We start from the raw sequence: 115,343 nt of genomic DNA on the forward strand, positions 1-115,343 counted from the left end.
TGCGCCGGCGCGGGCCGTCGGAGCGCGGATGTGAGGGGTCCATGCGGGTATTCTCCCCGGCCGTGGCCAGGCTGGAAATCGTCATCGTCGGGTTGATCCGTATCTCGCCCTGCAGGCGGGGTTGCTGTGAAGCAGTGGACTCAACTCACCCTGACACGCAGGGTTTCTGTGCATATGCAGCTTGCTCGCGGGAATTTTGGTCGTCATAGCTGTCCTGAACCGCTATGGCGATGCCTTTATCGGTTAACGCGAGTAGTTGGCCGGCGTTGGCGAGGTGCTGACTCGAATGTGAAGCGTCCGGATCTGTCCCAAATCGGATCTGGGCTGAGATTGCCTCTTCCAGAGCATGTGATTGGAAATCCGTTCCGGATTCCGTGTCAGTCGACAACGCGGCGAACACGTTGGCAGATCCGCGGTAGCTTCGGGAACCCCCTGGGTCTGTCCACTCCTCGACGTCGAAGCCGGGCCGATCGGGTACTTCGACGTTCACGAGGCTCGGGATGTACGGCGTCATGCTGTGGGAAATGGTGCGCACCAGTTCGGGATTGACCTCACCGATCGAGTGGTGGTCGGTACCGGGAATGCTCGACATCTGCTGCCACGCCGCATCTGTGCTCATTGCCGATGCAACCGCCGACATGATCTGTCCGCTCCGTGTCGCCTCTGTCACATCGACGGGATCGTTCGGATCCTGGACGGCGCCTTCGAGTTCGCCGAAGTCGAACATCGGTTTCACTGCGGCTTCATCGGACCACGGGTGAGTCAGAATGTCTCGAACGAAATCTGAGCCTTTCGCGTCCGTGACCGCCTGCTCGACTGCGACCCGATCGTCCGAGACGGCTGCGAATATGTGGTCGAGGTATGGATCTCCCGGGGTGAAGCCGTCGACCTCGAAGATGGTCATTTGTCCTCGAGGGTCTTGATCGTGTGTGACTTGCGCATCCAGATACTCCCGGCCTGCAGCGAGGAGTTGCCTGTCGAGTGCACTGCCGTTGCGGTACTCACCGTCTCCTGCAGAGACGATCGACGCGATGGCGTGCGTGTCTTCGACGCCGAGGACGGTGGTCTGTCTGAGTGCAGTGCCGCCGAGCGCCTCCACGCCGAGCACAACCCGGTCCTGTCGCGACAGTGAGTCGCGGATGCCTTCGGGGAGGAGATCGAAGCTGCCCCGTGCAGGGACGTCCGGGTCGCCGCTGGTTGCGATGCTGATGGTGTCGGTCGAGAGGATATGCAGTGAGTTGGCCAGACCCGCTCGTGTCTCGTCCGGCAGGGTCGAGATCAGCTGCTGCAACTCGTGCGGGCTGAGCTCGTCGAGGGAGCGGGCGACGGTGTTGAGATATTCCATCTGTGAGGCCGGTATCGATGTGGGTTCGTCGGCGCGCAGGTCGGCGAGTTGTTCAGATGTGAGGGTTCCTGATTCGGCGATGCGGTGCAGGGTCTCGTCGACAGTGGGTCCGGCCGCGGGGTCAGCGGTGCAGCTGCTGAGGAGTGTGCTGAGTGTGACGGTGATTGTGAGGTGTCCGAGTCTGGTCATTGAGTTTCCGATGGTCCGATCCATTCCGGATATTGCGGCAAGCGGGGTTCTCCGGGAATCTCTCCAGCGGGTGAGAAAGTGTAGTTGCCTAGCACTTCGGACCCGGGATGCCGTTCGAGCCACCATTCGGTGCATGCGGGGTGGGCGATTGCTGTGGAGGCATCGCGTCCTCCTGTACGTAACTGGGTGATGTTCCAGGCACCGAACACATTCCAGTCGGGTACCCGGCGGGCGCGGGGGTCGGAGCCGTCGGGGTCGGTGTCGACAACTCCTGGGAGGCCGGCCGCGCCGCCGGTGTTTGTCAGCGCCACGATCCATGAGAATCCATGCTTGACACGGTGATCGGAAATGTATGGGTCGACTGTGACTGGTTCGTCGCAGACCTCTGCGATGATTGAGGTGGGCGTTTCAGTGATCTCGGCTATGTGATAGAGGTAGGTCAAGTCCGAGATCCATCCTCCTCGCGGGCGCCCACGTGCGACGGTGTCGGCAATCTCGTTGTAGTTCACGTGTTGATAGCCGATTGCATCGCTGTACCCGGGGAACGACTCGCTGACGGAGAAGAACGAGGCATGAATTCCGGCTTCGATTGATGCGCGGACAAGTTCCGCTCCGCGGCTGAATAGGTCGATATCAGGCTCTGCGGACCAAGAGTTGGTGAAGGGGAGAGGCGGATCTGCGGGAGGCTCGGAGGGCTCGGGTGCTCCTGGGTTCGGTGAGTTCGTGCAGCCGGGTGTCAGCAATACGAGGATTGAGAGCAGGCCCAGAACTCTTTTCTCAAACATGATTTCGTCTCACCAGACCGTAGGCATTGTTTATGGCGGATCCCTGCCCTTGCTGAGGGCCGTACAGATTGAATACTTCCCTCAATTCCCCCTCGCGTCGATTCGCATGATCGTCTGGAACTCGTGGCCCGAGTATTTCCGCGTAAGGCTTTATCGAGCCGTTCTCATCGACGATGTATGGGTACCTCAACGCAATTTCAGGGGGAAGTGCGTGCGCACCGGTCAGTGACAGATAGTAATGCCTCGTCAAGGCCGGATCGTTGATGTCGGCAATGTTTGCGTCGGCGGGTTGCGTGCCAATAATGATGTCCTTGAGAGGGTTTCCCCCTGCGGACACTAGATCGAAGAAAAGATCGGAGCCGGGTATCACGTGTCCGCCGACCCATGTCACGGCATTGTATGCGTCGGCTTTCCTGTCGTACAGCTCTTTTTCTCGAGCAGCTGTATCGTTGTGTTGGTCCTGGATGGCCAGTTCGATACCTCGATCTGTCAACCCGAGCAGACGACCGGCAGTCGTGAGGTGGTTTGTTGCCCCACTTTCGTAGGGGTTCTGACCGTACCGGAATTCGGCGGCAGTGGCCTCCTCCAGTGCACGGCTATTCAGACACTTCCCGGCCAGTTCGTCGGTGTTCAGGGCTGCAAACACGTTTGCAGAACCAAGGTAGGTTTCGTTCCCGATCGGATCCAGCCAGCCTTCATTATCGAACCCTGGGCGGTCGTCCAGCCCGATGTTGACGAGTCTAGGAATGTACGGCGTCATGCTGTGGGAAATGGTGCGCACCAGTTCGGGATTCACCTCGCCGATCGATTGGTGACCTGTGCCGGGGATGCTCGACAACTGCTGCCACGCAGCATCTGTGCTCATCGCCGACGCGACCGCCGACATGATCCGGCCGCTCCGGGTGGCTTCCGCGACATCGACGGGATCGTTCGGATCCTGGACGGCACCTTCGAGTTCGTCGAAGTGGAACATCGGCGCTGCGGCGGATTCATCGGACCACGAGTGGGTCAGGATGTCTCGTATGAAATCCGATCCATTCGCGTCCGTGACTGCGTGCTCGACGACAACGCGATCGTCGGAAACCGCTGCGAATATCGGGTCGAGGTACGGATCGCCCGGCAGGTGGCCGTCGACTTCGAAGATGGTCATATGGCGCTGGGGGCCTTGATCGTGTGTGACCTGTGCTTCGAGGTACTCGCGACCTGCGGCAAGGAGGTTCTTGTCGAGGTCGCTGCCGTGGCGGTAGTCGCCGTCTCCTGCAGCGACGATCGACGCGATGGCGTGAGTGTCCGGGACGCCGTGAAGGGTGGTCTGCCTGAGCGCGGTGCCTCCGACCGCTTCTACGCTGTGGACCACCCGGTCGTCCCGGGACAGTGAGTCGCGGATGCCTTCGGGGAGAAGGTCGAAGCTGCCTCGAGCGGGGACGTCAGGGTCTCCGCTGGTCGCGACGGTGACGGCGTCGGTCGAGATGATCTGCAACGAGTTGGCCAGACCCGCTCGTGCATCCTCCGGCAGCGTCGACATCAACTGCTCCAGTTCTTGTGGGCTGAGTGCGTCGAGCGAACGGGCCATGGTGTTGAGATATTCCATCTGAGAGGCCGGGATCGACGTGGTTTCACCGCCGTGCAGGTCGGCGAGTTGTTCGGGTGTGAGGGTTCCTGATTCGGCTATACGGTGCAGGGTTTCGGCGTCGGCATTGCCGGTCGTGAGGGCTGTGGCGTCGGCCACGGCCTGAGTGTCACCGAGCGCGGCTGCGGAGGTGAAGGCGATCCGCAAGCTGGTGCGGGCCTCTTCAAGACTGCGAGTCAGGTCGAGATCGGCCTGCTCGGCGAGTGAGGCATAACGCTGCAGATTGATCTGCAGCCCTACACGGAACGCCTCGCGGTCTGCGTCCTCTTCGGTGCGGGGGTCGATCACCTCGAGATTCTCGGTGATGGTGAAGCAGTTCTCCTGTGCGGTGGCGAGAGCGTCGCGTGCACCGTCGAGGTTGCCTTTGATCGCGTGGTACCCGGTGGTGATGCTTCCGGCTACGCGCTCGAGTGTGTCGACGATGGAGCGTGCTGTGGTGCGGTCGCTGTGGGCGCGTTCGAAGGCTGCTTCGGCGGCCACGCCTTCCCAGTACTGGCCGTCGACCTTCTCGACGTGGGCGACGTAGTCGTCGAAGAGCCTTTCGATGCTGGTTCCGAGGCTTCTCCAGCCGTCTCGCCAGGTGAGCAGTGATCCGGGAGTCCAGTTTTCGACCTGGGTTCTCGTCGGCGTCACGTGTCGCTGCTCGTGATCCAGGTGCCGGTGGCCGACAGATAGGTTGCGGCAAGCTGTTCGGCCGCGCTGTCGTCGGCGTTCCGGTACTGGGCTACGGTCTGGCGCATGACGTCGGCGGTTTCCTCGAACCGTTCGGTGACGGCAGCGACCAGTGCTGTGTCGAGTAGGTCGGTGGAGATGCTGATGACGGTCCGAAGCGACGACAGGCTCGTTGCCGGAGCGTCGATCCAGGGCTCGTGCGGTACGACCTTCAACGATTCGGCGCTTCGTGCGAGCTGGTCGAGCCGGCCCGACAGCTGCGAGAGTCGATCAAGATCAACTCTCAAGACATGATTCGGCATGTGTCCCCCCCTGACAGCGATGGAGCGTAGCAGAGCGGTCGGACCGACGGATCGCCCTGCGGCAGGGTGCAGGCCGGCCTGTCCGCGGCGGCCACGTTTAGGACGCTGATCGTCCTATATCCGCGACACACTCGCATAATGAGCGAAATCAATTCGACCACGGGACAGCCGAATCAGCCCGACATCACCGACTACGACGATCCCGATGCCCCATGGAATCAGGCTTGGGACCAGGACGGAAGCATCGCGAACTGGAATGATGATGTGATCAAGGAATTCCGCGAGAACTCGGGCAAGGTCGGCGGTGCTTACGCAGGTGGGGATCTCATCCTGCTCACCACCACGGGAGCCAAGAGCGGCAAGCGACACACGACTCCCTTGGGACCTCTGTACCGGGGCGACACGATGTTCGTCAGCTCGTTCATCGAGGACAAGTACCCGGCCTGGTGGTACAACATCAAAGCGAATCCTGAGGTCACCATCGAACTTAAGGACACCACCTACCAGGCGACCGGCAGGGCCCTCGAAGGCGCGGACTACGACGAGTTCGCGAGCTGGGTGCTGGCCAACAACCCGTTGCTGGCGGACTTTCAATCCAAGATCGACCGGCTCATGCCTCTGGTCGTGCTGACTCCCGAGGTGAGGTCCGAGGGCTCCTGAGAATCTCTGGCGGCGCTGCCTCCGGTTGTTGTGATTGCCCAGGTGACTACCCTCGAAGCATGGCTGCTATCCCGGATTCACCAGTAGACGCGAACACGGCGGCATTCGGCTTCGAGAGCACCTTCGTCGACGAATTGGGTGACCTCAGTGTGTCGTGGCAGGGCGCCGAGGTACCCGATCCGACGCTCCTCGTCCTCAACGACCAGCTCGCAACGCAGTTGCGGCTGGATGCAGGCGCACTGCGCAAAGACGAGGGGATCGCAGTGCTGTCCGGGGCCGCGACCCCGCCCGACGCGACACCGGTCGCGATGGCGTACGCGGGTCACCAGTTCGGCGGATACGCCCCGCTCCTCGGAGACGGGAGGGCGCTGCTGCTCGGCGAACTCGTGGACCGCGACGGCCGGCGGGTGGATCTGCATCTCAAAGGGTCGGGACCGACGCCCTTCTCCCGCGGCGGCGACGGGTTCGCGGTGGTAGGCCCGATGCTGCGCGAATATCTGGTCAGCGAGGCCATGTATGCCTTGGGTATCCCCACCACGCGTGCCCTGTCGGTGGTGGCGACGGGCCGCCCCGTCCACCGAAACGGTGCCGAGCCCGGTGCCGTGCTCGCCCGGGTCGCGGCCAGTCATCTGCGGGTGGGCATGTTCGAACTCGCGGTTCGGCAGGGCGAGATTCTGCAGACCCTTGCCGACTACGCGATCGCACGGCACTACCCGAACCTGATCGAACTGCCCGCGGAAGGAGAGGGGAATCGCTACCTGGCATTCCTCGAGGCAGTCGTCGACGCTCAGGCATCGCTGGTGGCACGATGGATGCACATCGGCTTCGTGCACGGCGTGATGAACACCGACAACACGACGATTTCGGGGGAGACGATCGACTACGGCCCGTGTGCCTTCCTCGATGCCTACGACCCATCTGCTGTGTTCAGCTCGATCGATCAGGGTGGCCGCTACGCGTTCGGCAACCAGCCCATCGTCCTGAAGTGGAATCTGGCGCGATTCGCCGAGACCCTGCTGACGCTTGTCGCCTCAACGCCGGACGATGCGATCACGGCAGCGACTGCGGTACTCGGGAGATTCGACGAACGCTACGAACATCACTTCGGGAACGGGATGGTCACCAAGCTCGGTCTGGCCGGGCATGTCACCGACCGGACGCTGATCGACGACCTGCTGACGGTGATGGCCGAGCACGGTATGGACTGGACCGGCACCTTCCGTGCTCTCGCAGATGAACTCCGCGGTAACTCGGCGCCCCTGGACGATCTTGTGTCACGCGAGCATATCGGCTCATGGCTGGATCGGTGGCACGTTGCACTCGGAACCCGCGACTATGCCGAGGCGGCGGACGCGATGGATCGCGTCAACCCGCTCTACATTCCACGCAACCACCAGGTGGATGCTGCACTGCGCGCGGCGACCGCCGGCGATCTCGCTCCGTTCGAGACACTGTTGGATGTGGTGACGCATCCCTTCGAACGCCGCGACGAGTGGGCGGTGTACACAACTCCGGCATCCAGTGAGTTCACCGAGAACTTCCGGACGTTCTGCGGCACCTGATCGATCCGATGTGCCGCCAGAAGCAGCAGTCAGGCGACGGCGACAGCCGGATGGAGGAACGCGTCGTCGTAGTCGCGTCGTGCGAGGGCCGTCTTCGCGGCCCGAAGCTTGCGTTGACGCTCCGTGAGGGTGGGATCATCGGTGCCGAAGAATCCTGTGTCGAACGAATTGCGGCCGAGTGGGAATCGGCCGTGGCGCAGCCCCTCGGTCAGGATTCGGCAGTACTCCTCGACGCGCGCTGCTTCCTCGGCGTCGTACGGTGCGTATGAGGCACCGAAATCGGTGGTATCGCTGCCGAGGTACTCCTTCGCGGCATCGTCGAGGTCCCAGAAGAGGCGCAGCGCCAGTGCCCGATCGCACCGCGGGTGACGGATGACGGCGAGCGGTATCTCGAAGCCCTCGTCCCAGTTGTAGTGGCTCATGAGCTCCCACAGTCGGAACTCGTCGGTGAGCGGCGCGACCCGATCGGCGAGGCTTCCGTGGTCGTCGGAGTCGTGGTTCAGAACCAGTTCGACGGAGGGGTGCATGCACTGTCCTTCGGGCGGTCTCCGGAGCGCATCGGGCGGAGAGTGGTCGAGTCGATTCGCGAGACTACCGAACCGAGAAAGCGGACGCCCTGCGGGCGACAATGCTCAACCGTACGGAGACCCTACGGGTCGCTGAGCTTGCCTTCGGCCCCTTCCCCAACGCTGCCCGGTCGCCATACCCCGATAGACCATCTCGGCCAACGCTTCTGGCCCCACGTCGGAGGTGACGTGTGGCTTACGTTGGACCCGGTCGTTCGTGTCGACCCTCACGAGCGGGTGCTCCACCGCNACGAAGGTACTGGCGCCCAGTCGGTTTCACGCACGGGAATGTCACCCCTGCGCGCAGCGTCGAAGCGCTGACGTCGGACTCTGGGAGGCGAGCGACGAATGCCCGACGTGCCGCGGCTACCGGACCGGCCCGCGCACACGTCGCAGCACAAACACCTCGGGGCCCCTCGACGGGTAGGTCGAGAGGCTCAAGAAGTCAGGACGTCAGCGAAGACCCCGGCGGGGTGAGAAGAAGAAAGTCGGTATCGAAGACCGAACCATGAGAAGCGCCCCCTGGGGGCGTGTGGATAGACTCCACCCTACGGTGCATGACAGGACCTCTTCTGTCGTGTGCCCAGACCCCGGTCGGTGTTGGTAGCACCCTCCGGGGTCGACCTGTTGTCAGGTTGGTTCGGGCATCGTCCCATGCGGTGGGGGAGACGTCAACTCGAATGCATGTTCGTGTCGTGATCGTCGGGCGCAGGGTGGATTGCTGCCTCGGTGCGGACGGCGAAACACTCATACCACCAACATCATCTGCAACCCACTCGCCCCGCAGAGTGCAGCACTCTCGTGCCTGACGGAACTGTGTTGGGCTTAGCGCACTGACCGAATCTGTTACCGCCAACTGAGCGCCGGCACGGCGGTATCGGTATGCAGCAGCAGGCAACCGAGGTTGGGTGGGCGAGTGTCAGTCCTGCACGAGCCGAGTGCGGGCGGTCGTGCTGTTTCTCCAATACTCCTCGCGAATGTGACGCTTGTAGAGCTTGCCGTTCGGATCGCGGGGCAACTCGTGCACGAAGTCGATGCTGCGTGGGCATTTGTAGGAGGCGAGCTCGCGGTGACAGTACGACAGGAGCTCGTCTGCAAGGGCGTCGCCGGCGGCATCGGGCTCGACCAATTGCACAACAGCCTTCACCGCTTCGCCCATCTCGTCGTCGGGAATGCCGATGACGGCCACATCGAGCACCGCGGGGTGCCCGATCAGAATGTTCTCGGTCTCCTGCGGGTAGATGTTCACCCCGCCTGAGATGATCATCAGAGCTTGTCGGTCGGTGAGGTAGAGATAGCCTTCGTCGTCGACATATCCCATGTCGCCGAGGGTGCGCCATCCGTTCGGGTGGGTCACTCCCGCGGTCTTGTCGGGGTCGTTGTGGTATTCGAAGGGGCGTCCGCCGTCGAAGTACACGACACCGACCTCGCCGACCGGAAGTTCCTCGCCGTCCTCACCGACGATATGGCACGTTTGCATCGGCCTGCCGACCGATCCCGGGTGTGCGAGCCACTCCTGCGACGAGATCTGGGTGGCTCCGACATCTTCGGTTCCGGAATAGTATTCGTGAATGATCGGCCCCATCCACTCGATCATCCGGTATTTCACCGACACCGGGCACGGTGCAGCGCCGTGTGTGACTTCCTGAAGTGACGACAGGTCGTATGCCGTGCGGTCCTCGTCGGACAGCTTGAGCATCCGCACGAACATCGTCGGCACGAACTGTGCGTAGGTGACGCGGTGGCGCTCGATGAGCTCGAGGCACCGGACCGGATCGAACCGTTCCATCACGACGACCGTGGCACCGAGTCGTTGCGCAGACATGCAGAAGACCAGGGGAGAGCCGTGGTACAGCGGGGCGGGCGACAGGTACACGCTGCCGGCGGTGATTCCTCGCGCGGCGATGCCCTGGGCGACCTGCGAGGTCGGTGAGGCAGGGTCGCCGAAGGGTGTGGCCGGAAGTGGTTTGCGAACACCTTTGGGACGCCCGGTGGTACCCGACGAGTACAGCATTTCGCGGCCTTCGATGCTGTCGTCGAGCGACAGCGGATCGTTGCTGTCGAGGATCGACGCGTAATCGTCGAAACCGGGCAGTGCGCCGTCGGTACACACGCGGACGCTGATGCTCGCCAGATCGATACCTTCGATGACGTCGGACATCGATACGGTCGTGATCAGGGCGGCCGAGCCGGAATCGTCGAGGATGTACTGGACCTCGGCCGATCGCAGGTGTCGATTGATCGCCGTGTAATACAACCCGGAACGCTGAGCAGCCCAAGCGACTTCGAGGAAGGCGTGCGAGTTCTCCATGAGGATGGCGATGTGGTCGCCGGTGGTGAGTCCCTGAGCGCGTAGATACGTGGCGAACCGCGCCGACCGATCGTCGAGTTCGCGATAGGTGACCACATCTCCTCTGCCCATGATGATGGCGGGCGCGTCCGGGGTGCGCAGGGCGTGGGCGGTAGGAGTCAGTGCGATCTCCGTCGGTTCGGCCGCGGCTGCTGTCATCAGTGCCTCCCAGGTTCGACATACGCATGAGAATGTGATTCTTATGTGTGAGAGTATCGTTTCGAACCGGTCTGGGCCAGCCCGGTTTCAGCCCTGAGCCGAACCGGCGCTCGTGCAGTCGCTCCAGTGAAGGAGTCCAGATGTCGAACCTCATCCGTCGCAGACCGGCGATCCGCCGCACGATGCTGATGCCGGTGCTCGTCGCGGTGATTGCCCTGGTGGTGGGAGCTTGTGGAGGCGGGGGAGCAGCGGGCAACGCCGACACCGATGCGGATGCCGGCGACCCGATCCTGGGTGGGACGGTCAGTGTCGTGCAGGGCGGTGAGCCCCGTTCGCTCGATCCGGCCACTCTCGTCAACGCGTGGGTATCGAACAGTCTCATCGGCAATACCCTTTACGGAACGCTACTGGTCAACGATCCCGAGACACTCGAAATCACCCCGGTGCTCGCCGAGTCGTTCGACACCGCCGACGGTGGCGCAACCTTCGAACTGGCACTGCGCGACGGCCTACGCTTCACCGACGGAACCGCCTACGATGCCGAAGCCGTCCGCTACAACTGGGAGCGGATGCGCGACGAAGCTTCCGGGTCACCATCTTTGATCCAGGCCTCGCAGATCGCCGCCCTCGAGGTGACCGACCCCCTGACGCTGCGGGTGACCTTGCAGTCACCCAACCCGCACTACGCCCAGTCCGTGGTGTGGAGCGGTCTGAACTGGATTGCCTCCCCGGCGGCGCTCGAGGCCGGACGGCAGGCGTTCGACGACCGCCCCGTCGGGGCCGGCCCGTTCACCATGGCCGAGTGGCGGCGACAGGACCGGATCATGCTGGAGCGCAACGTCGAATACGAGCCTGCACCCTACCTGGACGGCATCGAACTGGTCCACAACGGCGACACGAACCAACGCATCAACGCCGTGGTCTCCGGCCAAGCCGGTCTTGCTGTCGAGGGGAGCTGGGCGTCGCTCGGACGCGCCGAGGACGCAGGCCTTCGCACCCTCGTCGAACCCACGGGTGGCGGGCAGTTTCTGGCGCTGAACACGCGTCGTGCGCCGTTCGACGACGAACGCGCTCGACGGGCACTCGCGCTCGCCATCGATATCGACTCGCTGAACGAGGTGGTCTTCGCGGGCCGCGCCGATCTTCCGCGGACCTTGTTCGACGAGACTTCGCCGTTCTATGCAGACATTCCGATCCCTGCACACGATCCGGACGCAGCACAGAAGTTGTTCGACGAACTCGCCGCAGAGGGCAAGCCCGTGTCGTTCACCTTCCTGGCCTACACCTCGGTCGAGAACAAGGCCATCGCCGAGGCGGTCCAAGCGCAGCTCAGCGCGTTCGACGGCGTCGACGTCCGGGTGGAGGTCCTGGATTTCACCTCCGCTCTGCCACGGCTCAACACCTACGATTTCGATGTGGCGATCACGTCGGCGACGATCCTCGACCCCGACACCGCGCTATGGGCAAACTTCCACGGCGACTCTCCCGGAAACTTCACGGGTATCGATGACCCCGAGCTCAACGCTGCCATCGACGAAGGCCGGACAGCCGACCAGCTCGCCGACCGCGGTGCGGCCTACGCGACCGCGCAGCAGCGGATCGTCGATCTGAATCCCGCAGTCTGGTATATCCGCACCGCGCCTGCCGCCGTGGTCGGTGAGGGAGTGCACGGTGTGCAGATGTACGGGATGGGCTCGATCCGACCGGAGTTGTTGTGGACAACGGGATAGTTCGCGGTGTCACCGGGGCGGATTACGGAGCGCTTGATCCTGGCCAGTCATCGCTGCTCAACCGACGGCGCGGAGTCCCGTGAGCACACGAGCATCTCGTTGCCGCCGATCTGGAATTCGTAGTCGACGCTGCGGATCTCGGTGGTGATGCCATCGTCGGCGAGCCGGCCTCTCAAGACCTCGAGATTCGGGTATCTGCTCGATCCCATGCCGACGAGCGGGAAGATCCGTACCTCGGTCGCGGCGACGCGCATGAGCTCGCGCACGGCGCGGTGGTGGAACGACAGGTCGAGCCGGTCTTCGTAGCTGAACAGAAAATGGGAGCTGAGCACAAGATCGAAACGTTCGTCGGTGAACGACAGTCGAGGTAGCGCACCGGCGACGTAACGCTCAGGGTGCGCGCGGTGATGGTCTGCGAACCGATTTCCGGAGGCACTACGGGAGGACGAGTGATGCTCCGGATCGGTGAAGAAAGTCCACATGTACTCGTCCGAATGGGTGCGGCAGTAGTGGTTGCCACGTTCGGTGTCGCGCTGCCCGAGAGCAGTGAGCTCATCCGCTGTGTACTGCCCATACACAGGATCACATGCGGTGACGTCTCCACCGGCAGCGCACACCTCGGCGGTGAAACTGGCGGTGCCACCGGGACAATCGAGGATTCGACGACGCAGGTCGGCCGGGGAGAGAGCGAACATCGCGCTGTACTCCGTCATCGACCGGGAGGTCACCAAGATGTCGCCGATGACGTTCGGTGAGGCAGTGCTGGAGGTGGTTGATCGAGGGTCGCAAGGCATAGAAGGCACTCCATAGGATTGGGAGCCTGCCTGCGCGGACATCCGGCGTGGTGAACAGGGCCGAGCCGCCAGCGCAGGCGACTCGGGACACGCGCAAGCGTCACGGCCGCAGTAGCGGCCGCCACCAGTTACGCGCAGCGGACAACACCCCGACACAGTAGCGGACCCATCGGCCCGTGAATGCGGGTACCGTCGGCCTGTTCGACGACTGTCGCCATCCGCCTACCTTTCTCTTTCCTGCGTCAGTGGACAGGGAAGTATGGCGCACTCGACGCCGTCGGGGCACATGAATTTTTCGAGGTATCAGTCGCGGGGGAAATCTTGGGTCGTCAGATCCGGAGACGATGGCCGCACGGCGAGTCCTTGCGCGGTCGCCGCGTCGCGCACCGCGTCGATCACCAATTGCAGCGGTTGCCGATGCAGATCCGAGCCTCGATACGCTATGGAAATCGTCCGCATCAGCGGTTCGGCGAGTGCGACGACCTCGATACCCGGAGGACGCAGCGTCAGACCCAGATCGGAGACGAGGGTGACGCCCAGGCCTGCCGCGACCATCGCGAGCGCGGTCGCCTGCTCGCCGACCTCATGGTTGATCCGAGGCTCGAATCCGAAACGTTGGCAGGCCAGACGCACTGCGCGCCCGAAATGCGACCGGGGTCCGGCAAGGATCCAGGGGTGCTCTGCGAGATCTGTCAGCGTCATGGTCCTGGCCGAGACTGTGCCCTGAGGTAACGCGGCGTGCAGTCGCTCCACCGCGATCACCACCCTGGTCAGTTCCGGATCCCACGGCATCGGATAATCCGAGTAATCGATGACGAACGAGAAGTCCAGCGTGCCGTCCCGCACCGCGCCCGCGGTCTCCTCCGGTGCGAGTTCTTTCGTCCGCACCTCGATACCGGGGTAGTCGACGGCCAGCAACATGAGCGCATTCGGGAGCAGGCTCGACGCGACAGATGCCCAGACACCCCCCGTCAATCGAGCATTGACTCCGTCCTGCGTCCGCTCGAGGGCAGTGGTGGCGCGCTCCACCGACCGCATGATCTCCTCGGCATGCTCGGCAAGGATCAGACCCGCTTCGGTAAGCTGCACCCGTCGGCCGCGTCGCTCGAAAAGCTTTGCCCCGAACTCGCGTTCGAGCAGAGTGAGCTGCTGTGACACGGCGGATGTGGTGTAATGCAAGGCCTGCGCCGCAGCCGTCACCGTGCCTCGGCGATGCAATTCCCGAAGCATCCGCAACCGTCGCAGAGACAGCTCCATGTCGTCAGGGTAGGCCCTGTGTAGTAACCGTGAACGTAATCCTTCAGGTTTCGTAACTGGACGCCGGATCATCCGCGAAGGCACCCTGACGTTATCGGCCGAACATCTGCGGTGCCGACAACCTTCTGAGCATGAATGGGGTGACTCGGGTGACCACAACAATGGAACGCGGATTCGGGGCAGGCCCGGACGACCGAGAAACTGGCAACCGTGAGCCACTGTTGCGCATGACCTGGACCGACCCTCTCACCGGAGCTCACGGCTACCTCGTCGTGCACACTTCGGTCTCCGGCATGTCGACCGGGGGTACCCGCATGCGGGCGGGCTGCACGATGTCGGAGGTCGAGGATCTGGCCAGGGGCATGGCAGCGAAGACCGCCGTGTTCGACCTACCGGTCGGCGGTGCGAAAGGTGGCATCGATTTCGACCCGAAGGATCCTCGCGCTGTCGGGGTTCTCGAACGGTTCTGCCAGGCGATGCGGCCGTGGCTCGATACCCACTGGGTGACCGCTGAGGATCTCGGGGTGCCCCAGCACCTCCTCGACGAAGTCTTCGGGAGGCTCGGCCTGCAACAGTCCTATCACGCGGCGATCGGGCGGTCGGCGGACCCGGAGCGGACGCTGCGCCGGGTTCACGACGCGTTGAACGCCCCGGTCCCCGGTGGTTTTCTGCTCGGCGATGTGGTCGGCGGTTACGGTGTCGCGCAGGCCTGCATCGGCACGATGCACGCCCAGGGCTGGGTTCCGTCCGAGACCACGGTGGCGATCCAGGGTGTCGGCACCATGGGCGGCGGCGCCGCCTGGTACCTGCATGAAGCCGGCGTACGCGTGATAGCTGTCGCTGATGCCCTCGGCACGTTGTACTGCGCTGATGGAGTGGACGTTCCGGCGTTGCTCGCTCTGCGAGACGGATACGGCGAAATCGACAGGTCCCGCGTTCCGCCGAGTGTGCAGCAATGGCCGGTCGGGGCCGTGATCGGTGTTGCGGCAGATATTTTCGTGCCTGCCGCGATCTCTTACGCGATCACCACCGACAACGTCGACCAGGTTGCGGCGAAGGTCGTGATCGAAGCAGCCAACGCCGCAACCACACCGGAAGCCGAGACGGTCCTCACCGGCCGGGGTATTCCCGTCGTACCGGACTTCGTCGCCAATTCCGGTGCCGTTGCGTGGGCGTGGTGGGTGCTGCTCGGTCACGTCGGTGTGGACCCCGATGACTCGTTCCTGCGCTTGCGGACCGAAATGCTGGCCAAGGTCGCGATACTGCTCGAACGGTGGGTCCTGTACGGAGCGGCGCCGCGTCGGACCGCGTGGGAACTGGTTGCGGCGCACCACAGTGCGTCGGTGCCTGCTGATCCCCTCGCGGTGCAGGTGCTCACCATCCCGTGAACGGTGCGTGTGCTTTCGGCTGGAAGGCTGTGCCGGTTGGGAGCAGGTTACCGATCAGGACGGTTGCCGGTATCGCGCGGCTCGGGTAGAGCAGCAGCCGAGCTGAAGCTGGGCATCATCGTGGAGTGGACATCGAGTCCTGGCAGATGCTCGGGGTTCCGCACCGAACCAGATGGTGACGGCGAAGGCGCTGCAGCAAGAGGACATTCGGGCGGCACCGCTGGTCCATGGGCGTGGGTCGTGGATCCGCGCTCGAGGGTATCTCGTCGGCCCCGTGTCCTGGCACGTACCGCTGCCAGGGCACACGGGCGCCCTGGTGACGGTGGCTGTCTTCGTGTTCTGTTGCCGAACTACGCGACCAGATCCGGCCGGTTCCCCGGAATCGGCGTGCGGAACAGATCCACACTCGCCGGCGGAATGAACTGCGGACGACGCTCCTCGGTCACCTCGACGTCCCAACCGGTGTGATGCATCAATCGGTGATGATGCCCGCACAGGAGCACCAGGTTGTCGAGGTCGGTGCTACCACCATCGACCCAATGATCGATGTGATGGGCATCGGACCACGCCGGGGGTGTGGTGCACCCCGGAAAGGCGCATCCGCCGTCGCTGACCGCGAGGGCGCGTCGCTGCGCCGTGGTCGCGGACCGATACGTGCGTCCGTGTGCGAGGGGTACTCCGTGGTCGTCGAGCAGGATGCGGGTGATCTGGCAGTCGCAGGCGAGCATCCGGGCGGTGTCGAGGGAGAGTGGTCCGGCCCAGGGTTCGGTGGCGTAGCCGTGTTCGGGGCTGTGGGTGAGCAGTTCTTTCGCCGCAGCGGTGGAGGTGAGGTCGTGGATCGAGGCGGTGATCGACAGGTGTGGTTTCACGCCGCCTTCGACCGGAACGAGTCCGGTGGTCTCGATGTGACGCAGCAACTGCTCGAATGCGTCGGCGGAGCGTTTCGACGCGGGCCGGTCGTCTTTGATGCCGTTCTTCTCGGGGCGGGGTGCTGCCAGGGGTGAGAGTAGGTGCCGAAGGCGTGCGCCGGTGACCGCGTCGAGGTCGGCTTTGACGACGATGCGTCCGTGCAGTGTGGTGGAGACGAACAGTGCGTTGCGGTCGGTGTCTTCGCCCGGTGGTGGTCCGTCGCCGGTGCCGAACAGGGTTTCGAGTTTACGAATGACCGCACGCACAGTGGCTTTCGACGCGACGGTTCGGCAGGCGTGGTCGAGCAGGATGGTGCGGGCTTTCGTGAAGTCGCAGGGGTTCATGGTCTTGGGGTAGTGCTGGCAGAAGTAGGCGATCTGTCGGGCTTTCTCGGCGTCGAGCGCGCCTGATGAGTAGGCGGCGTGGACTTCGGGTTCGAGTCGTAGGAGTTGCGCGAGTGACGCGATGCGCTGGCATTCGCCGATTTCGAGGTGTGTGGCTGCGGCGAGCCAGTGTGCGGGGCTGCGGTAGCCGTGTGCTTTGACGGTGTCGCGTTCGATCATCGCGATGATCAGGTCCACCCGTTGCACTTGTTGGGCATGGATTTCGGCGGAGATGGCGAGTGTCTCGGCCATCAGTTGTGTGTCGTTGAGTTTCCATAGTTCCCCACCCATGGAGACACTGTATAGAACAAACATTCGAAGCGCAAGGTATAAAGAACAGACGTTCGATTTCTGTGGAGACGTCTCCATTTCGGTTGCGGGGCGAGTCGGGTGTCCTACAAACCCACCGGAGTCGGGGCGCGGGCCTGTATCGGAAGGCAGTTCGCCCTGCATGAGGTGGTGCTCGCGCTCGCTCGAATCCTCATGCGGTTCGACCTAATGCCCACTGCCGATAACGCCCGCAACGGCCGTCAGCGTTACTGCTCGGTTCGCCGACTCGCTTCGTCGCCACCTTGCCATTTCTTACTTTGGAGTAAGGTGACGGCATGCAACCTGCGGTGACGTCGACATACCGAACCTGGCTGAAGCTGCCGCGCAATGCCGTGGGCTCCCTACTCTTCTCGGCGGGGATGTGCGTGCGCGTCCCCTTCTTTGCGACGGTGCTACCCCGTGTCACCGCGCTCGAGCCGGGTCGCTGTGAGGTGCGAGCCCCGAAATGGTGGGGCGTGCACAACCATCTCGGTACCTTCCACGCGATCGCCGCATGCAACCTCGCCGAAGCGGCCATGGGAATGCTCGCCGAGGCGACAGTGCCCTCGACGCATCGGTGGATCCCGAAGGCCATGTCCACCCAGTACCTCGCCAAGGCAGAATCCGGTCTTCGGGCGGTAGCCGAACTCGACTCGCTCCCGGATTTCGCGTCCATCACCGAAGGGATGGAACTCGTTGTCCCCGTGCGGGTTTATGACACCTCAGGAACCGAGGTCGTACACGCGGACATCACAACCTGGGTCACACCGCGCTGACTCGTCTCGGCACGACCGCGCTGTTCGACCGCAATCGGACCATGAACGAATGGGTGTCCCTGCCTGTCGACGATGATGACCTCGACGCAACGCTCGCGGCGAGTTCCCTTCGGCTGCGGCGGAGGCCGCGTCCGCGTGAGCCTTGACCTCGAGTGGACTCGAGGTTGCACCGTTGAATCGTGGCTCGACACGACAACGAGGAGGAACCACGATGCGACAAGTTCTGCCTGATCTGTGGGAAACAGAACAAGACAATCCGTTTCCCGGCCTGACCACCCATGCCTACCTGTGGACGGGAAACACCAACCTGCTGTTCTACTCGGTCGCCGGTGAGACCGACTTCGCCGAGTTGGAGCGACGAGGCGGATTCACTGATCAGTATCTGTCTCATCAGGACGAAGCGGGCCCGATGCTCGGCAGGATAGCCGAGCGGTTCGGTGCGAAGCTGCACGCACCCGCGGCGGAAGCCGACCTGATCGGCCGGCACGCACGCATCGACGTCCCGCTGACGGACCGGCACACCGATGGCAATGGGGTGGAAGTGATCCCGACGCCCGGGCACACCGTGGGGAGCGTCTGCTATCTGGTTCCCGGCGCGGACGGAGCCCGCTACCTGTTCACCGGCGACACCCTGTTCGTCGGTGCGTCGGGAGAATGGACGGCTGGTTACATCGAGGGCTACAGCAACGCCCGCACGCTGGCCGAAAGCTTGCGGTTGCTGGGCACGTTCACGCCGGATGTGGTGATCTCGAGTGCGTTTCCCAGCGAGTCGGCGGTACATCGGATCGACCACCAGCAGTGGCAGGCCCACCTCGAACAGGCGCGGGTCGGGCTGTCCGGCGCCGTGACGCGCTGAGATCGTCAGGCCGGGTTCAGCATGGCGGCTGCCGATGCGAGATCGGATTGGGCTCCGGTGGTCAGGGCGTAGAGGGCGTATCCGATGGGGGACGCATCCCACAGATGTCCGGCCTGGGCTGCGAGCCCGGGGTGGGGGCGTCCTCCAGCGGCAGCGTAGGCGTCGATGGTGGCGTGCAGCATCTCCTCACCGGCCGCACCGTATTGGGCGGCCAGGTCGCGGGCCGGGTCGTCGACGCGAGCGGTGGTCCAGTCCAGGACCCCGGTGATCGCGCCGTCCTCGTCGAGCAGGACGTGCGCGGGGTAGATCTCGCCGTGTGTCATGACGGTGTCGTTGGGCCAGCAGATGTCGTCCTCGAGCCAGGTTCGCCACGCCCGGCTCAGAGCAGGCGCGACGGTGAAAGCCGTGTTCACCCGCTCGATATCGTCTCGCCACGCCTGGCGTACCCGGGCGGGACTGCGTACCTCGACGCTTGCGGCCTCGGCCTGGTGCGCGCCGATCGAGTGCAGGCGGGCCAACAGACGTCCCAGCCGCTGGGCATAGTCGGGGCTGGCGGGATCGATGTGCCAGACGGGTTCTCCGCTGCCGGTGAGAGTCAATCCGGGTGCGCCGGGCAGGGCACGGTAGGCGATCAGCTCAGGCGTGCGGATCTGCCAGTGTGGGACGGCGATACCGTCCTGGGACAGAACGGGGGAGACCAGGTCGAGGATACGCATCTCGGTGGTCATGCCTGCCGAGACATCGTTTCGGCGGGGTACGCGCAGTACCCAGCGCTGCCCGGTGTCGTCGGTGGCCATGACAACGCGGTAGTCCAGACCCGCCTCGTTGACTGTGGCATCCGCAGCGGACAGGTGTAGTCCGTGCGCAGCGGCGAGCGAGATGGCGTCGGAGACGTCGAAGGTGGTCATGGGACCCACGATTTCATCTCTGGCTAGGCCGGGGCCAACGGTTTCACTCGAATGCTGCGGAGACCGCGTCCTCGGCAAGCGCGCGATCCTCCGGAACCAACCCGATTCGGGTGCGACGATCGAGTACGTCGTCGACGTCGAGTGCGCCTTCGTGGCTCACCGCGAACTGCACTTCTGCTCGTGTGACGTCGAGTCCGGGTGCGATCGGCGCCATGTGAGTGCGATCAGCGGCGACGATTGCTGCCTCGGTTCCGTAGCGCTGCACCAGCATCTGCGGCGCGTGCACCGTGCGCAGCGCGGCGGAATGTGCAGCACCCACCACCGGCAAGTGCCGGGTACGGCACGGTCGCGCAGTCATGCCCGCCACCTCGAGCGCTGTGTCGACGGCATCCTCGGCCATCTTCCGGTAGGTGGTGAGCTTGCCGCCGACGATGCCGATCGGTCTGCCCTCGGCCCTGATGACCGCGTGCTTGCGCGACAAGTCGGCCGTCGCGCGCCCACCGTCGGAGGTGACGGTGTCGAGCAGCGGGCGGAGCCCGGCAAAGGACGCGAGCACGTCGTTTCGGGTCAGTGGTCTGGCCAGTGCCGTGTTGACCGTGTCGAGCAGGAAATCGATCTCCCCGTCGGTGGCGCGCGGGACGTCCGGTAACTCGCCCGCGGCGTCCTCGTCGGTCAGCCCGAGGTAGACGCGGCCGAGTTGTGCGGGGAGAGCGAACACGAACCTGTTGCGCTCGCCCGGGATCGGCACCGTGAGTGCGGCGGTCGGGTTCCCGAGTGCTGCCGCGTCGAGCACGATATGGGTACCGCGGCTGGGGCGCAGCCGGATGGTGGGATCGACCCGACCGGCCCACACCCCGGCAGCATTCACCACGGCGCGGGCCCGGATGTGCAGGTCGTTGCCCGTGAGGGTGTCGCGGAGCGTGGCACTGTCGGCGGTGACGTCGCGGGCGTCCACACGGGTGAGGATGCGCGCACCGTACGCCGCAGCGGTGCGCGCCAGCGCGACAACGAACCGGGCGTCGTCGATGAGCTGACCGTCGTAGGCGAGGAGACCGCCGCGGAGCCCGGCGCGCCGGACGGCCGGTGCGAGCTCTGCGGTGCGCTGCGCGCTGACACGCCGGGATCGTGACAGGACGGTCGACGGTGTTCCTGCGGCGGCGCGCAACGCGTCACCGGCGAGAAACCCGGTGCGGACCAAGGCGGCTTCGGCGGCCCCTACGGACGGCAGGAGCGGGACGAGCTGGGGAAGTGGCCGCACGAGATGCGGTGCGGTGCGCGTCATCACGATGTTGCGTTCGACAGCACTTTCCCGAGCAATACGAACGTTTGCGGATGCGAGATAGCGCAGTCCGCCGTGTACGAGCTTCGAACTCCAACGGCTGGTGCCGAACGCGAGATCGTGGCGTTCGGCGAGTACGACGCTCAGCCCTCGGCTGGCAGCGTCGAGGGCGACACCGGCGCCGGTGACGCCGCCGCCGATGACGAGCAGGTCGACGGCAGGTTGCTCACCGAGCTGTTCGAGCTCGCGACTGCGGCGGACGGCATTGAGCGAGCTCGGCCCGGTGGGGGTCATCGCGGGTGCCTTTCCGAGGGCGCGAGATAGCAGTCGATGGCGTGGCCGAGTTCGTCGAGCAACGCTCGGTGGCCGACCACCTCACTGATCATGCGAACGGATTGCACCGTCGATTGGGCGGTGAGCAGTACGAATGCCGCGAGCGTGTGAGGATCGCCGCCGCGGATGGAGCCATCGCTCTGGCCTTGCGTGATCGCTAAGACGAGGACGTCGAGGATGGCGCGTTGGCTGGTACCGAGCCGGTCGACGATGTACGTGATGAACACTTCCGGGTCCGTGCGCAGGATCTTCTCGAAGATCGGATGGGTACCGATGTCGTGGGCGGCGGTGACGACTGCCGAGACGAGGAGGGGGCGGGTAGGCCCGACGCCGTGTGTATCGGGAAGTGCGGCACGGATCTCCCGGGTGAGCAGGTCGGCGAGTACCGAGTCCGTGTCCGGCCACCGGCGGTAGACGGTGGGTCGGCTGACGCCGGCGCGTCGAGCGATCTCGGCGAGAGTGGTGCGCCGTAGTCCGAAGTCGAGCAAGCAGGAGCGCGCGGCGTCGAGGATCTTGTTCTCGATGCTGTCGCCGGGTTGCTCCGAATCGGTCGACAGTGGGTGCCGTGACGGCGCATCACCGAATGTGTCGTTACGAACAGGCGTCATGTGTAAAACTGTAACGCATGACTGAAGGTTTCAGGCCCCATCGACCCGCTCAGTTCGCTCCGGAGATGGAGTGGAACGCATGGGGTACTGCCGAACACCGAACTGAATTGGGCGTCGAGGTGCGCACCCTGCTCGAACAAGCGCTCGGAGTACACCCCCGACGGAACTCGCTCGCCGAATCCGACGTCCGGCTCACCCCGACCCGACTTGCCTCGGAGCATCGATCCGGCCTCGTTCGTCTTCTCGGCGCCGAGCATGTCCTCGACGACGACGCCACACGCCTGCGGCATGCAGGCGGAAAAAGCACGCTGGACCTGTTGCGTCGGCAAGGAACCGATCCGCAAGCAGCACCCGACGCAGTGGTCCTGCCCGCCGACCACGAGGAAGTCCTGAGCATTCTGAAATATTGTGCAGCACAGTCGATCGCGGTTGTTCCGTTCGGCGGCGGCACCAGTGTGGTCGGGGGAGTCGATCCGGATACCGGCCGCTTGTCCGCGGTCATCGCGGTGGATCTGCGTCGATTGAACGCCCTCACCGATCTCGACCCGGTCTCCCGTGTCGCCACAATGCACGCGGGTGTCACCGGGCCCCAGGCGGAAGAACTACTCGGCACGCACGGATTCTCGCTCGGCCACTATCCGCAGAGTTTCCGCCACGCGACCATCGGTGGATTCGCAGCAACCCGGTCCTCCGGCCAGGCCTCTGCCGGCTACGGGCGGTTCGATGACATGGTCGAACACATGACGGTAGCCACGCCCCGGGGCACCATCCGCGTCGGCCACCCGCCTGCCTCCGCAGCGGGCCCCGACCTGCGGCAACTCTTTCTCGGATCCGAAGGAACATTGGGGATCATCACGGAGGTCGGCGTACGTATTCATCCCATCCCCGCGGTGATCGAGCATCGGGCCTGGAAGTTCCCGGACTTCGTGACCGGCGCCGACGCCCTTCGAACACTCGTCCAGAGTGGACTGCCGCCGACCGTGTTACGTCTCTCGGACGAAGTCGAAACAGGCCTCAACCTGGCCTTGCACAAAGACATCGGACGTGAGAGCCCGGGCGGATGCCTCGCCGTGACCACCATCGAGGGCGACGAGCGCTACGTGCGCGACCGCGCGGCAGCCGTGCAAGCAATCCTCGGTGCCGGGGGCGGCGTCGATCTCGGAGCGGAGCCGGCCCGGCAGTGGGAGCAGGGCCGATTCGGCGCACCACACCTGCGTGACGCGCTGCTCGAGGCCGGCGCCCTCGCTGAGACACTCGAAACGGCAACGACCTGGTCGAATCTGTCGCGACTACGCACCGCGGTCACCGAGGCCCTCACCGGCGCACTCCGTAAGGGCGGCACTCCGCCGCTGGTGATGTGCCATATCTCGCACACGTATCCGGCGGGCGCATCGCTGTATTTCACCATCGTGTGCGCACAGGCCGATGACCCGGTCCGGCAATGGGCCGTGGCGAAGAAAGCGGCGACCGCGGAGATCGTTGCTGCCGGAGGAACCATCACCCACCATCACGCGGTCGGCCGCGACCACCTGCCGTGGATGACAGATGAGGTAGGCGACTGTGGTGTGGAGGTGCTCCGAGCGATCAAGAACGCGCTCGACCCGCACCACATCCTCAATCCGGGAAAGCTGATCCCGTGACCACCGGCTCGGTTGTCGTGCTGAGCAACCCGACCGCCGGCGACGACGCCTTTCGCGTCCTCGCGGAGGCCAGTGCACGATTGCGCGCGCACGGACTACGCATCGCGCACATCGCTGCCGATTCGGTCGATGAGTCGATCGCCCTCACCAGACACGCAGTCGAAGACGGTATCGACGCGGTCGTCGCGGTCGGGGGCGACGGCATCGTCTGGCAAGCGTGGCAGGCCACCGCCACCACCGGCACCCCCGTCGGGATCGTGCCCGCCGGAACCGGGAACGATCTGGCCCGTGTCCTCGGCATCCCCGACGAAGCGGGCGCAGCGGCGGACGTCGCGGCGACCGGCCACCGGCGGACCATCGATCTCGGCCGGGTCTCCGCGGACGAAGGACCGGACCAGTGGTTCGGCACCGTACTCGCCGGAGGTTTCGACGCTCTCGTCACCGACCGTGCCAACCGAATGAAATGGCCGCGCGGGCGACTGCGCTACAACGCGGCCACCATTGTCGAACTGGCGAATCTGCGGTTGCTCCCGTACCGGATCACTTTCGATGACGAACCGGCCGTCGAACTCGACGCAACGTTGGTGGCCGTCGGTAACGCCTCCACCTACGGCGGTGGAATGCGAATCGCACCGGGCGCGTTGCTCGATGACGGCCTCCTCGACGTGGTGGTGGCGACCTCGGCGAACCGCACTCGCCTTCTGCGCCTCTTCCCGACCGTGTACCGGGGCACACACGTCGACCTGCCCGAGGTGATGGTGCGCCGCGCACGACGGGTACGGCTCGAGAGCCCCGGTATCACGGTCTACGCCGACGGCGAACCGCTCCGCGCGCTGCCGGTCGAAGTCGAGGCAGTGCGCGGAGCAGGCACGGTGCTGGTGCCGCAACACTGACGTCGACCGACTCCACCGCGGATCTATCGAGCCCGTCGGCGCTTCCTGCGCTTCTTCCGTTTGTTTCTGCTCTTGGTGCTCTTGGTGCTCTTGGGAGACGGCGAGGGGGAGGTCTCTCCGGCAGGTTCGTCCTCCGCTGCCGGAGGGGCGACCATCTGCTCCTGAACCGACCGCTCCATCTCTCGTCGCAGACTGGCCATCAACTCAGGGGAACGCAGTAGGAATGAGGCCTCCTGAAGGGCGAGGTATCGCGCCTTGGAGATCAACACCGCCGTGTCCCGTTTGCCGTCGATCTCGACCGCGACCGTGTCCTTGTTGACCTTCCGAACCAGATCCCTCAGTTGCGCGCGGGCGGACTTCACCGTGATTGAGGGCACCCGCGTGAACTCCTTTCGTCTGCTCGACCGACCCGCGCATCATCCCATCGTCGGGTCGATTTCGGGCGGGAACGCGGACCCGCGTGTCAGCCCGGCGGTTCGCACTTCACAGGTCATTGCGTGCGGGTTCACTTTCGTCGGAGCTGTGCGACAACCAGATGCAGTGCGGCCGTGGTGGTGAGGTCCCGGACTCGTTCGCGGTCCCCGGGAAAGTGACGGGTGACGGTATACGTCGGTCGTCCCTCGACCGCGACACCGAAGCAGACGGTCCCCACCGGTTTGGATTCGGTGCCACCGCCGGGGCCCGCGATTCCCGTGGTCGAGACGGCGACATCGACCTGGAGGCGGTGTCGGGCGCCCTCGGCCATCGCCGCGGCGACCTGTTCGCTCACCGCGCCGTGCGAGGCGATCAACTCGGACGGTACATCGATCAGATCGGACTTCGCGGCGTTGGAGTACGAGACGACGCCGCCGGTGACATACGCCGACGACCCGGGGCGGTCGGTCAGGCGCGCGGCGACGAGCCCGCCGGTACACGATTCCGCGGTCGCGATCGACCGGCCGTCCAGGGCGTCGACCAGCTGATCGTCGATGGTCGAACCATCGGTCGAGAAGATCTGATGCCCATGGTGTTCGGTGAGAATCTGGAGGAGATGGCGGTAGATGTCCACGTCGCGGGAGTCGAACCGGGTCACCATGTCGAGTTCACCGTGTCGGAGGCAGGTAGTGATTTCGAGCCGATCGAGGCCGGCGTTTTCTGCTTCGGCCCGGCGCAGTGTCTCGGCGAGCTGCGCCTCGTGCAATCCGTAGGCGCGCACGGTTTCCTGCTGCAGATCCTCGGCTCGGGTCAGCACGTCGGCGACCGCGGGTGAGGCGATCGCGCTGCGCCACATCTGCTGTAGTTCCCCGGGTGGTCCGGGAAGGATGACAATCGTCGGGATCGGCCGGTCACCGGCTACCGGGGGGATGACCACGCCCGGTGCTGTACCGGTCGGTGGTAGCGCGGTGGCCCCGGTGGGGATCTGTGCCTGTTTGCGGATCCCGGTACGTGTCGGCCCTGCGTCGAGGTCCGGGGTGCGCGGGCGGTAGCGGCGAATGATGCCCGCGATGTGTTCTTCGAGTTCCGGGTCGAGGAGTAGTTCACGATGGCAGAACTCGGCGATGGTAGCGACGGTGAGGTCGTCCGCGGTGGGTCCGAGCCCACCGCTGGTGACGATGAGATCGACGCCCTGATCGGTGAGAAAGCGTAGTTGTGCGATCAGGTCGGCGGGCCGGTCGCCACAGATCATGATGTGGGCGACGTCGACTCCGAGTGTCAGGAGCTGTCGGGACAGCCATGGCCCGTTCTGGTCGGTGATCCGGTTGGTGAGTACTTCGGTTCCGGTCACGATGATTCCTGCACGCACGCTCACGCGGTCGAGCCTAGTCAGTTCGCACGAGCTGCGAGCCGACGGTTCACCTGTCGCTGAACTCCTCCCTCGTCGCATGCTCGGTCGGAAGGGCGTAGCTCGGCCGCGGTTTTCCCCGCAATCTCTTCCAGTGACTGCCACGCCTTATAGCGGAAGGTGTTGCCGGGTCCGGCAACGTCGAACAGGGGCTTGTTCTTCACTTCCGGATCGAAGGAGTGAACTCGCTCAGCCCCCGGCGCACCGAGGAGGGAGGTGCATTCTCGGCGATGTGGTCGCGTAGAACTTCGGCGAACGCCGCTGTGTCACCTGTGCGGAGATGCTCGGTGAGGGTTTGGTGCTCGGCGATGATCTCGGCGCACCGGGCAAGCAGGTGGTCTCCGGTGGCGAAAAGCAAGAAACGATGCCGGTCGGAGAGACGTTCGTAGAGTTCGATCAGCACGGTGTTGCCGCCGGCTTCGACGAACCCCTTGTGGAATCCGAGCGTGAGGTCGATGAATCGACGAACATCGCTGTTCGCAAATGCTTTGCGTTGTTCCTCGATGGACTCTTCGAGACGCTCGGCGAGGCGTCGACGAAGCTCGTCCGGGGCCCTGTCCACCGCCGTCGTCTCGATCACGAAGCGGGCATCGGCGAGTTCCGCGACGGTGCGCTCGCTGAGCCCTTGGACGAGGGCGCCTCGCTTGGGATAGATGGTGATCCATCCTTCGTCCTGAAGACGAGCCAACGCGACCCGCACGGGTGTGCGACTGACTCCCAGGGCTGCCGCGAGCGACGCTTCGCCGAGCATCGTCCCGGGGGAGTGGGTGCCGTCGAGAATGTGGTCGCGGATCACCTGGTAGGCGCGCTCGGCGGCGCTGATGCCGTCGTGTTGGTCGGCGGTCACTGGGATCTCCTCGCTCTCGACTCGAGTACGATACGGATACCACTGGTATGCACCGGCGCTGTTGTTGCTCCCGGTTTCCGTTTCACGGTGTCGTCAGTCGTTCGATACCGAGTTCTGCGTCAGCAGCCGGTACCGCCCTGCCGGGCCACTTCATCAACGGCACCGCCTTCACGGAGAAGACCAGTGTGATGAGCAGAACCCCGGTGGCCATCAGATTGATCCAGAGGAAGCCGCCCATCGCCAACACCGTGCCTGCCGTTGCTGCCATCAGCGCCCCGCCCAGGTTCATCGCCGAGTCCGATGCGCCTTGCAGTGTGACTTTCGCGTGCTGCGGCACCGAGGCTGTCAGCAGCGCCGAGCCGCCGATGAGGAACATCGACCAGCCCACACCGAGGAGAAGCAGGGCGATGGTCAGCAGGGTCATCGAGGAGGCGGAGGCCGATGCGTCGACGACGCCGAGCACGATCGTCGCAATGAAGACGACGACACCTGAAGCAATCACAGTGCCAGGCCCCCAGCGATCGGACATCCAGCCGAAGACCGGCGAGAACGCGTACATCCCGGCGATATGGATGCTCACCACGAGACCGATGGCACCGAGATCGAACTCTTGATGGTGCATGTGCACCGGAGTCATCACCATGACGTTCGTCATCATCATCTGTCCGGTGACGATGGTGACAATCGCGAACAGTGGAACCGGGCGCGCTACCACGAAACGCAGTGCGGCTCCGAGACGCAGCGGCGCCGGAGTGCCCGGGGCTCTTACTTCAGGTGCCGCACCGCCGTCGGCCGTGCCCTCGACTGTCTCGCCTTGCTTCCCGCCCGCAAGGGTCGACGCCGCCACAGCGGCCAGCGCGAAGGCAGCCATCGAGATCAGGTAGGGGCCGGCAAGTGGGTGCATCCCGAATGCTTCGCCGAGGTGTGCGCCCGGGCCGGTGAAGTTGGGGCCCAGCACGGACCCGATCGTCGTCGCCCATACCACCAGTGACATGGCTCGCCCCGTCGCGGCCGGGCCTGCAGCGTCGACCGCAGCGTAGCGGGCCTGTAGACCTGCGGCCGTGGATGATCCGCACATCATCATCCCCAGCATGAACAGCGGGAGGAATTGCACGGCCACGGCCACCAGCACTACGGCGGCCCCCAGCGTGCCCACCGCGAATCCCAAGGTGAGCGCTCGGCGACGTCCGGTCCGTGCCGCCAACGCGGCCAAGGGGTAGGCGACGAGCCCAGCGCCGAGGATCACGCTCATCTGGGCGAAGCCGGCCATCGCGGTGCGTCCCGTGATCTGTTCGGCCAGTAGGCCACCGACGGCGTATCCGGAGGCGATGCCGGCCCCGGAGAACAACTGTGCGGTGATCAGTTTGGCCTGCGTGTACCTCTGCGACGGCATCGACGCTGCCTTTCGTTTCGTCCTTCCGGCGTTTCGGAGAGGATCGATCGCGTTCGTTCGTGCGCAAGGATACATCTTGGATACAAGGTGCGTGTTGCGCGATGGCGGCGGCTGTCGGGCAGTCACCGGTCCGGCGTGCATACTGAGGCAATGACACTCTCGTCTGCACCTGAAGCGCCGTTCGGACGCGTCCTGACCGCGATGGCCACCGCCTTCACCGCGGACGGCGACGTCGACGAGGAGGCGACTGCTCGGATCGCACGGCATCTGGTCGACCACGGACACGACGGGATCGTGGTCTCGGGGACCACCGGTGAGGCGGCCACGACCACCACCGCCGAGGACGGTCGGATATTGCGTGTGGTCAAGGAGGCGGTGGGCGACCGCGTCAAGGTCGTTGCCGGGGTGGGCACCAACGACACCCGGCACACGCTGGAATTGGCGCGCCAGGCCGTCGAGTACGGCGCCGACGGGCTGTTGCTGGTCACGCCGTACTACAACAAGCCGAGTCAAGGTGGCGTACTGCACCACTTCCACACTGTCGTGGAGGCGGTCGATGCGCCCGTCATGATCTATGACATCCCGGGTCGGGCGGGCACCAAACTGGCGCCCTCGACATTCGAGACGATGGCACAGTGGCCGTCCGTGGTCGCAGTGAAGGATGCAGCCGGAGACCCCACACAGGCAATTATGTTGCGTGAGTTGGGCTATGCGGTCTACTCGGGGGATGACAGTCTGACGCTGGGATTTCTCGCGTACGGGGCGTGCGGGGTTGTTTCTGTTCTCGGCCATGTGGCGGGCGATGAGATCCGCGCGATGATCACAGCGTTCTTCTCGGGCGATGTCGAGGCGGCGCGGCAGATCAATGCCCGTCTGCAACCGGCGTTGCAGGCGGTGATGGGCGTTCCCAATTACGGCGCGACGACGGTCAAGGGCGCGCTCCAGTTGCTCGGCGTTCTGCAGAACAGGGCCGTGAGATCCCCACTTCTGGCTCTCGACGACATCGAGTACGACGCACTTCGAACGGGGCTGTCGGCTTCAGGGTTGCTGCGGTGATCTGACGATGACCGGGGGCGCACGATGCCGCAGCATCGATATCGTTGTCCCAGGTGGCGGTGGGGTGTACAGCGTTGTCGGCGATGAGCCTATCGATCAACGCCAAGCCGCGCCGTTGCATGCTCGATGTCATGATGACCGAATGATCGGAAGTCTCATGGGCGCACGATCATGGTCCCCAGACCGAGTGTGTCGGACAGAAACGCGGCAACATCGTCCACCTCCGTCGCGGTGCACTCGAACAATACCTTGATTTCCACGTCGCGCTTGGCGGCGTCGACTGTGAGTGCCGCCGCGCATATGCCACCGCCGGTATTGCTGCCGCGGAACACGTCCACTCCCTCGCCGTCGGCTGCGGAGGTGCCTTCCAGAAATCCGTAGTCCACCGGATAGATCGCTCTCGGAAACCGCGGGTGTGCTGAACCTCTGGCGCGATCGATGCGCAGGGGAGCCGAGACGGTCAACTGAGCGAGTGCATCGAAGAACGACGGTTGCATGATCCAAGTCTGCCCGTGCCCGAGGCCACAAGGCACGGGACAATCCCGTCGAGACTCGCTCACCATCACCCCACCACACCGCCCTGAGGCGCGCGCAGCTGCCGCCACCTACGATTCTTCGGTGACCGATTACGACGACCTCGACATGTTCGGCGGCCTCGACGCCTCAGCACTACCCCTCCGGCAGCAGCAGATTCTGGCAACGATCCGAGATTGGGTGGCGACCCACGGATGCGCCCCCAGCACCCGCCAGATCGCGGACGCGGTACGACTACGGTCGACATCGTCGGTATCCAAGCACCTCAAGAGTCTCGAGGACCAGGGTTTTCTCCGCCGCGGCACTTCCATGACCCGGCAAACGGATGTGCGCCCGTTCCTCGCAGGCACCGACCGTGGGCGGTCGAACGACAACAATGTGGCGGTACCGGTGGTGGGCGACATCGCGGCCGGTGCACCGATCCTCGCCGAGGAATACCACGATGAGACGCTGACGCTTCCTCGCGAGCTGGTGGGCTCCGGCACCGTGTTCGCACTGAGGGTGCGCGGTGAGTCGATGACCGACGCCGCGATCTGCGATGGCGACGTCGTCGTGGTGCGTCGCCAGGACGAAGTGCACTCCGGCGAGATCGTCGCCGCGATGATCGACGGCGAAGCCACCGTCAAGGTGTTCCGGCGCCGCAACGGCCACGTCGTCCTCGAACCACGCAATCCCGCCTACACCGAGATCGACGGCGACGACGCGGTCGTCCTCGGCAAGGTCGTGTCGGTGATGCGCCGCATCTGACGACAGACAGAAAGTCCACGAGGCAGTTCGTCCCCGACCACTATCGCCGGAGACACTCCACCAACTCCGGGATCAACCGCTCTTCCATGACCGCCCGCCCGGACGTCTCCACTGCCTCCGCGAGCTCGGGGTCCCACGGGGACTCGGCACGCGTATCGGCGGCCTTCAACGTCTCGGAGTCTCCACGGCGGAGCGCCTCACGATACGTGGCTGCATCCATCAGCCACGGCGTTGCGTCGAACTCGGCACAGGCGCGACCGGTGGTGCGCAGCCCGGTCCAGTCGAAATCGCCGCGCCAGTGCACGGTTCCGCGAGCTGTGCTCATCAACTTGCGGACTGCTTCGGACGGCTGTCCCTCAGTGCACACCAACGGTCTGCACTGTGCTCCCAGTTCACGTTCGGCGGCCTGGACGACGGTGGGATTCTCACACACGTACACCTCACCCGCCGCCAAGGTTGCCGCCCATGTGCGCAGCTGGCCGAGCGTCCACACCTGATGGATCCCCGCGTCCGCTGCGGCCCCGGAGATCGCGACCGCAGCCGGGTGTCCTTCGAGTCGTACACCGAGGGTCAGGACGCGGCTCACCAGGCCGCTGTCGAGCACTCCGAACTGCTCCCACAGTGCGGCGCGCTCGGCACCGGTCGAGGGCGGATCGATGCCACGTGCCGCTGCGAGAAGTCGCAGCACCCGTCGGCGTAGAGGCGTGTCGGTCAGAGCCTTGGTGTCGCCGAGCGCGTGCTCGGCGAGCTCGACCGGTGAGGCGCCCTGGGCGGGCAATTCGGCGAGGACGCGGGCGACGTCGCGCATTCTCCCCGATGTCAGGTCGGTCGTCGTAACCCGTGCGGCGGTGATGAGTTCGAGCCACTGCTGATGCTCGGGTGCAGCCAGAATCGTGTGGATCTGCTCCCATGCCCGGCCGACGGCCGCCTTCTCGGCGGACCTCTCTGCGGGGCGATCGATGAGCGGTGACTCCGCGTCCAGCACTTCGAGCAGTGAGCGACCGCCGTTGAGAGGACTTTGCAACCACATGTCGAGGGATTGCACGTAGATGGGCACCGTCGTCGAGGTGCTGTCTACCTTGACCCTGCGCATCGCGAGTGCCAGTCGGTACAGATCAGGAGTCTCCTCGGTGACCGGAACGGTGATCTTCCCGGTCACCTGAAGTCCATTACCCAGCACATGCCGGCGAGCTCTGTCGAGCACCGCACGCAGTTCGTTGCTACCGGACCAGCCCACAGATCCTCCTCGAGTTCCGCGCCGATCAGGCGAATTCCAACGACCCCTCCACCGGCTGCCTCACCCGCCGCGTCCCCGGCGACCCCAACGCCGACGCCAGATCCGACCCGTCGTGCTCGGCCAGCAACTCACCACCGGACCACACCAGCAGCGTCGCCGCGACCGTGTGCTCGGCCACCGAATGCGACAGATCGTAGTGCGCGCATCCCGGCACCCCCGCGTAGGTGATCCACAGATCGAAACCGGTCATGAACAAATCCAGATCGAACTGCACACACAGGCCCAACAATTCGCTGCGACCGGTGTCATCGACACCGGCGAACGCCTCGTCCAACGCCAACAACCTGGGGGCGTGCGGATCGGCCGAATCGAGCATCACGTGCGCCGCCGCGAACAACGGCAGATGCAGCGACACCGACTGCTCACCACCGGACAACGCCGAATGACGCGCCGGCGTCAACCGGTCCTCGCTCCCATCGGCACCGATGAGGCTGAACGAGAACACCCGCCACCGCCGATAATCCAGCGTCGACGCGAGGATCTCCGGGTACGACCGCTCCGGATGCGCCGCGCGTTCGGCGCGGATCCGCGACGCGAAATGCGCCCGGATCCCCGCCAGGTCCTCCGGCGACAACACCGACGCATCCCGGTCCAGCAACTTGCACACCGCCCGCGCCTGTTCATCGAGATGGTCGGCAAGCACCCAATGCACCCCGATCGTGGTGCCCGACGACATGTGCCGCTGCCGCATCTCACTGCCCATCCGCCCGATCAGATCGCGAGCGTCGACGGTGCGTTCGTGGATCTGCTGCGACAACCCGGTCAACAGCGCGTCCTCGAGGATGCGCCGCTCCGAATCGGTGAGCAACGCCTCCTGCTCCTGCCTGGCCTGCGCAATACGCGCCGCGAACCGACCGACCGAGCTGTAGCCCTGCTCGTCCTGCACCTGCACCACGGTCACCCCGTCGGGCGCATCCCACGACAGCCGATAGTCGCGTCCCCGCGCGAGCTCGGCATCGAAATCCTGCAACGCCGACGTCAATGCCGATCCGGTCGACTTGCGCGCCGATTCCCCGGTCGACACCGACTCCGTCGCCGCCTCCAACGAGCGGAACAATGCCATCACCTCGACGGGCATCGTCTCGACGGCAGCACCGTCCACTTCCGAGGAATGCCGGATCCGGTAGACCAGCTGATCGACATCGAGCCACGCCGCTTCACTCGCCGGCCATACCCGCTCGCTGTGCACGTCGAGCAACGCCAACAGGTCGCGGTGCGCGAACGGCGCCAACCTGCGGGCATCGATCTGACATTCCACCAGCGCCGACCGCAACGTCTGCTCCGCCGCCGTATGTGCCGCCTCGGCCTTGCCGATCTGCTCGAGTGCCGACTGGAACGCGTTCCGGGACGCGCGCTCGGCTGCCTTCGCCGACTCGATTCGCCCACGGGCATCCGCGAGTTCCGCATCGATGCGCTCGGCGCTCGCCCCGATCGACTCCCGCAAAGTCTCCAGCCGCTGCTGCTGATGTGCCAGCGATTCCGCGGCCTCGACGGAACGTTCGGTGGCGTCGTCCGCCGCGACCCGGGCCTCGTCGTGCCGCGACTGCGCCTCCCGCACACGTTCGGCGGCATTCGCCTGCTCCCGCAACGCACGCAGCAGCGACTGACCTTGCGTCCGGAAATGCCGGATCGCGGCATCGAGACTATCCAGTTCGACGGCGGTCAGCGGGGTGCGATGCCGCGCCGACTCCGCACGCAACTGCTGTTCCTTGACCGCCGCATCAGCGATCGCCTGATCGAGATCCCGATCGGCCGCCGCCGCCGATTCCTGCGCGGTACGCAACGCACCCGCACACTCGGTGACCTTCCGCAGCGCCGCAAGCACCGCACCCGTGCGGGGAAGTGCCTTCACCGCACGGTCGAGGGCGTCGAGCCTCCCCCCGAGCGCCTGCTCCTCCTCACGCAGGGACTGCGCCTCGGCGCGGACCTCGGTGATGCTCGCGTCGAGTTCGGCGATCCGGCGCTGTCGTCGTCGCGCCCGTGCTGTCGCCCCGATGAACTCCGCATGGTCCTTCACATGCCGGCCGAGCTGCACACCCTGCCGATAGCCCCCGCGCGTATCCACCGCTACCCCCAGACCGGAATCCAGGTCGGCCGTCAACGCGATCGACGCCAGCACCTCCGCGACCCGCGCCTCGGGCACCGATGTATCCGATTCGGGCACCAGAACATCCGCCAGGGTTCGACCGGCCGGTCGCTGCTCGGGCGGCAACGCCACCAGCACCTGCTCCGACTCCAGATCCGGCACCGCGCCCTCGCCGCCGACGAGCCATCCGTCGAGCAGATTCGCCGCCTGCAACGCCGCCTCGACACCCCCAGCCTCGTCCGCGGACACCTCGTCCCGGAACCGCACGAGCTGCCACAACGGGGCGCCGTCCCAGCCGTCCCGCGACCCGCACCGAGCCGGGAACGGTGGGGGAGCGTCGTCCCGCTCCGCCGCCACCGCGGCACGTTCCTGCTCGAGCTCACCGATCCGCACCCCGAGCGCGTCGATCTCCGAACCCATGGCGCGCCGCCGGAACCGGATCTCCTCGACGACGGGACCGATGTGCTCGGCCAGCACCGCGGCCGGCGCGATCGCGTCGTCCTCACCGACCACCCCGAACGCCGCATCGAGCGCCTCGAACACCCCAGCCGACAACCCCACGGTCCCGAAATCGCCCATGTGCTCGGCCCACCAACGACGCAATTCGCTCGCCGCGTCGCCGCGGGCCAGTTCCACGACGGTCTCCGCGGCCTCCACCGCAGCCAACGCGGTGTCGCGCTGACCGCGACTGCGCGTCGCCGCCGCCTCGGCCCGCGTGCGCGCCGCCGCCGCACCCTCGACCCTCGACAACGCGCTGCGCACCGCCCGCACATCACCGTCGCGTTCCTCGGCGTTCGCCTCGATCGCCGCGACCAGCCGATCCGTCCGGTCGAGGTGCTCCACACCCGGCCACGTGATCGACGCATCCCCGGCCGCGTCCTGCATCGCATCCTCGGCACGGCGCCGCGCCGCGGTCGCGGCCGTCAACATTTCCTCGGCACGAGTGAGCTCATCGAGCCGGTCGGCCATCGAGGTCTGCGCCCGCGCAGCGTTCTCCGTCTGCGCGGCCGTGGTGCGCTCGAGATTGGCCACCACCGACGCGAGATCGTCGAGTTGCTGCTTACCCTCGTACGCGCTCGACCGCTGCAACGCCTCGAGCGTCGTCCGAGCCTGCTCGAGCTCCCGCTCGGCCCCCGTGAGTAGTTCCCCCGACTCGGTGCGCGCGGCAGTGGCCTCCTGCTGGGTGGTGGCGGCCTGCCGCAACGCGAGCACCGCGGCGTCGACGGCCTCGAGCCGCCCCGACACCTGCTCCACCGCGACCCGCGCCTGCTGCCGCACATACCTCGAATAGACACCGACGAACCGCTGCGCCGCATCATCGGCGGCGGCGAGCGACTCCAGCGTGCGGGCCACCTCCTCCATATCGGAGAACGAGCGGGCAGCCTCGACGACCAGCTCGTCGTCGAGCGGCCGCAACCCATCGGTCAGCGCCTGCGACAGTCCCTTCGGATCCAGATTCTTCGCCAGCTGCGGACGCCGCAACGTCAGGATCAGATTGACCAGCTGGTCGTAGCGCTGCGCCCCGAGCCCGAACATCCGGGCATCGATCGCCGCCCGGTACTCGATCGGCCGCTCGGTGATCGCATCGGCACCGACCTGGTCGATCAGCTGCTTCTTGGTCAGCGGCCGATCCTCGTCATCCAACAGCGAGAAATCGACACCGACCCGTCCGTCCACCACGAAATGCCAGCGCGTGACCTTGTCGTTGCCCTTCGTCGCGCGCATCCCGATCCCGACCGTGACCGCCTCCGGATCGTCACGCTGCCCGCGGCTGAACTCCATCCACACATACGAATGCGCGCTCTCCTGCCCCTGGTACAGCAGATTCGAGCGCATCGTGCGTTCCTCACCGGCAAACGGGTTCAACCGGCGAGGCTCGATGCGCCCGTCCAGCACGAACGGAAACAGCACCTCGAGGGCCTTGGTCTTCCCTGAGCCGTTCGGGCCGCGCAGCACCAGACGTCCCTCCGCGAACGAGAACTCCTGGTCGCGGTAGTCCCACAGGTTGATGATGCCGGCACGCGCCGGGCGGAAACGGGCGCTGCTCATGAGATCTCCGTGTCGATCGAATCGGAAACAGTGGAAGCCGAACTGCTGGGCAGATCACCGGGCGGCGACGAATCAGGAAACAGATCGATCTCCGGATCACGCTTGCGCACACTGACCGTCACCCCACGGAACCGCGCCAGCGCCGGCAACGCCAGCACCCCACCGGCCGTCCGCACCACCAGCCGCATCTGCTCGAGCCGCTCCGTCGCCGCCCGCGCGAGCCCCACCGGATCCGCCTGCCACTGCGCAGCAAACGTCCGCCCGTACGTGTGGACGAGCCGCCCGATCGTGCCCGTAATCCACGAATCCTCGATCAGCGGATGCATCGCAACCGCACGCTCGGACACACCCCCGGGGCGATCGACGAACTCGCCCGGCGTCGCGGACACCAACGGTGTGAACAACCCCGACCGCGGAATCGCGCCGTCGATCGCCGCCACCAGAGCATCGTGAACATCGGCAGGCAGCGGCATCAACTCCGGCGCCGCAGCATCCGGATCCAACACCCGATCACAGATCTCCCCGGCAAGAAGTAACGCGACCTGCGCGACCGTCCCCGTGTTCGGAAACCGCACATCCGACAACCGGCCCGACGTATCGACCAACGCCACCCCCTCGGCCCGCCGCTCACACACCAGACCCGTCAACAACTCCACCTCGTCGGTGGTACGCGGCAACGCCAACTGCAACGCCTCGTCGTCGGACAACTCCTCGGCGTAGACCACCGGCTTCTGCACCAGCGCGCGCCGCACCCGCCGCCGCACCTCACCGGAATCACCGTGCGGCACGGACGATCCGAGCAACGCCCGCACCGACGTCAGATGCTGCAACGCCCGCGGCGGCCGGAACATCGCGGCAACCACGGCACGATCGATGTCGTAGAGCGCCTCCCCGCGCCCCGGATCACTCGCCCAGCCACCCGCATCACCATCGGCGAGCGCCAACGCACCCCGCACCGTCAACCACGCCACCGCATCGACGAACGCATCCCGGTCGGCCGCACGCCCGGTATCGAGATCGACGCCGTCCACCCGGCCCGCATCCGACGCCACATGATCGGCCAACTCCGACAACGTGATCTGACCACCACCACGCCCCAACGCCGCGATCGCCAACGCCAGATACGCATACCGACGACGATCGAACGGCCGATCCGTCGCCGTAGTCGTCCCCGAACCCGGATCGAGCCGATCGGCGACCGTGAACAACCGCGCCGTGGTCTCGGTGACCTCGAGCCGATACCCGAACGTCGCAAGCAGATCCTCACGCAACTCCGTCGCCCACCGGCGCAGCGACGACAACGCCGACCGATCCGGGAACGTCGTCGTCACCAGATGGTGCGTCAGGATCAGCCGCGCCGCACGCTGATACGAATCGAGATCGACCGACGCAATCGACCGCGCCTTCACTGCACCTCCACCGACAGATGATCCAGATACAGACTGCCCCGCGCGGTGCGCACCACCATCGACTCCTCACTCGGCCGCAACGTGAGCTTCACCCCATTCTGAGTCCCCGACGTCCCCTCATCCGGCCGCACCCGGCCACTGACCGGCACCCGCGCCGACAACGCCGCATCCAGCAAACCCAACAACACCTCGGTTTCCGGCTCCGAAAGCTCCCGCTCCCGCACCCCACCGACCGCCAGCGACTTCGCGGCCTGCGCGCGGCGCCGCTGCGTCTCGAGTTGCTTCTCCCGCAATCTGCGCACCCCAGCGTCATTGCGCTGGATCCGGCCGGGCGCACCCGCGGCAGGCCGACGTCCCGTCTCGGCAAGAGTGCGCGCGATCTCCACCGGCGGCGCCTCCCACCACGACCGGGTGACCGGAACGATGTCCGCGTCGGGATGTGGTACCGAGAAATGCCGGGGCCGTCCCAGGTCGAACACGGCCCCGAACAGGGCGTGCGCGGCCTCCTCGGTGGGCGCGTTCGCAAACCATCCCGCCAGGTGTCGTAACTGCGATTCGCGGCTGACACCGCCACGCCGTTGCTCGGTCAGACGCCGCAGCAGCGACAACACCGCCGAGATCGCATTGCTCGTCGCGCCGCGCAGCCGCTCCGCTTCGCTCGGCGAGGACCCCACACCGACGAACCAATGCTCGACCCCACGCCAGCGCAACCGCCAGTCGGCCTCGCGGTCCTCCAACGTGAGCAGCACCCGCTCGTCGTGACGTGCCGCGAGCGTCGGCAAGGTCTCGGCGCCGGTGGCGTGCACCCGGTCGAGGGCGGCGGTGAGCTTCGGGGCGTAGCGGGCCAGATCGGAACTGAACTCGCGCATGTGCGTGAGCAGCGCGTCCTTCTGGTCCAGGAAGAGCTCAGGGGTGATCTCGGTGGTACGCACCAGATCGCCGAGCACCAGATAGAACCGGGCGGCGCGCTCGGCCATGTCCGACAGCGTCGCATCGAGTCGGCTCAGCTTGCGATAGACGAGTTCACCGTCACCGGCGGCGTTCGCGACGGCGAGTTCGGTGAGGTCGGCGAGCAGATCCGCCAGCGCCAACCGTGACAACGACACGTCCTCCCCGCGCGCCGAGAGCACATCCTCGACCGCGCGGAACGCCCGGTAGCCGGCCTGCCCGAACTGGTAGACGTAATGACGGTTGCGGTATTCGGCGAGGGTGGCAGCGCGAGTGCCGTCGTAGCTACGTTCGAGCACACCCCAGTTGTGGAGCTGCTCGAGCAGCGCCGGAATGTCCGACGCGTCGGGGACGTCGCCGGTGCCGTCCGCGACGATGCGGGTCAGAACGGTCTCGACGTCGCCGGCGTGCAGAAGCACCGTGTAGTTGCCGCGCGCGTGGTCGAATGCCCGCAGAACCCACAGGTAGTGGGTGCGCTTCTCGGCGGTCGCGAAGGAGAACAACCGCAGCCGGTCGTCCCGAACCAGCGGGTCCTCGACCGCTCCGGCGTGGGGTCGACCAGTTTCGTTCACTGTGACAGGGTAGGCGGACGGCACCCTCGGGCACGCATCACCCACAGTCCGTGTCGGCGACCGGCGTGGGGCCGGGCCGGGTTCCACCGTCGAACACTGGAGGACGCATTGCCGAGCGTACCGAGTCGTCTCCTGCCCACGGTCATCAAAGCGATGCGACGAAACCGCAATTACCTCGATCCGGCCACCGCACGCAAGCATCTGAAGGAAGTGTCGCTCCGTCCGCGGCCCTACGGGCCGCCGGCCCGATTGCGGCGCGACGTGACTGTGACGATCGACCGGAGCGGACAGTGGCCGATCTACACGCTCGTCCCCGCAGTGGGAGAGCCTCACGGCAATACCGTGTACGTCCACGGCGGGGGATGGGTCAACGAAATCGTCTCGCAGCATTGGCATCTCGCGGCGCAGATCGCAGCGGAGGCGCAGACGACCGTCACCGTGCCGATCTACCCGCTGGTGCCGTTCGGAACCGCCGGGCAGGTGGTCCCGGCGATCGCCGAACTCGTCCGGGCCAACCAGGACCGGTACGGCCCGGTGTGCCTGGCCGGTGATTCTGCGGGCGGGCAGATCGCACTCTCGGCCGCGATCGCCCTGCGCGATGAGCACGCGCTGACGCTGCCGCGTACGGTGCTGATCTCGGCGGCGCTCGACCTGTCTTTGTCCAACCCCGGGATCGACGTCGTCCAACCCACCGATCCGTGGCTCGCCCGCGAGGGCACCCGCGTTTTCATCGACCATTGGCGCCGCGACCTCGATCTCGCTCATCCCTGGGTCAGCCCACTCGCCGCCGACCTGCGCGGACTCGGACCGCTCACCGTGTTCATCGGCACCCGCGACATCATCTACCCCGACACCCGCCTGTTGGTCGAGAAGGCGTCGACCGCAGGCATCGACGTCGACTATCACCCCGGCGACGGGCTTCTGCACGTCTATCCGCTCACCCCGACACCGGAGGGCCGAGCTGCCCGCAGCGTCATCGTCGACCGACTTCGAGCACGATGACCCGGACGCCCACCGTCGGATCGAGCACCAACTGACGAGCACTGTTCGGATCGGACCGACTGCCTGAGACTTCCCCATCCCCCTTTCACGTTATACACGATCAGTGCCGCTCATGAGACCCCGAAAACTGGTCCATACTCGCCACTCACATACCGGCACCACAGGTGAGGAGCAGCCAATGGGTTACGTTCTGGACTTCGACGAGATCGACCGCACAGATGTCGCACGGGTCGGAGGTAAAGGCGCGAACCTCGGCGAACTGTCGCGTATCGCCGGCACACAGGTGCCGGAGGGCTTCTGTGTGACGACGGAGGCTTTCCGTCGGGCCGTCGCTGGAGCACCCCGGGTAGAGGCGCTGATCGACCGGCTCGCGGGGCTGGACGAGAGCGACCGCGAGCAGATCAGCACCTCGAGCGCCGAGATCCGCCGCGCGATCGAAGAGTGCACGATCCCCGACGAGGTAGCGACGGCGATCGTCGGCGCGCACGCTGCCCTCGGCGAACGCGGCGCGTACGCCGTGCGTTCGAGCGCGACCGCTGAGGACCTGCCGAATGCCTCGTTCGCCGGTCAGCAGGACACCTACCTCAACGTCATCGGAGCGCAGGAGATCCTCCGGAGCGTCAGCCGGTGCTGGGCGTCGTTGTTCACCGACCGCTCCGTCACCTACCGGCTACGGAACGGTTTCGATCACCGCGCGATCCACATGGCTGTCATCGTGCAGCGCATGGTCTTCCCGCAGGACTCCGGGATCCTGTTCACCGCCGACCCCGTCACCTCCGATCGCACCGTCGTCTCCATCGACGCCGGATTCGGATTCGGTGAGGCCTTGGTCTCCGGACTCGTGAACGCCGACGTCTACACAGTGCGCGACGGAGACGTCACGAACAGGACTGTGGCGAGAAAGGAGGTCGCGGTCGAGGCCGATCCGGCAGGCGGAACGAGAACCCGCACCCTCGAACCGGAGCAGCAGACCCTGCCGGTGCTGACCGACGCGCAGGCAGTGTGCCTCGCACAACTCGGCCGCGACATCGAAACCCACTTCGGAGGCCCCCAAGACATCGAATGGTGTCTCGCCGACGGCGAGTTCCGGATCGTCCAGAGCCGGCCCATCACCACCCTGTTCCCGATCCCCGAAGCCGCCGACGACGCCAACCGCGTGTACGTGTCGGTCGGCCACCAGCAGATGATGACCGACGCCATGAAACCGCTGGGGTTGTCCGTATGGCAGATGACGAGCACAGCACCCATGCGCGACGCGGGAGGCCGGCTGTTCGTCGACGTCACCGAACGACTGGCATCGCCCACGGCGAGCGCAGGCCTCGTGGCGGCGCTCGGCAGCTCCGAACCACTCGTCGGCGACGCACTCCGTACCATCGTCGAACGCGGCTTCGTCCGGACCCGACCGGATGCACACTCCGACGGAACACCGGCTGCCGGTACCCCACCCGCCCCGATCGCGACCGACGATGCACTCGTCACCGAACTGATCGCAGACAGCGAGGCCTCCACCGCAGAGTTGGCCCGCGAGATCCGGACCCGAACAGGGCTTGCACTCCTCGACTTCATCGAAGCAGACATCCAGGAACTGCGCCGAATTCTGTTCGCGCCGAAGAGCTATCAGGCGATCATGGCATCCTTGGACGGCGCAACCCGGCTCCGCGACCACCTCGATGAGTGGTTGGGGGAGGGGAACGCCATCGACGCCCTGACACAATCCATTCCCCGCAACATCACCTCCGAAATGGGCCTCGAGCTGCTCGACGTCGCCGACGTGATCAGACCTCATCCCGAGGTCGTCGCATTCCTCCACCGCGTCGAGGACACCGGGATCGACGATGCGCACTTCCTCGACGCACTGGCTACGGTGCCCGGCGGAGGAGAAGCCCGCGACGCCATCGCCTCGTACCTCGACAAGTACGGGATGCGCTGCGTCGGCGAGATCGACATCACCAGGCCTCGATGGCGCGAACACCCCACCGCGCTCGTCCCGACCCTCCTCAGCAACATCGCGAACTTCGAACCGGGCGCCGCCCGCCGACGCTTCGATGACGGCCTGCGCGCGGCGCAGCAAAAGGAAGACGAGGTACTCGAGCGGCTTCGCGCTCTGCCGGACGGGGCCCGCAAGGCGGGCGAGGTCAAAGAGATGATCGACCGCGTCCGCACCTTCGCGGGGTATCGCGAATATCCGAAGTACGGAATGGTCTCCCGCTACTTCGTCTACAAACAGGCACTCCTCGGCGAAGCCGAACGCCTCGTCCGGGCCGGAGTGCTTCGACGAGCAGACGACATCTTCTACCTGCGGTTCGACGAACTCCGCGAGGTCGTGCGCACGCAGCATGTCTCCGCGGAACTCCTCCGTGAACGGGAAGAGGAGTTCTGCTCGTTCCAAGCGCTCACACCGCCGCGCGTACTCACCTCGGACGGCGAGATCGTCACCGGCATGTATCGCCGCGAGGATCTTCCCGCCGGTGCGCTACCCGGCCTGGCAGTATCCACGGGGATTGTCGAAGGCCGCGCCCGCGTGGTCGCCGACATCGGGCAGGCCGACCTGGACACGGGCGACATCCTGGTGACCGCCTACACCGATCCGAGCTGGACGCCGCTGTTCGTCACGATCGCGGGTCTGGTCACTGAGGTGGGCGGACTGATGACCCACGGTGCGGTGATCGCGAGGGAGTACGGTCTGCCTGCCGTCGTCGCGGTGCCGGATGCCACCCGGGTGATCCGAGACGGGCAACGAATCCGGGTGAACGGAACGGACGGGTACGTCGAGATCCTGTCGGACGAGACATGACACGTATGAGATGGCATGACACGGCACGGGCGCAGATGCTCGTGTCCGGCAGGGAGGCTCATTCCACGGTGTGAACCTTCTGCCAGTCGCCCGTGCACACGGATGCGACTACGGGTGTGGAGGATCGCGCCGCGATCCATGACATGACGGCCTCGTCCTGCTCGACCTGATCGGTGACACCGCCAGGAACGACGAGTACATCGAAGGGTGGAGCGTCGGCAATGGACACGTCCGTTTGCACCCGTAGACCTCCACGGGCTCTGACCGTCGGTCGCTCGGGTTCGGCGGACACGAGGACGGCTCCGGCGACGTCGGCGGGGCTCAGGCGTGCGGCGACGGAGAACACCTCGAACGGGCCGAACGCATCGAGAACCTCGACGTCGTCGAACAGGAGGATGCCGTAGCGGATCGATGTCACCTCCAGACTGTAGCGGCGTGGGGGAGATGCGCGGTCGGCCGAGGTGTGAACGCTCAGTGGGTGCGATCGTGCTCGATCTGCGCCGCGATGATCTCGGGCACGCTGTCCTCCACGAGGAACAGGAGTGTGAGCAGCGGAGTGACGATCCGGTGTCCCAGTTCGGTGAGTGAGTACTCGACATGTGGGGGGATGGTAGTGAGGACCTCTCGATGCACGAGGCCGTCGCGCTCGAGGTTCTGCAGGGTCTGAGAGAGCATCCGTTCGTTGATCCCGTCGACATGGCGGCGCAGGTCGGAGAAGCGATGGGTCTTTTCGGACAGTGCTGCGAGCACCAGGGCCCCCAGCGTCCGGTGATGTTCTGAAGCACGGGCCGGGACGCACAGTCGCGCGCGAAGACGTTCGCTTCGGGGAGGTCGGCGGTGCACACCTGCATACTGAGTCGATGTGATACTGAGTCGATGTCCACACCCCGGAGACGCGTCGCCGCCTACGTGATCCGCCACCGCATCGGCCCCGAATTACTCGTGTTCGACCACGTCGGTATTCCCGACGCGGGCACCCAGATCCCGGCCGGGGGGCTCGAACCGGGGGAGGACCCACACGAAGCCGCGCTCCGTGAGGTCACCGAAGAAACCGGACTCGACACCTGCTCCGTGGTCGGGACGGTCGGCATCGATCACCGACCGCACCCGATCACCGGGCAACCACGCCACACATACGTCCTCCACGTCCGCGTACCCGCGGACACCGCAGACGCCTGGCTTCACACCGTCCGCGGTGACGGCACCGATACCGGGCTGCAGTTCGCCTGCCGATTCGTGCCACTGCCGCTGCGCGAACCGCTTGCTGACGAGCAGGATCTGCTCCTCGGGGAACTCCACCCCGAGTGGACGACCCTGACCCGCCGATAGGCGCAAGCGCACCCGCCGACACACGCACGCCACCGGAGCGGGCCAGAAACCGTCGCAGCAATGGCAGGATCGAAGCCGTGAGTTCCGCGAACCTGTCCCGAGCCGAAACTGCCGCGCGCGCCCGCGCTCTCGACGTGCACTCCTACCACGTCGAACTCGACCTCCGCGGCGCCGTCGACCCGGACCGCACCGGATTCCCGACCGTGACGACCGTCGAGTTCACCGCCTCCACCCCGGAATCCTGGCTCGATTTCCTCGGTGACTCCGTCGAATCAGTGACGGTCAACGGCGACCTGATCCCCGTCGTCTACGACGGCGCACGAATCACCATCAGCGGACTCCGCGAAATCAACGTCGTCACCATCGTCGCCACGGGCCGCTACAGCAGATCGGGGGAAGGGCTGCACCGCTTCCTCGACCCCGTCGACGGCGAAACCTACCTCTACACCCAATACGAACCGGCCGACGCACGCCGCGTATTCGCCTGCTTCGAGCAACCCGACCTCAAAGGCGCCTACACGTTCGTGGTCACCGCGCCCGCACACTGGCAGGTCATCTCGAACCAGGCCGTCGATCACCGCCAGCGGGGCGGCGACAACCAGACCGTGACGTTCGCCCCGACCCTGCCCATCTCCACCTACATCACGGCCATCGTTGCCGGGCCGTACCACCGCGTCGACTCGACCTGGAGCAGAGGAGAACTCACCGTGCCGCTGCGGGTGCTGTGCCGCGCCTCGCTCGCAGAACACCTCGACGCCGACGAGATCCTCCAGGTCACCACCGAGGGCCTCGACTTCTATGCCGAACACTTCGACTACCCGTACCCATTCGGCAAGTACGACCAGGTGTTCGTTCCCGAATACAACCTCGGAGCCATGGAGAACCCCGGCTGCGTCACTTTCACCGAGGCCTACGTCTTCCGCGGCGCCGCCACCGAAGCCCAGTACCAGGCCCGCGCCAACACGATCCTGCACGAGATGGCACACATGTGGTTCGGCGACCTCGTCACCATGAGATGGTGGGACGATCTGTGGCTCAAGGAGAGCTTCGCGGACTACATGGGTGCCCTCGTCAGCGCCGAAGCAACGAAATACACCGATGCCTGGGTTGCCTTCGCCAACCGCCGCAAGGCATGGGCCTACCTGCAGGACCAACTCCCCACCACCCACCCGATCGTCGCCGACATCGTCGACCTCGAAGCCGCCAAACTCAACTTCGACGGCATCACCTACGCCAAAGGCGCCAGCGTCCTCAAACAACTCGTCGCCTATGTCGGCCGCGACGCCTTCTTCGACGGCGCCCGCCGCTACTTCCACGCCCACGCGTACGGCAACACCACGCTCGACGACCTCCTCGCCGAACTGTCCAGCACCTCCGGTCGCGACCTCACCGAATGGGCTCGCGCCTGGCTGCAGACCTCCGGAGTCTCGACGCTGACCCTCGAACACACCGGCAACGGTCATCACGACATCGTGCAGACCGACCCGCGCCCCCACCGGATCGCCGTCGCCTGCTACGACCACAACCCCGCACGCGACCTCGTCCGCACCTACCGCGTCGAGATCGACGCCGTCGACACCCACACTCGCATCGAACTCCCCGACGCACCCCTGATCCTGCTCAACGACGACGATCTCACCTACGCCAAGATCCGCCTGGACGAACGCTCTCTCGCCACCGTCGAATCTTCACTCGACCGCGTCCGCGACCCCCTCGCACGCGGCCTGATCTGGTCGGCGCTGTGGAACGCCACCCGCGACGGCGAACTCGCCGCCACCCGCTACATCGCCATGGCGACACGATTCTCGACGAACGAATCGAACCTCTCGCTTCTCACCGCGGTCCTCGCCAACGCACCCGCCGCGATCGAGCATTATCTTCCCGCCGGGGCCCGTCCCCAGACCCGCGCAGCGTGGCTCGACGCAGTGTGGCACGGACTCGGCAGTGCCGAACCCGGCAGCGGAGCCCAACTCGCCTTCGCACGCGCAGTCGGTGCTGCCGCCGCCCTGGACACCCACCGCGCCACCGACCTCAGAGCGATACTCGACGGGACCACTCCCGCACCGGCGGGCCTCGCACTCGATGCAGACCTGCGGTGGGCGTGGTGGACGGCGCTGACCGCCACCGGATACGCCGACAAGCCCGATCTCGACGACGAACTGTCCCGTGACTCCACCGCCACGGGCCGCACCGCGCACCTGCGGGCCATGAACGCCCGCCCTCGCGCAGAGGTCAAAGCCCACGCGTGGGCGGCGATCTGCGCCGACCACACCCTCACCAACGACCACCTCGACGCCACCATCAGCGGGTTCCGCGCCGGTGAGCGCCGCGACCTCACCGGCCCCTACGACAGCGACTACTTCGCACTCCTGCGAGACACCTGGTCCGAACGCAGTATCGAGATCGCCCGCCGCATCGTCCTCGGACTGTTCCCCGCAGCCGACACACTCGACCCGGTCGACACGTGGCTCGCAGCGAACACCGACGCCCCTGGCGCTCTGCGACGCCTCGTCATCGAACAACGCGACCACCTCGCCCGGGACCTACGCGTCCAACAGGTCAATGAGGCCTGACCGAGCATGAGCACCGAACACAGTTCCGAGGTCGTCACCCCACCGGACCTCGCGCACCACACCCCGCAACCACCGGACACCATCACCGACGCGATGCGCCGGCTCCGGGACAAAGCCGCCTCCGACAACACCCGCGCGGCGCAACTGACGGACTGGGACACCTACACCCGCTGGTGCGTCACCACCGGGCACACCCCGCTCCCTGCAACACCTGAGCAGATTTCCTGGTTCGTCACCGAGAAATCGGTGGAGGTCCGCGCCGACGGCCGCCACGCCTACGCACCGTCGACGCTGTCCCGGTGGGTCTCGACCATCAACAAAATGCACTCTCTCGCCGGATACCCGAAACCGGGCCAGCACGAATCGGTCCGCGAACTCCTCCGGGGCATCCGCCGCGACCGCGCCACCCCACCTGCACGCCGTACACCGCTGCTCACCGACGACATCCGCACGATCCTCACCCACATGCGCATCGACGCGGCGACTGCCGGATGGGCCGAACGCGTCGCCGAGCGCCGCGACGCCGCGCTACTGCTCATGGGCCTCGCCGGGGCGCTGCGCCGCTCCGAGATGACCGCCCTCACCGTCGCCGATGTCGTCCCACACCGAGCCGACGGCCTCTACGTCACAATCCGGCAGTCCAAGACCGATCGCGCGGCGCGTGGGCGCACGGTCACTCTCCCGCACGGCCAGGACCCGCACACGTGCCCGGTGTGCGCGTATCGGCGCTGGCGCGAAGTCCTCGACACCTGGGACGACGGCGGCAGGTCTGCCGTCGCGGCGCTACTCGAGCACGGGGACGACGGCCCGGTGCAACACTGCTGTCGAGGCCTGGCCGCAGGAACGACACCCGTCGGCAACCGCGCGCTGTTCCGTCCGGTGCACCGCACCGGGTCGCTCGGCGCCGCAGCGCTCTCCGGACAATCGGTACACTCGATGATCCAACGACGTGCTCGCCGTGCAGGATTCAGTGACGAACTCGTCGCGACCCTCGGCGGGCACAGTCTGCGCGCCGGATTCGTCACCCAGGCCGTCCGCGGCGGCGCCACCACCCAGACGATCATGACCCAGACCGGGCACGCCGACGAGCGCATGGTCGCGCTCTACAGCAGACAGCACGCCGGCCTGGTCGCCAACGCAGTCACCCGCCTCGGGCTCTGAGCCGCTCCGACCATGGTCACCCCCTCGAATTCGAGATCGACCGAATTCGAGATCGACGATTGCAACGCCTGTGCGGTGGGTACCGTGCACGCAGAGGCTACGGACATGAGCCGATCGTGCACCACAAGATCACGATCGGTCGCTGTCGAGACGAGGAACCCGATCCAGATGCCCGATTCTGCTGAACCCCCGACCTCCACCGAACCCACCACGTTGTCGGACGACGACGTCCACGACCTCGACGCGTGGTGGCGCGCCGCGAATTACCTGTCCGTCGGGCAGATCTATCTCATGGACAACCCGCTGCTACGCGAACCGCTACGCGCGGAGCACATCAAACCGCGCCTCCTCGGGCACTGGGGCACCACACCGGGGCTCAATTTCGTCTACGCGCATCTGAACCGCGCGATCCTCGCCCGGGACCTCGACATGATGTATGTCATGGGGCCCGGCCACGGTGGGCCCGGACCGGTCGCGGCAGCGTGGCTCGAAGGAACATACAGCGAGATCTACCCCGACGTCTCCCAGGACGAATCCGGCATGCGCCGCTTGTTCACCCAGTTCTCGTTTCCCGGCGGCATCCCCAGCCACGTCGCCCCGGAGACCCCCGGGTCCATCCACGAGGGCGGAGAGCTCGGATACGCGCTTTCCCACGCCTACGGTGCCGCATTCGACAACCCAGACCTCGTGGTCGCAGCAGTGATCGGAGACGGCGAAGCCGAGACCGGCCCGCTCGCCGCGAGCTGGCATTCCAACAAATTCGTCGATCCTCGCCGCGACGGCGCCGTACTCCCGATCCTGCACCTCAACGGATACAAGATCGCCAACCCCACGCTGCTCGACCGCATCGGCGGCGACGAACTCGAATCGCTGCTCCGGGGATACGGGCACGATCCGATCATCGTCTCGGGACACGACCCGGAATATATGCACCGGCACTTCGCCGACGCGCTCGACCGCAGCCTCGACCGCATCACCGAGATCCAGCAGGAAGCCCGGCTGTCCGGTAGCAGTGATCGACCTTCCTGGCCGATGATCGTGCTGCGTTCTCCGAAGGGCTGGACCGGCCCGGTCGAGGTGGACGGACTCCCGATCGAAGGCACCTGGCGGGCCCATCAGGTGCCGTTCGCGCACGCCCGCGACGACGACGAGCACCGTGACATTCTCGAACGGTGGCTGCGCAGCTACCGCCCGGATGAACTGTTCGACGACAACGGGACACCCGTGGTGGCTCTTCGCGCCCTGAACCCCGTCGGGTTTCGACGCATGAGCGCCAATCCGCACGCCAATGGCGGTCCCGCGATCCGGGATCTCGCACTGCCGGATTTCCGCGACCACGCGGTCACCGTCGATCGCCCCGGATACGATTTCGCCGAGTCCACACGAATCCTGGGAACCTTCCTCCGGGATGTCATGCGCGACAATCCGACAACCTTCCGCATGGTCGCTCCCGACGAACACAATTCCAACCGGCTGGGCGACGTGCTCGACGCCACCGACCGCGCCTGGAACGCCGAGATCCTGCCGACCGACGAACATCTCGCACCCGACGGCCGGGTCATGGAGATCCTCTCGGAGCACACGTGCCAGGGCTGGCTCGAGGGGTACCTGCTGACCGGACGTCACGGAGTGTTCTCCTGCTACGAGGCGTTCGTGCACATCGTCGACTCGATGGTCAACCAGCATGCCAAATGGCTTCGTACCACCAACCGGATCCACTGGCGTCGTCCCATACCGTCCCTCAACTACCTTCTCACCTCGCATGTGTGGCGGCAGGACCACAATGGGTTCTCCCACCAGGACCCCGGATTCATCGACCACGTCGTCAACAAGAAGTCCGACGTGATCCGCGTCTATCTCCCACCCGACGCCAACACTTTGCTCTCGGTCACCGACCACTGCCTGCGCACCCGCCAGTACATCAACGTCGTCGTCGCCGGGAAACAACCACAACCGCAATACCTCTCCATCGACGATGCCATCGTGCACTGCACCAAAGGAATCGGGATCTGGGAGTGGGCGGGTACCGACCGCGGTGCAGATCCGGACGTCGTACTCGGCTGCGCAGGCGACGTCCCCACCATGGAAACTCTCGCCGCCGTCGAGATCCTTCACGAACTGTTCCCCGACCTGCGGATCCGGGTGGTCAACGTCGTAGACCTGATGCGTCTGCAGGACGATCGAGAGCACCCGCACGGACTACCCGATGCCGATTTCGACGCCCTGTTCACCACCGACACACCCATCGTGTTCGCGTACCACGGATACCCGTGGCTCATCCACCGGCTCACCTACCGCCGCCACAACCACGACAACATCCATGTGCGCGGATACATCGAAGAGGGCACCACGACAACCCCGTTCGACATGTGTGTGCTCAACAGAATCGACCGATTCGATCTGGCGTTGGACGTCATCGATCGCGTCGAACGCCTCCTCCCGACGGCCGCCTACGCGCGCGAACATCTGAAGAACACACTGATCAGGCACAAGCAGTACATCCGCAAGCACGGCGAGGACATGCCCGAGATCGCTGACTGGCGCTGGCGCGGACTCGACCGCTGACCCCACCGTGTCAGTGTGCGCGCTGCACCAACCGTCCGGCGACGAATGCCTCACGATCCACCTCATCGAGCGACGTCACGACAAGATCCGCACTGGCCTGTGCCAACTCGTGCTCGTCGCCCGCGCGCGCCACACCCAGCGCGACCATCGTGCCTGCCTTCGCGGCCTGCACACCACTGACAGCGTCTTCGACGACCACGCATCGCGCCGGCGAAACTCCGAGTTCGGATGCCGCGGTGAGAAAGATCTCCGGGTCCGGCTTACCCTGCGCGAAATCGCGGCCCGACAGGTCGGCGTCGAACACGTCGAGCAACACCCCGTCGCCCGCCCCGAAGTCCCTCAATCGGATTGCGCGGAGGAACCGACGTGCGTTCTTCGACGACGACGCGGCCGCCACCGGGATACCGGCAGACCGCATCGCCAACACGAACCGGACCCCATCGGAGTACGCATCGAAACGGCCCGCCTCGATCATCTCGAGCAGCATCGTCTGTTTACGCTCGGAATACTCGCGCTCTCGACGTCGGGCATCCGGGACCAGGAAGTACTCGAGGCACGCCAACGCGCCCTCGTGCCGGGGCTTTCCCGACAACACCTCGCGGTACACCCGCGAGGTGAACGCATCGGGAGTCCACGTCGTACGCCCGGCCAGATCGCGCCACGGCCCCGTCATGAGTTGGGCCAACGACTCCCGCCATGCCTGCTCGTGCGGTGAATCGACAAGGACCCCGTCGACATCGAAAATCACCCCGGCGAACCCGGGCGCACGCGACGACACGTCAGCGGTCACGGGCGCGCCTCCTCGTCTCGCCGGGATGTCTGTGCGGTCGGCAGGGGAGTCGGTGGAATGTGGAACTCGTGCGTTTCTCCGGGGCCGAGTTGCAAAGACTCTCCGTTCACAGCCACCCGCACCGGCACCCGGAAACCTTCGACTTGCGCACACACCGACAACGTCTCACCGGAGATCTGCACGCGCAGCGGAGTGCCCCGATACCGCATCGAGAACGACACCCCATCGAGATGAGGAATCAACCGCGGTCGGAACACCAGCACACCGCCGTAGATCCGGGCACCGACGAAATAGCGTTGCACCAGATCCAGCGTTCCGGCCATCACCCCCAAGTGGATGCCCTCCTTGGTGGTACCGCCCTGCAGGTCGCTCACATCGCTTTCGAGAGCCACCTTGAACCGTTCCCATGAGGATTCGGGATCGAACCCTGCCAAGACACCCGCGTACGCGACGAAGCTGAGCGTGGAACCGTGCGAGGTGCGTTCGTCGTAGTATTCGACTGTGCGCCGCACCAGATCACGGTCGTACTCGTAGCCGAGCCGGTCGAATATCGGCCGCAATTCGTTGTCGTCGAACAAGAAGAACAGCATCACCGCATCCGCCTGTTTCGACACCTTGGAGCGATTGGGATCGTGCCCCTCGGCACGCAGGATCCGGTCCATCCTCTGGATGTTCGAATACTCCGCGCGATAATGATCCCAATCGATCTCGTCGAGTTTCTCGTATCCCTCGAACTGAGTGATCACGCCGTCATGGAACGGCACGAACATCTTCCGGCTCATCTCCGACCAACGCTGCAATTCCTCGTTGGTCACCCGTAGTGCTGCTCGCAGCGCCGTCTGCCTGCTCGTCGACAGCAGTTCGAGCACCTCGATCGCCTTTCCGGCGATCCACGCCACCATCACGTTCGTATATGCGTTGTTGTGCAACCCGGCCTCGTCCGAGTCGGGATAGCGCTCATGGAACTCGTCGGGCCCCATCACCCCGTGGATCTCGTAGCGATCGCGCTCGGGGTTGTACTCGGCTATCGATGCCCAGAACCGCGTGATCTCGAGCATCATCTCCGCGCCGTGGTCGGCGAGGAATTCGAAGTCGTCCGTCGCCTGGTAGTACCTCCACACGTTGTAGAAGATCGCCGCACTCACGTGTCGCTGATGACGGCTCAGGTCCGGATCCCACAGCCCCGACAGCGGATTGAGATGGACGAGCTGGGTTTCCTCTGTTCCGTCGGATCCGCTCTGCCACGGGTACATCGCACCCCGGTACCCGGCCTCGGTCGCTGCGGCCTGGGCCTCGGACAACCGCCGGTACCGATACATGATCAGCCCTTTGGTGACCTCCGGGATCCTCAGGTCCAGAAACGGATACACGTACAGCTCGTCCCAGAAGACATGCCCGCGATAGGCCTCACCGTTGAGTCCACGTGCCGGGACACCCGCATCCAGACGCGAAGTGTGACGGGAACACACCTGCAGGACATGCGCGACGTGCAAGCGCAACAGCAACTGTGTGCGGGGCTCCCTGGGCAGCCGGATATCGCAGATGTCCCACAGCTCCTCCCAAGCTGCGGCGTGCTCGTCCCAGGCCGCGGCGAAATCGGAGTAACGCAACACATGTCGGCCGGCGGACGCGAGCGGCTCGGTGATCGCATCGTCACGTGAGGTGAACATCGACACGATCTTCTCCACGCGGACCGCGCTCCCCTCGGCGACCTCGAAGGCCAGGACCTGCTGGATGTAGTCCTCCATCTGATACAGGTCGCGCTCGACATCGATGGGCTCGGTGTTGTTACCGGAGAACACCCGGGTTCGCGCAGCCTGCGCGATGTAGATGTCCGACTGCCGGATCTGAACTTTCAATGCGATCGTGTCAGGACCGAAGGTGCGAGGGGTGACCGGATCGAGGTGACGTCCCTCGAGATCGCGATAACGCGCGACCGCGCGATTCGACACACGACCGTCGATCGCCGAGACGATCTCGACGCGGCCGGACCAGTTCTCGGGCGTGAGTGTCCACTCGAGTGCGCCCTGATGCGAATGCGCCATGCTGACGAAACGTCGACTTGCCAAAGACGTCTCGCGGCCGTTCCGGTCCCGGAAGCGAAGTTCTCGGATGACCGTCGCGGTGCGGATGTCGTACACGTGCCGGTAGGCGAGCACCTCGACGGTCGACAACCGGATCGCGTCCTCGCCGTCGATGCGCAGTTTGAGAACGAGCCAGTTCGGAAGGTTGACCAGGTCCTCGTTGAGGACGGGACTTCCGCCCATGATGGTGGTCTCGCGGTTGTAGCAGCGATGCGCGTAGGTGCCGGGGTAGTGGACCTCGCCCGTGTCCTCCCATTCGGCGGCGCCGCGGGAACAGAAGTACCCGTTGCCGGTGGAGGTCATCGATTCCCTCAGGCCCTCCGCCTCGGGATCGAACCGGTCGTACTCGAGGCTGAACTCGGGGTCGTACACGGAGTACCTCCTGGCGGCCGAACCGTTCGGCTACATGGTCGTCATCTACCCAGCTCGGATAGGAAGCGTGCCACGTCGTCCACCGACGCGAGGCCGAACTCCGCTGTGGTGACCCGATTCTTCATTTCCGGGTCGTCGGGGCTGCCCACGAGAATCCCGATTCCCGTGCCGCGTATCGCAGCGAACGCGTCCTCGTCCGTGATGTCGTCGCCGAGATAGATCGGGACGATGTCGGGGGAGCCGAGGCCGAGGACGTCGATCAGATGCAGGACGGCCTTGCCCTTGTTCCAGTCGACTGCCGGCCGTAGCTCATACACCATTTTCCCGGGAATCAACTCGAGTCGACCGGGCGACTCGTCGAGCAACGCGTGGACGACATCGTGAGTATGCTGACGCGCCTGCGCTCCTGCGTTCCGGTAGTGCACGGCCACCGAGGCCCGTTTCGGTTCGAGGGTCACCCCGTCGGTGTCGGCGAGTTCTTCGCGCAGTGTGGCGGTGGTGTCGGCGACGAGTTCGGTGAAGTCGCCGAGGGAGTCGGGGGAGATCACGCCCTGGCCGGGCTTCCAGATGTCGAAGCCGTGACTTCCCGCGACAGTGAGATCGTCGATGCCCATCAACTGCTGCACGACAGCGCGGTCGCGACCGGTGACGATGCACACGGGGCAGCGGTCGGCCAGTGCACGGACAGTGGTGCGCATCGTGGCGGACAGGACTGCGTCGTCGGGCTTGTCGACGATGGGGGTGAGCACGCCGTCGTAGTCGAGGAATACCGCCGGCCTGTGTTCGCCCAATCGACTTGCCAGCGCAGCAGGGTCGAGGGCAGAGGGGAGGTCCCCGACCGCCGACGTGGACTCCATCTCGGCCGAACCTCCTGTTGTACGTGTGCTGGCACTTCGAACCGTACAGGCCCCCGGCGAGCGGGTCAGTGAATGGGGCGACGCCAATGCCCTTCGTTCGAGGTCAGGTGTGCACGCACGTGTTCGGCGGCTTCCAGGTTGCGGAACGGTCCCGACAGCAGGTCTGCGTAGACGTGCGACGGCGCCACTGCGCGCAGCGGTCGCGAGCGATCCATGCGGTCGAACACCACAGACGACCACGGAATCGCGATCACCACGTCGCCACCGCGGTCCACGGGACGTAAGCCCAACGCGCCGGCGAAGTCGTCGGGATCATCTGCGTACAGCTCGAGCACGTCGGGTTGGGCGTAGTCGGTGGCGCCGACACCGCTGAGGGCGTAGGTGACGTCGATTCGCTCGGAGAGTTGGTTCCGGACGATCTCGAGGCCGTCCGGCGCGGCGAAGCGCCGGGTTGCGCACATCTTCCGATCTGTCGCCCAGGCACGCAGCATCTGTTCCCATCGCACTTCGGTGATGCCGCCGCGGGGGATGCGCCGGATGAGCTCGCGCTCGACAAGCACCTCGACCACGCGGTAGGTGGCCCCGGTGGACGCGCCGGAGAGCTTGATGAGTTCGGGCACCGTCATCTCGCCGGAGTGGTCCGCCAGGGCGCGAACCACCCGGTCGGACGGCTCTCCGGTCAGCACGCCCGAGGGCCGGCCCGGGCCCCTCCACGGATCTGAGTCGGCTCCGCGATTGCGTACCCACACAGCGGGCCGAGATGCCACGAGAGTGAGATTTCCGGTGGCGTCTGCGTAGGAGATGCCGTGTTGATCGAGCTGGCGGCGCACGGGATCGGACAGGTAGTGCGCGCACACGAAGCCGCGGTCGGAGTCGGAGAGTTCGGCGGTGATGCGCGCGATGTCGCCGCTGAGTACCCCTCGGGCGGCGACGATCGCGAACGACACCGATTCGCCTTCGGGGGAGGTGACGACCAATCGTTGAGGCGCGTCGGGGGAGCGGGGCCGGTCGCTGGTCAGTGTCCACCCCAGGGGCAAGCACGCCTCGAGGCAGATCGACGCGCGGCGGTAGATATCGATCGGCCGTTCCGGCTTGGGCCCGGCACCTGCGGGCGTATCGGGGGAGTCCTGTTGCGTCACATCCGTCACACTAACAGTCTGTGCGAGACGGAATACCTGGTTAAACGAAATCTACGGTGCTGTCACCCACATCACATCGGCACAAGCCGCAGGATGGGGTAGGCACATGCGCTAACTTCATCGACATGAGTGACACCGCGCGCCGTATCGCATTCATCCAGGCCACATGGCATCGCACTATCGTCGACCAGGCAAGAGACGGATTCACCGACGAGATCGTCGAGCTGGGATACGCGAAGGACTCGCTGGATTTCTTCGAGGTTCCGGGTGCATTCGAGATCCCTCTGCATGCTCAGCGTCTCGCACGCTCCGGCCGGTACGACGCGATCGTGGCGGCCGGCCTGGTCGTCGACGGCGGAATCTACAGGCACGATTTCGTGGCGACGGCCGTGATCGACGGTCTGATGCGGGTGCAACTGGACACCGATGTTCCGGTCTTCTCGGTCGTGCTCACCCCGCACCATTTCCACGAGCACTCGGAGCACGTCGACTATTTCACGCGCCACTTCGTCACCAAGGGGGCGGAGGCGGCGCGGGCTGTCGACGCGACCGTGAAGGCATTGCGCGCGCTGCCGACGGGGCAGTAGCGGCACCGGGGTTGCCGGGTTCCCAGGGGAGTGGACCCCGGCAGCCTTCGTGACCTTCCCGGATCCGGGATAGGCGAAGACAAAGCATGAGGGCGACGGGGGTCGGCAGCGGAACCATCGCTCGATCACAAAGATCAGACTGTCGTCAGCAGAACATATTCCGAACTATACGGAAAACCTAAATAAACAGAAATAATCCTCCTTGCGCACAAATCTCACCATCAACAGAGAAGGGGCCCCGCCGCTCAGCGTTCCTCGGCCGGCCCCGGGTCGGCCGGCATCATCAGGGGCGCAAGCACTGCGAGCAGCATCGCTGGAACCACGAACGATGCTGTGGGATGCGTAGCGTACAGCGGGGTCAGCGCAATGGGTGCCAGGGCTGCGCCACCGAAGCGAAACGCCAGAACCACCGAAACCGCGCCACCGCGGTTGCCTCCCGAGTCGCCGAGGACCGCAGCGTTCGCGGCGACCAGAACGCACTGTGAGGCAATACCGGCGGCGAACCACACTGCCGCGATGACGCCGATGCTTCCCAACGTCCCTGCCGCGACAAGCAGGGCAGCGCCGGAGACCGCACCGATAAGCACCGAGCGGTAAGCGCCGATCCGGTCGATGAGTGTTCCCACAGGACGAGCTGTGAGGATCCCCGCCAGACCGAACACTGTCAGTAGCGCACCTCGACCTGCAGGGGAGAGGCCGAAGTCGTCTTCGACACGGAACGCCAGGAGAAACCCCAGTCCGCCGAGTGCGCCGAATCCGAGGAGCGCGACAACTCCGGTTCGCAGCACTCGTGGACGCAGAGCATCGCGAAGCCGAGCCGGACCTTCCTCGGTCTCATCCATGCGGTCGGGGAGACCGATCACAGCGAGGGCGACCGCAGCGACTGCGAGCACGACGAACGCCCACCGCCAGTTCACCTCCGCAGCGAGCCCGCCGATGAGCGGCGCTGTCGTCTGTCCGGCCGCCTGCATCGCACCGAACAAACCGAGCGCACGTCCGAGGGACTTGCGTGGAGTGATCGCAGCCAGGGCAGCGAGCAGCAGGGGTGTGGTGAAGGCATTTCCCGCGCCCTGCAGCATGCGAGCACCGATCAACAGCGAGAATGTCGGCGCGAGCGCCGCAGCAATCGAGACCGACGCGTACACGACGTAGGCCGTGCGGACAGTCCGAAGTCGGCCCCAGCGCGAGCCGAGGGTTCCGGAGAACAACATGAACACGGCGAACACGCCCAGGTATGCGGTGACCGTCGTCGCGGCAACTCCGGCAGACACCCCGGTGTCTTCTCCGATTTCGGGCAGCATCGACACGACGAGGCCCCCACCGAACGGACCGAGAAATCCGCCGACGTACAGTGCTGCGCGCTGGAGCGAGTCGCGATATCCGCTCACTGAGCGAACCCGCCGGGGCCTCTCCGTTTGAGGTATCGCTCGAATTCGGCCGCGAGGGCGTCTCCGTCGATCTTGGCAATCACGTCCGAGATGTCGGTCTCGGCGTCACCGCGTTCCTCCAGGCTACGGACGTAGTCGGCGATGTCCTCGTCGTCCTCGGTCATCGATGTGACCGTCTCTTCCCACTCTTCGGCGAGCGAGGGGAGCTCACCGAGCGGGACCTCGACGTCGAGGACGTCCTCGAGACGTCGCAGCAATGCGACCGTGGCTTTGGGATTGGGCGGATTCGACACGTAGTGGGGGACAGCAGCCCAGAAGGACACGGCCGGGATGCCTGCGCGAACGCAGGCGTCCTGCAGAACTCCGTTGATGCCTGTCGGTCCCTCGTACCGCGACTTCTCGAGATTGAACTGCTTGGCCGCGTCTGCGCTGTAGGCCGTGCCGGTCACCGGTACCGGGCGGGTGTGCGGGGTGTCTGCGAGGAGCGCACCCAGCACCACCACCGTGTGGATTCCCAGGTCGTCGACGAGTTCGAGGATCGCGTCGCAGAAACTGCGCCAGCGCATGTTCGGTTCGATGCCGCGCAGCAACACGACGTCGCGGTCGCTGCCCGGCGGGGAGCACGCGGACAGGCGGGTTGCGGGCCATTCGATCTGTCGGGTCACGCCGTCGACGAGACGCACCTGGGGGCGGTTGACCTGGTAGTCGTAATACTCCTCGGAGTCCAGCTCGGCAAACGGCTCGGCGTCCCAGATCAGTTCGAGATGCTCGACAACCCCGGTCGCAGCATCGCCTGCGTCGTTCCATCCTTCGAACGCGGCGACGAGCACCGGGTTGCGGAATTCGGGAACGGCCTGCTCCGGGGTCTCAGGATACTCACTTGCACTCACCCGTCCAGCCTACGGCGGAGCGCAGTTTGTGCGCCCACTACTCTGGTTGCCATGTCCACCCCACTGAACTCTGCCTTGTTCGATGCGTTGAAGCAGCGCGTTGTCATCGGAGACGGGGCGATGGGCACCATGTTGCAGGCTGCGGATCTGTCGCTCGACGACTTCCGCGGCCTGGAGGGGTGCAACGAGATCTTGAACGAGACTCGTCCCGATGTGATCAAGGGGATCCACCGGGCGTACTTCGAAGCCGGTGCTGACATCGTCTCCACCAATACCTTCGGCTGCAATCTGCCCAATCTCGCGGATTACGACATTTCCGACCGCATTCGAGACCTGGCCGAGCGCGGTACCCGGCTCGCGCGTGAGGTCGCGGACGAGATGGGGCCCTCTGCCGACGGTGTGCCTCGGATGGTGCTCGGTTCGATGGGGCCCGGCACCAAACTTCCCACCCTCGGCCATGCGCCGTTCGCTGTACTGCGCGACGCCTACAGTGAAGCCGCGCTCGGAATGCTCGACGGTGGTGCCGACGCAATCCTCGTGGAAACCTGCCAGGACTTGTTGCAGGCGAAGTCCGCGATCATCGGCAGTCGCCGCGCGATGGAGCAGGCCGGCCGTCGGATCCCGATCATTGCCCATGTCACGGTCGAGACCACGGGGACGATGCTGCTCGGTTCCGAGATCGGAGCCGCGCTCACAGCGCTCGAGCCGCTCGGTATCGACATGATCGGGCTCAACTGCGCCACCGGTCCTGCCGAGATGAGTGAGCACCTGCGGTATCTGTCTCAACATGCCCGGGTGCCCGTGTCGGTGATGCCGAATGCTGGGTTGCCCGTGCTCGGCAAGAACGGTGCGGAGTACCCGCTGCAGCCCGGTGAACTCGCAGAGGCGCTCGCCGGGTTCGTGTCCGAGTTCGGGCTGACGCTGGTCGGCGGGTGCTGCGGTACTACGCCGGAGCACATTCGCCAGGTCGCCGAGGCGGTGCGTGCAGTTCGACCGGCGAAGCGGGAACCGGAGCACGAGCCTGGTGTGTCGTCGCTGTACACAGCGGTGCCGTTCGAGCAGGACGCGTCGATCCTGATGATCGGTGAGCGCACCAACACCAACGGGTCGAAGGCCTTCCGTGAGGCGATGCTTTCCGCAGACTGGGAGAAGTGCCTCGACATCGCAAAGGATCAGATCCGCGATGGGGCGCACATGCTCGACCTCAACGTCGACTATGTGGGTCGCGACGGGGCGATCGATATGTCGGAGTTGGCGTCACGGTTCGCGACGTCGTCGACGTTGCCGATCATGATCGACTCGACCGAACCGGAGGTGATCCGGGCCGGTCTCGAGCATCTCGGTGGCCGGTGCGCGGTGAACTCGGTCAACTACGAGGACGGGACCGGCCCCGGATCGCGGTTCGAGCGGATCATGACGCATGTCGTCGAGCACGGCGCGGCAGTGGTGGCGCTGACGATCGACGAGGAAGGACAGGCCCGCACCGCGGAGCACAAGGTGCGGATCGCCGAGCGCCTGATCACGGATCTGACACAGAATTGGGGGCTCGATCCGGACGACATCATCGTCGATGCATTGACGTTCCCCATCTCCACCGGCCAGGAGGAGGTGCGACGCGACGCGATCGAGACCATCGAGGCGATCCGCGAACTGCATCGTCTCCATCCGCGGGTGCACTTCACCTTGGGTGTGTCCAATGTGTCGTTCGGTTTGAATCCGGCGGCGCGGCAGGTCCTCAACTCGGTGTTCTTGAACGAGTGCACGGAGGCCGGTCTCGATACGGCGATCGTGCACGCATCGAAGATCCTGCCGATGGCGCGGATCCCCGAGGAGCACCGGCAGGTCGCGTTGGACCTCGTGTACGACCGGCGCAGCGAGGGCTATGACCCCTTGCAGAAGCTGATGGAATTGTTCGAAGGTGTCTCGGCGGCGTCAGCGCGGGAATCCCGCGCGCAGGAGCTTGCGGCATTGCCGCTCTTCGAGCGGCTGGAACGGCGGATCGTCGACGGTGAACGCAACGGTCTCGAAGCCGATCTCGACGAGGCGATGAAGGAGGTACCGCCGCTCGACATCATCAACGACACGCTGCTGTCGGGGATGAAGACGGTCGGGGAACTGTTCGGGTCGGGCCAGATGCAGCTGCCGTTCGTGTTGCAGTCCGCCGAGGTGATGAAGGCCGCGGTGGCACATCTCGAGCCGCACATGGAGTCGACGGGCGACGACGGTAAGGGCCGGATCGTGCTGGCGACCGTCAAGGGCGATGTGCACGACATCGGTAAGAACCTCGTCGACATCATCCTGTCGAACAACGGATACGAGGTGGTCAACCTCGGGATCAAGCAGCCGATCGCGACGATCCTCGACGCGGCGATCGACAAGCGTGCCGATGTCATCGGAATGTCCGGTCTGCTGGTGAAGTCGACGGTGGTGATGAAGGAGAACCTGGAGGAACTCAACTCTCGGGGTGTTGCCGAGCAGTTCCCGGTACTTCTCGGTGGTGCGGCTCTGACGCGTAGTTATGTGGAGAACGACCTCGCGGACGTGTACGCCGGTGAGGTCTCGTACGCGCGCGATGCGTTCGAGGGGTTGTCGTTGATGGATCGCGTCATGGCGATCAAGCGTGGTGAAGGACCGGATCCGAACAGCCCGGAAGCGCTCGAGGCCGCGCGCAAGGCGGCTGAGCGCAAGGAGCGGCACGAGCGTAGTAAGCGCATCGCGGAGAAGCGCAAGGCGTCGGAGACTCCGGCGGTCATCCCCGAGCGCAGCGATGTGCAGGCGGATCTGCCGGTGCCTGCGCCGCCGTTCTGGGGTACGCGAGTGGTCAAGGGCATCGCGTTGGCCGAGTATGCATCGTTGGTGGACGAGCGAGCACTGTTCCTGGGGCAGTGGGGTCTGCGTGGGCAGCGGGCCGGGGACGGGCCGACGTATGAGGAACTGGTGGAGTCGGACGGCCGGCCGCGGTTGCGGTTTTGGTTGGACAGGCTCTCGACGGAGGGCATCCTGCAGCATGCTGCGGTGGTGTACGGGTATTTCCCCGCGGTGTCCGAGGGCGATGATGTGGTGATCCTGACGGAGCCGCGCCCGGATGCGCCGGAGCGGTACCGGTTCACGTTCCCGCGTCAGCAGCGGTCGAGGTTTTTGTGCATCGCGGATTTCGTGCGTTCGCGCGAGGATGCGCTCGCCTCGGGTGAAGTCGATGTGTGGCCGTTCCAGTTGGTGACGATGGGGCAGCCGATCGCGGATTTCGCGAACGAGCTGTTTGCGTCGAATTCGTATCGGGACTATCTGGAGGTGCACGGCATCGGTGTGCAGTTGACCGAGGCTCTGGCGGAGTACTGGCATCGGCGGATCCGGCAGGAACTTGCGTTCTCCGGCGGTGGTACCGCTGCCGATGAGGATCCGGACGAGGTGGCCGAGTACTTCAAGCTCGCCTATCGGGGTGCCCGGTTCGCGTTCGGTTACGGGGCATGCCCGGATCTCGAGGATCGGATCAAACTCGTCGAGTTGCTCGAGCCCGAGCGGATCGGGGTGGAGTTGTCGGAGGAGTTGCAGTTGCATCCCGAGCAGTCCACCGATGCGTTCGTGTTGCATCACCCGGAGGCCAAGTATTTCAATGTCTGAGTTGATCAGCGAGGTGGCCGCCGCGTCGCCGTCCGCGGCCGGGTTGCAGGCAGTGCTGTGGGATATGGACGGCACGCTGCTCGAATCGGAGCAGTTGTGGGACATCGGGATGCGCGAGCTGTCGCTGCATCTGGGTGGCCCGATGTCGGAGGCGACGCGGATCTCGACGATCGGCGGTCCGCTTGATCTGTCGGTGTGGCGCACGTTCGACGGTCTGGGGCTCGAGCCGACTCCCGACGAGCAGACCGCAGCCGAGGATTGGCTCAACGCGTACATGTCCGGTCTGTTCGCGCAGGGGTTGCCGTGGCGGCCTGGTGCGCTGGAGGCGTTGGGTTCGGTGCGGGCGTCGGGGCTGGGGCAGGCGTTGGTGACCAACACGGGTCGGGCGTTGTGCGATGTCGCGCTCGAAACCCTCGGTCGGGAGCATTTCGATCACACGGTGTGTGGCGACGAGGTGCCTGCGGGCAAGCCGGATCCTGCACCGTATCTGCGGGCAGCGGAGATGTTCGGGCTCGATCCTGCGCAGTGCCTGGCTGTGGAGGATTCGCCGACGGGTGCGGCGGCTGCGGATGCGGCAGGATGCACGGTGTTGGTGGTGCCGTCGTTGACCTCGGTACCGGCCTCGTCGCGTCGGGTATTCCGTTCGACGTTGGAAGGTCTTTCCGTGGCTGATCTGCACGCGTTGCACGCATCTGGAAGGCAGTGATCGTGGCGATCCCGAAGATCGTCTTGTTCTACAAGTTCACGGCGTTGCCCGACCCTGAGGCGATCCGGTTGTGGCAGCACACCCTGGCGGCGTCGAACGGGTTGACGGGCCGGATATTGATCTCCGAACACGGCATCAACGGCACTGTCGGTGGTGATATCGCGGCGGTGAAGAAGTATGTGCGCGGGTTGCGCAGTTATCCGGCGTTCCGCGATATCGATGTCAAGTGGTCCGAGGGCACGGGCGACGATTTTCCACGGTTGTCGGTGAAGGTGCGTTCCGAGATCGTCACGTTCGGGGCTCCGGACGAGATCAAGGTCGACGAGTCCGGTGTGGTCGGCGGCGGGACGCATCTGTCGCCGCACGCCGTGCATGCGTTGATGTCCGAGCGCGACGATGTGGTGTTCTTCGACGGCCGTAACAGACTCGAGGCGCAGATCGGGCGGTTTCGGGGTGCGGTGGTGCCCGAGGTGGACACCACCCGTGAGTTCATTGCGGAGTTGGACAGCGGCCGGTACGACCATCTCAAGTCGAAGCCGGTGGTGACGTATTGCACGGGTGGGGTGCGGTGCGAGGTGTTGTCGGTGCTGATGCGCAATCGTGGTTTCGAAGAGGTGTACCAACTCGACGGTGGGATCGTCAGGTACGGGGAGACGTTCGGTGACGCCGGGTTGTGGGAGGGCTCGCTGTATGTGTTCGACGGTCGCATGAATGTGGAGTTCTCCGAGGACGCTGTCACGCTGGGTCGCTGCACGTTGTGTGGAACGCCGACGTCACGGTACCGCAACCATCCGGATGTCCATGGCCGTGAGTTGACGTTGGTGTGCGGGGAGTGTGTTCCGGAAACGGCCGAGACCGGGTCCTGAGATGGCCGGTCCACCGTTGCCGGTGCGCGACGGGTTGGGCCCCGATCGGCTTCGGATGCCGCTCGGGGGTGCCGCGCGCACGGTGCTCGGGTTCTTGCGCGACGCGCATCCGGAGGAGGATTGGCACGCCCGAGTCGCCGCGGGGGAGCTTGTCGACGAGCATGGACGGCCGGTCGATGAGCTGTCACGGTTCCAGCCGGGCCGGTTCGTGTATTTCTATCGGGAGCCACCGCCGGAGACTCCGGTGCCGTTCGAGGTGGAGGTGCTCTATCGCGGTGAGGGCCTGGTGGTGGTCGACAAGCCGCATTTCCTGTCGACGATCCCACGGGGTGCGCATATTCGGGAGACGGTGACGGTGCGGTTGCGGCGGGATCTGGATCTGCCGGATCTGGTGCCGGTGCATCGGCTCGATCGGATGACTGCCGGGGTGTTGTTGTGCACGAGTGATCCGGCATTGCGGCGTCCGTATCAGCGACTGTTCGAGCAGCAGCGGGTGCGCAAGGTGTACGAGGCGATTGCCGGGTATCGGCCCGAACTGGAGTTTCCGCGTACGGTCCGCACGCGGATCGTGAAGCGGCACGGTGAGTTGACGGCGGCGCAGGTGCCGGGGGAGCCGAATTCGGAGACGTTGATCGAGCTGGTGGAACGTCGTGGTGGGCGGGCTCGGTACCGGTTGTACCCGCGGACAGGTCGCACGCATCAACTGCGGTTGCATCTGATGTCGTTGGGTGTGCCGATCGAGGGGGACAATTTCTATCCGGTGTTCGTGCGCCGCGCGCCGGGGCAGTTCACCGAGCCGTTGCAGTTGTTGGCGCGCACGCTCGAGTTCACCGATCCGGTGAGTGGGCGGGTGCGTCGGTTCGACAGTGCGCGCGACTTGTCGTGGTGAGTGCAGTGGTGTCCTGATTGTGGGTGCGGGAGTGCGGCATGAAACAATCGGTTTCCGTGAAGACCTTCGAATCCCTGTTCGCCGAGCTGACCGAGCGTGCTGCGACCCGTCCTGAGGGTTCCGGCACTGTCGCTGCCTTGGACGCCGGTGTCCATGCGCAGGGCAAGAAGGTACTCGAGGAAGCCGGCGAGGTGTGGATCGCCGCCGAGTACCAGTCCGATGAGGAGCTCGCCGAGGAGATCTCGCAGCTGCTGTACTGGACGCAGGTGTTGATGGTGGGGCGTGGCCTGAAGCTCGAGGACGTCTACAAGCATCTGTGACGGGCGGTGGCTGCCGTTTCGGTGGTGGCGCTGTCCGTGCCTCGGGTGTTGTCCTGATCGATTTCTTGCCCCCTTCTGTCCGAAAGGATTCTTTCCATGCTGCGCGTTGCAGTTCCGAACAAGGGTTCGTTGTCCGAGTCCGCGGCCGAGATTCTGCGGGAGGCCGGTTACCGCTGGCGTTCCGATTCTCGGGATCTGACCGTGATCGACCCGGTCAACGAGGTCGAATTCTTCTTCTTGCGTCCGAAGGACATCGCGATCTACGTCGGGTCGGGTGAGCTGGATTTGGGTATTACCGGCCGGGACCTGGCGGGGGATTCGGGTGCGCCGGTGACCGAGCGGTTGTCGTTGGGTTTCGGGCGGTCGCGGTTCCGGTATGCGGGGCCGAAGGATCGGGCGTGGAAGGTCGAGGATCTGCAGGGACTGCGGATCGCGACGTCGTACGCGAACCTGGTGCGTAAGGATCTGGCCGAGCGGGGGATCGAGGCGACGGTGATCCGGCTCGATGGTGCGGTGGAGATCTCGATTCAGCTCGGTGTCGCGGATGCGATTGCCGATGTAGTGGGGTCGGGTCGTACATTGCGGCAGCATGATTTGGTGGCATTCGGGGAGTCGCTGTGCGATTCGGAGGGTGTGCTGATCGAGCGGGAGGGCGCGGATCGAACTGATCGGGCCCGCAATCAGTTGATTGCTCGGCTCGAGGGTGTGGTGTTCGCGCAGCAGTACGTGATGATCGACTACGACTGCCCGAAGCACTTGCTCGATGCTGCGGTGAAGGTGACTCCGGGTCTGGAATCGCCGACGATCTCCCCGTTGGCGAATGATTATTCGGTGGCGGTGCGGGCGATGGTGCCGCGCAAGGGCCACAATGCGGTGATGGACCAGCTGGCGGAGATCGGTGCCCGCGCGATTCTGGCGTCGGATATCCGGTCGTGCCGTGCGATGCGGGGTGTCGCCGGGGAGTGAGGCGACGACCTCGGTGAGGTGATGTGACGGTGCGGTCTCGCGTCAGCGGGGCCGCACTTGCACGTTCTGGGTGATGCGTCCGAGTGGTCCGTGTTCGTCGTGGAGGACTCCGGCGGTCATGCCGATGCCGTCGGGGCCGATGGAGGTTTCGGCGGAGATGCCGGTCCATCGGCTCTCGGGTGCGTGGCTGTCGGGTGCGCGGAACAGGTGCACGGTCAGGTCGGTGTTGAGGAACAGCCAGTGGGCGGGGTCGAGTTTGGACCCGATGCCGTTGGCGACGTCGGCGACGGTGAAGAGCCGTTCGAGGGCTGTGAGGGTTTCTCCCGCAACGAGGTCGAGGCGGGCGCGGACCCAGGCGGCGGACGGTCCGGGCACTCCCAGCGGGGTGACGATGTGCCAGTCGAGGGTGTCGATGTAGCCGCCGAGACCGAACAGGGTCATGTCCGAGGGTTCGGCTGCGGGATCGAAGGGGGTGAGCGCCGGTTCGGAGGTGCGGGCGACGTCGGGGAGGTGCTGGGTCTGCAGCCGCCATCCGGTGCCGCGCGCAACGGCGCGGCTGGTGCCGTCGGGGGTGGTGGCCCACAGTTCGGCGACAACGAGTTCGATTTGTCGGCCGGGCCGGTCGATGCGGGTGCGGACTTCGAGGTCGGTCAGCGGTACGGGGCCGAGCAGGTCGATGCAGATGCGGGTCAGGCGGGTGTCTGGGCGGGGCCGGTGTCGTTCGAGGGCGCGGACGAGCAGCGCGGACGGGGGTGCGCCGTGTTGCAGGTCGGGACCCCAGGTGCTGACGGTGTGGCGAGTGGGCCGGAAGCACTCGATGTGGATGTCGCCCTCGAGTCGGTTTTCAGGTGTGGGGAGGGGCAGGTAGTAGGCGGTGTCGTGCACGCGGTGCGTCTCCAAGATCGTGTCGGGTGGGTGTCCGATGATGGCATGTGGGGTGTGTGTGGGGTCTCGAGTGGTGGCCTGGCAGGCTGGTGTGCGGCCTGGCACCGTGTCGGGTCTGGGCGTCACGGGCTGTGACGGTCGCATGTAGGCGAAGGTGGCACGGCGATGGCAGTAGGCGGACTCGGGCGCAGCGGACCGTTCGAGGTGGGGGATCGGGTGCAGTTGACCGACGCCAAGGGCCGCAAGTACACGGTGGTGCTCGAGCCGGGTAAGGAGTTCCACACGCATCGCGGTGGGATTCTGCACGACGATCTGATCGGCACCGATGAGGGTGTGGTGGTGACGTCGACGAACGGCACTCCGTATCTGGCGTTGCGTCCGCTGCTGGTCGATTATGTGATGTCGATGCCGCGCGGGGCGCAGGTGATCTACCCGAAGGATGCCGCGCAGATCGTGCAGGAGGGTGACATCTTCCCCGGGGCGCGGGTGCTCGAGGCGGGTGCGGGGTCCGGGGCGTTGACGTGTTCGTTGTTGCGGGCGGTCGGGTCTACCGGCACGGTCATCTCGTATGAGGTGCGCGAGGATCATCTCGAGTACGCCGAGCGGAATGTGACGACGTTCTTCGGGCAGCGTCCGGAGAACTGGACGACGACGCTGGCGGATCTGGCGGACTACGACGTCGAGGCCCACGGCAAGGTCGACCGTGTGGTGCTGGACATGCTGGCGCCGTGGGATGTGCTCGAGACGGTGAAGAAGGCGTTGGTGCCCGGTGGGGTGCTGATCGTGTATGTGGCGACGACGACGCAGTTGTCGCGGGTGGTCGAGGCGTTGCGGGAGCAGACGTGCTGGACGGAACCGCGTTCGTGGGAGTCGATGGTGCGGGGCTGGCATGTGGTGGGGTTGGCGGTGCGTCCGGAGCATCGGATGCAGGGTCATACCGCGTTTCTGGTCAGTGCCCGCCGGTTGCAGGATGGGGTGCAGACCCCGAAGCCGCAGCGGCGCCCCAGCAAGGGCTGAGCCGCCGCCGGGCGACGGGGTGCCGGCTCACTCGCAGGTGAGGCGACCCATTTCGAGGAGGGAACAGGTGCTGTCGTCGGCCAGGACCCAGGTGCCGTCGACCTCGGTGAAGGTCAGGGTCAGGGGTGCGCCGCCGTGCGGGCCGCCGACCTCGGTGGTGGCGGTGACGGTGGTGTCGTCGACGGTGGCGATGTCACCGACCGTGGCGGTCAGCGGGTAGCCGGTGAGTACTCCGTTGAACTGGGTGAGCACGTCGGTGCGGCTGTCGCCGTTCTCGATGACGGCGGCCTTGGCCTCGACGGGTGCGGCCGGGTCGAAGAACACGTCCATCTGCGCCTGCAGTGTCTCTGCGGTGACGGGGGCTTCGCCGGCGGCGGCCGCACTGGTGGTCGCGGCGGCGCTTGTCGTGGCCTCTGCGCTGGTGGTCGTGGCTGCGGGCGTGTCGGTCGTGGTGTCGCTGTCCGAGGAGCAGGCGGGAAGCAGCGCGACGGCGACAACGGTCGCCGCGGCAGCCCAGAGGGTGCGGGTCTTCACAGAAGTGATCCTTTCGGGAACGAACAGTAACGGCACGAACGTCGAGATTAGGCAAGGCTAACAGTGTGGGGGCGTGGGGTGTCACCGTGCGCCCGTGACTGAGACGACACGCGTTCGCAACACCAGGATTTCGTGTCGCCACCCGCTTTCGGCGAACTGCCGGTAGCGTGGAATGACCAAGTGGAGGGAGTCGCACATGACCTCGTCAGAGAATCCGGACTCGGGTGCTGCCGCACGGGAACTCGAAGAACTGCGCGCCGAGGTGATCGCCCTCCGGACCAGGCTCACTGAACCGTCCGACCGTGTCCGCGACCTCGAATCGAGGCTCGAGTCGGTCACGGTACGGAACGGGAAACTGCTCGAGACTCTCAAAGAGGCACGTCAGCAGTTGCTCACGCTGCGCGAGGAGGTCGATCGTCTCGGTCAACCGCCCAGCGGATACGGGGTGCTGCTCGAAGCATTCGAGGACAGCACCGTCGACGTGTTCACCTCGGGTCGCAAGATGCGGGTAGGGGTGTCCCCGAATCTGGAGATCGACTCGTTCCGGACCGGGCAGACGGTGCGTCTGAACGAGGCATTGACGGTGGTCGAGGTCGGTGGGTTCGAACGCGTCGGCGAGATCACCACACTGCGCGAACTGCTCGACGACGGGCGCCGCGCGCTGGTGGTGGGGCATGCCGACGAGGAACGAGTGGTGTGGCTGTCGGCGCCGCTTGCGCAGATCGCGGCCCGCACTCTCGATTCGTCGGTCGACGAGGTCACCGACGAGAACGGTGACCGGTTCACGTTGCGGCCGGGTGATTCGTTGCTGGTCGACAGCAAGGCCGGGTACGCGTTCGAACGGATCCCGAAGGCCGAGGTCGAGGATCTGGTGCTCGAAGAGGTGCCGGATGTCGATTACCGCGATATCGGTGGTCTGGGTCGGCAGATCGAGCAGATTCGCGATGCGGTCGAGTTGCCGTTCCTGCACAAGGATCTGTTCCACGAGTATGCGCTGCGGCCGCCGAAGGGTGTGCTGCTCTACGGGCCGCCCGGGTGCGGAAAGACGCTCATCGCGAAGGCGGTCGCCAATTCGCTGGCGAAGAAGATCGCCGAGGCCCGCGGGGAGGATTCGAAGGAAGCCAAGTCTTTCTTCCTCAACATCAAGGGCCCGGAGTTGCTCAACAAGTTCGTCGGTGAAACTGAGCGGCACATCCGGATGATCTTCCAGCGCGCCAGGGAGAAGGCGTCCGAGGGTACCCCGGTGATCGTGTTCTTCGACGAGATGGATTCGATTTTCCGTACCCGCGGTTCGGGTGTGTCGTCGGATGTGGAGACGACGGTCGTGCCGCAGTTGCTCAGCGAGATCGATGGTGTGGAGGGCCTCGAGAACGTCATCGTCATCGGTGCGTCCAACCGTGAGGACATGATCGATCCGGCGATCCTGCGCCCCGGCCGGCTCGACGTGAAGATCAAGATCGAGCGTCCCGACGCGGAGGCGGCGCTGGACATCTTTTCGAAGTACCTGACCGAGCAGTTGCCGGTGCACGCCGATGACATCGCCGAGTTCGGGGGCGATCGGTCGGCGTGTGTGCGGGCGATGATCGAGCGGGTCGTCGATCGGATGTACGCCGAGTCGGAGGAGAACCGGTTCCTGGAGGTCACCTACGCGAACGGCGACAAGGAGGTCCTGTATTTCAAGGACTTCAACTCGGGTGCGATGATCCAGAACATCGTCGACCGCGCGAAGAAGTACGCGATCAAGGCGGTGCTGGACACGGGCACCAACGGTCTGCGGGTACAGCATCTGCTCGATTCGATCGTCGACGAGTTCGCCGAGAACGAGGATCTGCCCAACACCACCAACCCCGACGACTGGGCGCGGATCTCCGGGAAGAAGGGCGAGCGGATCGTGTACATCCGCACGCTGGTGACAGGCAAGAACGCGAGTACGAGTCGCGCGATCGACACCGAATCGAACACCGGCCAGTACCTGTAGCGGCAGCTACTTCGGCACAGGGGCGTGTCATGCCGTTGCCACGCGCATTGGCCCGAGCCACTCGGGTGGTCACCAACCGGATCGCGACGCCGGTGGCCCGGTATCTGCCGGGCACCGGCGTCGTCGAGCATCGCGCTCGCCGGTCCGGTCGCAGCGGTGTTGCGGTGGATCGATGCGCCGAGCTATTTGGATTGCGTGGCCTGCCGCGCTGGCGCGGGCTCGTCGATCACCTAGTCTCGACGGTATGCAGCGGATCATCGGTATCGAGGTCGAGTACGGGATTTCGTCGCCCAGTGACCCCACAGCGAACCCCATCCTCACATCCACCCAGGCGGTGCTGGCGTATGCGGCAGCGGCGGGGGTGCCGCGCGCGAAGCGGACCCGCTGGGACTACGAGGTGGAGTCACCGTTGCGGGATGCCCGTGGCTTCGATCTGGGGCGTTTCAACGGGCCTGCCCCGGTGATCGATGCCGACGAGGTCGGTGCGGCCAACATGATCCTCACCAACGGGGCACGGCTGTATGTCGATCATGCACATCCCGAGTTCTCGGCGCCGGAGGTCACCGATCCACTCGATGCGGTGATCTGGGACAAGGCCGGGGAGCGGGTGATGGAGGCCGCGGCCAGGCACGTGTCGAGTGTGCCCGGGGCGCCGCGCTTGCAGTTGTACAAGAACAACGTCGACGGCAAGGGCGCCTCCTACGGCACGCACGAGAACTACCTGATGAGGCGGGACACTCCGTTCTCGGCGGTGGTGGCGGGATTGACGCCGTTCTTCGCGTCGCGGCAGGTGATCTGCGGGTCCGGGCGGGTGGGCATCGGCCAGTCCGGGGACGAACCCGGATTCCAGCTGTCGCAGCGCGCCGACTACATCGAGGTCGAGGTCGGGTTGGAGACCACCCTCAAGCGCGGCATCATCAATACCCGCGACGAGCCGCACGCCGACCCCGACAAGTATCGACGTCTGCATGTGATCATCGGTGACGCGAACCTGGCGGAGATGTCGACGTACCTGAAGGTCGGCACGACGGCGTTGGTGCTCGATCTCATCGAGGCGGGCATCGACCTGTCGGATCTGCAGTTGGCGCGGCCGGTCACTGCGGTGCACCACATCAGTCACGATCCGACGCTGCGTAAGACAGTGGCATTGTCCGATGGCCGTGAGGTCACAGGTCTGGCGTTGCAGCGGCTCTACCATGAGCGGGCCGCGAAGTTCCATGACGGCACCGACGATTCACGGGTCGTCGATCTCCTCGACAAGTGGGCGATGGTGCTCGATCTGCTCGAGCGGGACCCGATGGAATGCGCAGATCTGCTGGACTGGCCCGCGAAGCTGCGATTGCTCGAAGGGTTCCGGCAGCGGGAGAGTCTGGCCTGGTCGGCGCCGCGACTGCACATGGTGGATCTGCAGTATTCGGATGTGCGTCTCGACAAGGGGCTCTACAACCGGCTCGTGGCCCGCGGGTCGATGCAACGTCTGGTCACCGAACAACAGGTGCTCGATGCGGTTCACACTCCGCCGGCGGACACCCGCGCGTATTTCCGTGGTGAGTGTCTGCGCCGGTTCGGTGCTGATATCGCGGCGGCCTCGTGGGATTCGGTGATCTTCGATCTGGGTGGGGAGTCGCTGGTCCGGATCCCCACTCTCGAGCCGTTGCGGGGCAGCCGCGCGCATGTCGGGGAGTTGCTCGAGACGGCGCAGTCGGCGGCGGAACTGGTCGATCAGCTCACGCACTGACCGGCGGATCGTCCCGCGGCAGTGCGGTGGTGGGGCGGCGACACGCGCCGGGACGCCACGCGCGGGGGCGTCTGCTCGGTAGTGTGGAGATCGATGTCGTGGCGTGCGGCCGGTCGCCGACCGGGGTCGTGTGCCACTCGAGTACAGGAGGAGGTCGCGGCTATGGCGCAGGAGCAGACCACACGCGGTGGCGGCGGAGACGACGACGAGGTGACCGGCGACGGCGGTGCGGGTCAGGAACGCCGCGAGAAGCTGGCCTCGGAGACCGACGATCTCCTCGATGAGATCGATGATGTGCTCGAGGAGAATGCGGAGGACTTCGTCCGGGCGTATGTGCAGAAGGGTGGCCAGTGACAGCGGACAGATCCTCGCTTCCTTACCGCGAGGTGCAGGGGCGCCTGCACCTCGCGTCACCTCTGTCGTCGTTCACCGACCACTTGCGGGCGTATGCGCCGGAGTTGTTGCCGGAGAACCGGTTCGCACGTGAGCTGGGCAGTGCCGGTGAGCTCGCACCGCACGGCACGACGATCGTGGCGGTCACGTTCGACGGTGGGGTGATTCTGGCCGGTGATCGGCGGGCCACGATGGGCAACATGATCGCGTCCCGGGACGTGGAGAAGGTGTTCGTCACCGACGCGTATTCGGCGGCGGGTATCGCCGGTACCGCGGGTTTGGCCGTGGAGATGGTGCGGTTGTTCGCGGTCGAGCTCGAGCATTACGAGAAGATCGAGGGTGTGTCGCTGACCTTCGACGGCAAAGCGAATCGGCTGGCGTCGATGGTGCGGGGCAATCTCGGTGCGGCCATGCAGGGTCTTGCGGTGGTGCCGTTGCTGGTCGGGTTCGATGTGGATGCAGCGGACCCGCGTCGGGCGGGGCGGATCGTGTCGTACGACGTGGTCGGGGGCCGCTACGAGGAACGCGCGGGGTATCACGCCGTGGGGTCCGGGTCGGTGTTCGCGAAGTCGGCGCTCAAGAAGCTCTATCGCGCCGACGCGGATGCGGCAGCGGCGCTGCGCATCGCTGTCGAGGCGTTGTACGACGCCGCCGATGATGATTCGGCTACCGGAGGTCCGGACACGACCCGCGGGATCTACCCGACTGCGGTGTCGGTCACCGCGGCGGGAGCGATGGTGGTCCCGGAAGCGGACCTGGCCGAGTTGGCGCAGGCAATCGTGGTCGACCGTACGGCAGGAGATGCCCGATGACGTTGCCGTATTACGCGTCCGCCGAGCAGATCATGCGGGATCGTTCGGAGTTGGCTCGTAAGGGCATTGCCCGGGGCCGCAGTGTGATCGCGTTGATCTACGCGGACGGTGTGGTGTTCGTGGCGGAGAATCCGTCGAAGGCGCTGCACAAGATCAGTGAATTGTACGACCGGCTCGGGTTCGCTGCGGTCGGCAAGTACAACGAGTTCGAGGCGTTGCGGCGCTCCGGGATCATGCGCGCCGACATGCTCGGGTATTCGTACGATCGGCGTGATGTGACAGGTCGGTCGCTGGCGAATGCGTACGCGCAGACCCTCGGGACGATCTTCACCGATCAGCCGAAGCCGTACGAGGTGGAGATCTGTGTCGCGGAGGTCGGGCAGGCCGGCGACACCGGGTCGGCGCAGCTGTATCGCATCACCTATGACGGGTCGATCGTCGACGAGCCGCAGTTCGTGGTGATGGGGGGCAGCACCGAGCCGATCCTGGCGGCGGTCCGCGAGTCGTACCGTCCGGGTCTGGGATTGGCGGACGCTGTGCAGGTGGCGGTGTCTGCGCTGCAGAAGGGCACCTCCACGGGGTCGGACACTGCGGGCCGGGTCCTCGGTCGCGGTGAGCTGGAGGTAGCCGTGCTCGAGCGGTCCCGGCCACGGCGTGCGTTTCGCCGTATCTCCGGTGCCGCCCTCGACGCGCTGCTGCCCGCCGCGTCGCCCCCGGCGGCGACGCAGGACGCTCCGGACGCCGGGGACGGTACCGATCAGGGGACGAGCTGAGAATCCGGTAGCCGATACACGGTCAGTGCTGATGGCACCGCCTTCATCTCGAAGGCGGTGCCATCGGCGTTGACCTCACCGTCGGTGGCCGACGCGACCGGCGGAGCGTCGAGGCGCACGGACACGGAGGTGACATCGCGCTGCCGGTAGACGCTGCTGGCCCCGAGGGTGCCCGTTGCTGCGGCGAACAACAGTCGAAGGCGGGACCAGCGTCGATCCGCGCGCAGGTAGCGCACATCGAGGGTGCCTGCGTCGAGCGCGATCCGGGACATGGGCACTTGGTCGGTGGGCCGGTAGCAGCCGTTGCCGGCAAACAGCAACCACAGTGCGGTCTCGGTGCCGTCCACGTGTGCTCGGATGGGAGCGGCGGTAGCGAGCACCGCGATCATCGCGGCGGCCGCTGCCGGCCATTTCCCGATGCGCGGCTCCCATGTTTCCCGGAGCCGCACCGCATCCGGGTAGCCGCCGAGACTGGCGGTATTGAGGAAGAGCCGGTCGCTGTGGCCTCGGGGACCGGTGATGGTGACCGTCCCGAGGTCGATGCGCGCTGCCTGGCCGCTGGTGACCGCGTGCGCGGTGTCAGCGGCGGTGCGGGCCCCGACGTCCACCGCGAAATGGTTGAGGGTGCCGCCGGGGAAGACCGCAAGTGGCAGTGCATGGCGGTGCGCGGCGGCGGCGACTGTCGCGACGGTGCCGTCCCCGCCACACACCCCCACCGCCGAGGGGTGAGCCTCGGCGATGAGCCGGTCGAGGTGCGGACCGAGGTCGGTGTCGGGGTCGAGCAGTTCGATGCGCGCCCGGGGGAGCAGATCGGCCAAGGCTGCGGCGGTGGCGTCGCTGCTGCCCGACCGTGGGTTGACCACCACCAGCAGTCCGCGACCGTCGGGCAGGGCAGGGGCGTCAGCGGCGGTGTCGGCGCGGGCAGGTTCGTCCGCGCGCACCGCCCACCAGCGGCGGGTGGACAGCGCGACCGCGGCGCCGACGACAGCGCCGACGGCCACGTCGCCGGGCCAATGCACCCCGGTGTGCACGCGCGAATAGGCGACGGCGGCCGCGAGGGGGGCCAGTGCCGCGCCCGCGGCCGGTGATTCCAGGGCGACGCCCGTGACGAATGCTGCCGCAGAGGCGGAATGTCCGGACGGGAACGACGAGGACGTCGGGATCGGCACGAGACGCCGCGCGAATCGCGGGTCGGTGCGGGCCGGTGGTCGTCGGCGTGGCAACAGTGGTTTGAGGAGGCCGTTGGCCAGGGCGCTGGCCCCGGCCACGGATGCCAATCCGCGGACCGCGCCGCGGCGGACACGACCGCCGCACAGGACGCACAGGGCGGCGCAGCCCATCCACAGCACACTGTGGTCGGCGCTGCGGGTGAGCCGCCGGAAAAGCGGGTCGACGGCCGTGGGGACACGGTCGGTGAGCGCGAAGAGCGCATGGTCGGCTTCGCGGGCGCGTCGACGGAAGGTCACAGCTGGGAACTCTAGATGCGTTGCGCCCCCTCGGTGTTGTGTGTGCGCGGTACTGTCGAAGTGTGCAGCGACGAATCATGGGTATCGAGACGGAGTTCGGCGTCACGTGCACCTTCCACGGGCATCGCAGGTTGAGCCCGGACGAGGTGGCCCGCTATCTGTTCCGGCGGGTGGTGTCGTGGGGTCGCAGCTCGAATGTGTTCCTTCGGAACGGGGCACGCCTGTATCTCGATGTGGGTTCCCACCCGGAGTACGCGACTGCCGAGTGCGACGATCTGCTTCAGTTGGTGGAGCACGATCATGCGGGGGAGCGGGTGCTCGAGGATCTGCTCGTCGATGCGGAGGAACGTCTCGCCGAGGAAGGTATCGGCGGCGACATCTACCTGTTCAAGAACAACACCGATTCGGCCGGGAATTCGTACGGGTGTCACGAGAATTTCTTGGTGGCCCGCGTCGGGGAGTTCTCGCGGATCTCCGATGTGTTGTTGCCGTTCCTGGTGACACGGCAGTTGATCTGCGGGGCCGGGAAGGTACTGCAGACACCGAAGGCGGCCACGTTCTGTTTGTCGCAGCGTGCCGAACACATCTGGGAAGGGGTGTCGTCGGCAACGACGCGGTCGCGGCCGATCATCAACACCCGCGACGAGCCACACGCCGATGCCGAGAAGTATCGCCGGCTGCATGTGATCGTGGGCGATTCGAACATGTCGGAAACCACGACGATGCTCAAGGTGGGGTCGGCGTCGTTGGTGCTCGAGATGATCGAGGCCGGGATCTCGTTCCGCGATTTCGCGTTGGACAATCCGATTCGTGCGATCCGGGAGGTCAGTCACGATATGACCGGGCGGCGCCCGGTGCGTCTGGCCGGCGGGCGGCAGGCCAGCGCTCTCGACATTCAACGCGAATACCATGCGCGGGCGGTGGAGTATCTGCGGCACCGCGAGCCGGACGCGCATGTGGCGCAGGTGGTGGACCTGTGGGGTCGAGTGCTCGATGCCGTCGAATCGCAGGATTTCGCGAAAGTCGACACCGAGGTCGATTGGGTGATCAAACGTAAACTGTTCCAGCGGTACCAGGATCGCTACAGCATGGAGTTGTCGGATCCGAAGATCGCGCAGCTGGATCTGGCGTATCACGACATCAAACGCGGTCGTGGTGTGTTCGACCTGTTGCAGCGCAAAGGATTGGCGACACGGTTGACCACCGACGAGGCGGTGGATCGGGCGGTGGAGACGCCGCCGCAGACCACCCGCGCGAAGTTGCGTGGCGACTTCATCGCGGCGGCGCAGGAGGCGGGCCGCGATTTCACCGTCGACTGGGTACATCTCAAGCTCAATGATCAGGCGCAGCGCACCGTGTTGTGCAAGGACCCGTTCCGGTCCGTCGACGAACGGGTCGAGCGGCTCATCGCTTCGATGTAGCGGCACTCGCGACCACCTGCAGGGCGGTTGCTCCGCCCGCGCGTCCCGGCCACGGTGGGATGGGCGCGGGGCGACCGGACGCCGGGGGCATTAGGGTTGGCCCGTGGCGATCTCGAAAGTCGAACGGTTGGTCAACCTGGTCATCGCGTTGCTGTCGACCCGTCAGTTCCTCACCGCGGAGAAGATCCGGGCGTCGGTGGCGGGCTACGCGGAGTGCGCGAGCGACGAGGCGTTCAGCCGCATGTTCGAACGCGACAAGAATGAACTCCGCGACCTCGGGATTCCCCTCGAGACAGGGTTGGCGTCGCGGTATTCGACGGTCGAGGGCTATCGGATCAACCGGGACGCCTACGCGTTGCCGGAGATCGACTTGAGCCGGGAAGAGACCGCGGCGGTCGCGGTCGCTGCCGCGTTGTGGGAATCACCGGAGTTGACGTCGGCGGCGCAGGGCGCGTTGCTCAAGTTGCGGGCCGCGGGAGTGCAGGTCGACGCCGACCCGGCGGGCACGGTCGCGACGATCCCGGCGCGGGCCCGCGGCTCCGAACCGGCCTTGCAGAAGTTGCTCGCTGCGATCGACGAGCGGCAGGCCGTGCAGTTCGAGCATCGCAGCGCGCCCACCGACCCGTGGACACTGCGCACGGTCGAGCCGTGGGGTGTGGTGACGGTGCACGGCCGCTGGTACCTGGTGGGGCACGACCGGGACCGGGACGCGATTCGCACCTTCCGTCTGTCGCGGATCTCCGATGAGGTCACTGTGGTCGGTGCGTCGGGTGCGGTGCAGATCCCCGAGCAGGTGGATCTGCGGGCCCGGGTGCTTGCCGCGACCCGCCCCGGCGATGTGACCGGGACGGCGCGGGTGTGGGTGGCTGCCGGGCGCGCATACGAGGTACGCCGACTCGGCCGTGACGTGGGTTCTCGACAGGTCGGTGGTCGCGCAGGCAGTGTGGTCGAGGTGCCGCTGCGCGCCGGAGCCTGGATCGCCCGTACCCTCGCGGGGCAGGGCGCCGACGCGTTGGTGCTCGACCCACCCGAGTTGCGCGACGAGGTCCGCCGGATCCTGACACAGGTTGCGGCCGGTGAAGCGACAGCACCCGGCGAGAGCGCGGGCGAGGAGACGGTGGGGGAGGAACAGCGGTGAGCAGTACTCGACTGGCGGGGCGATTGACCCGCCTGCTGAATCTGGTGCCCTATTTCACTGCGCGCCCCGGGATCAGCGCGGCCGCTGCCGCCCGTGATCTGGGGGTCACCCCGAAACAGATCATGGACGATCTCAATCAGCTGTGGGTGTGCGGGCTGCCCGGCTACGGTCCCGGCGATCTGATCGACCTGTCGTTCTCCGAGGAAAGCATCGTGGTGACCTTCACCGCGGGTATCGACCGGCCACTGCGGTTGACCTCCACCGAGGCGACGGTGCTGCTCGTGGCACTGCGGTCGTTGCTCGAGATGCCCGGAGTGGTCGATCCGACGGCGGCGCAGAGCGCCATCGCCAAGATCGAGGCCGCCGCCGGAAGCGCTGCGGCCGGACCCGAGACCGCGATCGCCCCGGTTCCCGACGATCCCGTCGCGGCGCGGGTGCGGGATGCAGTCCGGGACAGGCGAGCGGTCCATCTGACCTACTATTCGGCGTCCCGCGACACCGTCTCCGAACGCGACGTCGATCCGATCCGCATCGTGCTCGTCGACGAACACACCTATCTGCAGGCGTGGTGCCGCACGGCTGAAGGGGTGCGGCTGTTCCGCTTCGACCGGATCGACGAGGCACGGGTCCTCGACGAACCCGCACGACCCCCGCAGCAGTCACTCGACGTCGACGAGCACCTCGAGTTGTTCGCGGGAGATCCCTCCCTTCCGGCCGCACGGTTGCGGATCGCCCCGTCCTACTCTTGGCTGCTCGACTACTATCCGCTCACCGACGCGGTGGTGCTTCCCGACGGCAGTTGCGAGGCGGTGTTGCGGTTCGCGTCGCCGGAGTGGCTGGTGCGTCTGGTGGTGGGGCTCGGCGCGGGCGTGACCGTGCTCGGTCCGGGTCCTCTGCGTGACGCGGTCCGGGAGCGGGCGGTGACCGCGCTCGACGCCTACGCCGCGCTCGGTGACGCCCCCTCGGTGTGACTCACAGAACCACCGCGGGAATGACACGACCGCGATGTGAACGCTGTGCAAACACTGCGTCGAACAGTGTTCTCGGGACCGCCGATGTGCTGCTGTCCGGTAGCATCGTGCAGAGCCAATCAGTGGAGGTTGTAAATGGGTGCAATGAGCCCGTGGCACTGGGCCATCGTCGCGTTGGTGGTCATCATCTTGTTCGGCTCGAAGAAGCTGCCGGATGCCGCGCGCGGTCTGGGCCGTTCGCTCCGGATCTTCAAGAGTGAGGTCAAGGAGATGCAGAACGACGACGCTCCGACGCCCGCTCAGCCGACGCCGAACCCGTTGCCGGCGCCGACGGTGACCGAGCCGACCCAGGTGTCGGCCCAGAATGTGACGCAGCCCGACCAGCGGTCGGCCTGATCGACTTCTCCCCACCGGGGCACCCGCCGGGTGTCCCGGTTTCCGCTGACCCAGTGCCCCCACCGCGGTGGTGGCCCTGACAGGAGCTGAGACCCGCACCGTGCGAATCCCGTTCGATCCACGCCGCAGTCGGCGCAAGACAAACCCCGACGGCAACATGTCGCTGGTCGAGCATCTCTACGAGCTGCGCACGCGGTTACTCATCGCCGTTGCCGCGGTGATCGTGACTACCATCGTCGGGTTCTTCTGGTACAGCCACGGCCCGTTCGGCACGTCGAGTCTCGGTGCGATCCTGCTCGATCCGTACTGTTCGCTGCCCGCGTCCGCGCGCGCCGATTTCAGCAGTGACGGCGGATGCTATCTGCTGGCCACCGGCCCGTTCGAACAATTCATGCTGCGATTGAAGGTCGCGGCCACCGCCGGTGTGGTGCTCGCCTGCCCGGTGTGGCTCTACCAACTGTGGGCGTTCATCACCCCCGGTCTCTACGCGAAGGAACGCCGGTATGCCGTCGGGTTCGTCACTTCCGGCGCGGCGTTGTTCGTCGCCGGTGCGGTCCTGGCGTATCTGGTCGTCACCCACGCGTTGTCGTTCCTGTTGACCGTCGGCAACGATGTACAGGTCACCGCGCTGTCCGGTTCCGAGTACTTCGGATTCATGATCAACCTGCTGGTGATCTTCGGGGTGTCGTTCGAGATTCCGTTGGTGCTCGTCGCACTCAACGCGGTGGGGATGCTGTCGTACGAGAAGCTCAAGGCGTGGCGGCGTGGCCTGATCATGGCGGTGTTCGTGTTCGCGGCGATCGCCACCCCCGGACAGGACCCGTTCTCGATGTTGGCGTTGGCGTTGGCGTTGACGCTCCTGGTCGAGTTCTCCATCCAGATCGCGCGCCTGAACGACAGGCGCCGCGCCCGCAAGGCCCGGGACGAAGGCTGGGGCGACCTCGACGACGAGGAAAGTTCGTCCATTGCGGCCCCGACCCCGGTCGAGAAACCGACCCCGGCCGCCCCCGACTATTCCGACACCCTGTGATGGACACCCCCGACAGGTCGCCGGCCGAGGCCGCGCCCCAGTTGACGATGTTCGCGTCCGGCCTGCCGTTCCCCCTCGATCCGTTCCAGCAGCAGGCATGCCGCGCGCTCGAGGGCGGGCACTCGGTGTTGGTGTGCGCCCCCACCGGCGCGGGCAAGACCGTCGTCGGGGAGTTCGCGGTGCACCTGGCAATCCAGGCCGGCACAAAATGCTTCTATACCACCCCGATCAAGGCGCTGAGCAACCAGAAATACGCCGACCTGTGCGCCCGGCACGGTAAGGAACAGGTGGGGTTGCTCACCGGCGACCAGTCGATCAATCCGAACGCGCCGGTGGTGGTGATGACCACCGAGGTCCTGCGCAACATGCTGTATGCGTCGTCGCCGACCCTGATCGGGCTCAGCCACGTGGTGATGGACGAAGTTCATTTCCTCGCCGACCGATTCCGAGGTGCGGTGTGGGAAGAGGTGATCCTGCACCTGCCCGACGATGTGCGGCTGGTGAGCCTGTCCGCGACGGTGTCCAACGCCGAGGAGTTCGGTGACTGGATGACCACGGTGCGAGGCGACACGGCGGTCGTCGTCGACGAGGTGCGCCCCATCCCGTTGCATCAGCACATGATGGTCGGGCCCCGCCTCTACGACCTGTTCGATACCCGCGCCGAACCCACCGATATTCCCGCAGCAGAGCGACGCCGCGGGGTCGTGGTGGATCCGGAACTGGCAGCCCAGGTACGGCGCCGCGCAAGCATCGACGGCGATCGGTGGCAGGCGCGCGGACGCAGCACCTTCCGGCCGATTCCCCGACCCGATGTGATCGTCCGCCTCGACGCCGAAGGGTTGCTGCCCGCGATCACCTTCGTGTTCTCCCGCGCCGGCTGCGACGCCGCGGTGTCCCAGTGCCTGCGGTCCGGGTTGCATCTGACCACCGACGACGAGGCCGCCGAGATCCGGCGGATCGTCACCGAGCACACCCGCGAGTTGCCGCGCGCCGACCTCGAGGTGTTGGGGTTCGCGTCGTGGCGCACCGCCCTCGAGCGCGGTATCGCCGCGCATCACGCGGGAATGTTGCCTGCGTTCCGGCACACCGTCGAAGAACTGTTCGTGCGCGGTCTGGTGCGGGCGGTGTTCGCCACCGAAACCCTCGCCTTGGGCATCAACATGCCCGCCCGCACGGTGGTGCTCGAACGGTTGGTCAAGTACAACGGGGAAACCCACGCGGAACTGACCCCCGGCGAGTACACGCAGCTCACCGGGCGGGCCGGCCGTCGCGGTATCGACGTCGAGGGCCACGCGGTGGTGTTGTGGCAGCCGGGTGTGGAGCCGGCCGCTGTCGCGGGGCTGGCCTCGACGCGTACCTTCCCGCTGCGCAGTTCGTTCCGCCCGTCGTACAACATGGCGGTCAACCTGATCGATGCGGTCGGGGTGGCGCGGTCCCGCGCGCTGCTCGAGATGTCGTTCGCGCAGTTCCAGGCCGACAAGTCGGTCGTCGGCGCCACCCGCGGCATCGAACGCAACGAGAAGCAGCTGGCGAAGATGCGCGAGCAGCTCGGCGGCGCCGACAGCGAGATCTTCGATTACGTGCGGTTACGGGCCGATCTGACCGACGCCGAGCGACAGCACGAACGGAAGAAGCGGCAGGATCGGCGGCAGGCGTCGGTCGCGTCGCTGGTGGCGTTGCGCCCCGGGGAGATCGTCGCGGTTCCGGCGGGGCGGCGCACCGGGCTGGCGGTGATCATCGACCCGGATCATGATGTCACCGATCCACGTCCCTACGTGGTGACCGCCAACGGCTGGGCGGGGCGGCTCTCGGCGGGAGACTTCCCCACCCCCGCGGTCGTGGTGGGACGCTTGAAGTTGCCGCGGCACGCTGATCCGCGGACCGGGCGCGGCAGGCGGGACATCTCGTCGGCGTTGCGGTCGAAGGGTCTGGTGCCTCCGCGTCGAGCGAAACGGTCCCGCAGCGGCGGCGACACCCGCGAGATCGACGCGTTGCGCCGCGCGCTGCGCACGCATCCGGCGCGGGCGAACCCGGAGGTGGAGGCGTTGGCGCGGGTCGGGGAACGCTACAACCGGTTGTTGCGCGACACCGAGCATCAGCGACGCAAGACGGCGGCGACCACCGATTCGTTGGCGCGCACGTTCGAGCGGATCGTGTTGTTGCTGTCGGAGCGCGGCTACCTGACCGGTGGGGACGATCCGGCGACGACCGAGGCGGGGGAACGGCTCGCCCGGATCTACACCGAATCGGATCTGTTGGTCGCCGAGTGTCTGCGTACCGGGGTGTGGGCGGGGCTGTCGCCGGCGGAGCTCGCCGCGGTCGTCTCGACGGTGATCTTCGAGTCCCGTGGCGATGATGTGCCGGAGGTGCGGGGCCCCACCGGCCCGATCCGGCGGGCGTTGGCCGACACGGTACAGCTGTGTGACATGCTGCGGGCCGATGAGCTGCGTCATCGGTTGCCGACGACCCGCGAACCGGATTTCGGGTTCGTCTCTGCTGCCTACACTTGGGCGGGTACCGCGTCTTTGACCGAGTCGCTGTTGGCGGCCGTCGCCGCGGGCAGTGAACTCTCTCCCGGTGACTTCGTGCGGTGGTGCCGACAGTTGATCGATCTGCTCGATCAGATTCGCACGACCGCGCAGGATCCGGCGTTGGCAAAGGCGGCGGGCCGGGCGGTCGCCGCGATCCGCCGCGGGGTTGTGGCCGTCGATGCGACCGCGGCATGAGTGCCCAGGCTGCCGGGGCCGAGACGTGGGTGGTCTCCCCACCCGTCCGGTATGTGTGATTTGATACGGCCGCTGCCACACGGGGGACCGAGCGCTGGTGAGCATTACGCTGAACCTATGAACGATGCCGAGTGGAGGCGACAATGACCGGCCCGAACGAACCGCAGGACCCGAACGGGAACGAGCAGGCCCGCGACCCGTGGGCCCCGCCCCCGTCCGGCGCCGAGACTGCATCGCCGCAGACACCGACGCCGCAGTGGGGTGCCCCGGGAGGCGATGCTGCAGCGCCCACACAACAGTGGGGTGGTGGGGCGCCGACCGGTGACCCGTCCGCAGCGCCCACGCAACAGTGGGGGCAGGAACCGCACCAGCAGTGGGGACAGCAACAACAGCCCGGTCAGGGCGGAGCGTCCGCGTGGGGCGCACCACACGGTGGACAGACCCCACAGTCCAACGACCAGTGGGGTCAGCAGGCCCCGCAGTGGGGTGCCCCTGGCCCTGCGGGCACCGGTCCACAGCCCTGGGGCGCACCCACCACGCCGTCGGCTCAGCCCGGGTGGGGACAGCCCGGACAGCAGCCGGGTCAGATGGGCGGACAGCAGTGGCCCCCGCAGGGACAGCCCGGACAACCCTGGCAGCAGCCGGCCCCCGGGCAGGGAGGTCAACCCGGGTGGGGACAACAGCAACAGCAACCCGGTAGCGGACCGTGGCAGCCGCCGCACAACCCGGACGGAACACCCGGGGGGACTCGCTCGAAGCTGCCGTTGATCCTCGGCGGCGTCGGTGTGCTCGTGGTGGTGATCGCCGTGGTGATCGGGTTCATGACACTCGGCGGCGGTACCACCCTCGATTCCGAGGCCGCGCAGGCCGGCGTGGCGCAGGTTCTCACCGAGTCGTACGGCGCTCAGGAGGTCGGCGACGTGTCCTGCCCGGGTGATCAGAAGGTCGAGGCCGGGGCAAGCTTCGAATGCACCCTCACCGTCGACGGGCAGCACCGGTCGGTGACGTTGACCTTCACCGACGACAACGGCACCTACGAGGTCAGCCGCCCGAACTGACCGCTCTCACCGGAGATGCGTATCATCCGAAATCCCCGCTCACTGCACATGGGCGGGGATTTCTGCACGGGGTCGCCAGCGTCCGCGAACACGTCGAAATATGCAGACGATCGGCTCGCTCGAACGCGAAGACCAGCAACCGAGCTCGGATGTGGCGATGCGCATTAGTGCCGCATTCGACCGGCCTGTACAGCACGTGTTCGTCTGGGTCGGCCTGATACGCCGTAGTCCGCCCTCGCCCGAGACGACCGAGCAGGTAGGCGAAAGCACCGCGGTCCTGACCGAACCGTTGCCACAGTGGGTGTCGGTGCGGCGTTCCGGCTACGCTCGCTGCGTGCACTCGACGAGCGAGCTGATCGGGCAGGTCCTGCGTGAGGCGATCGAGGGCGGCGGGCTGGCGGCATGGGCGACGGTCGACCTCTGGGACGGTGTCGCGACCGCACACATCACAGAAACCGGTGGCACGATCCACATCGTCGACGAGAGCGTCGCGCAACGAGGGATCTCCGCGATCCTGCTCGACGACGACGTCCACCACGCTCACGCTCGGGAAGCGTTACGCGCCGACAACACCCGCCTGATCGACGGTGAGGTCGCCGACGCGATTGTGCAGTTCGGGCTCTTCGGGTGGATCGTGTATCGGTGAGCTTTCCCTACGACAACACCCGAGCAGCGGCCACGGCGGTCGATCACCAGTCCGTCGTCGACGCTGCGCACCGCATCACCTCGATCGTGCGGCGCACCCCGATCCTCACCACTGCGGTGCCCACCCCGAACGGGCCGGTCGAAGTGGCGTTCAAACTCGAATATCTGCAGCACGGTGGGTCGTTCAAGGTGCGTGGCAGCCTCAACGCGCTCGGCCGCGCTCGTGAGAACGGCACGCTCCCCGACGCGGGCGTGCTCATCGCCTCCGGTGGCAACGCCGCGATCGGTGCCGCCTGGGCGGCCCGATACTGGGACACACCCTGCACCGTCGTCGTTCCCGAAGCTGCGCCACCGACGAAACTCGACCGATTGCAGCGGCTCGGCGCGACCGTGCACCGGATGGGTTCGTCCTACGCCGACGCCGCAGCGCACGCCGTAACTCTCGCCGGTGAACTCGGTGCCTTGACATTGCACGCCTACGACCTGCCGGACATCGTCGCTGGCGCCGGCACCATCGCGCTCGAACTGGCGGAACAGGTCAGCACGCCCATGGAGTATCTTGTCGCAGTCGGAGGTGGGGGCCTGGTTGCCGGGATCACCGCCGGTGCCCGCGACACCGACGTGATCCACGGCGTCGAACCGACCGGTGCTGCAGCCCTGCACCATGCGCTGGCCGCGGGAACACCGATCGATATCGAGGTGGACAGCATCGCCGCCGATTCGCTCGGTGCCACCCGCATCGGGAACCTCGCGTGGGCTGCGGCGAGCAGTGGCCGCATCGGCAGTCTCGTCGCCGACGACGCCGCTATCGTCGCCGCGCGACGCTGGTTGTGGGACGAGCTACGCATTGTCGTCGAACACGGCACGGCGGCGGCGCTCGCACCGATTCTGGCCGGGACGGTCACCGCGACAGCGGGCCGAACCCTGTGCGTGGTGCTCTGCGGCGCCAACACCGCGCTATCCGACCTGGGCTGATCGATCGCCGCGAGCTCAGGTGACGTCGAACCGATCCAGGGTCATCACCTTGGCCCAGGACGCCACGAAATCTCGAACGAACTGGGGCTGCGCGTCGTCGCAGGCGTACACCTCGGCGATACGGGGTCCCGGTAGTAATGGCGCAAAAAACAACGAAGTTCGCGTAGTGCCTGGTCAGCGGCGATTTCTCGGTTCGGGCTGCGGGCCGGGGTGGTTGGTGCTTGGCTTGTCTGCCGATGAGGTTGGTCGGCGTGTTGGAGGCTGGGGTTCGTGGCGACGCGGGTATTCGCGGACGAGGAGTTGCAGCGCCTGCGGGAGTTCCCGGAGATCAGTCGTGAGGAGTTGTTCCGGTACTTCACGCTGACCCCGGCGGATCTGGCGTTTGTTGCTCCGCAGGGCAGGGGCCCTGCGGTCCGTCTGGGCCTGGCGGTGGCGTTGTGCACCTTGCCGTGGCTGGGGTTCGTGCCGGACAAGGTGCCGTCGGCGCCGCCGGTGGCGGTGGCCCGGCTGGCGGATCAGCTGAATATCGATGCAGCGCAGCTTCGTTCGTATGGCAAGCGGGCGCAGACGCGGACCGAGCATGTGCGGCTGGTGGCCCAGTATCTGGGGTGGCGGCCTGCCGGGGCGATGGAGTTGAAGGAGCTGGATGAGTTTCTGCTGGCGCGGGCGATGGAGCACGATTCGCCGACGCTGTTGTTCCGGCTGGCGTGTGAGTACCTGATCTCGGCGCGGGTGATCCGGCCGGGCCCGGAAACGGTGGTCCGCCGGGTCGCGCACGCTCGCACGCGGGCGCAGCGGGAGACCTACGACCGGTTGGCGCGCGAGTTCACGCCGCAGCGGTGTAAGGAACTGGATGCGTTGCTGGTCGTCGACCCGTCGATCGAGATGTCGCGGTTGAGGTGGTTGTCGACCGGCCCGGTGGAGGCGTCGGCGACCGCGGTGAAGGCCGAGGTCGAGAAGCTGGTGTTCCTGCGCAACCTGGGCGCGGATGAGCTGGACATGTCGGTGCTGCCGGCGGAGCGGCGGCGGTTCCTGGCGACGGTGGGCCGCCGCTTGACGGGCCAAGCCCTCGAACGCCGGGATCCGCAACGCCGCTACCCGATTCTGCTCACCGTGTTGGCGCAGTCGGCCACCGATGTGCTCGACGAGGTGGTGCAGCTGTTCGATCAGGCGATCTCGGCCAGGTTGAGCAAGGCCGAACGCCGGATGCGCGACGAGCTGGCCGAGCGCGGTAAGGCCGGAGAGGATCGGCAGGGGTTGCTCGACGACCTGCTGGCGATCGTCCGTGACCTGCAGATCCCCGACCAGGAGATCGGCGGCCTGATCCGGGGCGATCGGATCGGATGGGAGCGGTTGCGGGCCGCGGTCGCGCAGGCCAAGCCTCGGCTGCCGCGCGATCACGGGCACCTGGCCGCTCTGGACAGCTCGTACTCCTACCTGCGGCAGTTCACCCCGCAGGTGCTGTCGACAGTCCGGTTCGCCGGCGGCACCGCCGCGACCGAGCTGCTGATCGGGGTGCACATGCTGCGGGAGCTGAACGCGACCGGTACCCGCAAGGTGCCCGACGACGCGCCGACCGGGTTCGTGCCGACGAAGTGGCGCGGCTACCTCGACGAGGCCCGCAAAGCCGGTAACACCACCGCCTATCGGCACTACTGGGAGCTGTGCGTGCTGCTGGGGCTGCGTGACGGGTTGCGCAGCGGGGATGTGTTCGTGCCGGGGTCGCGCCGCTACGCCGACCCGGCCGCGTACCTGCTGACCCCGCAGGCGTGGGAGCCGCAGCGTGACGAGTTCTGCCGCCTGGTCGGCAAGTCCGCTGATCCCGCTCGCGCGCTGGCGACCGCCACCGACGAGCTCGACGCCGCTATGGGCGAGTTGGAGAAGGTGCTCGCCGGCGGCGACGGGCCGGTCCGTCTCGATGAGGCCGGTGACCTGGTGATCTCACCGCTGTCGGCGGAGGATGTGCCCGCGGAGGCGACGGCGCTCAAGGCCGAGCTGACGGAGATGCTGCCGTTCGCGCCGATCGTGTCGCTGCTGATCGAGCTGGACAAACGCACCGGCTACCTGGACTGCTTCACCCACGCCGGCGGCAAACAGGCCCGCAGCCCGGAGCTGAAACGCAACCTCATCGCCGTCCTGCTGGCCTACTCCACCAACCTCGGGCTGACCCCGAATGGCCGAGGCGTCGGGCCTCTCCTACGACATCCTGGCCTGGACCAGCGAATGGTATGTGCGGGAGGAGACGCTGCGGGCGGCGAACCTGACGATCATCGACTACCACCAAAGGCTGCCGCTGACCCCGGTCTTCGGCGCCGGCACCCTGTCGTCGAGTGATGGGCAACGGTTCCCGACCCGCGGCAAATCGGTCACCGCCAGAGCGTTGAGCCGCTATTTCGCGAACGAAGGACTGAGCACGTATACCCATGTCACCGATCAGCACGCCACCTACGGCACCAAGGTCATCGTCGCGACGAGACGCGAAGCTCACTACGTGCTGGACGAAATCCTCGGCAATGCAACGGATCTGCCGATCACCGAGCATGCGACCGACACGCACGGCGTCACCCTCGTGAACTTCGGGCTGTTCGACCTGCTCGGATTGCAGCTCTCGCCCCGCATCCGGGACCTGGGCCGGATCACCCTGTATCGGGCGGCGCCTCGGGCCCAGGTGGAGTCCGCGTTCCCGCACGCCGGGCCGCTGCTGACCCGCAAGCTGAATCTGGATCTCATCGCCGAGCACTACGACGACCTGCTCCGGCTGAGCGGGTCGCTGAAGTTCGGGCACGCCACCGCGTCGCTGCTGGTCGGCAAGCTCTCCGCGTCGGGCCGGCAGAACGCCCTCGCGGCGGCGCTCAAGGAATACGGGGCGCTGCGGCGCACGATCTACGCCGCCCGGTACCTGTCCGACCCGGGCTATCGGCGCAAGATCTCCCGACAGCTCAACAAGGGCGAATCCCTGCACGCGCTCCGCCGCGACCTGCTCTACGCGCACGAAGGCGCCGTGCGCGCGAGGCACCTGGAGGGACAGACCGAACAGGCATGGTGCCTCACGTTGGCGACCAACGCCGTCATCGCCTGGACCACAGAGTATTACGGGCTGGCGACCGAACAGATGCGGCGGGCCGGGCGGCGCATCGACGACGAGGTGCTGACGCACATCTCCCCGGCCCACAGCGAGAACATCAACTTCTTCGGCGCCATCGAGGTCGACATCGACGCCGAACTCGCCCAGCTCGGCCCCACCGGGTACCGGCCGCTGCGCGTGCGGGACACCCTGTTCTGACCCGCAGCGCCGGCCCGGATCGGCGGCGGCGCGATCTAGCAGCAGGCGCTGGTTCCGGTGATCGTGGTCGGGTCGGTGATCGCGTCGGCGAGGGGGCGGGCGAGCTGGTGGTAGGCGTCGGTGACCGGCAGCACCGTCATGCCTGGGAATTTCGCCTGCCAGTGGTGGGCGGCGTCGGAGGTGGCGAGGAACATCTGCGGGTTGCAGCAGGTGGCGCGGAGGTGACCGGGCTGGATCCGGTCGGGGTCGACGAAGGCCACCATCGCGGTGGCCGGTTCCAGGTCGCTGACCCCGGTGACGGGGTCGATGGTCAGGCGCACGGTGGTGCCCGTGATCGGGCAGTCGGATTCGATGCAGGCGGGTGCGCCGATGACGGCGGGGAAGATGAGGGTGTCGGGGGCACACCAGGTGTAGAGCTGGTGGCCACCGACGCTGAACCGGTGCGGGGTCGGGTTGAGGGTCAGGCCCCAGCCGACGATCCGGCCGGCCTCGTCGTATTCGACGTCGGCGCCGATCGGCGTCTGCGCGGGGTCGAGGTCGGGCACTCCCGCGGCGGCGGCGAGTTCGGTGACGGTGACCGGGGTGCCGTGGGCGAGCAGCCGCAGCGCGGCGCGCATCAGCGCCCGGTCCCGGCCGGCGGGCAGGATCTTGGCGAAAACGTCGGCAGTGAGGTTGTCGGTACTCATGGGATCGGACTCCTCGAGGGCGATCGGACAGTGACGGTGCCGACGGTAGGGTCTGTCCCCGGGGTGAGGGTCAAGCCCGTAGCTCGCATCCGCACGGGTCACCGGCCCAGCACAGGTCGTCGGTGGCCAGATGCGCACGGTGTGCGGTTTCGAAGGCGTCGATGCGGTCGAGGATCTGCTCGGCATCGGGCGCAGCCGCTGCCGCGACCGCTGCAGCAGCTCGGCGAGATGGGCGCCGACCGAACGGCCGTGGTCGTCACGGTCGGTGGAGGTGAGCTGGCAGATCTCGGCGATGGTGAGCCCGAGGCCGCGCAGCTCGCCGATGAACCGCACGCACCACTCCGCGTCGTCGGTGTAGAGGCGGTAGCCGGCCGGGCTGCGGCCCAGGGTGTAGATCAGGCCGAGGTCGGTGTACTCGCGCAGCGCCTTCACCGGCACCCCGGTGCGGGCCGAGAGGTCCCCGATCGTCATGTGTCCGTTCATCACTGCCTCCCGTCCGACGGCGTCAGCCTGCGCAGCAGGACAGTTTGGTGACGTCGGTGGTGAAAGTCTGCGCGGTCAGTTTCAGCGCTTCGGCCATGGTCAGGTACGGCGCCCAGGTGTGGGCGAGCCGGTCGACGGTCAGACCCGCGGTCATCGCATAGGTGGCGGCGGTGATCAGGTCCCCGGCGCCGTCGCTGAGGGCGTGCACGCCCATGATCCGGCCGGTGCCGGCTTCGGCGACGATCTTGACCAGGCCGCGGGTGTCCCGGTTGACCAGCGCCCGCGGCACGCTCGACAACCCCAGCACCCGGCACTGGCAGGCCAGCCCGGCCGCGGCGGCTTGCGCGTCGGTCAGTCCGACCGAGGCGATCGCGGGGCTGGTGAACGTCACGCGCGGCACCGTGGTGTAGTCCAGGACGCGATCGGCACCGGCCAGGGCGTTGTCGGCGACCAGGGTGCCCTGCGCGGCGGCCACGTACACGAACTGCGGATCCCCGGCCACGTCCCCGGCCGCCCAGATGCGCGGATTGCTGCTGCGCTGGCGGTCGTCGACCACGACCGCGCCCCGCTCGTCGACGGCGACGCCGACCGCATCCAGGCCCAGCCCGGCGGTGTTGGGGCGGCGGCCGGTGGCCATCAGCACCTGCTCGGCCCGCAGCTCGGTGCTGGCGCCGCCGCCGGTGCGCACGGTCACCACCTTGTGCCCGTCGTCGGCGAGGACCTTCTCGACGGTGGCGGCGGTGAGCACGTCGATGCGCTCGTGGGCGAAGACGGCCTCGAGCGCGGCCGAGATTTCCGGTTCCTCACCCGAGGTCAGCCGGCTACGCGCGATCACCGTGACCTTGCTGCCCAGGCGGGCGAACAGCTGGGCCTGCTCGAGCCCCACATAGCCCGCACCCACCACGATCAGCGACTCCGGCAGCTGCTGGAGGTCCATGGCGGTGGTCGAGGTCAGATACCCGGCCTCAACGAGGCCGTCGATCGGCGGAGCCCAGGGCGCGGCACCGGTGGCGATCAGATACTGGTCGGCCTCGATCACCCGTACACCGCCCTCGGCGCGCGCGACCCGCAGCACGGGTGCCTCGGCGCTGCCGTCGAACACCGCGGTGCCGGAGACGATCTCCCACCCGTAGTCGGCGGCCAGGTCGACATACTTCTCCGCCTGCAGCTGCCCGACCAGCGCGTCCTTGCCCGCGATCAGGGCGGGGAAATCCAGCGGCACCTCGGCGGGGGTGAGCCCGGGGAACCGGCCCGCCGCCTCGGCGGCGTGGCGGGCCTCGGCGGCGGCCAGCAGCGCCTTCGAGGGCACACACCCGACGTTCACGCACGTGCCCCCGACCGTCCCGCGCTCCACCATCACCACCCGTTTGCCGAGGTTGACCGCGGCGATGGCGGCGGCGAACGCCGCCGAGCCGGAACCGATGATCGCCAGATCGGCGCGGGAATCTGTCAAGGTCACGAGGGTGCCTCCTGGTCGGGCAACCGCTGAACCGACAACGGCTGCTATTCGTGTTGACGAATATCTACCGGAACCATATTATGCGTTTATCCGAATAGTTCAAGTCTCGTGGAGGCGATCCCATGGCCCGGTCCACCACCGCCACTGTCACCGTGCCCGGTGCCGAGTCGGCGTGTACGCATCTGGATACGACGGCGAAGTTTTTTCGCGCCCTGTCGGATCCGACCCGGCTCAAGCTCCTCGAATTCATCCTCGCCGGGGAGCGCACCTCCGCCGACTGCGTCGAACACGCCGGCATCTCGCAGCCCCGGGTGTCGGTACACCTGTCCTGCCTGGCCGACTGCGGGTATGTCCTCGCGCGCCGCGACGGGAAGAAACTGCGGTACTCCGTGGGTGATCCGCGGGTAGCTGACCTGGTGATGCTGGCGCGGTCGCTGGCGGCCGACAACTCCGCCGCGCTGGGCTGCTGCCCGCGCATCCCCGCCGCGGACGGTAGTGGGCGGCGATGAACACACCCGACAACAAGGCGACGTCGGTGCCGGCGCCGATAGCGATGCCCAGATCCGCCTGCGCGAGCGCGGGGGCGTCGTTGACCCCGTCGCCGACCATGGCGACCTTCTTGCCGCCGCGTTGCAGTTCGGCGATCTTGTCGGCCTTGTCACCGGGCAGCACCTCGGCGATGACGGTGTCGATGCCCAGCTGTCCGGCGATGCGCCGGGCGGTCGCTTCGTTGTCGCCCGAGAGCATGACCACCTCGATACCGAGCTCGTGCAGCGACGCCACCGCCTCGGCCGAGGTTTCCCGGGCGGCGTCGGCCAGGGCGATCACCCCGACACCGCGGCCGTCGACCGCGACGAGCACGGCAGTACGCCCCGTCGCGGCGAGCTCGTCGCGTCGATCCATCAGCGCGCCGAAGTCGACGTCCTCGGCCACCATGAGTTTGCGGTTGCCCACTGCTACCCGCCGGCCGGCCACCTCGGCAACCGCGCCGTGGCCGGGCACGTTGCGAAAGTTCTCCACCGAGACGGCGGGAATGCCGCGCTCGGTCGCATGGCGCACGATTGCGCCCGCGAGGGGATGTTCGGATTCGCGTTCGACCGCTGCCACCAGCGTCCAGAGTTCGTCCTCGGGCAGACCGTCGACGACGACGTCGGTGACCTCCGGCTCGCCTTTGGTCAAGGTGCCGGTCTTGTCCATCACGACGGTGTCGATCCGGGCCGAGGTCTCGAGAGCGGTGGCGTTCTTGAACAGCACGCCGCGCTTGGCGCCGAGGCCGGTCCCGACCATGATCGCGGTCGGGGTCGCCAACCCGAGCGCGTCGGGGCAGGTGATCACCACGACGGTGATGGCGAACAGCAGCGCCCTCTGTACGTCCCCGTCGAGCAGCCACCACACCAGGAAAGTGCCCACGCCGCCGACCAAGGCGACGAAGACCAGCCAGAACGCGGCCCGATCGGCCAGGCGTTGACCGGGGGCCTTCGAGTTCTGCGCTTCTTGGACGAGGGCGACGATCTGGGCGAGGGCGGTGTCGGAGCCGACCTTGGTCGCCCTCACCCGCAGGGTGCCGGTGGTGTTGATCGACGCACCGATCACTTCGGAGCCTTCGGTCTTGGTGACCGGCAGGGACTCACCGGTGACCATGGATTCGTCGACCTCGGAGTGGCCGTTCTCGACGACCCCGTCGACCGGGATCTTCGCCCCCGGCCGGATCAGCAGCAGGTCGCCGACCACGACCTCGGTGGTGGGGATGTCCGCCGGCTCACCGCCGCGCAGCACCACCGCCCGGGGTGGGGCGAGTTCGAGCAGGGTGCGGATGGCGTCGTTGGCGCCGCCGCGCGCGCGCATCTCGAACCAGTGCCCGAGCAGCACGAAGCTGGCCAGCACCGTGGCGGCCTCGTAGAACACCTCGCCGCCGCCGGTCAGGGTCACGCCCACGCTGTAGAGCCAGCCGGTGCCGACCGCGACGGCGACGAGCACCATCATGTCCAGGGTTCGGGCCTTGAGGGCCCGGTAGGCGCCGTCGAAGAAGATCCACGACGAGTAGAAGACCACCGGAATCGACAACAACAGCGAGAAGACGTCGTCGCGTAGGCCGAACGGTGCCGCCACGGTGAACCCGAGCACCTCCCGCCCGATCGGCGACCACAGCAGGATCGGGATCGACAGCAGTGCCGCCACGAGGAAGCGGTTGCGCATGTCGCGCACCATCGCGTCCATCGACATCCCGGCGTGCCCGCCGTGGCCCATCAACTGCTGGGGCGTGTGGGCGGCGTGTTCGTCGTGTGCGGCAGGGGCGGGTGCGGCAGAGGGGTGGGCGGCGTGTTCGCGCGGTTCCTCCTGCGGGTCGCACAGGTGCGACGGCACCGACTTGCCCTCGCAGTGGTATCCGCAGTCCCGTACCCAGTCGGTCAGGGTCGCCACCGAGGTCACGGCCGGGTCGTAGGTGACGGTCGCGGTCTGGTTCATCGCGTTGGCCTCGACAGCCAGGACGCCGGGTCGGCGGAGCAAGGTGGACTGCACCACCGCCGCCGAAGTCGCCCAGTGCAGGCCACCGACCTCGAGTACGGCGGTGCGTTCGTTTCTGTTTGTCACGGTGTTCGAGGACATGGCGTTCTCCGGACGGTCGATGCGAAATGCGCGCTGGAAGGTCAGGGAAAGGCAACCGAAGAGCCGAACGCAGCTAGCGGCCCGATCCAGGGCCTCCGTGGCCTCCGTGCCCGCCACCGCCCATCATCATCGCCATCATCAGCACGCAGGCCCCGGCGAACACCAGGGCGCCGACGCCCACAGTGCCGGTGGCCACCAGCGCAATGGCGATCGCCAACATGGGGATACAGCAAATCACCATCATCGCGCGGTGTCCGAGAGCTCGACGCATTCGCCCGGAACGCGCGGGGGCCGGTTCGGAGTGTTCGTGGGGGAAGTGCCGACGCTCGGGCATGTCGGGCATCTCACGGGGGTCGGTCATCGGACACCTCTCAACGACTTGGGCTGGTAGCCGAGTGCGGCGTAGAGCGGGCAGTGCCCCAAGGCTCCGGTCACCGCGAGGTCGAGACCAGCCAGGATCAGCAGTACTTCCAGTACGGCCACCCCGAGGCCCGGGGACTGGAACAGCAGGACGATCCCGGCGGTAATCGCGGCCACTCCCACCACGATGCGACCGATGCGTTCGGCCGGGGTGATGTTCAACGACCATCGACGTGCCATCACAACCGCTCCTTCGCCGGTGAGCCGGGGCAGATTCCCCGGAAGTGCTGCGTGCCTTCATCCTCGTTCGGGGCTACGTAGATCCGGTGCGCATCGGATGAGGATTTGATGAAGATCTCGTGCCGCACGGCCCCCGTCTTCGGTCCGAGGCAGCGGTGTCTCGTGCGCTGGGAGTTCATCGGCGGCTCCTTGTCGTCGGGTGCCGCTGCAGCGGGAACTGCAGCGTCTGTCCGTCACCGAGGGTCCGGCGTGCTCCGTCCACATCGACGGTGACCGCGGCGGCGGTGCAGCGATGGGCGGTCAGGGTCAGCGTGCTCTCGTCGAGGCGCACGTCGATGCGGTGGCCCCGGTAGTGCAGTCGGAACTGCAGTTCCCGGATTTCGGGGGGCATCTGCGGGGTGAGCACCAGACGGTCCGACTCGAAACGGACTCCGGCGAACGAGCGGGTGACGATGTCGACGGTGCCGGCCATCGCGCCCAGGTGGATGCCTTCTCGGGTGGTGCCGCCCTGCGTGTCGTCCAGATCGGCGATCAGCGCTTCCCGGAAGACGGCCCAGGCGCGGGTGGGATCGATCCGGGCCAGCACCGAGGCGTGTACGACCCGGCTCAGGGTCGACCCGTGTGCGGTGCGGGCCAGGTAGTAGTCGACGGTGCGGGTCAGCTGCTCGGCGGTGACGTCGTAGCCGAGCCGGGCGAGTATCGACAGCAGCTCGGTCGGTCCCAGCAGATACAGCAGCATCAGCACATCTGCCTGCTTGGCGAGCTTGTAGCGGTTGGTGGTGTCTGCTTCGGATTCCAGGATCAGATCGAGGCGGCCGATGTTGCCGTAGGTGCGCCGATAGCGAGGCCAGTCGAACTCGGAAAGCCGGTCGTATCCGTCGAACTGGCTGATGAGCCCGTCATGGAACGGCACCGCGATGCGACGGCTCAGATGTCGCCATCGCGTCATCTCCTCGGGGTCGACGCCGAGCCGGTCGAGCAGTTCGTCACCGTCGGTGCCGGCCAGCTCCGCCACCGTCGCGGCCGCATGGTGACACACCCAGGCGGCCATCACATTCGTGTAGGCGTTGTCGCGGACACCGAGACCGGGGGCCTCGGGATACCCGTCGTGGTATTCGTCGGGGCCCATCACCCCGGAAAGGTGGAACCGGTCCTCCTCCGGGTCGTGCTCGGCCAGGGAGGTGAACAGGCGGGCCACCTCGATCAGCAGTTCACCCCCGCGGTCGTGGAGCCACGCCCGGTCACCGGTGCTCTGGTAGTACTGCCAGGTGTTGTAGGCCACCGCCAAACCGACGTGTCGTTGGCGCCGGGAATTGTCGGGCATCCAGCGTTCCGAGCGCGGGTTGTAGAGCTGGGTGGGGGTTTCCTCCCGTCCGTCGCTGCCGCTCTGCCAGGGAAACAACGCGCCGGCAAGTCCGGCGCGGGCGGCGGCGTCGCGGGCGGTGTCGAGACGTCGCCACCGGTACTCCAGCAGCGACCGGGTCACCGCGGGCAGGTGTGTGGTGATCACCGGCAGGACGAACAGCTTGAGCTTGCCCCTTGAGAGTGGACACCGGATTTCATGCGGCGAGTGCGAGCGTAGCCGATGCGGTCAATCGTCGTTCGAACTCGATCGGCGCCAGATAACCCAGCGCGGAATGACGCCGTCGCCGGTTGTAGTACGACAACCACTCGAACAATTCCAGACGCGTCCGCGCCTTCGACGTCGCGGCCTTGCCATGCAACCATTCACGCTTCAGACTCTGAAAGAACGACTCCGCCAAGGCATTGTCGTAACTTGACCCCACACGCCCCCGGCTCAGTCGAATACCCTGTGCAGCACAGAATGTCGCGAATTCAGCCGAGGTGTACTGCGCTCCGCGATCGCTGTGAAAAATCACGCCGTCCACGACACCGCCACGAGTGGTGATCGCCATGTCCAGTGCATCGGTGACCAATTCGGTACGCATATGCTCGGCGATCGACCACCCCACCACCCGACGCGAACAGATGTCGATCACCGTCGCCAGATACAACCACGACGACCCCACCGGAATGTAGGTGATGTCGCCGCACCAACGGATATCGAGCGCCTCGGCGGTGAAATCCCGACCGATCAGATCCGGCACCGCCGACGCATGCGGATCGGGAATCGTGGTGCGCCGGCCACGCCGCAGATGCCGACCGACGATGTGGTGGCCACGCATCAACCGCGTGACCTTTTTGCGGTTGATGCGCACCCCGAGTTCCCGCAGTTCGGCGTGGATGCGGGGTGCACCGTACCCGCCGCGATGCTCGGTATGGATCTCACGGATCTGCGCCACGGTCGCGGCCTCCTCGGCAGCACGCTCGGTGCGCGCATCGGCGGTGGCCAGGTGCCGGTAGTAGCCGGACCGGGAGGTACCGAGGACCCGGCACAGCCGCTGCACACCGAACTCGCTGCGGTGGGTGGAGATGAAGTCCCAGCGGCAGGTCTTCACTTCATCTCCTGCGCGAAATAGGCGGCTGCCGGGCGCAGAATCTCACGTTCGAGCTGCCATTCCTTCTCCGAGCTGCGCAGCCGGGCGTTCTCTGCCCGCAACCGCGCCAACTCGTCGGCTGCGGTCTCGTTGCCGCCGCCCGCCGTGGCAGCTGAGCCCTGCGCCGAGGCGTTGTCCTTGCGAACCCAGGTCCGCAAGGTCTCGCCGCTGATGCCCAGGTCCGAGGCCACCGCGGCGTAGGTACGGGTGCCGCCGCCGGCGCGATACAACGCGACCGCGTCTCGGCGGAACTCCTCCGTGTACTGAGACTGGCGTCCCATGTGAACATCCCTCCTGGTTCTTCTACGAACCATTGTCAGGGTGTCCACTCCGAGGGGGCAGCCTCAACGCCTTTGCTCTCGTACCGTTCGCGCACCGCGTCGACCGCGGTGGTGACGAGGGCGCCGGTGGTGGTGGGCACCGGCCGGATGCGGGTGAGGTGTTCTTCGGCGCGCGAGACGGCGGTGATGTCCTGGGCGAGGCGGCCCAGTCGGTGGATGGCGGCGCGCAACACCTGCCGGGTGTCGTCGTCGAAGGTGCGGATGCCGTCGTCGAGGGCTTCGAGGTAGGAGTCGAGGGTGGCGATGGGGGTGCGCATCTCGTGGCCGAGGTCGGCGAGCATCCGGCGGCGGGTGGTTTCGGTGGCGTCGAGGCGGCGGGCGAGTTCGTTGACGGTGGCGGCGAGTTCGTCGAATTCGCCGCCGAGTCCGGGACTGGGCACGCGGGTGTCGTAGTGGCCATCGGCGATCCGGGCCGTGGAGGCGGTCACGGCGGTCAGCGAGCGTTGGACGCGGCGGGTGAAGTACCAGCTCACCGCCAGCGCCAGGAGCACGGCGATCGCGATGGCCAGGCCCCAGGCCAGGATGATCGCCCGGGTGAATGCCTGTTCGACGTGGGCGGCTTCGCTGGAGTTGTGGTCGATGCCGGCCTGGCCGAGGTGATCGTGGAAGATGCCGGGCGCGAGCGCGGAGGCGACGAGCCAGGCGCTGACCGCGCAGCCGACCACCACCACGGTCAGCGCGAGGAACAACCGGGTGCCGAAACTCGAACCGGTCAGTGCCCGTCGCAGCGACGGCCCCGACGCGGGGATCCGAGTGTTCATTGTCCGGTGCCCATCCGGTAGCCGACGCCGCGGACGGTGCGCACGTAGCGGCCTTCGGTGGCGTCGTCGCCGAGTTTGCGGCGCAGATGCCCGATGTGCACGTTGACCAGCTGCTCGTCCCCGACCCAGCTCGGACCCCACACCGCTTCGATCAGCTGCGTCCGGCTGAGAACGACAGCGGGATCCTGGGACAGGGCGGCGAGGACGTCGAATTCGGTGCGGGTGAGTGCCACCGGCACGCCGCCGACGGTGACCTCACGGCCGTCGACGTCGATGGCCAGGTCACCGAAGTTGCGGGCGGGCGTGCCCGGAACAGACTCGGCCGGCCGGGGGGTGTGGGTGCGGGGGCGACGCAGCATGGCCTGGATGCGGGCCGTCAACTCCCGGGGGCTGAACGGTTTGCTCATGTAGTCATCCGCGCCGACGGAGAGCCCGATGAGGGTGTCGACTTCCTCGGTGCGGGCGGTGAGCATCACCACGTAGGCGTCGGAGAAGGTGCGCAGTTGCCGGCACACCTCGACACCGTCCAGATGTGGCAGGCCCAGATCCAGGACCACGACATCGGGATCGACCTGCCGGGCGAGGCCGACCGCGTCGGCGCCGTCACCGGTGATCGTGACCTCGAACCCGTCGCGTTCGAGGTAGCTGCCCACCAGGTTCGCCAGCGGCGCCTCGTCCTCGACGACCATCGCCCGCAACCCCGTCGGCGGGCGCCGCACCGTTGCGGTGTCGCTGCTGGTCTCGGGCGTGCGCGCAGAGGTGTCCATGGCATCCATCATCGCCAGTAGCGTCCGGCGCTGACGTTGCGGCCGGACTTCTTGAGCAAATCTTCATGCAACCTCCACCGGATTACCGGGGTCCGTGCGCGAGGCTGGAAGCACGAAGAGAAGGAAGGGGACGATCATGATGGGCTGGGCAGGTGAGCTGAGCTTGACCGGATGGATTCTCATGGCCGTGTGCATGCTCGCGTTCTGGGCGGTGGTGCTCTACCTGATGGCCGCCATGTTCCGCACCGACCGCGCAAGCGGGCCAGACGGCACCGAACACGAGGCCGATCCGCTGCAGGTGCTCGAAGCGCGTTTCGCCCGCGGCGATATCGACTACGACGAATTCGTCGCACGCCGTCAGCTACTGACCCCGACCAGGGGCACGGCCGATGGCAGCGGCCGACAGGAGCCGATCCGTGGGTGAACTGACCCGCCGGTCCTTCATGCTCGGATCGCTTTTCGTCGGTGCCGGGGCGCTGGCGGCCTGTTCCGGATCCGGATCGCCGACCGGTGCGCCGGTGACCGCCTCGTCGAGCGTGGTGCGCCGCCTCGAGCAGCAGCGCCGCACCCCCGGCCAGCGAGTGGTCTCGGCCCGGTTGACGCCGCGTCCGGTCGAGGTGGACCTCGGTGGGCGCGTCGTCTCCACCTGGGGCTACGACCAGAATCTGCCCGGACCCCTGCTCCGGGCCCGCGCCGGGGATCTGCTGCGGGTGGAGGTCGACAACCGGCTGCCGGTCGAGACGAGCGTGCACTGGCACGGCCTGGCGCTGAGCAACGACATGGACGGGGTACCCGGGTTGACCCAGGACCCCATCACCGCCGGCGGCCGGTTTACCTACGAGTTCACCGTCCCGGATCCGGGCACGTACTTCTACCATTCGCATTCCGGGCTGCAGCTCGACCGCGGCCTGTACGGCGCGCTGGTCATCGACGACCCGCTCGAGCCCGGCGACTACGACCACGAGTGGATCGTGGTGCTCGACGACTGGCTCGACGGCACCGGTCGCACCCCCGACGACGTGGCCCGCGACCTCGGCATCGGCGCCGACGCCTCGAGTGAGAGCGGCGACGCCGGCATGGGCGGGATGGACCACGGCGCCATGGGCATGGACGGCATGGACGGCATGGACATGGGTGAGGAAACGATGCTCTCCCCGCTGCTCGGCGGCGCCGGGGACGTCTCCTACCCGCACTTCCTGGTCGGCGGCCGAGTCCCCGAGGACCCGATGGTTTTCACCGCCACACCGCGGCAGCGGGTACGGATCCGGTTCGTCAACGCCGGCGCGGACACCGCCTTCCGTGTTGCGCTGGGCGGGCACCGGATGACCGTCACCCACACCGACGGCTTCCCCGTCGTGCCGCAGGACACCGACGCACTGCTGATCGGCATGGGCGAGCGCTTCGACGTCCTCGTCACCCTCGGCGACGGCGTGTTCCCCTTGTTCGCGCAGGCGGAAGGCAAGACCGGGCACGGGCAAGCGCTGGTGCGCACCGCCGCCGGCGAGCTCCCCGCGCAGTCCCGCCCCGAGGAGCTGGAGCGGCGGGTGCTGCTCGGCACCGACCTCGCGCCCCGCGAGTATGTGCGGCTGACGGAGCGCGATCACGACCTGTACCACAGCGTGGATATGGGCGGGACCATGTCGCCGTACCGGTGGACCCTCAACGGCCGGGCCCACCCCGACATCCCGCCGCTGGACGTGAGCGAAGGACAGCGGGTACGTATGCGGATGCGCAACATGTCGGACATGTTCCACCCGATGCACCTGCACGGACACACCTTCGCGCTCACCGACACCGGCCTGCGCAAAGACACCGTCACCATCGGGCCGATGCGCACCGTCGAGATCGAATTCGACACCGACAACCCTGGCCAATGGGCTCTGCACTGCCACAACGCCTACCACCAGGAAGCCGGGATGATGACCACCGTGTCCTACCTGGCCTAGTCCGCGGTGTGCCGGCCGGGAAAAGACACCGGTGGCCGGTTCCCCTGTTCTGTGACCGTTCGAGGAAAGGATCCACTCATGAACAACAAGAAGACTCTCGCCGTCGGCGCCATGGCGCTGGCGGTGGTGTTCACCGCGGCCGCGTGCAGCGACTCCGACACCGGCACCACCGCCGCCACATCGAGCGCCACCACCTCGGCCACCGCCTCCGCCGCCGACGAAGCGGCAGCGCACAACGACGCCGACGTGATGTTCGCGCAGATGATGATCCCGCACCACAGTCAGGCCATCGAGATGAGCGACATGCTGCTGGCCAAGCAGGACATCCCCGCCGACGTGACCGCGCTGGCCGAGCAGATCAAGGCCGCTCAGGGCCCGGAGATCGCACAGCTCGAATCCTGGCTCGAGCAGTGGGGCGAGCCCACCGAGATGCCCGAAACCGGCAACAACGACATGCCCGGCATGGACATGGACGAGGGCATGGACGGTATGGAGGGAATGCAGATGGAAGGGATGATGAGCGAGGAGGACATGCAGGCACTGTCCGATGCACAGGGCACCGACGCCGCTCGCCTGTTCCTCGAGCAGATGATCGCCCACCACGAAGGCGCGATCGACATGGCCCAGACCGAGATCGAGGACGGACAGTTCCCCGACGCCGTCGAGATGGCCCGCACCATCGCCGACACCCAGCAACAGGAGATCGACACCATGCGCCAGCTGTTGACCACCCTGTAGAGCGCCCTGTTCGCTTTTCTGCCGGCCCACAGTCAGGAGCTTTCGATGTCGCACCCGGAGCACGGACACTCCCACCCGGACCCGGCGCCCGCCGGGCACGAGCACGGCACCTCCACCCAGAGCCCACCCCCCGACGAGCACGACGCGCACGCCGGGCACGGCGAGCACCTCGCCCACATCGGCCATGACGATCCTGCCGGGCACGGCGGCCATGATCGGCATGCCGGGCACGGGGCGCACGGGGAGATGTTCCGCCGGCGGTTCTGGATCAGCCTGATCCTGTCGGTGCCGGTCGTCGCGTTCAGCCACATGGTCGCCGAGCTGCTCGGCTACCCCCTGCCGGACTTCCCCGGCGCGATGTGGATTCCGCCGGTCCTGGGTACGGTGATCTTCGTCTACGGCGGCGCGCCGTTCCTCACCGGCGGCTGGGCCGAACTGCGCTCGCGCCGTCCCGGGATGATGCTGCTCATCGCCATGGCGATCACCGTCGCATTCGTCGCGTCCTGGGTCACCACCCTCGGACTCGGCGGGTTCAACCTGGACTTCTGGTGGGAACTGGCCCTGCTGATCGTGATCATGCTGCTCGGGCACTGGCTCGAGATGCGCGCCCTCGGTTCGGCCTCGGGCGCCCTCGAAGCCCTGGCCGCGATGCTCCCGGATACCGCGGAGAAGATCACCGACCACGGCAACCGCGAGGTGCCGATCGCCGAGCTGACCCGCGGCGATCTCGTACTGGTCCGCGCCGGGGCACGGGTGCCCGCGGACGGCACCGTCACCGACGGCCGCGCCGAGGTCGACGAATCGATGATCACCGGCGAATCCAAGGCCGTGACCCGGCAGGTCGGGGACACCGTGGTCGCCGGCACCGTCGCCACCGACAGCGCCCTGCGGGTGCGCATCACCGCGGTCGGCGACGACACCGCCCTGGCCGGCATCCAGCGCATGGTCGCCGACGCCCAAGCCTCGTCCTCTCGCGCCCAGGCGCTGGCGGACAAGGCCGCAGCGTTCCTGTTCTACTTCGCCGCCGTCGCGGGCATCCTGACCTTTGCGGTGTGGTCGCTGCTCGGCAACGTCGACGAAGCGGTGGTGCGCACCGTCACCGTGCTGGTCATCGCCTGCCCCCACGCCCTCGGTCTGGCGATCCCGCTGGTGATCGCGATCTCCACCGAACGCGCCGCCAAGGCCGGGGTGCTGGTCAAGGACCGGCTCGCGCTCGAACGCATGCGCACCGTCGATGTGGTGCTCTTCGACAAGACCGGCACGTTGACCCAGGGCCGGCACCAGGTCACCGGTGTGGTCACCACCGCCGGGATCAGCGAAGAGCAGGTGCTGGCGCTGGCCGCGGCGGTCGAGGCCGACAGCGAACATCCCGTCGCCCGGGCCATCGTCACCGCGGCCGCCAGTCGTGTCCCGGCGGGTGAGCGGATCGCCGCCACCGACTTCCGGTCCCTGCCGGGCCGGGGGGTGCGCGCGATCGTCGACGGCACCGAGGCGAGCGTCGGAGGCCCGGCCATGCTGGCCGATCGGCAGTTGTCGGTGCCCGCCGACGTCACCGCCGTGACCCAGCAGTGGGTGGCGCGCGGGGCCTCGGTGCTGCACATCGCCGAGGACGACCGGGTGCTCGGGGCGTTGGCGCTCGAAGATGCCGTGCGCGAGGAATCCCGCCAGGCCATCGACGCGCTGCATGCCCGCGGGGTGAAGGTCGCAATGATCACCGGCGATGCGCGACAGGTCGCCGACGCGGTGGCCGCCGACCTCGGTATCGACGAGGTGTTCGCCGAGGTGCTGCCCGAACACAAGGACGCCAAGGTCACCGACCTGCAGAACCGCGGGCACACGGTCGCGATGGTCGGCGACGGCGTCAACGACGCCCCGGCCCTGGCCCGCGCCGATGTCGGTGTCGCGATCGGCGCCGGCACCGATGTGGCCATCGAGTCCGCCGGCGTCGTGCTCGCGGCGAACGATCCGCGGGCGGTGCTGTCGATCATCGCGCTCTCGCATGCCAGCTACCGCAAGATGTGGCAGAACCTGGTGTGGGCCACCGGCTACAACATCATCGCCGTGCCCCTGGCGGCCGGGGTGCTGGCCTTCGCCGGGGTCGCGATCTCGCCCGCGGTGGCCGCGATCCTGATGTCGGTCTCGACCATCGTGGTGGCGCTCAACGCCCAGCTGTTGCGTCGTCTCGATCTCGAACCCGCCCACCTGGCTCGCACCTGAGCCGGCACCCGATCGATCCGAAACGAGTTCCTGCTTATCATGTCGAGTTTTCCCCTGCGCCGGTGGGCGCGTGCCCTGGTGCCTGTTGCTGCTGTGGTCGTGCTCGCCGGTTGCGCGACCGGTGAACAATCCACCACGACCACCGAGCCGGCGGGGGCATCGGAGGTGCCCGGCACAGCGTTGGCGCCGGCCCTTGACCATCTGCATGGTCTGCACCTCGATGCGGATGGTGTGGTGCTGGCCGGTACTCACTCCGGCCTCGTCGAGATCGCCGCGGACGGGCGCACCACCCGCGTCGGCGTCTCCGACGACGACTTCATGGGACTGACCGGGGCGCCGGGCACCGACCGTCTCTTCGCGTCCGGGCACCCGGGGCCGTCGAGTTCGGCGCCGAATCCGTTGGGGCTGATCGACAGTCTCGATGGCGGCCGCACCTGGACGCCGAAATCTTTGACCGGCGAGGTGGATTTTCACGCCTTGGCCACCGACGGTGCGTTGCTGGTCGGCTTCGACGGCACCACCGGATTGCTGACCTCCACCGACGGCGGCAGCAGCTGGACCCCAGGCGCCCCGATGGGCGCGGCCGCGCTCGCCGTCACCGACACCGGGGTGTGGGCGACCACCACCGCCGGGCTGCAGCACAGCACCGACGGCGCACGCACCTTCACCTTGGTGCCCGACGCCCCGCGGCTGGCGCTGCTCTCCGCCGCGAGCGACGGCTCCCTGTGGGGGGTCGACACCGGCGGCACCGCGTGGCGCAGCCGCACTGGTGAGAGCTGGGAGCAGCACGCGGTGGTCGGGCCGGTCGAAGCCGTGCTGGCCGTCGACTTCGACACCGCCTACGCCGCGACCGCCCAGACGCTCTACCCACTGAACTGACCCAATGAGCACTGGTCCGGGCCTTCTTGCGGGAATGGTTGCCCAGTCTGCGCAGCAGCGTCACCGACGACAATCGTCCATCCCGGATCGAGCGGGCAGTGCGCACCGGGTCCGGCCGGGGGGGTCTCGAGCAGCGCCCAGTCGATGACGTTGTCGCCGAACAGCGAATCGATGCGCTGATAGCGGGCGCTCGCCTCGGGGCGGTAGAAGTTCAGGTCGTGTCAGTTGCGGATGGGGGCAGCAGGTCAAACCCCAACGGAGTGCCCCGGCCGAACACCGGCCGCGACATCGCATGCAGCAACGCAGCGGGCCTCCGTCGGTGGCGGCGGGGGCGGCCCCCGCCAGCGTCCGGTGTGGAGATTCTGCACCGGAAATGTGTCCTGCGCACGTGATCAGATCCGACCCGACCTGTGTCCTTCCGATACGGAGTCCGGTCAGCTGTTCTGTTCCCAGCGCGCCCCACCTGCCGGCGCGCACAGCACACTCTTCAGGAGAGTTTCGTGACCCCCTCCGGCAACTTCGGTCCCCGCGTCAGCAGGCGAACATTCCTCACCGCCACCTCGGTGGGCATCGGCGGTCTGGCGCTGACCGCGTGCAGCAAGACAACATCGACGACGCCCGGCACCACAGCAGCGAGCGTCGAGCAGAGCGCGATTCTCGCTGCCGAGGCGAAACGCCCTCACACCGGTCGTACCGTCACCGCCAACCTCACCCCGCAAATGACAGAACTCGACCTCGGCGGACCAACAGTGCGTTCCTACGCCTACGGCGACACGGTGCCGGGACAGGTGATCCGCGCCGGCGTCGGTGACGAGCTGGCCGTCACGGTCGACAACAAGATGTCTGATCCCACATCGGTGCACTGGCATGGCATCGCTCTGCGCAACGACATGGACGGCGCCGCCCCCGCAAGCCCCGACATCAAGCCGGGCGAGTCCTTCACCTACCGGTTCTCGGTGCCGCACTCGGGCACCTTCTGGGCCCACCCACATGTCGGGGGGCAAACGGACTACGGGCTGTATGCGCCGGTGATCGTCGACGACCCCAACGAACCCTTGTCGTACGACGCGGAATGGATCGTGGTCCTCGATGACTGGACCGATGGTGTCGGTCGCAGCCCTCAACAGATTCTCGACGAACTCCGCAAAGGCGGGATGGGATCGATGGATCACGGCTCCATGCCCGGGATGGGCATGCCAGGTATGTCCGGCATGCCGGGCATGTCATCAGGCATGTCGGGCATGGCTCAGCCGCCCACCAGCGGCTTGTCCGATGGGACGAGCGACAACCTTCTCGGCGGTGACGCCGGGGATGTCACCTACCCGCTCTATCTGATCAACGGCCGCGTCCCGGAGTCTCCTTCTTCGTTCACCGCCAAGCCGGACCAGCGGATCCGGATTCGTATCATCAACACCGGCGCCGACACCGCGTTCCGGGTCGCGCTCGCCGGGCACCGCATGACCGTCACCCACACCGACGGCTTTCCTGTGGTCCCCACCGAGGTCGATGCACTGTTGGTCGGAATGTCCGAACGCTACGACGTCATCGTCACGGCCGCAGACGGCGTCTTTCCGCTCGTCGCCGCGGCAGAGGGTAAGAACGCGCAGACCCGCGCCCTGCTCCGGACAGGCGCCGGCGCCGTGCCGGATCCAGGTATGCGGCCCACCGAACTCGCCGGGCAGGTCGGAACCGTGCACTCGTTCTCGGCCACCGGTGAAGTGATGCTTCCCCAGGGACCGCCGGATGTGAACCTGACGGCCGATCTCGGTGGCGACATGATGAGCTATCAGTGGACGATCAACGGCCGGATGTTCGACCAGATGGAGCCACTGACCGTCCGGGAAGGCCAGCATGCCCGATTGACGTTCACCAACATGTCGATGATGTGGCATCCGATGCACCTGCACGGGCACACGTTCCAGGTCGTCCGCGCCGATGGCACCCCAGGACCGCGTAAGGACACCGTGATCGTCCTGCCGATGCAGAAGATCGAAGTCAACCTCGTCGCCGACAATCCCGGTTACTGGATGCTGCACTGTCACAACGGCTACCACCAAGACGCGGGCATGATGACCAGGCTCGACTACCGGAGCTGAGCGCCGTGCGGGGGTGCGTCACCGGCACCCGGCGCCGGTGATGCACCCCGCCGGGCGCGTTCTTCTCGGTAACCCGGCCGGTTCGGTACCCGGTCGGTGCGGACCGGATGTCTAACGCAGGGGTGGAGAGGGTCTGATTGTTTGGTAGAGCATCCGCCACGGGTGTGGCCGTGCTCGCGGGGCACCACGCCAGCCAAGACGGACTGCAGGGCCCTGCCCTGCGGAGCAACGAATGCCGGATCAGCCGGGGTCAGCGTGAAGTACCGGAACAACTCCTCACGACTGATCTCCGGGAACTCCCGAAGTCGCGGCAACTCCTCGCTCCCGAATACCCGCGTCGCCGCGAACCCCAGCCTCCCAAAACGCCGACCAACCTCATCGGCAGCCGAGCCGAGCGCCAACCATCCAGGTCCGCAGCCCGAACCGAGATCACCGCCGACCAGGCACTACGCGAACCTCGTTGGTTTGCGCCATTACTCCCGGGACCCCGATACCGCGCAGCTGTGAGTGCGATCCGAAGACGAGATCGACGGCGGTCACGTCCCTCGTAGACGTGCTCCTCGCTGGTCGAGGGGGACCATTCGATACCCATGTCCGTGATGGTCACGAAGAAATCGGTGGTCAACATTCCGGGTCGGTCCGTCAGCACACCGTGGGACGCTCCGCCGTGATCGGTGTCGATCACGCGCATTCCACCGAGGACGATGAGGTCGGCGAGGGAGACCTTCGTGTCCCTGCTCTGCCGGTCGTCGAGTTCCTGCCGGATCCGGTCGAGCACCACGATGACCTCCGCCACGGCGGCCGGTTCGTTGACCTCCCAATCTTTCTGCGGCGCGAGGCATAGGCGAGCTCCGTTGACGCCGCCGCGCTTGTCGGTGCCGCGGTAGCTCGCCGCGGCCGCCCACGCCGTGGTGACCAGTTGCCGGATCGACAGACCCGAGTGGAGGATCATCTGCTTCAACGCGGCGATCTCGTTGTCGCCGACGAACTGGTGATCGACTGCGGGCATCGGGGTCCTGCCACACTTGTGCTTCGGGGATCCGCGGGCCCAGATAGCGAGTGATCGGCCCCATGTCGCGGTGCAGCAGTTTGTACGAGGCCTTACCGAATTCTGTGTCGAGTTCCTCGGGATGATCGAGCCAGCGGCGGGTGATCGGACCGTAGATCTCGTCGAAGCGCAACGAGAGATCGGTGGTGAGCATCACCGGCGGGTGCCGTTGCGACGGGTCGTGCGCATCGGGCACCGCGTCGGCCGCGGCCCCGTCCTTCGAAATCGACTGGAACCGTGGTTTTCTCCCACTCGTAGCGGTAGAGGGTTTCGAGGAAGGAGTTGTCCCAGGCGGTGGGGCGGGGTCCAGGTACCTTCCAGACCGCTGGTGATCGCGTCACCACCGACCCCGGTGCCGTAGGCACGTTTCCAGCCGAGGCCCTGCTGTTCGATGGGGGCGGCTTCGGGTTCGGGGCCGACCAGGTCTGCGGGGCCCGCGCCGTGTGTCTTGCCGACGATCAACGCGGCGGTCTCGATGTCGTTCATTGCCATCCGCCCGAATGTTTCGCGGATATCGACGGCCGCGGCGATCGGGTCCGGGTGCCGTTGGGGCCTTCGGGATTGACGTAGATCAGTCCCATCTGCACCGCGCCCAGCGGGCCGGCCAGTTCCCGTTCGCCGCTGTAGCGTTCGTCGCCGAGCCAGGTGTCCTCCGGACCCCAGTACAACACCTCGTCCGGCTCCCAGATGTCCTCGCGGCCGAACCCGAAGGTCGTGAAACCCATCGATTCGTAGGCGCAGTTACCGGCGAAGATGATCAGGTCGGCCCAGGAGATCTTCCTGCCGTACTTCTTCTTGATCGGCCACAGCAACCGTCGCGCCTTGTCGAGACTGGCGTTGTCCGGCCAGCTGTTGAGCGGCGCGAGTCGCTGTGCGCCCTGGCCACCACGGTTGCGACGTCGTCATCACCTCGACGATGTCCCGTTCGAGTGCATCGACGTCGAGGGACGCGAACTCGGTCGGATAGTCGAATTCCACACCCATCGGGTTGGTCGCGGGAGACTGCGGACGGAGCACTCAGATCGAGTTGGTCGGGCCACCAGTCACGGACCGTGCGGGGCCGGTGCGCTGTCGGTGTGGGGGACGCGATCGCCGGGATTTCGTTTTCGCTCTTGGACACGGTGCCATTCCTTCCGGTGTTCGGTGAATGGGACGGTGCTCACGGAGAGCTTCGGTGAACGCGGGGCCGCCCGTGCCGAGTTGGCTCGCGCGGCCATGAAATGCGCCGCGGTCGATGGCCCGTGAGCGGGTCACCTCTCCATGATGACCCTGTCCTGGGGACGGGGTCCAGACCTCGCGGGGCCCCCACGCCTCGGGGCATCGTCACCGAAAATGCTCGGACATCCGTGCTGCGAGCAGCTGTCCGGCCGGGTCCTAATCCGAGGGATCGTGTTCGTCCGGGGACTGTGCGGTGGCCGCGCGCAGGCGGATGAGTTCCGCGCGGTTCGTCTCGGCGTCGGCTCGGAAGGCTGACAGTTCGGCGCGCAGCGCAGTGACCTCGGTGCGCAGTTCGTCGCCGCGGTCGCGGGCGGCGGTTTCTGCGGCACGCGCAGTGGCGGAGGTGACGCGTGCGTCTTCGAGCGCGTCACGGAGCTCGGCGACGCGGGTCCGTTCGAGACCGAGGTCGGATTCGAGGCGGTCGATGGTCGCGGCGTGCCGGTCGGTGTCTGCGCGGGCGCGTTCGGCTGCGGTCTCGGCGCGGGAGAGCCGGTCTCGCTGTTCACCGATCTCGGTACGAAGCCGGTCGCGTTCGCTTGTCGCCGCGTCGAGGTGGTCACGCTGCGTGGCGATCGTCGCGTGCAGGCCGTCGACGTTCTGTTCGTACTCGGCGATCGCGGCGGCGTGCTCGTCTCGGTGCCGGCGCAGGACATCGGCGTGCTCTTCATGGAGTCGCGTCAGTTCGTCATGATGCGCGGATTCGAGCGTGCGGATCTGCTCGTCGTGCGCGAGGCGCGCGTCGGACAGTTCGCGGTCGACGGCCTCGACGGCTGCGTCGGCGTTGTCGCGGTCCTCGGTGGCCTGCGTGAGTTGTTCTTTGAGGCGGGCGATCTTCGCGTCGGCGTCGGCTTTGACTTTGGCGAGTTCGGTGGCGGTCCGGTGCAGTTGTGCGTCGAGCGCCGCGGGGTCGGTGAGTTTGTCGAGGGCCGCGGTGATCTGGGTGGCGACGGCGGTGTGCTGCTCGATGCTCGCCGCGGTGAGGGTGCGCAGTGCGGTGACCGCGGCGGTGAGGTTCGCTGACGCCTCGATCGGTGTGGCGGGGTCGGTGAGTCCGGCGAGTTGTTCGGCTTCCTTGCGGCGCCGTGCGCGTTCGCGGTGGGCGCGGACCCGGTCGGCGGGGGAGTCGTATTTCCGGGGTCGGCCGACGCGCGGTTTTTCGGCTTCTGTGCTTGCTGCGGCGTCCGCATTTGTCGTATCGCTCATTCGACTCCCTTTCGACCTTCTCCGATCACGAATAAGCGTACATGAGATGAAACGTAACCTGAAATGAAACGTTATTAAACATCAAAGTACCAGTTTAAAGTGCATCAATAGGTCGAGAGTCGTTGATTATTCGCTGTTTCGTTACATCAGAGATGTTCATATGCACAATCACGCATGGATAGGTCTGATCGTCATAATCCCCACTTATGACGATCAGGATTTCGGCGGGGCCGAAAACTGCGCACCCCTCGGGGGAGGGCCTTTCGGCGGGGCCGCGACGCACCGCCGACCGCGCATCCAGGGGTTGCGGACTGGCAGAGACCGTTTTTCGGTAGTCGGTATGCGATCCGGTTGAGAGTGGTTCGTCACTGGCCGTGGTCGCCGGGGGCGTAGCGGTTCCAGGTGCCGCCTGTTCGGCGAGGGGCCGGTGGGCGGTGGTGTCCGGTGAGCACGCGCAGGGCACCGTTGTCGGTGCGGCAGACTCGACAGGCGCCAGGCAAGGGCGGGTTTTCCTCTTGCGTGGCGGTCGGCGGGTCCGGTAGGGCCGTGTGCGGCGGGCGGGCGAGCAAGGGGCGCGCGGGAGCGGGAACCTCGGGAAGGACGTCGGTGGCCCCGGAGGATGTCGACGACGCCGCAGTGTTGCGGTGGGTCAATGAGCCACTTCCCGGCGAGGTAGATGTGATGGCACTGGTATTGCGCAGTAGCAGGAGTCGCTTTGTGTCGACGCCCCATGCGCAGTCGGCTCTGCCGAGTTGAGCTCCCGTGACTTCCAGCCATCTCCGGGCACTCTGGATATCGGAAAGTTGGTCGATGTGCTTGACCAGGTACGCATCCATCCCGGCGTTGCCCTCGGGGGAGGATCATCTGCACGCCAGCTGGGCGGGTGCGTTGCGGAGCACTATTGATATCCGGCCAGTCCGAGACAGAGGCCCGCGCCCACTGTGGCCGAGCAAAGGCACAGCGGGCGCGGGTGAGCTCGACAGTAGGAGTTCAGTTCGGCTGCAACGTCGGCTCAAGCGCCGCTGCTCGCCGCTCGCGGATGAACCACGTCAAGACGGTCGAGGCGAGCAGGACGGCAGCACCGCTTAGGAACGGCGTACGGTAACTGCCGGTCGCGTCATGGAGCACGCCACCGATCAGCACGCCGAGAGCGGCGAACAGCTGGTGGATCAGCCAGGCCGAGCCGAGGATCCCGCCCATGGCAGTACCCCCGAAGCGATCGGCAATCAATCCGGTGGTCAGCGGGATCACCGGGAACGAGGACAATCCGAAGAGAACAACCGCGAGCAGAAGGAACTGGCCGGTGCCGGCAAAGGCGAGCACGAGGAAGCCCACGATGCGGACCAGGTGCAATACCAGCAGGGGGCGGCGCTTGCCCCATAGTTTGGCTGCCCATTGACCGGTGGCCCACATCGAGGCCGCGCTACACACTGCCACCAGTGCCATCAACCATCCGCCGGCAGAGGCCCCGAGTCCCAGCTCCACGGCCAGTTTGGGCATGTGGGTGGTGAACATGTACAGCGAGTAACCGCACCCCGCGAAACTGAGGGCGATCAGCCAGAATTGCGGATCTGCCAGTGCATGCCGAAGACTGGCGGCAGCCGGCGTCGGAGCGGGGGCCTCCTGCGCGTCCAGTCCGATGTCGCCCGGGCTGTTCCGGGCGCCGAACCAAATCGTCGGAGCGACGACAGCGAGCATCACGCACCCGAGAATCGCGAACGCGGCTTGCCATCCGAACGCCGAGATCAGTACTCCCGCGAGCGGCAGAAGAAGAAGTTGGCCTGCGTTGATTCCCATCGAACTGATCGCCAGTGCCTGAGGACGCCGGCGAACGTGCCATCGCGTCACCAGGACTGATGCGGGCATCGAACTGCATCCGGCGAATCCGATCGCGACGACGACTCCGAAGAGGAGAACGAACTGCCAGAACTCGGTGATGGTCGCGAGAAGAAGGTATGCCAGACCCATCAGCGCGGCACTGACGGCCATCACCGCTCGTGGCCCCGACCGGTCGATCAGCCGGCCCATGACCGGTTGGGCCAGCCCCCACATGAGGGTGCTCGCTGCGACGGTGCCGCTCGTGGCTGCGAGTGACCAACCGAAGTGCCCCATCAGCGGTGGAATGAATTGGCCGATCGCCAGATTCAGTCCGAACGCGCCGGTCAACGATATGAACGCCACCGCGGTAATGCGTGTACTCCAGCTGCTGCGCAGCACGAACCCATCCATGAATCCCCCTCAGCTAATGGTTAAGTTTAGTTTTTCCGTTAGTTCAGATATCGCAACACGAGAACTAACGCAAGTCAAACGCAGATACCATTAGGTCTATGACGCGACATCCCACATCCTCCTCGAGATCCACTACGGCCGTGCCGCTGAGCGGGGAACCACTCGCCCTGGAGTTGGTGAACACCACCTACATCGACGGAGGCCGTCGCGGGCATCGCGTCGACGCACTGACCACCACCGATCAGCTCACTGCCTGGGTGGCCGCACATGCCAACCAGCTCAGCCGCGAACTACCTCCCGCCCTTGCCGAACAGGCGTGCACTCCGCGCACCCACGAGCAGTTCCTCTCGCTGCGCGAAGCGCTGCGCAGCTGTCTGCAATCCGTTACTGACGATTCGGTGCCCAGCAGCGACTCCTTCAAGGCCATCAACGAGTTCAGCCGCTACAGTGCATCCCGCCTGGAAATCTCACCTGGGAACCCTGTGGTGGTGACTCGGCACTGGGAAGTCGACGATCCGTGGCTGATTGCGCTCGGTGAGGTCGCGTCCGACGCGTGCAGTCTGCTGATGCCGGATCGGATCGGTTCAGTGCGGGCATGCCCCGCCCCGGGGTGCATCCTCTTCTTCGTCAAGTCCCATCCCCGCCGAGAATGGTGCTCACCGGTGTGCGGAAACCGCGCCAGAGTGGCACGACACGCCCGCACCGGTAGCCGTAGTACCCGAAAATCGGGCGGAAATGCCTGAGCGCACTTCGCCGGTCTGTGGAACCGCGCAGGTGTAGCCGGCGTCCGGGCGGGCGGAAGGTTGTGGGCGAGCACTGTTCGGCGAACCGCGCGACTGTTCATTCGAGACCGAAAACGGTCCGTCGTCGTGGGATTCCGGTAGTAATCGCGACAAACCGGCGGATTACCAGGTCGGGCTAGCGTAGCCACCAGGGTTCCGGACTGGCAGAGACCCTTATTCGAGTAGTCGGTAGTCGATCGGGTTGAGAGCGGTTCGTCACTGGCCGTGGTCGCCGGGGGCGTAGCGGTTCCAGGTGCCGCCTGCCTGGGCGAGGTGCCGGTGGGCGGTGGTGTAGTGGATGCCGAGGGCGTCGGGGACCACCGGGGCAGGTGCTGGGAGCACGAGTTGGCGGACCGCGACGACGCGGCCGCCGCCGATGCTGGGGGGGTGCCGTTCTTCGCGGTCTGCTTGCCCAGCGTCTCGGGTCTGAGCGGCTGGCCGGCGCGGCGTCCAGGGAACAGCCAGCGAGAGTTCGGGTTCGTCGCGGTGCGCATGTTCGTGCGTTGGTCGATCAGGCTCAGCAGGAGCCCGGCGAAGGGTTCGGGAACCGGGGTCGGTGGTACGCCGAAGCGGATCAGGACAGTGTCGCCGGTGGTGAGGATGTCGTCGATGGTGAGCCGGACGATTCGGCTCAGGGGCTGGCCGTAGAGCAGCAGCAAGATCACCGCGACTCGGACGCGGAGGTCGATCTGCTTGTCGACGGCCGGCAACGCACCGCAGCCCATGAGCAGTTCCCACAGGTGAGCGGCGGCATGCCAGGGTTCGAGTACGCCGGGCGGATCGGCTCGGAAGTGGCCGAGGGTGAACGTGCACCAGGTGTCGAGGTCGTCGGCGCGTGTCCAGGGCGCGGTCCGGCCTGGTCGGCTTCAGCGACGACCGCGACCACGTCGATGCCGGCGGACGGTGGTGCCGCGCCGAAGCGCGTCCATGCGGGCGGTGTGGGCATGCGCCCATTGGGCGCGAAGGGTCAGAACGGGGTCGTCGTCGGGTGCTCCCTCATCTCGGCCTCGATCATCGCGCCCAGCTCGTCGGCCAGCGGATCGTGCCTGCCGTTCGGGGTCGGCTGGTTGTCCTCCATCCGCTGCTGGATCAGCGACCACGCCAGGACCAGGAACCGCCCCGACCGTCCCGGCCACACCTGGTCGACGATCTTCTCCGCCAGCGGCGTCGGCTCCACCCACGGCGTCTTCCAGCGATCCGGATCCCGCGATTCGCGTGCCTGCTCGACCAGTCGCAGACTCTCCTGCTCGATCTGCTCCTGTACTTGCGTGACCCGCTGGTACACCTCGTCGGTCACCTGCGAGTACAGCTCCTCGGTCAGCACCCGCGAGCGTTGCCGCTCCTACGCCTGCCGCATCGACGAGACCACGGTCTCGTAGTCCGGTGTCAGACCCGGGTTGTCTAGCCGCCACTGGTCCAGCAGACCCCCGTGGCCGCCGTCCCCGACCGCTTCCTCCACCATCTGTGTCAGCCGGGCTGCCTCCTGCCAGATCAGGCTCTCGCGCTGCTCTGGTGTCAGGTCGGGTCCATCCCGACCCACTCGCCCCAGATCCGCGTCACTTCGCTGTGGATCCTCAGATCGGCGTTGCTCTGCTCTTCCATCG

Annotated in this window: 90 protein-coding genes and 7 pseudogenes (1 of these 97 running past the window's edge); 48 read left to right on the forward strand and 49 right to left on the reverse strand. The window is 66.4% G+C overall.

Going from position 1 to position 115,343, the window contains the following annotated elements; all coding sequences use genetic code 11:
- Positions 1-145: 145 nt before the first annotated feature.
- Genes MWU77_RS21635 through MWU77_RS21650 form a run of 4 tightly spaced genes read right to left on the reverse strand, consistent with a single transcriptional unit; the run spans position 146 to position 4,908 of the window.
- A complete protein-coding gene (locus MWU77_RS21635) occupies positions 146-1,534 on the reverse strand; it encodes a hypothetical protein (protein WP_247274731.1) in 1,389 nt (462 codons plus the stop codon).
- Entirely contained in the window at positions 1,531-2,319 is a 789-nt protein-coding gene (locus tag MWU77_RS21640; protein ID WP_247274732.1) for a hypothetical protein, read from the reverse strand. The genes MWU77_RS21635 and MWU77_RS21640 overlap by 4 nt, the downstream gene beginning before the upstream one ends.
- A complete protein-coding gene (locus tag MWU77_RS21645; protein ID WP_247274733.1) occupies positions 2,312-4,582 on the reverse strand; it encodes a hypothetical protein in 2,271 nt (756 codons plus the stop codon). Before MWU77_RS21645 ends, MWU77_RS21640 begins: the two co-directional genes overlap by 8 nt.
- Positions 4,579-4,908 (reverse strand): hypothetical protein, encoded by a 330-nt coding sequence (locus MWU77_RS21650; protein WP_247274734.1) that lies wholly within the window; start codon positions 4,906-4,908, stop codon positions 4,579-4,581. The genes MWU77_RS21645 and MWU77_RS21650 overlap by 4 nt, the downstream gene beginning before the upstream one ends.
- Positions 4,909-5,061: 153 nt before the next feature.
- Between MWU77_RS21650 and MWU77_RS21655 the strand changes: the two genes are divergently transcribed.
- Together MWU77_RS21655 and MWU77_RS21660 are read left to right on the forward strand one after the other, a co-directional pair.
- A complete protein-coding gene (locus MWU77_RS21655) occupies positions 5,062-5,583 on the forward strand; it encodes a nitroreductase/quinone reductase family protein (RefSeq protein WP_169690483.1) in 522 nt (173 codons plus the stop codon).
- A 59-nt stretch (positions 5,584-5,642) separates the two neighbouring features.
- Positions 5,643-7,145, forward strand: a complete 1,503-nt coding sequence (locus MWU77_RS21660) for a YdiU family protein (protein ID WP_169690482.1) — start codon at positions 5,643-5,645, stop codon at positions 7,143-7,145.
- 29 nt (positions 7,146-7,174) lie between these two features.
- Here MWU77_RS21660 and MWU77_RS21665 read toward each other — a convergent pair whose 3' ends face one another.
- Positions 7,175-7,672, reverse strand: a complete 498-nt coding sequence (locus tag MWU77_RS21665) for a DUF4274 domain-containing protein (protein ID WP_247274735.1) — start codon at positions 7,670-7,672, stop codon at positions 7,175-7,177.
- 958 nt (positions 7,673-8,630) lie between these two features.
- Positions 8,631-10,220, reverse strand: coding sequence for an acyl-CoA synthetase (locus MWU77_RS21670; RefSeq protein ID WP_281499535.1), 1,590 nt, complete (start codon positions 10,218-10,220; stop codon positions 8,631-8,633).
- Between the two features lie 140 nt (positions 10,221-10,360).
- On the opposite strand from MWU77_RS21670, the gene MWU77_RS21675 reads away from it, so the two are divergent.
- On the forward strand, positions 10,361-11,950 hold the full coding sequence (locus MWU77_RS21675) for an ABC transporter substrate-binding protein (RefSeq protein WP_240960032.1): 1,590 nt from the start codon (positions 10,361-10,363) through the stop codon (positions 11,948-11,950).
- A gap of 47 nt (positions 11,951-11,997) precedes the next feature.
- Here MWU77_RS21675 and MWU77_RS21680 read toward each other — a convergent pair whose 3' ends face one another.
- Positions 11,998-12,663, reverse strand: coding sequence for a methyltransferase domain-containing protein (locus MWU77_RS21680; RefSeq protein ID WP_240960031.1), 666 nt, complete (start codon positions 12,661-12,663; stop codon positions 11,998-12,000).
- Between the two features lie 384 nt (positions 12,664-13,047).
- Entirely contained in the window at positions 13,048-14,001 is a 954-nt protein-coding gene (locus MWU77_RS21685; protein ID WP_247274736.1) for a LysR family transcriptional regulator, read from the reverse strand.
- A gap of 149 nt (positions 14,002-14,150) precedes the next feature.
- On the opposite strand from MWU77_RS21685, the gene MWU77_RS21690 reads away from it, so the two are divergent.
- Positions 14,151-15,389 (forward strand): Glu/Leu/Phe/Val dehydrogenase dimerization domain-containing protein, encoded by a 1,239-nt coding sequence (locus tag MWU77_RS21690; protein ID WP_247274737.1) that lies wholly within the window; start codon positions 14,151-14,153, stop codon positions 15,387-15,389.
- A gap of 350 nt (positions 15,390-15,739) precedes the next feature.
- On the opposite strand, the gene MWU77_RS21695 is transcribed toward MWU77_RS21690, so the two are convergent.
- Entirely contained in the window at positions 15,740-16,972 is a 1,233-nt protein-coding gene (locus MWU77_RS21695; protein WP_247274738.1) for an HNH endonuclease signature motif containing protein, read from the reverse strand.
- Between the two features lie 102 nt (positions 16,973-17,074).
- Between MWU77_RS21695 and MWU77_RS21700 the strand changes: the two are divergent.
- The 3 genes and pseudogenes from MWU77_RS21700 to MWU77_RS21710 all read left to right on the forward strand — a co-directional run.
- Positions 17,075-17,185 (forward strand): annotated as a pseudogene (locus tag MWU77_RS21700) (cytochrome P450); the annotation flags it as partial.
- A 101-nt stretch (positions 17,186-17,286) separates the two neighbouring features.
- A complete protein-coding gene (locus tag MWU77_RS21705) occupies positions 17,287-17,766 on the forward strand; it encodes a hotdog fold domain-containing protein (protein WP_247274739.1) in 480 nt (159 codons plus the stop codon).
- A 211-nt stretch (positions 17,767-17,977) separates the two neighbouring features.
- Positions 17,978-18,622 carry an MBL fold metallo-hydrolase gene (locus tag MWU77_RS21710; RefSeq protein WP_169690280.1) on the forward strand — a complete coding sequence of 215 codons (645 nt, stop codon included), beginning with the start codon at positions 17,978-17,980 and terminating at the stop codon, positions 18,620-18,622.
- Positions 18,623-18,627: 5 nt separating this feature from the next.
- On the opposite strand, the gene MWU77_RS21715 is transcribed toward MWU77_RS21710, so the two are convergent.
- The 3 genes from MWU77_RS21715 to MWU77_RS21725 are packed head-to-tail and all read right to left on the reverse strand — an operon-like array spanning position 18,628 to position 21,750.
- On the reverse strand, positions 18,628-19,530 hold the full coding sequence (locus MWU77_RS21715; protein WP_247274740.1) for a macrolide 2'-phosphotransferase: 903 nt from the start codon (positions 19,528-19,530) through the stop codon (positions 18,628-18,630).
- A 43-nt stretch (positions 19,531-19,573) separates the two neighbouring features.
- Positions 19,574-21,103: a glycerol-3-phosphate dehydrogenase/oxidase gene (locus MWU77_RS21720; RefSeq protein ID WP_247274741.1), complete on the reverse strand. Its 1,530-nt coding sequence runs from the start codon at positions 21,101-21,103 to the stop codon at positions 19,574-19,576.
- Positions 21,100-21,750: a TetR/AcrR family transcriptional regulator gene (locus MWU77_RS21725; protein ID WP_169690277.1), complete on the reverse strand. Its 651-nt coding sequence runs from the start codon at positions 21,748-21,750 to the stop codon at positions 21,100-21,102. Before MWU77_RS21725 ends, MWU77_RS21720 begins: the two co-directional genes overlap by 4 nt.
- A gap of 17 nt (positions 21,751-21,767) precedes the next feature.
- On the opposite strand from MWU77_RS21725, the gene MWU77_RS21730 reads away from it, so the two are divergent.
- Both MWU77_RS21730 and MWU77_RS21735 read left to right on the forward strand, forming a co-directional pair.
- Positions 21,768-23,390: an FAD-binding oxidoreductase gene (locus MWU77_RS21730; RefSeq protein WP_247274742.1), complete on the forward strand. Its 1,623-nt coding sequence runs from the start codon at positions 21,768-21,770 to the stop codon at positions 23,388-23,390.
- Positions 23,387-24,283 carry a diacylglycerol kinase gene (locus MWU77_RS21735; protein WP_169690275.1) on the forward strand — a complete coding sequence of 299 codons (897 nt, stop codon included), beginning with the start codon at positions 23,387-23,389 and terminating at the stop codon, positions 24,281-24,283. The genes MWU77_RS21730 and MWU77_RS21735 overlap by 4 nt, the downstream gene beginning before the upstream one ends.
- Positions 24,284-24,306: 23 nt before the next feature.
- On the opposite strand, the gene MWU77_RS21740 is transcribed toward MWU77_RS21735, so the two are convergent.
- The 4 genes from MWU77_RS21740 to MWU77_RS21755 form a co-directional block, all read right to left on the reverse strand.
- The gene (locus MWU77_RS21740; RefSeq protein WP_247274743.1) at positions 24,307-24,660 is read right to left on the reverse strand and encodes a type II toxin-antitoxin system Phd/YefM family antitoxin; all 354 of its coding nucleotides are present in this window, start codon (positions 24,658-24,660) and stop codon (positions 24,307-24,309) included.
- A 128-nt stretch (positions 24,661-24,788) separates the two neighbouring features.
- Entirely contained in the window at positions 24,789-26,072 is a 1,284-nt protein-coding gene (locus MWU77_RS21745; protein WP_247274744.1) for a competence/damage-inducible protein A, read from the reverse strand.
- Between the two features lie 193 nt (positions 26,073-26,265).
- Complete coding sequence (locus tag MWU77_RS21750) at positions 26,266-26,952, reverse strand: GntR family transcriptional regulator (protein WP_247274745.1); 687 nt, start codon at positions 26,950-26,952, stop codon at positions 26,266-26,268.
- A gap of 82 nt (positions 26,953-27,034) precedes the next feature.
- Positions 27,035-28,345, reverse strand: coding sequence for an MFS transporter (locus tag MWU77_RS21755; RefSeq protein ID WP_247274746.1), 1,311 nt, complete (start codon positions 28,343-28,345; stop codon positions 27,035-27,037).
- Between the two features lie 150 nt (positions 28,346-28,495).
- On the opposite strand from MWU77_RS21755, the gene dapA reads away from it, so the two are divergent.
- The gene (dapA, locus tag MWU77_RS21760; RefSeq protein WP_247274747.1) at positions 28,496-29,401 is read left to right on the forward strand and encodes a 4-hydroxy-tetrahydrodipicolinate synthase; all 906 of its coding nucleotides are present in this window, start codon (positions 28,496-28,498) and stop codon (positions 29,399-29,401) included.
- A 155-nt stretch (positions 29,402-29,556) separates the two neighbouring features.
- Here the strand turns inward: dapA and MWU77_RS21765 are convergent, their stop codons facing one another.
- Positions 29,557-29,898 carry an inorganic pyrophosphatase gene (locus MWU77_RS21765; protein WP_247274748.1) on the reverse strand — a complete coding sequence of 114 codons (342 nt, stop codon included), beginning with the start codon at positions 29,896-29,898 and terminating at the stop codon, positions 29,557-29,559.
- A 121-nt stretch (positions 29,899-30,019) separates the two neighbouring features.
- On the opposite strand from MWU77_RS21765, the gene lexA reads away from it, so the two are divergent.
- Complete coding sequence (gene lexA / locus MWU77_RS21770; RefSeq protein ID WP_247274749.1) at positions 30,020-30,682, forward strand: transcriptional repressor LexA; 663 nt, start codon at positions 30,020-30,022, stop codon at positions 30,680-30,682.
- Between the two features lie 40 nt (positions 30,683-30,722).
- Here lexA and MWU77_RS21775 read toward each other — a convergent pair whose 3' ends face one another.
- From MWU77_RS21775 to MWU77_RS21790, 4 genes are read right to left on the reverse strand one after another with little or no spacing between them, the layout of a single operon-like run.
- Positions 30,723-31,919, reverse strand: a complete 1,197-nt coding sequence (locus tag MWU77_RS21775; protein WP_247274750.1) for a DUF2399 domain-containing protein — start codon at positions 31,917-31,919, stop codon at positions 30,723-30,725.
- 25 nt (positions 31,920-31,944) lie between these two features.
- Positions 31,945-36,114 carry a TIGR02680 family protein gene (locus MWU77_RS21780; protein WP_247274751.1) on the reverse strand — a complete coding sequence of 1,390 codons (4,170 nt, stop codon included), beginning with the start codon at positions 36,112-36,114 and terminating at the stop codon, positions 31,945-31,947.
- Positions 36,111-37,523, reverse strand: coding sequence for a TIGR02678 family protein (locus tag MWU77_RS21785; protein ID WP_247274752.1), 1,413 nt, complete (start codon positions 37,521-37,523; stop codon positions 36,111-36,113). Before MWU77_RS21785 ends, MWU77_RS21780 begins: the two co-directional genes overlap by 4 nt.
- On the reverse strand, positions 37,520-38,980 hold the full coding sequence (locus MWU77_RS21790; protein WP_308198848.1) for a TIGR02677 family protein: 1,461 nt from the start codon (positions 38,978-38,980) through the stop codon (positions 37,520-37,522). The genes MWU77_RS21785 and MWU77_RS21790 overlap by 4 nt, the downstream gene beginning before the upstream one ends.
- A 171-nt stretch (positions 38,981-39,151) precedes the next feature.
- On the opposite strand from MWU77_RS21790, the gene MWU77_RS21795 reads away from it, so the two are divergent.
- On the forward strand, positions 39,152-40,045 hold the full coding sequence (locus tag MWU77_RS21795; RefSeq protein WP_247274754.1) for an alpha/beta hydrolase fold domain-containing protein: 894 nt from the start codon (positions 39,152-39,154) through the stop codon (positions 40,043-40,045).
- 178 nt (positions 40,046-40,223) lie between these two features.
- Positions 40,224-42,839, forward strand: coding sequence for a rifamycin-inactivating phosphotransferase (gene rph, locus MWU77_RS21800; RefSeq protein ID WP_247274755.1), 2,616 nt, complete (start codon positions 40,224-40,226; stop codon positions 42,837-42,839).
- A 58-nt stretch (positions 42,840-42,897) separates the two neighbouring features.
- Here the strand turns inward: rph and MWU77_RS21805 are convergent, their stop codons facing one another.
- Both MWU77_RS21805 and MWU77_RS21810 read right to left on the reverse strand, forming a co-directional pair.
- Positions 42,898-43,257 (reverse strand): DJ-1/PfpI family protein, encoded by a 360-nt coding sequence (locus tag MWU77_RS21805; RefSeq protein ID WP_247274756.1) that lies wholly within the window; start codon positions 43,255-43,257, stop codon positions 42,898-42,900.
- A gap of 53 nt (positions 43,258-43,310) precedes the next feature.
- Positions 43,311-43,690, reverse strand: a pseudogene (locus MWU77_RS21810) (winged helix-turn-helix transcriptional regulator).
- Between the two features lie 25 nt (positions 43,691-43,715).
- Between MWU77_RS21810 and MWU77_RS21815 the strand changes: the two are divergent.
- From MWU77_RS21815 to MWU77_RS21830, 4 genes are all read left to right on the forward strand, one after another.
- Positions 43,716-44,168: an NUDIX domain-containing protein gene (locus MWU77_RS21815; protein ID WP_247274757.1), complete on the forward strand. Its 453-nt coding sequence runs from the start codon at positions 43,716-43,718 to the stop codon at positions 44,166-44,168.
- 77 nt (positions 44,169-44,245) lie between these two features.
- On the forward strand, positions 44,246-46,741 hold the full coding sequence (pepN, locus tag MWU77_RS21820) for an aminopeptidase N (RefSeq protein ID WP_247274758.1): 2,496 nt from the start codon (positions 44,246-44,248) through the stop codon (positions 46,739-46,741).
- A gap of 6 nt (positions 46,742-46,747) precedes the next feature.
- Positions 46,748-47,902, forward strand: coding sequence for a tyrosine-type recombinase/integrase (locus tag MWU77_RS21825; RefSeq protein WP_169690253.1), 1,155 nt, complete (start codon positions 46,748-46,750; stop codon positions 47,900-47,902).
- 168 nt (positions 47,903-48,070) lie between these two features.
- Complete coding sequence (locus MWU77_RS21830) at positions 48,071-50,467, forward strand: phosphoketolase (protein ID WP_169690252.1); 2,397 nt, start codon at positions 48,071-48,073, stop codon at positions 50,465-50,467.
- A 10-nt stretch (positions 50,468-50,477) separates the two neighbouring features.
- On the opposite strand, the gene MWU77_RS21835 is transcribed toward MWU77_RS21830, so the two are convergent.
- The 4 genes from MWU77_RS21835 to MWU77_RS21850 all read right to left on the reverse strand — a co-directional run bounded on the left by MWU77_RS21835 (position 50,478) and on the right by MWU77_RS21850 (position 55,709).
- On the reverse strand, positions 50,478-51,257 hold the full coding sequence (locus MWU77_RS21835; protein WP_247274759.1) for an HAD family phosphatase: 780 nt from the start codon (positions 51,255-51,257) through the stop codon (positions 50,478-50,480).
- Complete coding sequence (locus MWU77_RS21840) at positions 51,254-53,713, reverse strand: glycoside hydrolase family 65 protein (protein WP_247274760.1); 2,460 nt, start codon at positions 53,711-53,713, stop codon at positions 51,254-51,256. Before MWU77_RS21840 ends, MWU77_RS21835 begins: the two co-directional genes overlap by 4 nt.
- 41 nt (positions 53,714-53,754) lie before the next feature.
- Entirely contained in the window at positions 53,755-54,570 is an 816-nt protein-coding gene (otsB, locus tag MWU77_RS21845; RefSeq protein ID WP_169690250.1) for a trehalose-phosphatase, read from the reverse strand.
- A gap of 65 nt (positions 54,571-54,635) precedes the next feature.
- On the reverse strand, positions 54,636-55,709 hold the full coding sequence (locus MWU77_RS21850) for a helix-turn-helix domain-containing protein (RefSeq protein ID WP_169690300.1): 1,074 nt from the start codon (positions 55,707-55,709) through the stop codon (positions 54,636-54,638).
- Positions 55,710-55,834: 125 nt separating this feature from the next.
- Between MWU77_RS21850 and MWU77_RS21855 the strand changes: the two genes are divergently transcribed.
- The gene (locus tag MWU77_RS21855; protein ID WP_169690249.1) at positions 55,835-56,296 is read left to right on the forward strand and encodes a 6,7-dimethyl-8-ribityllumazine synthase; all 462 of its coding nucleotides are present in this window, start codon (positions 55,835-55,837) and stop codon (positions 56,294-56,296) included.
- A 245-nt stretch (positions 56,297-56,541) separates the two neighbouring features.
- On the opposite strand, the gene MWU77_RS21860 is transcribed toward MWU77_RS21855, so the two are convergent.
- Positions 56,542-57,684 (reverse strand): MFS transporter, encoded by a 1,143-nt coding sequence (locus MWU77_RS21860; RefSeq protein ID WP_169690248.1) that lies wholly within the window; start codon positions 57,682-57,684, stop codon positions 56,542-56,544.
- On the reverse strand, positions 57,681-58,574 hold the full coding sequence (locus MWU77_RS21865) for a PAC2 family protein (RefSeq protein ID WP_169690247.1): 894 nt from the start codon (positions 58,572-58,574) through the stop codon (positions 57,681-57,683). The genes MWU77_RS21860 and MWU77_RS21865 overlap by 4 nt, the downstream gene beginning before the upstream one ends.
- 51 nt (positions 58,575-58,625) lie before the next feature.
- Between MWU77_RS21865 and metH the strand changes: the two genes are divergently transcribed.
- The 6 genes from metH to hisG all read left to right on the forward strand — a co-directional run bounded on the left by metH (position 58,626) and on the right by hisG (position 65,942).
- Positions 58,626-62,195: a methionine synthase gene (gene metH, locus MWU77_RS21870; RefSeq protein ID WP_247274761.1), complete on the forward strand. Its 3,570-nt coding sequence runs from the start codon at positions 58,626-58,628 to the stop codon at positions 62,193-62,195.
- Positions 62,188-62,901: an HAD family phosphatase gene (locus MWU77_RS21875; RefSeq protein WP_247274762.1), complete on the forward strand. Its 714-nt coding sequence runs from the start codon at positions 62,188-62,190 to the stop codon at positions 62,899-62,901. The genes metH and MWU77_RS21875 overlap by 8 nt, the downstream gene beginning before the upstream one ends.
- A 2-nt stretch (positions 62,902-62,903) precedes the next feature.
- The gene (locus MWU77_RS21880) at positions 62,904-63,767 is read left to right on the forward strand and encodes a rhodanese-related sulfurtransferase (RefSeq protein WP_247274763.1); all 864 of its coding nucleotides are present in this window, start codon (positions 62,904-62,906) and stop codon (positions 63,765-63,767) included.
- Between the two features lies 1 nt (position 63,768).
- Positions 63,769-64,656: a pseudouridine synthase gene (locus tag MWU77_RS21885; protein ID WP_247274764.1), complete on the forward strand. Its 888-nt coding sequence runs from the start codon at positions 63,769-63,771 to the stop codon at positions 64,654-64,656.
- 38 nt (positions 64,657-64,694) lie between these two features.
- On the forward strand, positions 64,695-64,976 hold the full coding sequence (locus tag MWU77_RS21890) for a phosphoribosyl-ATP diphosphatase (protein ID WP_199233311.1): 282 nt from the start codon (positions 64,695-64,697) through the stop codon (positions 64,974-64,976).
- A 96-nt stretch (positions 64,977-65,072) separates the two neighbouring features.
- Positions 65,073-65,942: an ATP phosphoribosyltransferase gene (gene hisG / locus MWU77_RS21895; protein ID WP_169690242.1), complete on the forward strand. Its 870-nt coding sequence runs from the start codon at positions 65,073-65,075 to the stop codon at positions 65,940-65,942.
- A gap of 42 nt (positions 65,943-65,984) precedes the next feature.
- Here the strand turns inward: hisG and MWU77_RS21900 are convergent, their stop codons facing one another.
- Positions 65,985-66,827: a thioesterase family protein gene (locus MWU77_RS21900; protein ID WP_169690241.1), complete on the reverse strand. Its 843-nt coding sequence runs from the start codon at positions 66,825-66,827 to the stop codon at positions 65,985-65,987.
- A gap of 165 nt (positions 66,828-66,992) precedes the next feature.
- Here MWU77_RS21900 and MWU77_RS21905 point away from each other — a divergent pair, with 165 nt between their 5' ends.
- Positions 66,993-67,844, forward strand: coding sequence for a tRNA (adenine-N1)-methyltransferase (locus MWU77_RS21905; protein WP_169690240.1), 852 nt, complete (start codon positions 66,993-66,995; stop codon positions 67,842-67,844).
- Positions 67,845-67,871: 27 nt separating this feature from the next.
- Here MWU77_RS21905 and MWU77_RS21910 read toward each other — a convergent pair whose 3' ends face one another.
- The gene (locus tag MWU77_RS21910; RefSeq protein ID WP_247274765.1) at positions 67,872-68,378 is read right to left on the reverse strand and encodes a nuclear transport factor 2 family protein; all 507 of its coding nucleotides are present in this window, start codon (positions 68,376-68,378) and stop codon (positions 67,872-67,874) included.
- Positions 68,379-68,574: 196 nt separating this feature from the next.
- Between MWU77_RS21910 and arc the strand changes: the two genes are divergently transcribed.
- The 5 genes from arc (at position 68,575) to prcA (ending at position 74,072) form a co-directional block, all read left to right on the forward strand.
- Positions 68,575-70,356 carry a proteasome ATPase gene (arc, locus tag MWU77_RS21915; protein WP_247274766.1) on the forward strand — a complete coding sequence of 594 codons (1,782 nt, stop codon included), beginning with the start codon at positions 68,575-68,577 and terminating at the stop codon, positions 70,354-70,356.
- A 244-nt stretch (positions 70,357-70,600) separates the two neighbouring features.
- Positions 70,601-72,094: a depupylase/deamidase Dop gene (gene dop / locus MWU77_RS21920; RefSeq protein WP_247274767.1), complete on the forward strand. Its 1,494-nt coding sequence runs from the start codon at positions 70,601-70,603 to the stop codon at positions 72,092-72,094.
- Between the two features lie 162 nt (positions 72,095-72,256).
- Entirely contained in the window at positions 72,257-72,448 is a 192-nt protein-coding gene (locus tag MWU77_RS21925) for a ubiquitin-like protein Pup (RefSeq protein ID WP_169690235.1), read from the forward strand.
- Positions 72,445-73,299: a proteasome subunit beta gene (gene prcB, locus MWU77_RS21930; RefSeq protein ID WP_169690234.1), complete on the forward strand. Its 855-nt coding sequence runs from the start codon at positions 72,445-72,447 to the stop codon at positions 73,297-73,299. Before MWU77_RS21925 ends, prcB begins: the two co-directional genes overlap by 4 nt.
- A complete protein-coding gene (gene prcA / locus MWU77_RS21935; protein WP_169690233.1) occupies positions 73,296-74,072 on the forward strand; it encodes a proteasome subunit alpha in 777 nt (258 codons plus the stop codon). The genes prcB and prcA overlap by 4 nt, the downstream gene beginning before the upstream one ends.
- Here the strand turns inward: prcA and MWU77_RS21940 are convergent.
- The gene (locus tag MWU77_RS21940) at positions 74,057-75,538 is read right to left on the reverse strand and encodes a phosphatase PAP2 family protein (RefSeq protein WP_247274768.1); all 1,482 of its coding nucleotides are present in this window, start codon (positions 75,536-75,538) and stop codon (positions 74,057-74,059) included. The genes prcA and MWU77_RS21940 overlap by 16 nt on opposite strands.
- Before the next feature lie 62 nt (positions 75,539-75,600).
- On the opposite strand from MWU77_RS21940, the gene pafA reads away from it, so the two are divergent.
- From pafA to MWU77_RS25050, 10 genes and pseudogenes are all read left to right on the forward strand, one after another.
- The gene (gene pafA / locus MWU77_RS21945; protein ID WP_247274769.1) at positions 75,601-76,959 is read left to right on the forward strand and encodes a Pup--protein ligase; all 1,359 of its coding nucleotides are present in this window, start codon (positions 75,601-75,603) and stop codon (positions 76,957-76,959) included.
- A 103-nt stretch (positions 76,960-77,062) separates the two neighbouring features.
- Positions 77,063-78,097 (forward strand): YafY family protein, encoded by a 1,035-nt coding sequence (locus MWU77_RS21950; RefSeq protein ID WP_247274770.1) that lies wholly within the window; start codon positions 77,063-77,065, stop codon positions 78,095-78,097.
- Positions 78,094-79,068, forward strand: a complete 975-nt coding sequence (locus tag MWU77_RS21955) for a YafY family protein (RefSeq protein WP_169690231.1) — start codon at positions 78,094-78,096, stop codon at positions 79,066-79,068. Before MWU77_RS21950 ends, MWU77_RS21955 begins: the two co-directional genes overlap by 4 nt.
- Before the next feature lie 135 nt (positions 79,069-79,203).
- A complete protein-coding gene (gene tatA, locus MWU77_RS21960; RefSeq protein WP_169690230.1) occupies positions 79,204-79,464 on the forward strand; it encodes a Sec-independent protein translocase subunit TatA in 261 nt (86 codons plus the stop codon).
- Between the two features lie 100 nt (positions 79,465-79,564).
- Positions 79,565-80,494 carry a twin-arginine translocase subunit TatC gene (tatC, locus tag MWU77_RS21965; RefSeq protein ID WP_169690229.1) on the forward strand — a complete coding sequence of 310 codons (930 nt, stop codon included), beginning with the start codon at positions 79,565-79,567 and terminating at the stop codon, positions 80,492-80,494.
- A complete protein-coding gene (locus MWU77_RS21970; RefSeq protein ID WP_247274771.1) occupies positions 80,494-83,220 on the forward strand; it encodes an RNA helicase in 2,727 nt (908 codons plus the stop codon). Before tatC ends, MWU77_RS21970 begins: the two co-directional genes overlap by 1 nt.
- A gap of 143 nt (positions 83,221-83,363) precedes the next feature.
- A complete protein-coding gene (locus tag MWU77_RS21975) occupies positions 83,364-84,278 on the forward strand; it encodes a DUF4333 domain-containing protein (protein ID WP_169690227.1) in 915 nt (304 codons plus the stop codon).
- Positions 84,279-84,378: 100 nt separating this feature from the next.
- Complete coding sequence (locus tag MWU77_RS21980; protein WP_247274772.1) at positions 84,379-84,924, forward strand: hypothetical protein; 546 nt, start codon at positions 84,379-84,381, stop codon at positions 84,922-84,924.
- A complete protein-coding gene (locus MWU77_RS21985; RefSeq protein ID WP_247274773.1) occupies positions 84,921-85,898 on the forward strand; it encodes a serine/threonine dehydratase in 978 nt (325 codons plus the stop codon). Before MWU77_RS21980 ends, MWU77_RS21985 begins: the two co-directional genes overlap by 4 nt.
- A gap of 270 nt (positions 85,899-86,168) precedes the next feature.
- Positions 86,169-89,181, forward strand: a pseudogene (locus MWU77_RS25050) (Tn3 family transposase).
- A 35-nt stretch (positions 89,182-89,216) separates the two neighbouring features.
- Here the strand turns inward: MWU77_RS25050 and merB are convergent.
- Positions 89,217-90,338, reverse strand: a complete 1,122-nt coding sequence (gene merB, locus MWU77_RS21995; RefSeq protein ID WP_247274774.1) for an organomercurial lyase MerB — start codon at positions 90,336-90,338, stop codon at positions 89,217-89,219.
- Positions 90,339-90,372: 34 nt separating this feature from the next.
- Positions 90,373-91,809 carry a mercury(II) reductase gene (gene merA / locus MWU77_RS22000; RefSeq protein WP_005195274.1) on the reverse strand — a complete coding sequence of 479 codons (1,437 nt, stop codon included), beginning with the start codon at positions 91,807-91,809 and terminating at the stop codon, positions 90,373-90,375.
- Between the two features lie 122 nt (positions 91,810-91,931).
- On the opposite strand from merA, the pseudogene MWU77_RS25160 reads away from it, so the two are divergent.
- Positions 91,932-92,168, forward strand: a pseudogene (locus MWU77_RS25160) (ArsR/SmtB family transcription factor); the annotation flags it as partial.
- Here MWU77_RS25160 and MWU77_RS22010 read toward each other — a convergent pair.
- From MWU77_RS22010 to MWU77_RS22045, 8 genes and pseudogenes are all read right to left on the reverse strand, one after another.
- Positions 92,056-94,401 carry a cation-translocating P-type ATPase gene (locus MWU77_RS22010; protein WP_247274775.1) on the reverse strand — a complete coding sequence of 782 codons (2,346 nt, stop codon included), beginning with the start codon at positions 94,399-94,401 and terminating at the stop codon, positions 92,056-92,058. The pseudogene MWU77_RS25160 and the gene MWU77_RS22010 sit on opposite strands and share 113 nt — an antisense overlap.
- 88 nt (positions 94,402-94,489) lie before the next feature.
- Positions 94,490-94,777: a hypothetical protein gene (locus tag MWU77_RS22015; protein WP_247274776.1), complete on the reverse strand. Its 288-nt coding sequence runs from the start codon at positions 94,775-94,777 to the stop codon at positions 94,490-94,492.
- Positions 94,774-95,016, reverse strand: coding sequence for a DUF2892 domain-containing protein (locus MWU77_RS22020; RefSeq protein ID WP_247274777.1), 243 nt, complete (start codon positions 95,014-95,016; stop codon positions 94,774-94,776). Before MWU77_RS22020 ends, MWU77_RS22015 begins: the two co-directional genes overlap by 4 nt.
- Positions 95,016-95,195: a hypothetical protein gene (locus MWU77_RS22025; protein ID WP_247274778.1), complete on the reverse strand. Its 180-nt coding sequence runs from the start codon at positions 95,193-95,195 to the stop codon at positions 95,016-95,018. Before MWU77_RS22025 ends, MWU77_RS22020 begins: the two co-directional genes overlap by 1 nt.
- Positions 95,192-96,574: a glycosyl hydrolase family 65 protein gene (locus MWU77_RS22030; RefSeq protein WP_308198850.1), complete on the reverse strand. Its 1,383-nt coding sequence runs from the start codon at positions 96,572-96,574 to the stop codon at positions 95,192-95,194. Before MWU77_RS22030 ends, MWU77_RS22025 begins: the two co-directional genes overlap by 4 nt.
- A 1-nt stretch (position 96,575) precedes the next feature.
- A pseudogene (locus MWU77_RS22035) lies at positions 96,576-97,795 on the reverse strand (IS3 family transposase).
- Between the two features lie 65 nt (positions 97,796-97,860).
- Positions 97,861-98,616, reverse strand: a pseudogene (locus tag MWU77_RS22040) (HAMP domain-containing protein); the annotation flags it as partial.
- Positions 98,613-99,305: a response regulator transcription factor gene (locus MWU77_RS22045; protein ID WP_037217568.1), complete on the reverse strand. Its 693-nt coding sequence runs from the start codon at positions 99,303-99,305 to the stop codon at positions 98,613-98,615. The pseudogene MWU77_RS22040 and the gene MWU77_RS22045, both read right to left, overlap by 4 nt.
- Positions 99,306-99,519: 214 nt before the next feature.
- On the opposite strand from MWU77_RS22045, the gene MWU77_RS22050 reads away from it, so the two are divergent.
- From MWU77_RS22050 to MWU77_RS22075, 6 genes are all read left to right on the forward strand, one after another.
- Positions 99,520-99,807: an SHOCT domain-containing protein gene (locus MWU77_RS22050; protein WP_194989189.1), complete on the forward strand. Its 288-nt coding sequence runs from the start codon at positions 99,520-99,522 to the stop codon at positions 99,805-99,807.
- Entirely contained in the window at positions 99,773-101,329 is a 1,557-nt protein-coding gene (locus tag MWU77_RS22055) for a multicopper oxidase family protein (protein WP_228799003.1), read from the forward strand. The genes MWU77_RS22050 and MWU77_RS22055 overlap by 35 nt, the downstream gene beginning before the upstream one ends.
- Positions 101,330-101,407: 78 nt before the next feature.
- Positions 101,408-102,067, forward strand: a complete 660-nt coding sequence (locus MWU77_RS22060; RefSeq protein WP_194989187.1) for a DUF305 domain-containing protein — start codon at positions 101,408-101,410, stop codon at positions 102,065-102,067.
- 45 nt (positions 102,068-102,112) lie between these two features.
- The gene (locus MWU77_RS22065; RefSeq protein ID WP_374229949.1) at positions 102,113-104,284 is read left to right on the forward strand and encodes a copper-translocating P-type ATPase; all 2,172 of its coding nucleotides are present in this window, start codon (positions 102,113-102,115) and stop codon (positions 104,282-104,284) included.
- Positions 104,285-104,323: 39 nt separating this feature from the next.
- Positions 104,324-105,163, forward strand: coding sequence for a F510_1955 family glycosylhydrolase (locus MWU77_RS22070; RefSeq protein WP_183079181.1), 840 nt, complete (start codon positions 104,324-104,326; stop codon positions 105,161-105,163).
- A 500-nt stretch (positions 105,164-105,663) separates the two neighbouring features.
- Complete coding sequence (locus MWU77_RS22075; RefSeq protein ID WP_247274780.1) at positions 105,664-107,259, forward strand: multicopper oxidase family protein; 1,596 nt, start codon at positions 105,664-105,666, stop codon at positions 107,257-107,259.
- A gap of 489 nt (positions 107,260-107,748) precedes the next feature.
- Here MWU77_RS22075 and MWU77_RS22080 read toward each other — a convergent pair.
- The 3 genes and pseudogenes from MWU77_RS22080 to MWU77_RS22090 all read right to left on the reverse strand — a co-directional run.
- Positions 107,749-109,406, reverse strand: a pseudogene (locus tag MWU77_RS22080) (peroxidase family protein); the annotation flags it as partial.
- 275 nt (positions 109,407-109,681) lie between these two features.
- Positions 109,682-110,728: a hypothetical protein gene (locus tag MWU77_RS22085; protein WP_247274781.1), complete on the reverse strand. Its 1,047-nt coding sequence runs from the start codon at positions 110,726-110,728 to the stop codon at positions 109,682-109,684.
- A 990-nt stretch (positions 110,729-111,718) separates the two neighbouring features.
- Positions 111,719-112,957, reverse strand: a complete 1,239-nt coding sequence (locus MWU77_RS22090) for an MFS transporter (protein ID WP_169690224.1) — start codon at positions 112,955-112,957, stop codon at positions 111,719-111,721.
- 98 nt (positions 112,958-113,055) lie between these two features.
- Between MWU77_RS22090 and MWU77_RS22095 the strand changes: the two genes are divergently transcribed.
- Positions 113,056-113,700 carry an ABATE domain-containing protein gene (locus MWU77_RS22095; protein WP_169690223.1) on the forward strand — a complete coding sequence of 215 codons (645 nt, stop codon included), beginning with the start codon at positions 113,056-113,058 and terminating at the stop codon, positions 113,698-113,700.
- Between the two features lie 255 nt (positions 113,701-113,955).
- Here MWU77_RS22095 and MWU77_RS24825 read toward each other — a convergent pair whose 3' ends face one another.
- From MWU77_RS24825 to MWU77_RS22110, 4 genes are all read right to left on the reverse strand, one after another.
- On the reverse strand, positions 113,956-114,081 hold the full coding sequence (locus tag MWU77_RS24825) for a hypothetical protein (RefSeq protein WP_277352052.1): 126 nt from the start codon (positions 114,079-114,081) through the stop codon (positions 113,956-113,958).
- A gap of 625 nt (positions 114,082-114,706) precedes the next feature.
- A complete protein-coding gene (locus MWU77_RS22100) occupies positions 114,707-115,036 on the reverse strand; it encodes a hypothetical protein (protein ID WP_247274782.1) in 330 nt (109 codons plus the stop codon).
- A gap of 45 nt (positions 115,037-115,081) precedes the next feature.
- Positions 115,082-115,279 (reverse strand): hypothetical protein, encoded by a 198-nt coding sequence (locus MWU77_RS22105; RefSeq protein ID WP_247274783.1) that lies wholly within the window; start codon positions 115,277-115,279, stop codon positions 115,082-115,084.
- Positions 115,255-115,343 carry the 3' portion of a hypothetical protein gene (locus tag MWU77_RS22110; RefSeq protein WP_169690221.1) on the reverse strand. The gene runs 55 nt beyond the window's last position, so the window shows 89 of its 144 coding nt (coding positions 56-144); the start codon falls outside the window, past its right edge; it ends in the stop codon at positions 115,255-115,257. Before MWU77_RS22110 ends, MWU77_RS22105 begins: the two co-directional genes overlap by 25 nt.

It is taken from the genome of Rhodococcus sp. F64268 (assembly GCF_023015605.1).
Taxonomy (GTDB): Bacteria; Actinomycetota; Actinomycetes; order Mycobacteriales; family Mycobacteriaceae; genus Rhodococcus.

Coding starts and splice junctions, on each gene's coding strand:
- MWU77_RS21635 (WP_247274731.1), bottom strand. CDS start 1,534: ATGACCAGACTCGGACACCTCACAATCACCGTCACACTCAGCACACTC.
- MWU77_RS21640 (WP_247274732.1), bottom strand. CDS start 2,319: ATGTTTGAGAAAAGAGTTCTGGGCCTGCTCTCAATCCTCGTATTGCTG.
- MWU77_RS21655 (WP_169690483.1), top strand. CDS start 5,062: ATGAGCGAAATCAATTCGACCACGGGACAGCCGAATCAGCCCGACATC.
- MWU77_RS21660 (WP_169690482.1), top strand. CDS start 5,643: ATGGCTGCTATCCCGGATTCACCAGTAGACGCGAACACGGCGGCATTC.
- MWU77_RS21665 (WP_247274735.1), bottom strand. CDS start 7,672: ATGCACCCCTCCGTCGAACTGGTTCTGAACCACGACTCCGACGACCAC.
- MWU77_RS21670 (WP_281499535.1), bottom strand. CDS start 10,220: ATGACAGCAGCCGCGGCCGAACCGACGGAGATCGCACTGACTCCTACC.
- MWU77_RS21675 (WP_240960032.1), top strand. CDS start 10,361: ATGTCGAACCTCATCCGTCGCAGACCGGCGATCCGCCGCACGATGCTG.
- MWU77_RS21680 (WP_240960031.1), bottom strand. CDS start 12,663: ATGACGGAGTACAGCGCGATGTTCGCTCTCTCCCCGGCCGACCTGCGT.
- MWU77_RS21685 (WP_247274736.1), bottom strand. CDS start 14,001: ATGGAGCTGTCTCTGCGACGGTTGCGGATGCTTCGGGAATTGCATCGC.
- MWU77_RS21695 (WP_247274738.1), bottom strand. CDS start 16,972: ATGGGTGGGGAACTATGGAAACTCAACGACACACAACTGATGGCCGAG.
- MWU77_RS21705 (WP_247274739.1), top strand. CDS start 17,287: ATGCAACCTGCGGTGACGTCGACATACCGAACCTGGCTGAAGCTGCCG.
- MWU77_RS21710 (WP_169690280.1), top strand. CDS start 17,978: ATGCGACAAGTTCTGCCTGATCTGTGGGAAACAGAACAAGACAATCCG.
- MWU77_RS21715 (WP_247274740.1), bottom strand. CDS start 19,530: ATGACCACCTTCGACGTCTCCGACGCCATCTCGCTCGCCGCTGCGCAC.
- MWU77_RS21720 (WP_247274741.1), bottom strand. CDS start 21,103: ATGACCCCCACCGGGCCGAGCTCGCTCAATGCCGTCCGCCGCAGTCGC.
- MWU77_RS21725 (WP_169690277.1), bottom strand. CDS start 21,750: ATGACGCCTGTTCGTAACGACACATTCGGTGATGCGCCGTCACGGCAC.
- MWU77_RS21730 (WP_247274742.1), top strand. CDS start 21,768: ATGACTGAAGGTTTCAGGCCCCATCGACCCGCTCAGTTCGCTCCGGAG.
- MWU77_RS21755 (WP_247274746.1), bottom strand. CDS start 28,345: ATGCCGTCGCAGAGGTACACGCAGGCCAAACTGATCACCGCACAGTTG.
- dapA (WP_247274747.1), top strand. CDS start 28,496: ATGACACTCTCGTCTGCACCTGAAGCGCCGTTCGGACGCGTCCTGACC.
- MWU77_RS21765 (WP_247274748.1), bottom strand. CDS start 29,898: ATGCAACCGTCGTTCTTCGATGCACTCGCTCAGTTGACCGTCTCGGCT.
- MWU77_RS21780 (WP_247274751.1), bottom strand. CDS start 36,114: ATGAGCAGCGCCCGTTTCCGCCCGGCGCGTGCCGGCATCATCAACCTG.
- rph (WP_247274755.1), top strand. CDS start 40,224: ATGGGTTACGTTCTGGACTTCGACGAGATCGACCGCACAGATGTCGCA.
- MWU77_RS21815 (WP_247274757.1), top strand. CDS start 43,716: ATGTCCACACCCCGGAGACGCGTCGCCGCCTACGTGATCCGCCACCGC.
- MWU77_RS21825 (WP_169690253.1), top strand. CDS start 46,748: ATGAGCACCGAACACAGTTCCGAGGTCGTCACCCCACCGGACCTCGCG.
- MWU77_RS21830 (WP_169690252.1), top strand. CDS start 48,071: ATGCCCGATTCTGCTGAACCCCCGACCTCCACCGAACCCACCACGTTG.
- otsB (WP_169690250.1), bottom strand. CDS start 54,570: ATGGAGTCCACGTCGGCGGTCGGGGACCTCCCCTCTGCCCTCGACCCT.
- MWU77_RS21855 (WP_169690249.1), top strand. CDS start 55,835: ATGAGTGACACCGCGCGCCGTATCGCATTCATCCAGGCCACATGGCAT.
- metH (WP_247274761.1), top strand. CDS start 58,626: ATGTCCACCCCACTGAACTCTGCCTTGTTCGATGCGTTGAAGCAGCGC.
- MWU77_RS21875 (WP_247274762.1), top strand. CDS start 62,188: ATGTCTGAGTTGATCAGCGAGGTGGCCGCCGCGTCGCCGTCCGCGGCC.
- MWU77_RS21885 (WP_247274764.1), top strand. CDS start 63,769: ATGGCCGGTCCACCGTTGCCGGTGCGCGACGGGTTGGGCCCCGATCGG.
- MWU77_RS21890 (WP_199233311.1), top strand. CDS start 64,695: ATGAAACAATCGGTTTCCGTGAAGACCTTCGAATCCCTGTTCGCCGAG.
- hisG (WP_169690242.1), top strand. CDS start 65,073: ATGCTGCGCGTTGCAGTTCCGAACAAGGGTTCGTTGTCCGAGTCCGCG.
- MWU77_RS21905 (WP_169690240.1), top strand. CDS start 66,993: ATGGCAGTAGGCGGACTCGGGCGCAGCGGACCGTTCGAGGTGGGGGAT.
- arc (WP_247274766.1), top strand. CDS start 68,575: ATGACCTCGTCAGAGAATCCGGACTCGGGTGCTGCCGCACGGGAACTC.
- dop (WP_247274767.1), top strand. CDS start 70,601: ATGCAGCGGATCATCGGTATCGAGGTCGAGTACGGGATTTCGTCGCCC.
- MWU77_RS21925 (WP_169690235.1), top strand. CDS start 72,257: ATGGCGCAGGAGCAGACCACACGCGGTGGCGGCGGAGACGACGACGAG.
- prcA (WP_169690233.1), top strand. CDS start 73,296: ATGACGTTGCCGTATTACGCGTCCGCCGAGCAGATCATGCGGGATCGT.
- tatA (WP_169690230.1), top strand. CDS start 79,204: ATGGGTGCAATGAGCCCGTGGCACTGGGCCATCGTCGCGTTGGTGGTC.
- MWU77_RS21970 (WP_247274771.1), top strand. CDS start 80,494: ATGGACACCCCCGACAGGTCGCCGGCCGAGGCCGCGCCCCAGTTGACG.
- MWU77_RS21975 (WP_169690227.1), top strand. CDS start 83,364: ATGACCGGCCCGAACGAACCGCAGGACCCGAACGGGAACGAGCAGGCC.
- MWU77_RS21980 (WP_247274772.1), top strand. CDS start 84,379: ATGCAGACGATCGGCTCGCTCGAACGCGAAGACCAGCAACCGAGCTCG.
- merB (WP_247274774.1), bottom strand. CDS start 90,338: ATGACGATCGGGGACCTCTCGGCCCGCACCGGGGTGCCGGTGAAGGCG.
- MWU77_RS22015 (WP_247274776.1), bottom strand. CDS start 94,777: ATGACCGACCCCCGTGAGATGCCCGACATGCCCGAGCGTCGGCACTTC.
- MWU77_RS22020 (WP_247274777.1), bottom strand. CDS start 95,016: ATGGCACGTCGATGGTCGTTGAACATCACCCCGGCCGAACGCATCGGT.
- MWU77_RS22025 (WP_247274778.1), bottom strand. CDS start 95,195: ATGAACTCCCAGCGCACGAGACACCGCTGCCTCGGACCGAAGACGGGG.
- MWU77_RS22045 (WP_037217568.1), bottom strand. CDS start 99,305: ATGGTCGTCGAGGACGAGGCGCCGCTGGCGAACCTGGTGGGCAGCTAC.
- MWU77_RS22050 (WP_194989189.1), top strand. CDS start 99,520: ATGATGGGCTGGGCAGGTGAGCTGAGCTTGACCGGATGGATTCTCATG.
- MWU77_RS22055 (WP_228799003.1), top strand. CDS start 99,773: ATGGCAGCGGCCGACAGGAGCCGATCCGTGGGTGAACTGACCCGCCGG.
- MWU77_RS22060 (WP_194989187.1), top strand. CDS start 101,408: ATGAACAACAAGAAGACTCTCGCCGTCGGCGCCATGGCGCTGGCGGTG.
- MWU77_RS22065 (WP_374229949.1), top strand. CDS start 102,113: ATGTCGCACCCGGAGCACGGACACTCCCACCCGGACCCGGCGCCCGCC.
- MWU77_RS22070 (WP_183079181.1), top strand. CDS start 104,324: ATGTCGAGTTTTCCCCTGCGCCGGTGGGCGCGTGCCCTGGTGCCTGTT.
- MWU77_RS22085 (WP_247274781.1), bottom strand. CDS start 110,728: ATGAGCGATACGACAAATGCGGACGCCGCAGCAAGCACAGAAGCCGAA.
- MWU77_RS22090 (WP_169690224.1), bottom strand. CDS start 112,957: ATGGATGGGTTCGTGCTGCGCAGCAGCTGGAGTACACGCATTACCGCG.
- MWU77_RS22095 (WP_169690223.1), top strand. CDS start 113,056: ATGACGCGACATCCCACATCCTCCTCGAGATCCACTACGGCCGTGCCG.